94 protein-coding genes and 3 pseudogenes (2 of these 97 cut by a window edge) are annotated in these 115,343 nt (G+C 39.9%); 51 read left to right on the top strand and 46 right to left on the bottom strand.

Features of this window, described 5'->3' with window-relative positions:
- Together L4C37_RS10645 and tnpA are read left to right on the top strand one after the other, a co-directional pair.
- Window positions 1-1,122, top strand: the 3' portion of a protein-coding gene (locus tag L4C37_RS10645) for a hypothetical protein (RefSeq protein ID WP_429768541.1). Its footprint begins 246 nt before the window's first position; the window shows 1,122 of its 1,368 coding nt (coding positions 247-1,368); its start codon lies off the left edge, out of view; it ends in the stop codon at window positions 1,120-1,122.
- Window positions 1,123-1,327: 205 nt separating this feature from the next.
- Window positions 1,328-1,759: an IS200/IS605 family transposase gene (gene tnpA, locus L4C37_RS10640; RefSeq protein WP_429768540.1), complete on the top strand. Its 432-nt coding sequence runs from the start codon at window positions 1,328-1,330 to the stop codon at window positions 1,757-1,759.
- A 290-nt stretch (window positions 1,760-2,049) separates the two neighbouring features.
- Here tnpA and L4C37_RS10635 read toward each other — a convergent pair whose 3' ends face one another.
- Entirely contained in the window at window positions 2,050-2,361 is a 312-nt protein-coding gene (locus L4C37_RS10635; protein ID WP_429768539.1) for a helix-turn-helix domain-containing protein, read from the bottom strand.
- A gap of 102 nt (window positions 2,362-2,463) precedes the next feature.
- Between L4C37_RS10635 and L4C37_RS10630 the strand changes: the two genes are divergently transcribed.
- Together L4C37_RS10630 and L4C37_RS10625 are read left to right on the top strand one after the other, a co-directional pair.
- On the top strand, window positions 2,464-2,988 hold the full coding sequence (locus L4C37_RS10630) for a hypothetical protein (RefSeq protein WP_429768538.1): 525 nt from the start codon (window positions 2,464-2,466) through the stop codon (window positions 2,986-2,988).
- On the top strand, window positions 2,982-4,358 hold the full coding sequence (locus tag L4C37_RS10625; protein ID WP_429768537.1) for a DEAD/DEAH box helicase: 1,377 nt from the start codon (window positions 2,982-2,984) through the stop codon (window positions 4,356-4,358). The genes L4C37_RS10630 and L4C37_RS10625 overlap by 7 nt, the downstream gene beginning before the upstream one ends.
- 928 nt (window positions 4,359-5,286) lie before the next feature.
- Here the strand turns inward: L4C37_RS10625 and L4C37_RS10620 are convergent.
- The 3 genes from L4C37_RS10620 to L4C37_RS10610 form a co-directional block, all read right to left on the bottom strand.
- Window positions 5,287-7,029 carry a UvrD-helicase domain-containing protein gene (locus L4C37_RS10620; RefSeq protein WP_429768536.1) on the bottom strand — a complete coding sequence of 581 codons (1,743 nt, stop codon included), beginning with the start codon at window positions 7,027-7,029 and terminating at the stop codon, window positions 5,287-5,289.
- Entirely contained in the window at window positions 7,019-9,145 is a 2,127-nt protein-coding gene (locus tag L4C37_RS10615) for an ATP-dependent nuclease (RefSeq protein WP_123783765.1), read from the bottom strand. Before L4C37_RS10615 ends, L4C37_RS10620 begins: the two co-directional genes overlap by 11 nt.
- A gap of 533 nt (window positions 9,146-9,678) precedes the next feature.
- Complete coding sequence (locus L4C37_RS10610) at window positions 9,679-10,278, bottom strand: isochorismatase family protein (RefSeq protein WP_429768535.1); 600 nt, start codon at window positions 10,276-10,278, stop codon at window positions 9,679-9,681.
- 209 nt (window positions 10,279-10,487) lie between these two features.
- Here L4C37_RS10610 and L4C37_RS10605 point away from each other — a divergent pair, with 209 nt between their 5' ends.
- Window positions 10,488-11,885, top strand: coding sequence for an aminotransferase class I/II-fold pyridoxal phosphate-dependent enzyme (locus L4C37_RS10605; protein ID WP_429768534.1), 1,398 nt, complete (start codon window positions 10,488-10,490; stop codon window positions 11,883-11,885).
- A 3-nt stretch (window positions 11,886-11,888) separates the two neighbouring features.
- Window positions 11,889-14,396 (top strand): AMP-binding protein, encoded by a 2,508-nt coding sequence (locus tag L4C37_RS10600; RefSeq protein WP_429768533.1) that lies wholly within the window; start codon window positions 11,889-11,891, stop codon window positions 14,394-14,396.
- A 46-nt stretch (window positions 14,397-14,442) separates the two neighbouring features.
- Here L4C37_RS10600 and L4C37_RS10595 read toward each other — a convergent pair whose 3' ends face one another.
- Window positions 14,443-15,303: a LysR family transcriptional regulator gene (locus L4C37_RS10595; protein ID WP_429768532.1), complete on the bottom strand. Its 861-nt coding sequence runs from the start codon at window positions 15,301-15,303 to the stop codon at window positions 14,443-14,445.
- Window positions 15,304-15,689: 386 nt separating this feature from the next.
- Here L4C37_RS10595 and L4C37_RS10590 point away from each other — a divergent pair.
- Window positions 15,690-16,286: pseudogene (locus tag L4C37_RS10590) on the top strand (tyrosine-type recombinase/integrase).
- 409 nt (window positions 16,287-16,695) lie between these two features.
- On the opposite strand, the gene L4C37_RS10585 reads toward L4C37_RS10590, so the two are convergent.
- On the bottom strand, window positions 16,696-17,139 hold the full coding sequence (locus tag L4C37_RS10585) for a hypothetical protein (protein ID WP_429768531.1): 444 nt from the start codon (window positions 17,137-17,139) through the stop codon (window positions 16,696-16,698).
- 605 nt (window positions 17,140-17,744) lie between these two features.
- On the bottom strand, window positions 17,745-18,770 hold the full coding sequence (locus tag L4C37_RS10580; protein ID WP_429768530.1) for a DUF4382 domain-containing protein: 1,026 nt from the start codon (window positions 18,768-18,770) through the stop codon (window positions 17,745-17,747).
- 511 nt (window positions 18,771-19,281) lie between these two features.
- On the opposite strand from L4C37_RS10580, the gene dmeF reads away from it, so the two are divergent.
- The 4 genes from dmeF (at window position 19,282) to L4C37_RS10560 (ending at window position 24,558) form a co-directional block, all read left to right on the top strand.
- The gene (gene dmeF, locus L4C37_RS10575) at window positions 19,282-20,163 is read left to right on the top strand and encodes a CDF family Co(II)/Ni(II) efflux transporter DmeF (protein WP_429768529.1); all 882 of its coding nucleotides are present in this window, start codon (window positions 19,282-19,284) and stop codon (window positions 20,161-20,163) included.
- 1 nt (window position 20,164) lies between these two features.
- Window positions 20,165-20,584: a MarR family winged helix-turn-helix transcriptional regulator gene (locus L4C37_RS10570; RefSeq protein ID WP_429768527.1), complete on the top strand. Its 420-nt coding sequence runs from the start codon at window positions 20,165-20,167 to the stop codon at window positions 20,582-20,584.
- Window positions 20,585-21,118: 534 nt separating this feature from the next.
- Window positions 21,119-22,171 carry a polyamine ABC transporter substrate-binding protein gene (locus L4C37_RS10565; RefSeq protein WP_429768526.1) on the top strand — a complete coding sequence of 351 codons (1,053 nt, stop codon included), beginning with the start codon at window positions 21,119-21,121 and terminating at the stop codon, window positions 22,169-22,171.
- Window positions 22,168-24,558 (top strand): putative bifunctional diguanylate cyclase/phosphodiesterase, encoded by a 2,391-nt coding sequence (locus L4C37_RS10560; RefSeq protein WP_429768525.1) that lies wholly within the window; start codon window positions 22,168-22,170, stop codon window positions 24,556-24,558. Before L4C37_RS10565 ends, L4C37_RS10560 begins: the two co-directional genes overlap by 4 nt.
- Before the next feature lie 699 nt (window positions 24,559-25,257).
- On the opposite strand, the gene L4C37_RS10555 is transcribed toward L4C37_RS10560, so the two are convergent.
- The 3 genes from L4C37_RS10555 to L4C37_RS10545 form a co-directional block, all read right to left on the bottom strand.
- Window positions 25,258-26,979 (bottom strand): response regulator, encoded by a 1,722-nt coding sequence (locus L4C37_RS10555; protein ID WP_429768524.1) that lies wholly within the window; start codon window positions 26,977-26,979, stop codon window positions 25,258-25,260.
- The gene (locus L4C37_RS10550; RefSeq protein WP_429768523.1) at window positions 26,979-28,163 is read right to left on the bottom strand and encodes an FIST signal transduction protein; all 1,185 of its coding nucleotides are present in this window, start codon (window positions 28,161-28,163) and stop codon (window positions 26,979-26,981) included. The genes L4C37_RS10555 and L4C37_RS10550 overlap by 1 nt, the downstream gene beginning before the upstream one ends.
- 72 nt (window positions 28,164-28,235) lie before the next feature.
- Window positions 28,236-28,616, bottom strand: a complete 381-nt coding sequence (locus tag L4C37_RS10545; protein ID WP_429768522.1) for a hypothetical protein — start codon at window positions 28,614-28,616, stop codon at window positions 28,236-28,238.
- A 256-nt stretch (window positions 28,617-28,872) separates the two neighbouring features.
- Here L4C37_RS10545 and ccoN point away from each other — a divergent pair, with 256 nt between their 5' ends.
- The 10 genes from ccoN (at window position 28,873) to uspE (ending at window position 37,795) form a co-directional block, all read left to right on the top strand.
- Window positions 28,873-30,300 (top strand): cytochrome-c oxidase, cbb3-type subunit I, encoded by a 1,428-nt coding sequence (gene ccoN / locus L4C37_RS10540; protein WP_167494026.1) that lies wholly within the window; start codon window positions 28,873-28,875, stop codon window positions 30,298-30,300.
- 12 nt (window positions 30,301-30,312) lie between these two features.
- Window positions 30,313-30,933 carry a cytochrome-c oxidase, cbb3-type subunit II gene (gene ccoO, locus L4C37_RS10535; protein WP_137373229.1) on the top strand — a complete coding sequence of 207 codons (621 nt, stop codon included), beginning with the start codon at window positions 30,313-30,315 and terminating at the stop codon, window positions 30,931-30,933.
- A 9-nt stretch (window positions 30,934-30,942) separates the two neighbouring features.
- Window positions 30,943-31,119 (top strand): cbb3-type cytochrome oxidase subunit 3, encoded by a 177-nt coding sequence (locus L4C37_RS10530; protein WP_429768521.1) that lies wholly within the window; start codon window positions 30,943-30,945, stop codon window positions 31,117-31,119.
- Window positions 31,119-32,093, top strand: a complete 975-nt coding sequence (gene ccoP / locus L4C37_RS10525; RefSeq protein ID WP_137373227.1) for a cytochrome-c oxidase, cbb3-type subunit III — start codon at window positions 31,119-31,121, stop codon at window positions 32,091-32,093. The genes L4C37_RS10530 and ccoP overlap by 1 nt, the downstream gene beginning before the upstream one ends.
- An 85-nt stretch (window positions 32,094-32,178) precedes the next feature.
- Complete coding sequence (locus tag L4C37_RS10520) at window positions 32,179-32,658, top strand: FixH family protein (protein WP_137373226.1); 480 nt, start codon at window positions 32,179-32,181, stop codon at window positions 32,656-32,658.
- 4 nt (window positions 32,659-32,662) lie between these two features.
- On the top strand, window positions 32,663-35,035 hold the full coding sequence (locus L4C37_RS10515) for a heavy metal translocating P-type ATPase (protein ID WP_429768520.1): 2,373 nt from the start codon (window positions 32,663-32,665) through the stop codon (window positions 35,033-35,035).
- Entirely contained in the window at window positions 35,035-35,217 is a 183-nt protein-coding gene (gene ccoS / locus L4C37_RS10510) for a cbb3-type cytochrome oxidase assembly protein CcoS (protein ID WP_137373224.1), read from the top strand. Before L4C37_RS10515 ends, ccoS begins: the two co-directional genes overlap by 1 nt.
- Window positions 35,207-35,881 (top strand): sulfite exporter TauE/SafE family protein, encoded by a 675-nt coding sequence (locus L4C37_RS10505; RefSeq protein ID WP_429768519.1) that lies wholly within the window; start codon window positions 35,207-35,209, stop codon window positions 35,879-35,881. The genes ccoS and L4C37_RS10505 overlap by 11 nt, the downstream gene beginning before the upstream one ends.
- An 86-nt stretch (window positions 35,882-35,967) precedes the next feature.
- On the top strand, window positions 35,968-36,714 hold the full coding sequence (gene fnr / locus L4C37_RS10500) for a fumarate/nitrate reduction transcriptional regulator Fnr (protein ID WP_137373222.1): 747 nt from the start codon (window positions 35,968-35,970) through the stop codon (window positions 36,712-36,714).
- Window positions 36,715-36,847: 133 nt separating this feature from the next.
- The gene (uspE, locus tag L4C37_RS10495) at window positions 36,848-37,795 is read left to right on the top strand and encodes a universal stress protein UspE (protein WP_273294978.1); all 948 of its coding nucleotides are present in this window, start codon (window positions 36,848-36,850) and stop codon (window positions 37,793-37,795) included.
- Window positions 37,796-37,910: 115 nt separating this feature from the next.
- On the opposite strand, the gene ttcA is transcribed toward uspE, so the two are convergent.
- From ttcA to L4C37_RS10475, 4 genes are all read right to left on the bottom strand, one after another.
- Window positions 37,911-38,819, bottom strand: a complete 909-nt coding sequence (gene ttcA / locus L4C37_RS10490) for a tRNA 2-thiocytidine(32) synthetase TtcA (RefSeq protein ID WP_429768518.1) — start codon at window positions 38,817-38,819, stop codon at window positions 37,911-37,913.
- Between the two features lie 259 nt (window positions 38,820-39,078).
- Window positions 39,079-39,729 (bottom strand): DUF2987 domain-containing protein, encoded by a 651-nt coding sequence (locus L4C37_RS10485; protein ID WP_137373219.1) that lies wholly within the window; start codon window positions 39,727-39,729, stop codon window positions 39,079-39,081.
- 53 nt (window positions 39,730-39,782) lie between these two features.
- Window positions 39,783-40,625, bottom strand: a complete 843-nt coding sequence (locus tag L4C37_RS10480) for a glucosaminidase domain-containing protein (RefSeq protein ID WP_429768517.1) — start codon at window positions 40,623-40,625, stop codon at window positions 39,783-39,785.
- A 40-nt stretch (window positions 40,626-40,665) separates the two neighbouring features.
- Window positions 40,666-41,490: a DUF2189 domain-containing protein gene (locus L4C37_RS10475; protein ID WP_429768516.1), complete on the bottom strand. Its 825-nt coding sequence runs from the start codon at window positions 41,488-41,490 to the stop codon at window positions 40,666-40,668.
- A 332-nt stretch (window positions 41,491-41,822) separates the two neighbouring features.
- Between L4C37_RS10475 and potA the strand changes: the two genes are divergently transcribed.
- The 6 genes from potA (at window position 41,823) to L4C37_RS10445 (ending at window position 47,752) form a co-directional block, all read left to right on the top strand.
- Complete coding sequence (potA, locus tag L4C37_RS10470) at window positions 41,823-42,938, top strand: spermidine/putrescine ABC transporter ATP-binding protein PotA (RefSeq protein WP_429768602.1); 1,116 nt, start codon at window positions 41,823-41,825, stop codon at window positions 42,936-42,938.
- Complete coding sequence (potB, locus tag L4C37_RS10465; protein WP_137373216.1) at window positions 42,922-43,779, top strand: spermidine/putrescine ABC transporter permease PotB; 858 nt, start codon at window positions 42,922-42,924, stop codon at window positions 43,777-43,779. The genes potA and potB overlap by 17 nt, the downstream gene beginning before the upstream one ends.
- Entirely contained in the window at window positions 43,779-44,549 is a 771-nt protein-coding gene (gene potC, locus L4C37_RS10460; RefSeq protein ID WP_137373215.1) for a spermidine/putrescine ABC transporter permease PotC, read from the top strand. The genes potB and potC overlap by 1 nt, the downstream gene beginning before the upstream one ends.
- Window positions 44,550-44,642: 93 nt before the next feature.
- The gene (locus L4C37_RS10455) at window positions 44,643-45,677 is read left to right on the top strand and encodes an extracellular solute-binding protein (RefSeq protein WP_137373214.1); all 1,035 of its coding nucleotides are present in this window, start codon (window positions 44,643-44,645) and stop codon (window positions 45,675-45,677) included.
- Window positions 45,678-45,820: 143 nt separating this feature from the next.
- Window positions 45,821-46,858, top strand: a complete 1,038-nt coding sequence (locus tag L4C37_RS10450) for an extracellular solute-binding protein (RefSeq protein WP_137373213.1) — start codon at window positions 45,821-45,823, stop codon at window positions 46,856-46,858.
- Between the two features lie 96 nt (window positions 46,859-46,954).
- On the top strand, window positions 46,955-47,752 hold the full coding sequence (locus L4C37_RS10445; RefSeq protein ID WP_429768515.1) for a GGDEF domain-containing protein: 798 nt from the start codon (window positions 46,955-46,957) through the stop codon (window positions 47,750-47,752).
- A gap of 137 nt (window positions 47,753-47,889) precedes the next feature.
- Here L4C37_RS10445 and cobB read toward each other — a convergent pair whose 3' ends face one another.
- The 10 genes from cobB to L4C37_RS10395 form a co-directional block, all read right to left on the bottom strand.
- On the bottom strand, window positions 47,890-48,621 hold the full coding sequence (cobB, locus tag L4C37_RS10440) for a Sir2 family NAD+-dependent deacetylase (protein WP_273297308.1): 732 nt from the start codon (window positions 48,619-48,621) through the stop codon (window positions 47,890-47,892).
- A 278-nt stretch (window positions 48,622-48,899) separates the two neighbouring features.
- A complete protein-coding gene (locus L4C37_RS10435; RefSeq protein ID WP_137373308.1) occupies window positions 48,900-50,120 on the bottom strand; it encodes an ammonium transporter in 1,221 nt (406 codons plus the stop codon).
- Window positions 50,121-50,563: 443 nt separating this feature from the next.
- On the bottom strand, window positions 50,564-51,535 hold the full coding sequence (locus tag L4C37_RS10430) for a formate dehydrogenase subunit gamma (RefSeq protein WP_429768514.1): 972 nt from the start codon (window positions 51,533-51,535) through the stop codon (window positions 50,564-50,566).
- Window positions 51,536-51,547: 12 nt separating this feature from the next.
- The gene (gene fdh3B / locus L4C37_RS10425) at window positions 51,548-52,156 is read right to left on the bottom strand and encodes a formate dehydrogenase FDH3 subunit beta (protein ID WP_137373209.1); all 609 of its coding nucleotides are present in this window, start codon (window positions 52,154-52,156) and stop codon (window positions 51,548-51,550) included.
- 11 nt (window positions 52,157-52,167) lie between these two features.
- Window positions 52,168-55,023, bottom strand: a complete 2,856-nt coding sequence (locus tag L4C37_RS10420; protein ID WP_372264679.1) for a formate dehydrogenase subunit alpha — start codon at window positions 55,021-55,023, stop codon at window positions 52,168-52,170.
- A 10-nt stretch (window positions 55,024-55,033) separates the two neighbouring features.
- Window positions 55,034-55,237, bottom strand: a complete 204-nt coding sequence (locus L4C37_RS10415) for a twin-arginine translocation signal domain-containing protein (RefSeq protein ID WP_137373307.1) — start codon at window positions 55,235-55,237, stop codon at window positions 55,034-55,036.
- A 58-nt stretch (window positions 55,238-55,295) separates the two neighbouring features.
- On the bottom strand, window positions 55,296-55,973 hold the full coding sequence (locus L4C37_RS10410) for a TorD/DmsD family molecular chaperone (protein WP_429768513.1): 678 nt from the start codon (window positions 55,971-55,973) through the stop codon (window positions 55,296-55,298).
- 11 nt (window positions 55,974-55,984) lie between these two features.
- Window positions 55,985-57,682: a 4Fe-4S binding protein gene (locus L4C37_RS10405; protein WP_429768512.1), complete on the bottom strand. Its 1,698-nt coding sequence runs from the start codon at window positions 57,680-57,682 to the stop codon at window positions 55,985-55,987.
- A 311-nt stretch (window positions 57,683-57,993) separates the two neighbouring features.
- Window positions 57,994-58,692, bottom strand: coding sequence for a DUF3306 domain-containing protein (locus L4C37_RS10400; RefSeq protein WP_429768511.1), 699 nt, complete (start codon window positions 58,690-58,692; stop codon window positions 57,994-57,996).
- Window positions 58,682-59,149, bottom strand: coding sequence for a DUF3305 domain-containing protein (locus L4C37_RS10395; RefSeq protein WP_137373306.1), 468 nt, complete (start codon window positions 59,147-59,149; stop codon window positions 58,682-58,684). Before L4C37_RS10395 ends, L4C37_RS10400 begins: the two co-directional genes overlap by 11 nt.
- Window positions 59,150-59,482: 333 nt before the next feature.
- Here L4C37_RS10395 and fdhD point away from each other — a divergent pair, with 333 nt between their 5' ends.
- Both fdhD and L4C37_RS10385 read left to right on the top strand, forming a co-directional pair.
- Window positions 59,483-60,313, top strand: a complete 831-nt coding sequence (gene fdhD / locus L4C37_RS10390; RefSeq protein WP_137373204.1) for a formate dehydrogenase accessory sulfurtransferase FdhD — start codon at window positions 59,483-59,485, stop codon at window positions 60,311-60,313.
- Window positions 60,314-60,554: 241 nt separating this feature from the next.
- Complete coding sequence (locus L4C37_RS10385; RefSeq protein WP_429768510.1) at window positions 60,555-62,459, top strand: methyl-accepting chemotaxis protein; 1,905 nt, start codon at window positions 60,555-60,557, stop codon at window positions 62,457-62,459.
- A gap of 185 nt (window positions 62,460-62,644) precedes the next feature.
- Here the strand turns inward: L4C37_RS10385 and L4C37_RS10380 are convergent, their stop codons facing one another.
- Complete coding sequence (locus tag L4C37_RS10380) at window positions 62,645-64,228, bottom strand: ABC-F family ATPase (protein WP_137373202.1); 1,584 nt, start codon at window positions 64,226-64,228, stop codon at window positions 62,645-62,647.
- 290 nt (window positions 64,229-64,518) lie between these two features.
- On the opposite strand from L4C37_RS10380, the gene L4C37_RS10375 reads away from it, so the two are divergent.
- The 3 genes from L4C37_RS10375 to L4C37_RS10365 are packed head-to-tail and all read left to right on the top strand — an operon-like array spanning window position 64,519 to window position 68,742.
- Window positions 64,519-66,912 (top strand): ATP-binding protein, encoded by a 2,394-nt coding sequence (locus tag L4C37_RS10375; RefSeq protein ID WP_429768509.1) that lies wholly within the window; start codon window positions 64,519-64,521, stop codon window positions 66,910-66,912.
- 1 nt (window position 66,913) lies between these two features.
- A complete protein-coding gene (locus tag L4C37_RS10370; protein WP_137373200.1) occupies window positions 66,914-67,807 on the top strand; it encodes a mechanosensitive ion channel family protein in 894 nt (297 codons plus the stop codon).
- The gene (locus tag L4C37_RS10365) at window positions 67,807-68,742 is read left to right on the top strand and encodes a LysR family transcriptional regulator (protein ID WP_429768508.1); all 936 of its coding nucleotides are present in this window, start codon (window positions 67,807-67,809) and stop codon (window positions 68,740-68,742) included. The genes L4C37_RS10370 and L4C37_RS10365 overlap by 1 nt, the downstream gene beginning before the upstream one ends.
- 81 nt (window positions 68,743-68,823) lie before the next feature.
- Here the strand turns inward: L4C37_RS10365 and L4C37_RS10360 are convergent, their stop codons facing one another.
- The 3 genes from L4C37_RS10360 to L4C37_RS10350 all read right to left on the bottom strand — a co-directional run bounded on the left by L4C37_RS10360 (window position 68,824) and on the right by L4C37_RS10350 (window position 74,250).
- Complete coding sequence (locus L4C37_RS10360) at window positions 68,824-70,443, bottom strand: methyl-accepting chemotaxis protein (protein ID WP_273296798.1); 1,620 nt, start codon at window positions 70,441-70,443, stop codon at window positions 68,824-68,826.
- Window positions 70,444-70,643: 200 nt separating this feature from the next.
- Window positions 70,644-72,791 carry a sensor histidine kinase gene (locus L4C37_RS10355; protein WP_429768507.1) on the bottom strand — a complete coding sequence of 716 codons (2,148 nt, stop codon included), beginning with the start codon at window positions 72,789-72,791 and terminating at the stop codon, window positions 70,644-70,646.
- On the bottom strand, window positions 72,781-74,250 hold the full coding sequence (locus L4C37_RS10350; RefSeq protein ID WP_372264670.1) for a sigma-54-dependent transcriptional regulator: 1,470 nt from the start codon (window positions 74,248-74,250) through the stop codon (window positions 72,781-72,783). The genes L4C37_RS10355 and L4C37_RS10350 overlap by 11 nt, the downstream gene beginning before the upstream one ends.
- Window positions 74,251-74,563: 313 nt before the next feature.
- Between L4C37_RS10350 and L4C37_RS10345 the strand changes: the two genes are divergently transcribed.
- The 5 genes from L4C37_RS10345 to L4C37_RS10325 all read left to right on the top strand — a co-directional run bounded on the left by L4C37_RS10345 (window position 74,564) and on the right by L4C37_RS10325 (window position 79,371).
- Window positions 74,564-75,370 carry an ABC transporter substrate-binding protein gene (locus L4C37_RS10345; protein WP_137373195.1) on the top strand — a complete coding sequence of 269 codons (807 nt, stop codon included), beginning with the start codon at window positions 74,564-74,566 and terminating at the stop codon, window positions 75,368-75,370.
- 2 nt (window positions 75,371-75,372) lie between these two features.
- Window positions 75,373-76,071, top strand: a complete 699-nt coding sequence (locus tag L4C37_RS10340; protein WP_137373194.1) for an ABC transporter permease — start codon at window positions 75,373-75,375, stop codon at window positions 76,069-76,071.
- A 9-nt stretch (window positions 76,072-76,080) separates the two neighbouring features.
- Window positions 76,081-76,830 (top strand): energy-coupling factor ABC transporter ATP-binding protein, encoded by a 750-nt coding sequence (locus L4C37_RS10335; RefSeq protein ID WP_137373193.1) that lies wholly within the window; start codon window positions 76,081-76,083, stop codon window positions 76,828-76,830.
- Window positions 76,831-76,927: 97 nt separating this feature from the next.
- The gene (gene mobA / locus L4C37_RS10330; RefSeq protein ID WP_429768506.1) at window positions 76,928-77,512 is read left to right on the top strand and encodes a molybdenum cofactor guanylyltransferase MobA; all 585 of its coding nucleotides are present in this window, start codon (window positions 76,928-76,930) and stop codon (window positions 77,510-77,512) included.
- Window positions 77,512-79,371, top strand: coding sequence for a bifunctional molybdopterin-guanine dinucleotide biosynthesis adaptor protein MobB/molybdopterin molybdotransferase MoeA (locus L4C37_RS10325; protein WP_372264667.1), 1,860 nt, complete (start codon window positions 77,512-77,514; stop codon window positions 79,369-79,371). Before mobA ends, L4C37_RS10325 begins: the two co-directional genes overlap by 1 nt.
- Window positions 79,372-79,547: 176 nt before the next feature.
- Here L4C37_RS10325 and L4C37_RS10320 read toward each other — a convergent pair whose 3' ends face one another.
- Entirely contained in the window at window positions 79,548-81,695 is a 2,148-nt protein-coding gene (locus L4C37_RS10320; protein ID WP_273296968.1) for a tetratricopeptide repeat-containing diguanylate cyclase, read from the bottom strand.
- A 187-nt stretch (window positions 81,696-81,882) separates the two neighbouring features.
- On the opposite strand from L4C37_RS10320, the gene L4C37_RS10315 reads away from it, so the two are divergent.
- On the top strand, window positions 81,883-82,155 hold the full coding sequence (locus tag L4C37_RS10315) for a DUF2960 family protein (protein ID WP_137373189.1): 273 nt from the start codon (window positions 81,883-81,885) through the stop codon (window positions 82,153-82,155).
- A 121-nt stretch (window positions 82,156-82,276) separates the two neighbouring features.
- Here the strand turns inward: L4C37_RS10315 and nagK are convergent, their stop codons facing one another.
- Together nagK and L4C37_RS10305 are read right to left on the bottom strand one after the other, a co-directional pair.
- Window positions 82,277-83,185 (bottom strand): N-acetylglucosamine kinase, encoded by a 909-nt coding sequence (gene nagK / locus L4C37_RS10310; protein ID WP_137373188.1) that lies wholly within the window; start codon window positions 83,183-83,185, stop codon window positions 82,277-82,279.
- 151 nt (window positions 83,186-83,336) lie between these two features.
- A complete protein-coding gene (locus tag L4C37_RS10305) occupies window positions 83,337-84,077 on the bottom strand; it encodes a tRNA-uridine aminocarboxypropyltransferase (protein ID WP_429768504.1) in 741 nt (246 codons plus the stop codon).
- A 93-nt stretch (window positions 84,078-84,170) separates the two neighbouring features.
- Here L4C37_RS10305 and L4C37_RS10300 point away from each other — a divergent pair, with 93 nt between their 5' ends.
- Entirely contained in the window at window positions 84,171-84,995 is an 825-nt protein-coding gene (locus L4C37_RS10300) for a sterol desaturase family protein (protein WP_429768503.1), read from the top strand.
- A 171-nt stretch (window positions 84,996-85,166) separates the two neighbouring features.
- Here L4C37_RS10300 and L4C37_RS10295 read toward each other — a convergent pair whose 3' ends face one another.
- The gene (locus L4C37_RS10295) at window positions 85,167-87,218 is read right to left on the bottom strand and encodes a methyl-accepting chemotaxis protein (protein WP_429768502.1); all 2,052 of its coding nucleotides are present in this window, start codon (window positions 87,216-87,218) and stop codon (window positions 85,167-85,169) included.
- A 104-nt stretch (window positions 87,219-87,322) separates the two neighbouring features.
- On the opposite strand from L4C37_RS10295, the gene L4C37_RS10290 reads away from it, so the two are divergent.
- A complete protein-coding gene (locus L4C37_RS10290) occupies window positions 87,323-87,802 on the top strand; it encodes a C40 family peptidase (protein WP_273296000.1) in 480 nt (159 codons plus the stop codon).
- 37 nt (window positions 87,803-87,839) lie between these two features.
- Here the strand turns inward: L4C37_RS10290 and L4C37_RS10285 are convergent, their stop codons facing one another.
- Complete coding sequence (locus tag L4C37_RS10285) at window positions 87,840-88,184, bottom strand: DUF3802 family protein (protein WP_137373183.1); 345 nt, start codon at window positions 88,182-88,184, stop codon at window positions 87,840-87,842.
- A gap of 514 nt (window positions 88,185-88,698) precedes the next feature.
- Here L4C37_RS10285 and L4C37_RS10280 point away from each other — a divergent pair.
- Both L4C37_RS10280 and L4C37_RS10275 read left to right on the top strand, forming a co-directional pair.
- Complete coding sequence (locus L4C37_RS10280; protein ID WP_372264659.1) at window positions 88,699-89,565, top strand: fructosamine kinase family protein; 867 nt, start codon at window positions 88,699-88,701, stop codon at window positions 89,563-89,565.
- A gap of 127 nt (window positions 89,566-89,692) precedes the next feature.
- Complete coding sequence (locus L4C37_RS10275) at window positions 89,693-89,896, top strand: CPXCG motif-containing cysteine-rich protein (protein WP_137373181.1); 204 nt, start codon at window positions 89,693-89,695, stop codon at window positions 89,894-89,896.
- A 78-nt stretch (window positions 89,897-89,974) separates the two neighbouring features.
- Here the strand turns inward: L4C37_RS10275 and L4C37_RS10270 are convergent, their stop codons facing one another.
- Entirely contained in the window at window positions 89,975-90,589 is a 615-nt protein-coding gene (locus tag L4C37_RS10270) for a riboflavin synthase subunit alpha (protein ID WP_273296002.1), read from the bottom strand.
- Window positions 90,590-90,751: 162 nt separating this feature from the next.
- Here L4C37_RS10270 and L4C37_RS10265 point away from each other — a divergent pair, with 162 nt between their 5' ends.
- Entirely contained in the window at window positions 90,752-92,122 is a 1,371-nt protein-coding gene (locus tag L4C37_RS10265; protein ID WP_429768500.1) for an MATE family efflux transporter, read from the top strand.
- A gap of 140 nt (window positions 92,123-92,262) precedes the next feature.
- On the opposite strand, the gene L4C37_RS10260 is transcribed toward L4C37_RS10265, so the two are convergent.
- Window positions 92,263-93,105, bottom strand: a complete 843-nt coding sequence (locus L4C37_RS10260; RefSeq protein ID WP_273296003.1) for a DNA ligase — start codon at window positions 93,103-93,105, stop codon at window positions 92,263-92,265.
- A gap of 292 nt (window positions 93,106-93,397) precedes the next feature.
- Between L4C37_RS10260 and L4C37_RS10255 the strand changes: the two genes are divergently transcribed.
- The 8 genes and pseudogenes from L4C37_RS10255 to L4C37_RS10220 all read left to right on the top strand — a co-directional run bounded on the left by L4C37_RS10255 (window position 93,398) and on the right by L4C37_RS10220 (window position 101,003).
- Window positions 93,398-93,724, top strand: coding sequence for an STAS domain-containing protein (locus L4C37_RS10255; RefSeq protein ID WP_137373177.1), 327 nt, complete (start codon window positions 93,398-93,400; stop codon window positions 93,722-93,724).
- Window positions 93,725-93,839: 115 nt separating this feature from the next.
- The gene (locus L4C37_RS10250; protein ID WP_372264655.1) at window positions 93,840-94,673 is read left to right on the top strand and encodes an OmpA family protein; all 834 of its coding nucleotides are present in this window, start codon (window positions 93,840-93,842) and stop codon (window positions 94,671-94,673) included.
- 65 nt (window positions 94,674-94,738) lie between these two features.
- Window positions 94,739-96,820 (top strand): SLBB domain-containing protein, encoded by a 2,082-nt coding sequence (locus L4C37_RS10245; RefSeq protein ID WP_372264709.1) that lies wholly within the window; start codon window positions 94,739-94,741, stop codon window positions 96,818-96,820.
- The gene (locus tag L4C37_RS10240) at window positions 96,820-97,509 is read left to right on the top strand and encodes a CpsD/CapB family tyrosine-protein kinase (protein WP_273296009.1); all 690 of its coding nucleotides are present in this window, start codon (window positions 96,820-96,822) and stop codon (window positions 97,507-97,509) included. The genes L4C37_RS10245 and L4C37_RS10240 overlap by 1 nt, the downstream gene beginning before the upstream one ends.
- Window positions 97,510-97,674: 165 nt before the next feature.
- A complete protein-coding gene (locus tag L4C37_RS10235) occupies window positions 97,675-98,040 on the top strand; it encodes an Hpt domain-containing protein (RefSeq protein WP_308699124.1) in 366 nt (121 codons plus the stop codon).
- Between the two features lie 187 nt (window positions 98,041-98,227).
- Window positions 98,228-99,428: pseudogene (locus tag L4C37_RS10230) on the top strand (sigma-54-dependent transcriptional regulator); the annotation flags it as partial.
- Window positions 99,429-99,667: 239 nt separating this feature from the next.
- Window positions 99,668-99,838, top strand: a pseudogene (locus L4C37_RS10225) (helix-turn-helix domain-containing protein); the annotation flags it as partial.
- An 85-nt stretch (window positions 99,839-99,923) separates the two neighbouring features.
- Complete coding sequence (locus L4C37_RS10220) at window positions 99,924-101,003, top strand: glycosyltransferase family 4 protein (protein WP_429768601.1); 1,080 nt, start codon at window positions 99,924-99,926, stop codon at window positions 101,001-101,003.
- 185 nt (window positions 101,004-101,188) lie between these two features.
- Here L4C37_RS10220 and L4C37_RS10215 read toward each other — a convergent pair whose 3' ends face one another.
- From L4C37_RS10215 to L4C37_RS10165, 11 genes are all read right to left on the bottom strand, one after another.
- A complete protein-coding gene (locus L4C37_RS10215) occupies window positions 101,189-102,601 on the bottom strand; it encodes an NUDIX domain-containing protein (protein WP_137373172.1) in 1,413 nt (470 codons plus the stop codon).
- 70 nt (window positions 102,602-102,671) lie between these two features.
- Entirely contained in the window at window positions 102,672-103,145 is a 474-nt protein-coding gene (locus L4C37_RS10210; RefSeq protein ID WP_137373171.1) for a GNAT family N-acetyltransferase, read from the bottom strand.
- Between the two features lie 187 nt (window positions 103,146-103,332).
- Entirely contained in the window at window positions 103,333-105,210 is a 1,878-nt protein-coding gene (locus tag L4C37_RS10205; RefSeq protein ID WP_273296004.1) for a propionyl-CoA synthetase, read from the bottom strand.
- Window positions 105,211-105,249: 39 nt separating this feature from the next.
- Window positions 105,250-106,431, bottom strand: coding sequence for a 2-methylaconitate cis-trans isomerase PrpF (gene prpF / locus L4C37_RS10200; RefSeq protein WP_429768600.1), 1,182 nt, complete (start codon window positions 106,429-106,431; stop codon window positions 105,250-105,252).
- Between the two features lie 100 nt (window positions 106,432-106,531).
- Window positions 106,532-109,267: a Fe/S-dependent 2-methylisocitrate dehydratase AcnD gene (gene acnD, locus L4C37_RS10195; RefSeq protein WP_429768499.1), complete on the bottom strand. Its 2,736-nt coding sequence runs from the start codon at window positions 109,265-109,267 to the stop codon at window positions 106,532-106,534.
- A gap of 73 nt (window positions 109,268-109,340) precedes the next feature.
- Window positions 109,341-110,486: a bifunctional 2-methylcitrate synthase/citrate synthase gene (gene prpC / locus L4C37_RS10190; protein WP_429768498.1), complete on the bottom strand. Its 1,146-nt coding sequence runs from the start codon at window positions 110,484-110,486 to the stop codon at window positions 109,341-109,343.
- 203 nt (window positions 110,487-110,689) lie between these two features.
- On the bottom strand, window positions 110,690-111,583 hold the full coding sequence (gene prpB / locus L4C37_RS10185; protein WP_273296365.1) for a methylisocitrate lyase: 894 nt from the start codon (window positions 111,581-111,583) through the stop codon (window positions 110,690-110,692).
- 108 nt (window positions 111,584-111,691) lie between these two features.
- Window positions 111,692-112,420, bottom strand: a complete 729-nt coding sequence (locus L4C37_RS10180) for a GntR family transcriptional regulator (protein ID WP_429768496.1) — start codon at window positions 112,418-112,420, stop codon at window positions 111,692-111,694.
- Window positions 112,421-112,599: 179 nt separating this feature from the next.
- A complete protein-coding gene (locus L4C37_RS10175) occupies window positions 112,600-113,415 on the bottom strand; it encodes an AraC family transcriptional regulator (protein WP_429768495.1) in 816 nt (271 codons plus the stop codon).
- A 13-nt stretch (window positions 113,416-113,428) separates the two neighbouring features.
- Window positions 113,429-114,025: a LysE family translocator gene (locus tag L4C37_RS10170; RefSeq protein WP_273297555.1), complete on the bottom strand. Its 597-nt coding sequence runs from the start codon at window positions 114,023-114,025 to the stop codon at window positions 113,429-113,431.
- A 178-nt stretch (window positions 114,026-114,203) separates the two neighbouring features.
- Window positions 114,204-115,343, bottom strand: partial view of an HD domain-containing phosphohydrolase gene (locus L4C37_RS10165; protein ID WP_429768494.1) — the final stretch only. The gene runs 2,037 nt beyond the window's last position; the window shows 1,140 of its 3,177 coding nt (coding positions 2,038-3,177); its start codon lies beyond the right edge, outside the window; its stop codon occupies window positions 114,204-114,206.

Here is a 115,343-nt window from a genome sequence, read left to right as displayed (position 1 = left end):
ACCCTTTTAAAAAGAAAACTTGGTTCAACCCCAGTAGGTCTGAGTCATATAAAAAGTTTGACGATTGAAATGCCTCTTAATTCGTCTGATTATAGCTTTTCAATTTACATATCTGATACTGAATATTTTAATACATTACGTCTAGAAGATGGTCTAAATGGCATTAGCCAAATAGCTATGTTCAGTCACCCAACTCTTGGCGAAATTGTTTTACAAAAATATAGTATTGAATCCGCAATGCTTAATGATAGTGGCTCATTAAAGCTACATGGCTATAGGCTAGAAGTTGAATATTGCAGACCTAATACTACCCCTGAATCTATCATTAATATAATCCAGCCCTTACTTGATATATTGTCTTTTGTTTCACGCCAAAGAGTGTTGGTTTTAGGTTGGGAACATCAAACGGGAAATGAATATATTAGACACTGGAAATATCCACTAAATGCGATACAGACTAATTATGCTTTATATGAGCCTCGATCTTTTTTAGTGAGCCGTAAAGTTGATGAGCTAGAAAAAATGATCAATATAGGTTTATCGAATTATTATGGATTGGAAGACTCAGAACAGGATATGGTACATAAACTTAGCTTTGTTCTTTGTTCATCAGTGCAACGTAGAGATGATGCTAAATATATGGCCTTATTCACAGCTTTGGAGTCTTATGCTAAAAAACTGAGCCTTACATTAGAGCTAGATAAAACAAGGTCAAAATCCATTCAATTAATAAAAGGAGCGGCAAATCCACATCAAAAAGTCGACCATGAAGTATACCAAATGCTAATGAACCTAACTTCAGACATTAAAAAAACTTCTGCTGCTGACTCAATCGATAATTTCTTATCTAAACATCGAGTTTTTAAAGAAGATCTTTGGTCAATCCGAGGAAAAAGTGGATTGCTTAATATTAGAAATCACTTAGCACATGAAGGTAATCATAATGTTGACCATCAAGGATTGGCAGTTGCAACTTTACATCTAACGATACTCATTGAAAGAGTTATTTTAGGGGGTCTTAACTTCAAGCTTGAATCATCTGTTCAATGGGAGCTAAAACAGGAACCTTGGCTCAATTTTGAGTACGCGAATAGATTAAAAAATTTAATTATACTCAACTAAAATCCTAGATCGATGGGTCGGTCACACCAGACTTGCCCTGTAATCTCGCTCTAAGGCTTATCCTGTCTAACTTTTTACATGATGTAGTTCCTGTAATTAGACATTGATAAACCCCCAGCTAAGCTGGGGTGACTCGCATAGGTTTGACCGTGACAACGGTATATGTAACTTCTTTTCTCGACCAAAAGTAAAGAGGAAACAACCTATGCGAGACTATAAGAGTCTGTCCCATACCCGGTGGGATTGTAAATACCACGTGGTATTTATCCCGAAGAAAAGACAAAAGTTGATTTACGGTGCAATCCGAAAACATTTAGGTGCAACATTTCATGAGTTAGCCAAGCGCAAAGGTGTAACGATTGAAAAGGGGCATTTGATGAAAGATCATGTCCACATGTGTATCAGTGCTCCACCAAAGTACTCAGTATCGAATATTGTAGGTTATCTCAAAGGAAAAAGTGCCATATCGATAGCCAGAAAATTCCGAGGGAAGCAAAAAAATTTTAATGGTGAGCATTTTTGGGCAAGGGGTTATTTTGTATCGACAGTCGGTTTGGATGAAGCGACAGTGATTGAATACATTAGAAACCAAGAACAAGAAGATGAGCATCGAGACCAATTGAAGTTTGGGATCTAGCGCCTTGGGCGCTTACTTGAGCCCTTAGAGGGCGTCCACCAATAAGCCTCCGGCTTTGCCGGAGGTCATTTAACTATCGCAACGGCGTCGTCGGTGTTGTCTCTATTCGGTTGTTCGTCCTTCACTAATTTAAGCTATGACTCTAAACGATTTTTGTCCAGAAACTTGCTGGACCTCGATAGTTACACCTTGTTGAACTCACCGAATAAGAGATAGTAATCAAAAATACCAAATAGTAACAATTTAGGAAGACTACAGACCAAATCTAAATGTAGTCGCGCCCTTAGGCTTCACGTTTTGCTCTTTAGCAATGACAAGATAAGTTCCTTTCTTTCCTCTTCCGTCATTTGAGCAACAAGGCACGCTATTTCTGCAGAGCTTTCATCTTCACAGAAAAAGAAACTTAAAGGCACGCCTAATTCATCAGCCAATAGCTTTAAGGTTCTTACATCTGGTGTATGTTTGCCCTTTTCATATTGATTCATTCTAGGGCTAGCTGAACTTTCATCCATACCTATGCACACTCCCAACGATTTTTGCGAGAGTTTTGCTTTTTTACGAGCTTCTTTGAGCCGTACTGGAATTGGGTTTTCGAATGGCACTTGAGTTTCATGTCTCTGATCTCATGGTAACTAAGATTTTCTTAGTTTTACCTATTTCTGTATACTAAGCAATTCTTAGTATTTAAGTGGTGTGACCGGTACATGAAGCGTTTTTTTAAAATCAGTGATGAAATGCACAAGCTATTGATCGAAAAGGAGATGGATGGTTTCTTGGTAGTTGAATTGAGAGATGCATTTGTTTCTATTGATGACTCCTACGTTGATCTAGATGATGCTCGTCGTAAGATTTACCGACAAATCTTACGCTTTATGAAAAACAATTGGCTTAGAAGTGAAGGTTCAGGGCAAAAGAAACGCTACTTTCAAACCGACCTATTCAAAAAACTTCAGGCCGATACGGTGCTAGAAAACACTAACATTTCCATTTCCGCTTCGTCTGATTACTCGGTATTAAGACATGAGCGCAACCAATATAAAGGTGAGCTAGAAATAGTCTTTGGGGAAATTAGTGAGTATCAATCGACCTGTAGTCGCTTTCCTGAACTGGAACCAAAGCTATCGCCACTTCTTGAGCAAGCGCGAGAAAATTCTGCACAGCTATTAGGAAGAGTGAATGCACTAACGAACGTACTTAAAACACTTTCTGAGCACAGTTCATCATGCTAAGGCAGTGGCAGGCCGAATGCTCAGAAAAGGCATTACAGAAATACAGTTCACACCAACAGCACTTCTTCTGCCAAGCGACGCCAGGGGCCGGAAAAACGGTACTGGCTGCTACGGTCGCTTCAAGATTACTGCAAGAAGATATGGTCGATATTGTTCTGTGCTTTGCTCCGTCTTTAACGGTCTCTGATGGAATTAAAAAAACCTTTTCTCAGACTCTTAATTGTTCTTTTAATGGTGGATTAGGCTCTATTGGACAGTCTCTTACCTATCAGTCAATTCAATTTCTTAATGATGAATTTTGGCAGACATTGTGTAATCACCGAGTATTTGTCGTCTTTGATGAGATACACCATTGCTCTGGTAATGAGATAGAAAATGCGAATGTTTGGGGGCAACAAGTCCTGACTAAGATTCAAGGGTTGGCAACGTATACCCTTGCGCTTTCTGGGACGCCATGGCGTTCGGACTCTTTACCGATTGCTTTAGGTGAGTACAGCGACCCTGATGGAAAACTGCTAGTTGATTATCAATATACGCTCAAGCAAGCAATTACTGACAAGGTTTGCAGGGCACCAAAGATTGTTTTGGTCGATAACGAACACCTGACAGTGACCAATGACGAAAGGACAGAATCGTTTTTCTCGATACTGGAAATGATTAAGCAGACTAAGACCTCTTATCAGAGCGTCATTCATAACCAGGATGCGATGGAGCACCTGCTTGGGTTAGGTTGTAAGAAGCTTGCAGAAATCCGAAAAAAAACACCAAATGCAGGAGGTTTAGTTGTCGCGGCCTCAATTCAGCATGCGCAAGCAATTAAAAAGCTCCTTTCTGAAAAGTACGCACAATCGGTCTCAATCGTGACCTACCGGCATGATGAGCCTTTAGCTGAGATTGAACGGTACAGACGAAGTGATACTCAGTGGATTGTTAGCGTTGGAATGATTAGTGAAGGGACTGATATTCCGCGCCTTCAAGTGTGTTGTCATATGAGTTCGGTCAAAACCGAATTGTATTTTAGACAAGTGCTTGGACGAATCCTTCGAGTGAATTCCACTGACGAGCAGCAGGCATGGTTATTTACTTTTGCTGAGCAAAGTTTGATAGAGTATGCCGAGAGGATTGAACAAGATATTCCTGAGTCGTGCATGTATGCAAAGTGGGACAAGCTTGCTGAAATTGAATCAGATAATAAACGTAACCATCTGATTCAAAATGGATCACTAGAGGAGCGAGAAGCCGTAGATTCAAAGCAAACATGGTGTAGCCAGACGAGCAGTATTCATGATGTTGAGGGAGTACTTGGTGCATTTGATGAACTAAGGCTTGGGGCGTTTAGGCAGAGAGTTATTTCTGCTTTTTTGGTTTAGTGAGGCCCAAACACGCTAATGCCCAGGTCCTTACCTGCGGGGAAACTTAAGTGTTTTAGAAAGCATATTATTAATAGCCATTGGTAATGATCTCAGACTCAATCTCTAATATGTTTATACTTAGTTACAGATCATATTGCTGCTCATTTACTAGACTAAGCATAACAGCACACAAAGGTGGACAAATGAACTACTTCGCAGAGGACCCCTTCTAGGTAATGTAAACCTGGAGGGTAAATGAGAAAGCTAAAACAGCAGTACCGAAACCGTATCAAATACCAACGGATATATATCAGGGATGTTTATCCAAGCGTCCGGAGTGAAACTCACAAGCACTTTTCAACAAAACAGGAAAAAAGCTACTTTTTTCATCATAAGATTGAGTGTAAAGGCTACCCGGTAAAGCTACGAGCTGCGCGAGGAAGATCTTTGGCTAACCCATGGGATGACTATCCTGCGTATTTATATGGTCTAGCAAAAAGTTGGAAGCATAATTCCAAACGGAGTTATCAGTACTACAAGTAAATCTAACGATTATAAAGCTCTTCGTTTGCGGAGCTTTTCTTTTTTGAATGCTAGAAACGACAAGAGCCGCTAAAATTAGTGGCTCAATACGCTATGAACGAAAGATAACTGGGCAATCGTATGCCCTCGATGGGCTGCTTTTCAATTTCGCTATGTTCAAATAAATGCTATTATTTCTGGTCATATAGTAAAAAGCAGCTCAATGGAAAAGCAGGGATACCGAAGCTCTCAACAACCATGAACCAAATGGACTAATTTAGTCAAATCACTGACTCACATTTGCCCCAAAACGAGCTAGAGTAGATACTTATTTACATTTTGTCATGTGCGAGTTTTACCTACTAAAACTTATCTACCTTTCGATTTCAGTTTGCTCACCCTGTAATGTGATACAGAGTGATAGTCATAGCTGTCTAGTTGGAACGTAATCGAAACCTTTTCGAGTTTTATGGCCTCGCTCAGAAACCATGTATAAGTGTTTCTTAGCCCGAGAACCAATCACATACAAGAGACGTCTAGCAACATAATTTGCATGCTGATTACTAACGTATACATCGTTCCAATGCGGTATTTTTCCTTCTAACAAACCAGTACAGATGACAACATCATATTCATCCCCCTTAGTTGAGTGGCATGTAGTAATCTTGACACCTTTGGACTTACCGAAAAACCTCTTTAAATCATGTGCTCGATAATCCATATCGTGTTTTTCCATCCTAATTTTTGTCGCATCAATTAAGCTGTCTAAACTCGATTTAGCAGTCTTATTGGCCGCAATATTTAAACCAATAAGGTGACTGAACTCCAACACAATGGATTCAATCCAATCTGTTATGCTTTGATCAATTGAAATATTAAAGCCGTTAACGATTTTGAGTATTTGTTTGTGCTCACCACTAACGTTCAAACCACATTCTTCTAGCCCCTCGATCAAAGTATTGGTAAGCCTCCGTCGTCTGAGATAATTTTCCATACACGCTTCATTCAACACTAATTTCACTAGGTTCAACCACATGTTGTCTTCATTCTTAGGTATTGGTGAAACAACTACCCCATCGATTGAGTAACCTTTATCAAGTTTATCTAACTCTTTAGACATTTGAATAACATCAAACCAACTAGGACATAAAACTACAATCTCATCAGCAGAAATACTGTTTTTTATATGAGACTGAATAACTTCATGAATAAAGTTTGAAAGTTGGCTCTTGTCGATACTTTGCTCTAAGTGCACGACGGATTCGAATTCTTTTAAGTAAGATTTTGACTCAATGTCGAGCCCTCCATCCTGATATTTCTTGTAAAAATCAATTATCCGTTGACTGCTACGAAAACAGCCTGTGAGACTCAAATTATGTAAGGTGTCCAAAGCGAAATAATCAATTAACTCTGCTTTACCTTTAACTTCAGCACCCAATCCAGTATAGATAGCTTGTTCTTGGTCACCTATGAATGTGATGTTGCTCTTACGTTCACTGATAATTAGCTTGAGAATTTCATATTGTAATAAAGATGTATCTTGATACTCATCGACCAAGATATGTTTAATGAAAAAAGCGAGTCTACTTCTTACCCCATCGTAATGTGAAAGCAACTTGAAACTCATATTTAAGATTAGGTCAAAATCTATTTTTTTATTATCTCTTAGGTACTTATGATACTCATCAACAAGTTTGTATTGGGGTGATTTTATATCTGAATAGTGATTGCTATAGTCTAGATCCAATCTCGTGACGACATTAGCAAAAGGACCTAACCCATACTTTTCCTTCAATTCGGAAAGTAAACGTTCTCTTTCATGCTCATCTATTACCACATAACCTTTGCAAAGCCTCGGGATGAAATTTATATTTGGCTTGATAATCCACTGAAGACAAAATGAGTGTATCGTTCCTACCCAAAGTGATTCATCAGTGATTCCAAAGGATAGCAAACGATCTGTAATTGTATCGGCAGCTATATTCGTATATGTGAGGGCTATAATCTTTCTTTTTTTGATACCTAAATCGTCTTTATTTTTAAGCATATAAGCAAGTTTAGATACCAAAGTCTTAGTTTTTCCGGAACCAGGACAGGCAGTCAATAAGAGATTACCGTTGTACTCAACAGCATCTCTCTGCTCATCTGTTAATTTTTTAAAGGGCATATAGTTTTACAAACCTTGAAAAAGAATCATCCATCATTCCACTGTAGATTTTTAAACAATCTTGTAAGTCTGGAATATGCTCAAATATCGCTTTATCTTCTTCTTTCAAGTCCTCTATATTGTGGTTAAGCATCTTCCACCAAATGTCTTCCAAATTTCTGCCACTTAATGAGAACTTTAAAGCTTCTAAGATATATGTTGGTATTTGCACTCCATTATCAGATTTTTGCGCTAGCTCGGTTGCAAACCAACCTTTTCCTATTTTTTTTGCTAGCTTTAGAACGGAATCGTAACGCAACGCCTTGTCATCGCTAGATAAATTTGCCCAAACTCTCTTTTTGTCAGCTTCACGTTTATATTCTAAATCGACAATATCAGCGAACATTTCAAAATTATCGTCATAATCGATAACTTCAGTTTCGAAGGTGTTTTCTGCATAGAACGCTTGTATATATTTGTTTTCTTTAGTGTACTCGTCGAGCTCTTGCTTTCTCGATTCTCCGCTTTCTTGTGCTGCCATTTGCGCTTTAATGTAGGCTTCATTGGCGAATGTGCCGTTTTCTTCAGTAATGTACGCTTTGTCTAGATCCGTCAAAATCGCACAGAAGTTTTTTAACCTATCTTCGCTAAATAGGTTGCATATATGCTTAAAAACAGTTCCATCAACTTTTACTAAGCTAACTCCCATCTCATCAAGTGTAACTCCGAGCGTTTGCTTTATCATTTCAGGTATTAAGATAAGTTCAGCGTCTCCCTCTACTAAAATGGCACTTTTTGCGAACAGTACATCACTTCTGATTGCATCTAAGTACCGTTCCATTCTGTTTACTTCGGAGGGCTCAAGCCCCTTTGCTGGCGAGTAGACTTCCGTATTTGTCATCTTCCTAGACAAAATATTCATCGAAGATATCTTTGATGCAGAGCTTATCTGTGTAGAGTGAGTCGAAACAAATACTTGTGTGTTGTTGAAGTTGAAGTTATCGAACAAGGTCTTTTGAATGTGGTTGTGTATGTGAGCTTCTGGTTCTTCAATAAGTAAAAAGTGCGTTATATGCTCATCACTGTCCCTTATCGCCTCGTATTCATAAAGTTTTAGTGCTAGGTATATAAGGTTAGCTCCTCCCAAGCTAAGGTCTTCGATTCTTCCAGTTCCGGTATAGTGCTGAGAGTCTTCAACGACAAGGCCTAGAGATTGAACTAACTCCGTAAAATTTTCTGGAAGTTGAGACGATACATTAATTTTTGGAGAGTAAGTTGAACCTACAGTGTTGAGCAGCGAACTAGAGATACTTCGACTTAGTGCGTCTATTTCTGGGATAGCGGATATTTTCTCATTAACATTAACAATGTCACTGACAACGTCTGTGTCGTCTTCTATCTCTTTACTCGTAAGCGTAAGAAGTTTATACAAAGGGTTAGTCTTATAGTACTTCAAATCTGATACAACATTTCTCAACGCTTTGACATATGTACAGGCGACCTCACTTACAATCGAGAAGTAAGGAGGCTTATCGTTACCTATTTCAGCTTTGTTTTCATCATTAGGGTCTGGGAAAGTAAACTCGACAAAGTCTCCAACATGTTTTTTGTAGATATCTTCTTGAGTAAAATCTAAGTTCGTTCTGACAAAGGCGATAGCTTCATATGTATCTCTATTGATAACTTGCCTTAACGCAAATTCATCAAAGGCTTCTTTTCTTTCTTCTTTTGTTTTTAAGTCTTTGGTTAACTCAAAAAGCGAATGTCGGATATGGAACTTAGGACGAAATACGAATGTATACGTACCTTTTCCTGTCGGTTCTAGCTTTCTATCTTTATTCATAACGTAGTTAGCTAGAACCTGTTCTTCTTCAGAATTGGAAAGATCATTGAACTCAATCGCTATCACAATCCAGTGTCCAAATGGCTGGCTAAGGCCTCTATGAAAATCTTCACTCTGGAGTTGTTTTGCGTTAGAAGGTAATGACTCGTCTAAAACCAATCTCATCGCTTGAAACACATTAGTTTTACCAGCTGCGTTTTCTCCGATGATTGTATTAACAGAATCCTTCACAAATGAGAAAGTGACGTTCCTAAAGTTCTTGTAATTGACGATTGATAAACTACTGATGTACATGAACTATGACTTCTAGTTTTGAGAATAGTATGGTGCTAATACTATCTAAAAAGTCAGTTATACCACAGGATAAAGATCAATATATTGCATATGAATCTTCTGCTCCTACAGGGATATATGCACCTGGTGAGTTAGTGAAAGGCTGTAGCCGCTATATACCTAAACCAACTTAAGACTGTGTCCGAAATTGATTATTCATCGCACAATAGTGTATGCCTTACGAAAACTAATCGGACTCACGGTATCTCGATGGGTTACTCAAACGCATTTTTGTCTAATGGCGTGCCAGATCAATCACAGCTAGCACGTTTGTGCCCCAAAGCTTCTTAGAGCCACCAAGTTCAATCGGTTAATCTAGCGATTTTTGACTAAATAAATCTAATCCAAATTTTGAGGTGGTTACTTGGCCTCTATAAAAAGAAACTCAACGCTGAGTTAAAGCTCTGCGTTGAGTATTGACATTGTACTTCTCTGGATTTCAGATTGTATTTAAAGTCCTGCTTGAGCCTTTACAAGGCTTTATACTCAACAACCTATGAAAAACTATGCAATGGTTGAATTGAAGCGTATCGGTCGCTTAATGCTGCCATAGATACTAAGTGAATGATATTTTCATCGATTAGTTTACCGTTTTGATCAGGTAATGGTCGTGTTGCACAGGCATCTTCACAAACAATAACATCGTAACCCAACTCTACAGCTTTGATAGTTGTCGCAGTAACACACATATGGCTCATGAAGCCGAGGATAATGAGTTGCTTACGTCCAGTTAAATGCAGCATCTCTTCTAGGTCGGTATTGAAGAATGAATTAGGTAGCGTCTTATGAACTACTGTTTCGTTGTCATTAGGTTTTACAACATCTACAGCATCTGACAAAGATGAATCGCAGTTAAATACCGGTGATGCCGAACTCGCTTTGTGAAGTATATGGAAAATTGGGGCATTCTTACTTCGAGCAGTCTCTAGTAGCTTTTCTGCGTTCTCCAATGCTGTTTTTCCTGCTTTGCCTAGCGACAAAACACCATCCACATATTCGTTTTGGTAATCAACAAAAATAACAGCTGCATTATTCCAATCAACCTTATGCTCTTGTAGTCCAGCAATATTTCGAAGTGTCTTTAATTGAGTCATGTTTTTTCTCCTATGAAACTTAAGTAAATCATACCTACATATAATTCCTTAGTTAATTTCTATTTTTGCAAATGACATGTGCAAAAATTTAGTAAAGGATAGTTTATAAGAAAAATAATACCCGTATTAATTGCACATGCTATACGCAAAATTTCTTATATAAATATTAAATATATTGATTTAATTTTTACATAAACGTCGGAGGGATTATGAACAGCACATTATTACCAATATATAACGCTTTAAATAATGCTAATAAAAAGCTTAAAGGGAGTTTTCATGCGTTACCCATACAAAACCTTGGAAAAACAAAAGATGTCGTAGTAAGTGAGGATTTTAACGCTAGGTTATCTAAAGTAAAAGAACTAGAACTATCTATTACCTCGCCGTTTTTTGATAGTTTAACTGATCCAAGTAAAGCTATAGATGAATCAGCGAATATATTGAAAGATATGTATGGTTCTGACTTGTTATTGTTCGTTACGTGCGGCAGCACAATATCAAACAAAATCATAATAGAAGCTATTTGCAAGTCGTCTGATAAAGTCTTATGTCAAAGAGGTGTTCATCAATCTATATATTTTTCATTGAAGGCTCAGAATAGTGATGTGAACTATGTACAGGATTTGATTTGCAATGATGATGCTTATATTTACTCTGCTGATACCCAAGGCATCATTAAGGCGTTAGTCAGAGCTGAAGAGATCGGAACACCTTATACAACCCTCATAATCAACAGCCAGACCTATGATGGTGTGTGTTTTGATTTACAAGAGTTTCTTCCTGTTATATGTGAAAAATTTAAAGGCATAAAGAATATTGTAATAGATGAAGCATGGGGGGCTTGGTCTACTTTTGATCCTAAGATGAAAGAGAAAAGTGCAATACAAAACGCCTCAACTCTTTCAAAGAAATATGATGTTAACTTTATAGTGACGCATTCTGTTCACAAGTCCTTATTTGCATTACGACAAGCAAGCATAATCAATGTTTTTGGTTCAGAAGATTGTCAAACTAAAGTTGTTGGTAGTCATTTTCGAAATCACTCCACCTCTCCTAGTTATCCTATTCTGGCAAGTACGGAACTCGCTTTGAGTCATGCTAACCAATACGCAGTACAGTACTCGGATAGAATAAGTGAACAGTGTGAACACCTTAAATCCATCATTAACGATTTGAGCCTGTTTAGATGTCCGAGTTTGACTCTTGAAGGAGAGTATCTAATTCAAGATCCGACAAAACTATGGATAACATGCACCACTAAATTATTAAGCGGCGCTAAAATTCGAGAAATTCTATTTAACAAATATGGGATATATGTTAGCAGGTATTCACATAATTCAATTCTTCTAAATCTTCATCAGGGGATCTCAAATGAATTAATTAGCTTGCTGATTAATGCTTTATATGAAATAGAAAAGAAGTATAAAACCAAAAATAACCTACTAAATATCAATGTCGGTGATATAGCGAGTTCATTTTATATTTTATATCCACCTGGAATTCCGATTTTGACACCGGGACAAACAATTTGTAACAACGTAATAACTAAAATTAACCAATCAATTTTTGACGATACATCTCTATTAATTGTTGAAGGGAATTAAATAATGCTTCCAATAGATAAACTAAAGGAAATATCCTCTGCTCGAGGAAATAGAAACGCCGTCATTTTCGGTGACAAAAAAGTTACATGGTCTGAGTTCTATAGAGAGGCATACAAAATCACGGTAAATCTGTCTTCGAAGATAGACAACAATAGTGCTGATCTATGTATGTGTTACATCTCACCGAATTGCCTAGAACTGGTTTACCTAATGTCAGCGGCATCTTCATTAAAGATACCATGCACGGGTATAGACTATACGCAGAGTACTGAGAAAATAGAGTCGATGTTGACTTCAACCAATTGCAAAATTTTGGTAGTATCATCGTCATACTGTATTGAAAACAATATCAATTTACAGGAACTTGCTAAGCGCGTGACTCTTGTTGATTTGGATAGTCAGTCGAAGAATAGTATCAACTTCTGTGAGCTGTTAGAAGATACCGAGGAGCCGTCGGGATCAATCAAAGTACAGCATCGTCCTTTCAGAAGCATATCATTCACTTCAGGTACCTCTGGTGTACCAAAAACAGTCGTGCGTAGTAAGTCTTTTGATGCTCGAAGATTTTCATTTTTCACTGCGCGTTACGGCTTCTCTTCCGAAGATGTCCATTTGCTTGCAATGCCTTTGTATCATGCTGCCGGTAGTGGTTGGTCACGATTATTCATGCAGTTAGGCGCTACTATCGTTATCGCTAAACCACATGACACGCTTAATATGGTCAACCTAATTAAAAGTGAATGGATTACTACAAGCGCCATGACTCCACCACTTTTGAATGATGTGGTCACTCATTATTCTTTGGGTGGTTATGCACCCAATGATAACAATTTAAAATTCATCATTGTTGGTGGTAAACATTTTCACCCACAAGCGAAACTTCAAGCTATCAACGCTCTTGGCCCCGTAATCCATGAGTACTATGGGACAACTGAAACTGGTGTTAATGCACTAGCTGAACCATGTGATTTGATCACTAACCCTACAAGTATTGGCCGAGCTTATGATGGCAACAAAATCAAAGTGGTCGATCAGAACGGTAACCTACTTCCAAATCATCAAGTTGGACGCATTGCTATTTCGAGTTACATGAACATGGATGGCTATGGAAGCCAAGAATCTGAATATGTTGTGATCGATGATGATAAATACCTTATCACCGCAGAGACCGGTGAAATGGATGCTGATGGAAATATTTATCTGAGAAACCGCGCACAAGGTGAAAGCACACTAAATATCTATGAACTTGAAAACGATGTAAGACACCTCCCAGGAATCAAAGATATAGCGATGATACCAGTCTCAAAGAACTCCGTACTTTGTGGGTATGCGATTAACAAGGAGTTTATTGTTGATGACGCCGAATTGGTCAGAAACATTAAGTACATCTGCAAAAAGCTCAAGATGAAACTTGAAGGTGTTTGCCAAGTCGATTCAATTCCATATTCACCATCAGGCAAAGTTCGTAATGATGAGCTCAAGCAGATGATATTGAATAAAGAGACTGTTCAGCCATCAAAGAACTCGGAATCAAAACTAACCAAAGCGTCGAGCATTTCATTCGCACAATTTGTAATAGCAATCTTATGCTTGTTAGGTACTGCTATCTCTTGGGGGGCGATGTTCCCAATAGCGAAGAACGCTTTAACGACAATGGATGCAGTACATATTAGTTTAATTCGATATGGAACCGCGTCTCTCATATTTATAGCGATGTTAGCAGCTAAAGAGGGGCTATCGTCTTTATTGCCAGGCCGAGACTTCTTTAAACTATGGTTGTTTGGCTCATTTGGGTTCGCAGGTTTCAGTATCTTAGCTTTTGCTGGTCTAGCTTACACTAAACCACAACATGGTGCGATAATTATGGCGCTGATGCCTTTAATCTCAGCTGTTATGATGTGGACACTGAAAAAAGTAAGACCTTCAAATTTCACTATTGTATCGATCGTTCTTGCTTTGCTTGGTGTTCTACTAGTGATTACCAAAGGTGATCTTTCAGCTCTATCAGGTGGCAGCTTAATACCAAGCTTGGTTATTCTTGTAGGTGCGTTTTGTTGGGTAACGTATACATTGGGCGCGAGCTACGTAAGCGGATATTCAGTATTACGTTATACCGCGCTGTCTTGTTTCTTTGGTGCATTTACCATCGTATTAGTTGCGTGTTTTACCAACTTTGCTGGAATCACTCAGGCACCGTCGCTTAATCAAGTTCTAGCAGTTAAATGGGAGTTAATCTACTTGATCACATTTGCTGGTGTAATTGCTGTTTTCTCTTGGAACCACGGAATAAGCACTTTAGGCCCAACCAACGGTGTGTTGTTTATTAATATGGTGCCAATTACTGCTTTCACTATTGGCATGTTCAGAGGTGAAACCATCACGAATACTGAGGTTTACGGCGCTGGTATTACAATCCTCGTTCTGGTGCTAAACAACATTTACAGTCGCTTAGCATCAAAGCCTAAAACTGTAAGTACAAATCGATTCCAGGTACAAACAGCTCAAAGTTAAAAGAACCTTTCCTTTAAATAAATGGCAGGACACCCTGCCATTTTTATTAGCTTTTCAGTTCACCCTTAAACATTTTCACCAACTCTTCCATGGCCAGTTTCTTTGGTGTGGACATTGAAGTCTTCTTCGAGGTGAGCATCCATATCTCGCGAGTAATAGGACTTTCTGGTTCAATCGTACTCAATGAGCTTAAACCTAGGGTTAGTCGTGGGAGAACTGCAATGCCGTAGCCATGCTCGGCCGCTTTCTTCTGAGCGGATATTGTGTTTGTTTGGAGTTTTATAGCCTTAGTCCCGAACTTTTCAATCAGGAGCTTACACTCTGCCAGATGACTGAACTCTGCCGTGTAAGTGATGACATCGACTGGCTTATCATTTACTAATCGTTCCATCCAGTAATCTGTACCGCACAATACAAACTCTACTTCACCTAGTTTCTTACAAATTGATTCACCCTTTTCAGGAAGATCTAAACGCAATGCGATATCAGCTTCTTGTTTGGCAATATTCACATTTCGATTTGATGTGTTAATTTCAAATCTCAGTTCGGGAAATCGTGAGTGCAACTTCTTCAGGTTTTCGATGACAAAGTGTTCTGCCAAAAACGGAACCATAGAAATTTTGACATTCTGATTAAACTTCGATTCGGGCGAAAGAGACTCGGATAGGCTGTTGATTTTATCTCTTAGGTCACCCGAACGTTCGTATAAAAGTTCACCTTCAATCGTTGAATTAAATCCATCACCTGTACGGTTAAATAATTTAAGTTTTAAAGAATTTTCCAATCGATCTATACGCCTCGAAACTGTCGCGTAATTTACATTCAATCTATTAGCAGCTGTACTTACTTTTCCCGACTCATAAAGAACTAAGAAAAACTTCAAATCATCCCAGTTACTATTGTTCATTGATTACCCATTTGCTTAGTTTTTATCGCACCTTTTCCTAAAGTATACAATCCATCAATAGGTTATAAAACAGTCAGTAATAGAGATATAGCAATAAAAATGTCCTTCAAGACGCAATGAGAGAAGCGAGGGGTTTTAAAATATGCTGTAGGAAGTTTTTAGAAGTAATCCACTCTACAAATAGGTAACTGGTATGAGTTTTCGATATTCTTTCTCTATCCCCCAGATGCGGACCGCACTGGATGTTTCAATTAAACTATTTAGTACAGCCACTTGCCTGAAGATAACTTATCTAAAGACAACTGTTTAGTGCATAAACACTAAATTATTTCCGTCCATTTCCTTCCAACTACAATCGTGATGACCAAATAAAAAAGGAGGTCATCATGGTGGTTTTCAACAAAACGAAGCGTAGTGGCGTCAAAAAACCTTTTCGGCTTGAGGAAATTTGGCGGATCAGAACCAGATTAGAAATTGAAAATAATTTGATGCAACTTGCGTTGCTCAACTTAGCAATTGATAGCAAGCTTAGAGCGAGTGACTTGCTCGCTCTCAGAATTTGCGATGTATCTTCGCAAGATAGGATATTTAATCGCGTTAAGCATATCCAGCGAAAAACAGACATTTAAGTTCAATTTGAGATAACGTCAAGAACTCAACAAAGCCTAATGAAATGGATTTTGATTGCTTCACTAAGCAGCCGAGATTTTCTTTTTCCAAGCCAAAGACGTAAGCATAAAGCTATAAGCTATTCGTACTATCGCTCTCTAGTCAGGAAATGGGCGTCAAACCTTGGATTAGATCCGAACCTGTATGGCACTCATTCGATGAGACGAACGAAAGCGACACTGGTCTATGCAAAAACTAAAAATATTCGAGCAGTGCAGCTTTTACTGGGACATACAAAGGTAGACAACACGATCCGCTACCTTGGTATTGAATTAGAAGATGCATTGTTACTTTCGGAAGGCACTGATTGTTAGTCGAAATGAACCCTATTTAGTAGGGTTCACATTGTCACCGATAAAGTTATGCCCCTTTATGCGTTAGACCTTTTACTCATTCATATTCTATTCATGAGCTTTTTCCTTACCAGAGTTCTCTATTTTTCTTATTCTATTCGTTGTGAACCCCCGTGTGGTATCACGGCGTAAATTCGACCTAGCTACCACACTCACCTTGCCAAGCTCTAGTTGCAAGCTTGCACGCCAGTTCTTTACTTTGAGCTAAATAGAATAATTCTATATTTACATAAAGGGATTTTCTATGTAATCGCTGTTAGTTCTTACTTGAAACTCTGTAGAAATATGTTGTGTTGCAGTGAAGGCGGCTTTCAGAGTAACGAAACTATTACCCTGAAAGAATATCCGGAGTGATACTTGCGAGCGGGTTTTATTCCCAGAACTTCCACCATTTTTTGCTATTCTCTTCTCGTTTTTCTTGACCTTTTTCAGACCCTTTATCTGTTCCATTTCTATCTTGGTCAGCTTTCTTTTCTTTTTGCTTTTCAAGTCCAGACTGTTTGTCTTTTATTTTATCTTTAAGGTCTTCGACTTCTTCTTGTTCGTCCTCAAGTTCTTCTAGCTCGCGTTCAAGCTCTTTCTTATCTTTTTTGTTCTTCGCTTTTTTGGCTTTTTTCTTTTTCTCTTTGATCTGCTTTTCAAGTTCTTCTTCTCGCTCTTCAATTTGAGCTTCGGCTTTCTTCAAATCGGAGGTTGATTTTAGCTCTTCTAGGTTAGGCTTTCCTTTCCCCGCCCATTCAGGTTTCTCTGCTAAGGCTGCTGGTGACATAAAGACAAGAAGACTCGTTAAAGCAATAACTTTAGTTTTTTTCATGATAATACTCCTTTAAATCATATCTTTAACATATAGATTACAATAGATGGTATCAAGAGGAAGTTTAGTGGTTAGTAGTGAGGAATGTGAAACTAACAAACGTTTAAGACAGATTCGCAATTCTCAGTTTGCTTTGAATTAAGAGTTTAAATCAGATTTGCAGATGACATATAAAGATGACAAAACGGTTAGACCACCAGATCGAAGACCTGATGGACAGAACAGCGACACAGAATACTTCCACGATTTTCAGGACAATCTGCCGCGGATCTCATCGTAGAGCGAGACTAATGCAAGTCTCTAAAAGAACCTGAATACATTAGCGTAAACCCGCTCCGTTAAATTTGATTTATCACTTGTAAAACGCGGCGTACCCTACATCGCTCCAAAGGATTTTCAGCGAGTGACGCAACTCAAGATGAAATTCACGAGTTACGCTGGAATAAAGTTTGCCAAATAAAATGGAGGTATTAGGTTATAATCAATCCAGAGTCACAGCCTACGAGAATAAAAGGTAATGATATTCATATAAACCACGCTATGACACCAAGCACAACCTCCATTTAGAGGCTGTACTTATTCAAATATATACATTATGTCATAAGTTAAAATGACACTTGGCTATCCTGGTTAATTATCACCTGCACATCATTTTGAACTTCGTATATTTCAAAACCATCGGCAACCGGATCTACATTGTCTTCATCACTGTCATGCTGCGCAGTACAGGTATATCCTAATGAGTAAGTGCCCGAGTCAATAAAGCCTAGAGAAAACTCATAGTTGGTCTGTGCTGAGTTCATCGTGACTGATGCTGAAGTAATAGGTTTAACCTCTTCAATACCCCCGATAGGTGCCATATCAGCTTTATCAATATTACCTTCATACAAGTAAACCGACTGAACAAATGTATTATCACCATCGTTACAGTTATCATAAGTAGAAAGAGCAACAGAACCTTCAATGTTCCCTGTCTCAACTGTATTGATAAGACTTACAGAAGTTCTTTGAATAGTGTAGTCAGGGAAGGTCGAACTGTTCTTTAAGCCTCTTCGAAGATCGAATTCGACCACAAAGTCGTTACTCTGTTGATTCACGTTAAATGAGTTATTGAAGTAAAGTACGCCAGCGTTATCTTCTTTACCTACACCTTGCGGGCACGCACCTTCACCTTTGACCGTTAATTCGCGAGTCATATCATCGTTTTCTACAACGTAAGAAGGGGTTGTTGGGTGATCGCCATCATGTGCAAACACACACAACTTATAACTGCCAACCGGAATTACCTCGTTTTCAATCAAAGGAAGCGCATTGCTACCTTGATAATCCAATAAATTAACACTTAGCGGAATAGGATCCTCACCGTCGGGCAATGGATCACCATTTTCATCAACGTAGTCGCCGTTTTCGTCCGTTTTAAATACGTCATAAATTAGTGGTGTACCTTCCAGATCCGGAAGTAAAGCAACCTTACTGAATGTCACTGTGACATCTTTAACATCATCAATGGGAGCATCGCTCACACTCAGAGTAAAAGGAGCCGTATTGTTTGACGTTCCGGAATCTCCACCACATCCGACAAGCCCAACAAGCACAAGGCTCGCCAAAGCTGTTTGTTTTAAATACTTCATAATTCATGCCCTATAAGATCACTGTAAAATAAAGGGCTTATCTGAGTAGCCTTTTATTCATAGTCTTGCTGTGATTCGTAGATAAACAATACCCATGGTCTAACGAATTTATCCCTATTTCCCCAAGGCTTCCGTCATCCAAAACACGGTTTACCAAGGTGCACATAGCAAATCATACATAGATTACTTAATATTAGTATGTAAACTATCAATAAGCTTGAGCAATTGGTCAGAGTACTGTCAATACTGCTAGAAATGACCCTTGAACAACGAATTGTCCACTTTAAACGACCGTTTCATTGAATTTTTATCCGTGGCACCTTATAGCTCAACACTCACCCATTAATTGTTAATAGAAAAATAGCTTTTTCATCCCCCCCTCTAGCTTCGATTCGAAAAGGTTATTTCGCATGTTAGGTAGAGATTAAGTAATTAAGAGCATTAATATTGTTTGATATTCAAATTACATTGAGGTACAAATAGTTTGATTATCAAACTATTTGGAAATACTGTGGATACTTCACTAAAACATCACCATCAATTTTCTGCGCACAACCATCATGGCGAAAAGCGTACTTTTTATGTGTTATGGCTTACACTCATAACCATGATCATTGAGATCACTGCTGGTAGTGTTTACGGTTCTATGGCGTTACTGGCTGATGGTTGGCATATGGGAACACATGCCGCAGCGTTTGGTATTACCTTGTTTGCTTACCGTTATGCCAAAAAATATGAAAACAGTAGCCGATTTTCTTTTGGTACTGGAAAAGTAAGCGTACTCGGTGGATATACAAGTGCTATTGCGCTTGGAATTGTTGCTCTATTGATGTTTGTAGAATCTGCAAATCGTTTATTCAACCCACACGACATTCAGTTTAACGAAGCTATCTTAGTCGCCTTTATTGGCTTAGTTGTTAACTTAGCCAGCATGTTTCTTCTTGGTGACCATCACTCTGAACATTCTCATGACCATAACCACCATCATGACCACAACCTTCGTGCAGCATATCTGCATGTATTAGCCGATGCACTAACTTCTGTGTTAGCCATTGTTGCTCTATTATTAGGTAAGTTTTATGGTTGGAGTTGGTTAGATGCAATTATGGGTATGGTTGGTGCTCTGGTTATTTCTAAGTGGACGTATAATCTTCTTCGTCAGACAAGTCCTATCTTATTAGATGAAAGTATTGAAAAAGAATACCGTGAGCAGGTTTTAATTGAGTTATCGCGCTATGGAGAGGTCAGTGATTTACATATATGGAAGATAAGTGGTCACCATTACAGTGCAGCCTTGACTATAACTTTAAATAATACTTCCTCAGTAGATGAACTTAAGCAAAAACTATCTCGATTTGATAGGATTAATCACCTCACTTTAGAAGCGCATTAAAATGAAGAAAAACCTAGAAACCTTAAATCAGCTACTTACTGAATTCTACGACAAGATGTCTTCGTGGGAACAATCAGTTGTAAAGGAAACGGGTTATACTCTGGCGCAAGTGCATACCATAGAAGTCCTAGGTGTCCATGGACAGATGAGAATGAAAGAGTTGGCAGATAAACTAGGTATTACTACAGGTACACTTACTGTTCAGGTTGATAAGTTGGTAATCGCAGGCTTAATTGAACGTCTTCCTCACGTTGTAGATCGTAGAGCTATTGTTGTGGCACTAACTGACAAAGGTCAGCAGATACACCTGAGACATAATCAACTCCACTTAGATTTAGTCAAGGACTTAACTATAAATGTTGAGTCAGAAGAGGAAGAGAAGCTAATTGCAACGTTAACTAAAATGAATAGAGAGTTCTAACTCATATCGAAGCGTATCAACCTCTCTCTGGAGGTGATACGTTTAAGATGAACCCCATTTCTCTGCATTAGAGGATACTGGGTACCCTTCTGAGCCAGTTTTGCCATACACCTGCTAATTCAGCACAATCAGTAACTCGGAATTGTCCAGCAATCTCACGGTCTGAATTTTTACCCGTAGCACTTTCCAACTCAAAAGGATCCCATTCCGCGTTAACATAATTGCTCCGTGTAAGATTGAGCTACTGGAATTTCAGTACTCTTTCTCATGGTAAACTGTCCCCGTGGAATCACAAATTGGTGATGTTGTAGTAGAGAATACGCTGCGATATGAAAAATAACGTTTAACGATGTTTTACACTTTCAGTTCCCTAAGTCGATTAGAGTCCAACAAAACAACTATTTGCACGAAATCTAATATACACCTCACTAATATATTGAATGATGAGGCACAATAACGCCTATATTTGATAAATAAGACCAAAATAACCGCAGTGGTTAAACTACTCCCAAAATAGTTAGTAATAGGTACCTGATGCGTTTTTTAACTTGTTTTGCATTAATTTGTTCTATTTTTTTGTCAGCACTGAGCTTTGCTGAAGAGCTAAAAATTTTCACTTGGGAAGACTATATCTCTGATGCCCTGATAGAAGAATTTGAAGAACAGTACGGTCATACTGTATCTCAGGTATATTTTGAAAACGAAATGTTGCGTGATGCTGTGGTGTACTCTGGTAAAGCCCTAGCCTATGACTTGTTTATCATTGATGGACTTACCATTGGTGAACTGGGCAGAGCCGGTATTTTAGGGGATTTGTCTAATACTTTGAAGGAAGGTAATTCAAACTTTACTGATGTTTCTCGAAGAACTTGTGGGGTATATGGAATTCCGTACTCTAATGGTACTATGGGGGTTGCATTTCGGTCTTCAAAGGTCACCGAAGGTATAACCTCCTGGATGGACGTTTTCGACTACGCATTGAAATACCCTCAAACTGTTGTGATTCCTGATGATGATGTGGATACCATCGCAATCGCATTATTGGCGTTAGGGTTCGCTCCTATGACCGAAAATGAAGTCGAATTGGCACAAGCGTACAAACTATTGATGAAGGTTCGTGAACGGCTATTAGCAATAAGAGCGGGTGTTGGCTATGCCCTAGATAAAAAATCTGGGTCTAAAATGGAAGTTGCCGTTATCTACTCAGGAGAAAAAGAACAAATAGCGTCGTATACAGAGCAAGATGATTGGATCTATACCATTCCTCAAGAAGGCACCTTGATGTGGCATGAATGCTTTAGTGCCCACATAGACAGGCCTATTAGTAAGGCGTCAATAGAGTTCCTTAACTTTATTAACACACCGGAAAGATCAGCATTGAATGCTGAAGATGTGTGGTTCGCAAGTTCGAATAAACACGTATTAGACTTCGCAACAGATGATTATCGGCTAGATGAAGAGCTGTTCCCTACGGCATTAGACAGCTCTTCATCGTTTCCCTATAAGACACTTAGCAAAGAAGCTTCCGACCTAAGAAGCCAAATACTCTTTGTTATTCAGAATCAAAGAAATGAGACAGAAAAATGAAGCTGTCGCTAAAGATCAATTATATTTTGCTTCCTGTTATGGTGGTTATTTTCTCCATTGCCGGAGTGTTTTCGTATACCAGCCAAAAAATGCAACTGAACTTGTCGCTATCGGCACAATTACAAAGTGAACTTACTCATATCTCTCATGACCTTAATGAAGCGCTTAGAGAGCTAGATTCTGCGATTAGAATGAGTCTAGAGAACTACTATATTCAAAAGTATCTTATTGAAATAGATGATGACACCGCTCAATATTACACGGAGAAAGAGCTAGCGGGGTATATTAATCAATTAAAGCTCAATCACGGCACAATCGTGAGCTTTGCTCTGGTGGATATTAATGGCGAAGAGCTTATCTACTTTAATACTTCGGATCCATTTACAAAATATGTTGCTAATACGGTTGTAACAGAGCACCTTGCTGCGATTAAACAAGCATTAGATTTGAAAGGTGTGGTTCGCGTTAACGCCTCTACCTATAAACTAGACGATGGCATTGAAGGTCCTGAATTTTTAGTCGTAAAAACATTTACACCTGAGCAGAGTTTTACTGTCCCAACCTTTTCTCAAGGGCAGACGTTACTTACTGCAGTAGTTCGCTCTAAAGTTAGGCATTACGATGAATTTCAAGAGTCGGTGAAAAGTAAGCTTGGTCCTGATGCTCAACTGATGCTTAGGCCTAATATGACCTCGCATTCGCTTGCGAGCGAAGAGCAGATTGAAGATATTACTCTACCAGCCTATGATTTGGGCTTTCAGTTGATACATGACTTATGGTCTATCAAGATTTGTCTTTCTCAAATGCAGCTCCTTGAGTTGTACAAACCCTTTCAACTTCTTTACGCTGTTATTGTTTTGTTAGTAACTGCAGTCACTTTCTTACTACTAAAATGGCTTATCGTAAAACAGATTATTAAGCCTGTAGAGAGACTTACTAAGCAAGTAGAGTCTGTAAATAATGATGGCTTAGTCTACATAGAACGTTCCAAAAGTAACGACGAAGTTTCCATCCTTACCAATAAGTACATTAACTTGATTACTGAGCTCGATAATTTGGCAAAAAGAGACTCTCTAACGGGCTTACCAAATAGGAAAAAATTCAATCTAGATATCACGCGTATAATGAGTAACTGCACTAAAACAGATAAAAAGTGCGCCGTTATCTACTTCGATATTGATAACTTTAAACTCGTGAATGACAAGTACGGACATCATGTAGGAGACCAATTGTTCGTAGTGTTTGCAGAGCGCCTCGTCGAGAGCTTTGTTGATTTTGAGTGGGAAAATCTAACTATCTCTGAGTTTGAGTTCGCCAGGCTATCTGGTGATGAGTTTGCCATCATAGTTGGTGGATTGGACGATTTAGATATCCTTACCGAATTCTCCCATCGAATTCTCTCTCTCTTCGAGGACGGTTTCGAGATGGATGGTACTCAATTTGATATTGGGGTTAGTGTGGGTATTTCTGTTTACCCTAATGATGCTAAATCTGTAACGGAATTAGTCAATAATGCTGATTCAGCGATGTATACCTGCAAAAAATTCATGGGAAGAAATCATTGTCAATTCTACTCAAAAGAGATGGATAAAGAGATAAAGCGTCATGCTCAAATTAATGAAGACTTGAAAAAGGCTATTAAATCTAACGAGTTCTATCTAACCTATATGCCTCTTTATGATATTGAAAAAGGCAAAATAAAAGGTGCAGAAGTTCTAATACGAACGAGCCATGAGGCTCTACTTTCCTATGGACCAGCGGATTTTATACCAGTAGCGGAATCGTCAGGCTTAATTAAACATATTGATTATTGGGTTTTAGAAAATGCCCTGCAGAGGCTATCTGTCTGGATAGAAGAGTTGGGGTTTGATGGTACATTAGCGATTAACTTCTCATCCTGGCAGCTCTCTAATTCCGACTTTGTCAATGTACTTTCTGAGTTGTTGACGCATTATCAGATTCCAGCCCACATGGTTGAAATGGAAATAACCGAAACCTGCTTTATACCTGGAGATAAACATAACATTGAGAGGCTTAAGGCCTTGAAAGCACTTGGAGTGAAGGTTTCTCTCGACGATTTTGGTACTGGCTACACGTCCTTCAGCCAACTGATAAATTACCCTATCGATACGCTGAAGATCGACCGTATATTTGTCAACGCTATTGATTCTGAATCTACAGACAAACAGCTTATTGAAGTTATCATAGAAATGGCCAAAATTTATGATCTCAATATCATAGCTGAGGGCGTAGAAACAGTGAGTCAGTTAAATTACGTTCGAAGTAAAGGGTGCCAGGAAGTACAAGGGTTCTTGCTATCTAGACCCTTAAAAGAAGATGATTTTATCGCAGCATGGAAGAAAGGGAGTTTGCCTGAATACATATAAAATATGTGACACCATAGAATATGGTCTAGTTCTGAGCTTTTGAATGATACATCGCTTTACCCGCTCGATTGATGGCAGTTTGTTATGTTTAGCCTCCTGATAAGAATTGTTGTCATGCGTTTTGACATGGGTAACGATAAAGAGCCAGAGGCATCTCTATTTGAGGTGAGCCAATTTCAGTAAAGCGGTGTTTTCGATACTATATCTAATCCGCATTCTATTACTTTAGCAAAGTCGCTGACTCACATCTGTCCAAATATGTGCCAAACAAATATTCGGCAGTGATTTACAGCCAGATAACGTTTCAAAACTGTAATGTAAAAGTTGTTGTCTTTATTTGTCAGAGCACCAAGCTTAGTTGTACACCAACGTTGAGATTACTCTGTTGTGTACATGTACTTGATAAATAGATTTTGTTTAATTTACTCGAAAATGATGCTAGTACATGTACCTGTAATGGTAATGGCTTGTGAATTTTAGTTTCTAAGTTATTGATTAAAAATGGTTATCTTAAGATTTGCTAGACGTGTACAACACAGTTTTCATAGATTTGTTAAATCAAAGGTGGTTAACCACATTTGAATATTAGTGTATTTCCTACAACCTCTCATAGTTTAAAGGYTGTCTATTTAACAGTATTGCTATTTACCATAAAATACCTAATAAACAGTAAGTTATCTTTCAGATACTGACTGTTTATTAGTGCTTAACTTTATAGATCACATCTCTTATTTCTTGAGTTCTTACAGGTTTTGTAATGAATTCATTCATTCCTGCATCTAAACAAGATGATCTATCTTCTGCTGCAGTATGTGCTGTCAAAGCAATGATTGGAGTTTGAATATTCTTTTGCCTAATCATTTTTGTTGTGGATAACCCGTCAAGCACTGGCATAGAAACATCCATAAATATAATGTCAAAAGAAATATTGTTTATCTCTACAAGTTCAATTGCTTCTTGCCCATTATTAGCAACATAGACTTTATGACCTAACCTACTCAGGATGAGCTTAATAACCATCTGGTTTGTTAAATTATCTTCGACAACCAAAACGGTGTAACTTGAATCACTTTCATCACAATTCACATCTTTTTGAGCATTTATAATCGAAGGTTGTAGAATTCTGCTTTTAAATGGAAGGTTAACTAAAAATTTTGAGCCAATATTCAATGAACTCAGTACTTTTATATCTCCATTCATCAAATCAACTAAATGTTTAGTTATAGCAAGACCTAAACCTGTTCCACCAAACCTACGAGTAATACTGTCATCTGCTTGAATAAATGGGTGAAACAGTATCGATTGATGAGTATCACTAATCCCAATGCCGGTATCTGAAATCTGAATCGCAATTAACTCTGGCTTACATGTAATAGAAACGTCAACGGAACCTTTTTCAGTAAACTTAATTGCATTTCCAATTAAATTAAAAAGAATCTGAGCTAGCCGGTTTTTATCATAAAAATAAACAATATCGTCAGACGATTCAATTTCAACACTAAGAGTTAATCCTTTCTGTTGTGCGATACGCTCTTGTTCCATTGAGACAAATGTTACAGTGTCTCTTATCGATTGCCACGATGGAGTCAAAGAGAAATTTCCTGATTCAATTTTAGAGAAATCAAGCACATCATTAATGATAGAAAGTAATAACTCAGATGATGTTCCCATATTGGTAAGTAATGAAAGCTGGTCGACCCCGAGCTGAGTTGTTTTCAGCGTATCAATCAAACCGATGACTGCATTTAATGGTGTGCGAATCTCATGACTCATCATAGCAAGAAATGTAGATTTGGCTTTATTCGCCCTTTCTGCTTCCTTTTGAGCAGAAACTAATTCTTTCGTTCTTGTCTTAATCGTTGCTTCTAAGTGCTCTTTACGTTCTATATCTAATACTGCTCTCTCAATAAGAGGTCTAAATCGGTTGAGGGTCATTTTTGTATCAACACTAAAATGCTTCCCATTGGAGTGAATAAACAAAATGACGGATTGACTTAATCCACTATCAATCCCGGTTAGCAAAACAGAATTAATTTGGTCTAAAATAAATGCATTAAATTTTTCAAATTCTTTCAAACGTTTGGGTTCAAATAATATAGTACATTCACCATTAATAACTCGAGAAAACTTCCCATGATCAATCCATTCTAGATTGTCAAAAATTTTATTATTGGTGAGTATCGTTTTAAAGGTTTCACAACCAACGGGTTTAGAAATAACAATAAAATCGTCAAAGTGAATATACTTTTTTAATACAACGTCTAATGTGGAAAAAATTTGGTCGACATTTTTAGCTTTGCTTATTCCAGAAATAGTGGACAAGATTGCCCTATTCTCTTCTGCAAGATTTATTTCCCGAAGCCTAGATCTTTCTAGTTCGATTAATACATCTTGCAGGTGTTCTGTACTCTGACCTGCCATTACTTCTTTAACCTATAGAACGTTGCAGATGAAACCATTAGATTACCATGGGCATGCTCACCACCTAACAATCGTCCCTGTTCACCAAATGTGAAAGGACAAATATAAGGCAAACCATCTAATGCTTGATTGATCTGCTCACAAACATCGTTCATATCTTGTTTTAAATGAAGCATTGGACCAGCGCAAAATATATTTATCGCCCCTAATTTTTCTTCTAATTCCATATCGTTATAATAAGAGGTATTGATAATACTAGCCGCTCGACTGATTAACTGCTGCTTACAACCAGACATCAGATAAATAGTGTCGTTTTCATTAATATCAGTAAATAACTCAATACCATTATTCTCAGTTTCACGAATAGGATGAGAAAGTTTGAAGTAAGGAAAACTATAAGAAGAACCAACTTTCCGCCCTAACGGATATACTGTTGCCTTTTCAAAAATATAGCCATCTTCATTATTCCCGAGGTGAAAGTTGGTCCATTCATCATAAACGGTAGTGGCAGGACGACCATCAATTTCAAGCATAACTCGATCTTTGGTTTTTGTTACCACACCTGAATAATCAGTTGGCGTATGACCTGAACTTAATGATGTGTATATGGACTGTGATGAGAAGAAAGCAGTTAATGAAATACCATTAATAGATGAAGACTTTTCCGTAAATATACTCCAATTACCCGAAACTTTGTTATCAGCAGCGCTCCCACCAATAATAGGAACAGTTGACCCAAACCTCTGATCTATCGCCGCCATTATCTTTTCTTCATTACCTGGCGTAGAGTGCAATAAAATCAGATCAGGCACTTCACCTTGCCTATTGGCACTTGTTAAAGCCATTGATATTGCGGAATTCGTGCTATCAAATACTGACGTTTTAAAATCAGAGATACCTGTACCGTATGCGTTTATTCCAGAATCGTATATGACTAAAACACCAATAACAGGACCAGAATGAAAACCAGATTCAGTCATGATTCCATGACACGTCGTACAACCATGAAAAGGAGTTTCAGGAAAGTGCTCCTTTAACTCCTTTTGAACTACAGGTGTTGAGTACTCTTCTGTACAGTAACAAATTAGGGATGCAACTTGGTTCAAGTCAGGTATTGAGGAAATCAATTCATCAATCGCGCTGGTTTCATCAGTTTGGTTAGATATTTTTGAGAAAAATTTCATCTTTAAAAAGTATTCATATTCATAGAGTCATATATAACATGTTGTTTAAAACACTTTAGCGATTTTGCTCAATTAATGGTTTTTCTCATTAGCTTTTGTGAAGTGTATTGTCACTGGTGTTTTTTGTTGAGGAAATGTAATTTCTATTTGGAATTCCTGCGTTTGTGGTGTCAATAGCCAAGTATGTGCATTTTTCTTCACCAGCTTGCCATTTTTTTGGGAGCCTACGGTAAAATCACCACTTTCAGAAGCAATAATCATCACACCAAGGATATCTTTAGTAAGCCTAACATAGTGGTCATCGATGCTATATTCACATGGTTCTCCCAATATACAATCTAGCGTATCGTTTTCTTTGTATGTTATTGTTCTCCAAGTAAATGCTGCTAATAAAATAGACAACATGATTATAATTTGAACAAGCCTACCCCTTGTTAGCTTTTGAGCTGCCATCTTAATTATTGCTCCTTGTTACAAAGTTCAAAGTTTTTACATAAAAACACAAATCCAGACCAAGCGTAAGGTTACTACTCTGTCATTGATTTGTTAATTCAAGTATAGTGTCGCGTTGAAAATGCCACTTTTTTTTAAAATCAGCAAGTGGAAATAAAGTTCTGAATAGAATGAATTTCTTTTCTGATTTGGTGGCATTACGACGTGAGTCGTGTTGGAAGTAAAGTGTAGTAAATAAGAAATTGGAAGCATGCAAATGAGCCAAGAAAAGCAGCTTGAACAAAACTACAACTATACGGTCGTCCGTCAGTTTACCCTAGTAACCATTTTATGGGGTATTGTCGGTATGGGCGTAGGTGTTTTGATTGCCGCTCAATTAGTTTGGCCACAGCTAAACTTTGATACGCCGTGGTTGACGTACAGTCGTTTACGTCCCCTGCATACTAATGCGGTTATTTTTGCGTTCGGTACAAGCGCACTGTTTGCAACATCATATTATGTTGTACAGCGTACTTGTCAGACGCGTCTATTTGGTGGTCCTCTTGTCGCCTTCACCTTTTGGGGTTGGCAAGCGATAATTCTGTCCGCTGCAATTACTTTACCTTTGGGTCTTACCTCGGGTAAAGAATACGCAGAGCTAGAATGGCCAATCGATATTGCAATCACACTTGTATGGGTAGCTTATGCTGTCGTGTTCTTCGGAACCATGATTAAGCGTAAGACATCTCACATTTATGTTGCGAACTGGTTCTTCGGAGCCTTCATCATCACGGTTGCCGTGTTACACATCGTGAACAGCCTAGCTGTTCCTGTATCTGCTTTTAAATCATATTCGATTTATTCAGGTGCTATCGATGCCATGGTTCAATGGTGGTACGGTCATAATGCGGTAGGCTTCTTATTGACAGCTGGTTTCTTGGGTATGATGTATTACTTTGTACCGAAACAAGCTGAACGCCCTGTTTATTCTTACCGTTTATCGATTGTTCACTTCTGGGCACTTGTGTCTTTGTACATTTGGGCTGGTCCTCACCACCTTCACTACACTGCACTTCCAGACTGGACTCAATCTCTAGGTATGGTTATGTCTTTGGTTCTGTTTGCTCCATCTTGGGGTGGCATGATCAACGGTATTATGACTCTATCTGGTGCGTGGCATAAGCTGCGTTACGACCCGATCCTACGTTTCCTAATCGTTTCTTTATCATTCTATGGCATGTCGACTTTCGAAGGTCCTATGATGGCAATCAAAACGGTTAACGCACTATCTCACTATACGGACTGGACTATCGGTCACGTTCACTCTGGTGCATTAGGTTGGGTTGCAATGGTTTCTATTGGTTCTGTATACCACTTAGTTCCTAAGCTATTCGGTCAAGAGCGTATGTACTCTGTATCACTAATTAATGTTCACTTCTGGTTAGCAACGATTGGTACAGTTTTCTACATCGTAGCAATGTGGATTTCAGGTGTAATGCAAGGCCTAATGTGGCGTGCAGTTAACTCTGACGGTACGCTGACTTACAGCTTTGTAGAGTCTGTAGAAGCATCTTACCCGTTCTACTTTGTACGTTTCTTAGGTGGATTTATCTTCCTAAGCGGTATGTTCTTAATGGCATACAATACGTACAAAACTGTATCTGCACCTAAAGATAGCCTTAAAGCTATTCAACAGCCGGCATAGGGAGATTAAAGAATGAGTTCAAATTCAAACAATCGCCATGAATTAGTCGAAAAGAACGTTGGCTTGCTGGCTATACTGATTGTTATTGCAATTAGTTTCGGTGCTTTGGTAGAGATTACCCCGCTTATTTTTCAAAAGCAGACAACTGAACCTGTAGAAAACCTACGCGTTTATTCTGCTCTAGAAATGGAAGGACGCGACATCTACATCCGTGAAGGTTGTAATGTATGCCACAGTCAAATGATTCGTCCTTTCCGTTCTGAAACTGAACGTTACGGTCACTACTCTGTAGCTGGCGAAAGCGTTTGGGAACATCCGTTCCTATGGGGTTCTAAGCGTACAGGTCCTGATCTAGCACGTGTTGGTGATCGTTATTCTGATGAATGGCACCGTGTTCATTTGATTGATCCACGTGAACTAGTACCTGAATCAAATATGCCTGGTTTCCCTTGGTTAGCTGAGAACAAGCTTGATGGCAAGTTAACACAAAGCAAGCTTGAACTATTCCGCAATCAATTTGGTGTTCCATACACTGATGAACAGATTGCTAACGCGAAACAAGATGTTGAAGGTAAAACAGAGATGGATGCAATCATCGCTTACCTTCAGTCTCTTGGACACGCAATGAAATAAGGAATAGCTATGGATATTATTACATTTCAAAGCATTTGGACTGTTACTGTTTTTTCTTGCTTCATTGGCATCGTTTGGTGGGCATATGGCAAGAATCGTAAGACACGTTTCGACGAAGATGCAAATCTAGTATTTGCAGATGACGAACCAGTAGCAAGTTCTAAAAATCAAGGAGTGACAAAGTAATGAGTACATTCTGGAGTATCTGGGTTAGTGCAATTACGATTGGTACCCTCATTGGTTGTGCTGTCCTACTTCGTTGGTGTTTCCACGATAAAACAGGTGTTGAATCTGGTAAGGATATGGGTCATGAATACGATGGTATTCGTGAACTGAATAACCCTTTACCTAAATGGTGGACATACCTATTTATCAGCACGATCGTGTTTGCGGCAGTATACCTAGCACTTTATCCTGGTTTGGGTAACTTTAAAGGTGTCCTTGGCTGGACAAGTTCAGATCAAACAGTTCGTAGCGTAGAAGAGTCTCGCTCTTCAATTGCCGCATCTCAAGCTAACAAACAGTTAGATGAATATGCGAAAGAGTTAGATGATGCAAATACCTACTTTGGTGAAGCATTCAAAAAACTTGCGCACAACGATAATGGTCTACGTTCTATACCTGAAATAGCTTCGGATTCAGAAGCTATTAAAGTTGGACAACGTTTATTCTTGCAAAACTGTTCTCAGTGTCATGGTTCCGATGCTCGTGGTCAGAAAGGTTTTCCTAACCTAACTGATGACGCTTGGTTGTACGGTGGTGAGCCACAAGCAATTAAGACGACTATTATGAATGGTCGAATCGGTCAAATGCCAGCATGGAAAGACGCACTAGGTGAGCAAGGCGTTAAAGAAGTAGTTAGCTACACTCTTAGCTTATCTGGTCGTTCAGTAAATGCACGTGAAGCAGAAGCTGGTAAAGCTCGCTTTGTTGTATGTGCTGCATGTCACGGCACTGATGGTAAAGGTAACCCTGCAGTAGGCGCACCTGACCTGACAGATCGTGATTGGCTATTTGGTGACTCACGCGCTGAAGTAACTGAAACTGTAATGAACGGACGCTCAGGCGTAATGCCAGCTTGGAAGGACATTCTAGGCGAAGATAAAGTTCAACTTGTTTCTGCGTATGTTTGGAGCCTAAGCAACTCTGACAATAAGTAACATTTCAATAACAGCCCCTTTCTAAGGGGCTGTCTTTTCTGTATTTTGTAAACCCTCTTCTACCCTTTTCATTGAGATCTTTTTTATGGTAAAGCCTTGGTATAAACAGTTTTGGCCGTGGTTCTTAATTGCCTTGCCCCTAACTGTGGTTATTTGGACAATTCTTACAGTTATTCTATTCACACAAAACTCCGTCGATTTAGTGACTGAGGATTACTACAAAAAAGGTAAAGGCATTAATATCGATATATCGAAAGTTAATGTGGCTAAAGACCTTGGTCTTTTTGCTTCAGTAAGTGAAGAAGAAAACTCCGTAGTTCTTACATTAAACAAGGGTAGCTTGGACCATTTCCCAGCGATAAATGCCATGTTTGTTCATCGTACACTTCCAGATAGAGACTTTTCGAAACTGCTTACAGCAGATGCAAAAGGCAACTACCGTCTAATTTTAGACAATGATATTCAAGGTCCTTGGTTTATTGAACTGAGCCCACATAACTCTGAATGGCTTATACAAGGTCGTATTACATTCCCTCTTGAAACATCAACTCGACTAATGAACTAAAACTATGAACGAATCGTGTTACCACTGCGGTGAAGATGTACCAGCAAACACCGATTTTAAAGTTGAAATCTTAGGTTCAGAACGAGAAATGTGCTGTCCAGGCTGTGAGACGGTTGCTCAAACCATCATAGATAGTGGTCTAGTTTCTTATTATCAATATAGGACAGCTCCAGCTGAAAAAGCTGATCTTGTTCCTGAGCAATTAAGAGCACTTGCACACTACGACAATGAAGATGTGCAACAAGAGTTTGTCCGAAACAGCCAAGATGCCTCAGAAGTTACCCTTTCGATTGAAGGGGTTTCATGTGCGGCTTGTGCTTGGCTAATAGAAAAGCAAGTATCTAAAAAAATAGGTGTCTACAGTATTCGAGTAAACACCACAACGAATCGAGCTCTTCTTAGTTGGGATAAGTCAAAAGTAAGATTGAGTGAATTATTATCTGCCATTCACTCGCTCGGTTATAAAGCCGCACCTTTTGAAGCCGATCAACAAGAAGCCGCTTACCATCGTTCGATGAAAAACTATCTCTACCGACTTGGAGTGGCAGGACTTGCAACCATGCAAGTTATGATGCTTGCCGTTGCATTATATTTAGAAGTTTTTGGCAACCTAGAACCTGAGTTTAAAAGTTACTTCCGTTGGGTAAGCTTAATATTTGCCACTCCCGTATTACTTTACTCAGCCCTACCTTTCTACATTAATGCTTGGAGAAGTTTAAAAGGCAGAACACTAGGAATGGACGTACCTGTTTCTATCGCACTGCTCTTTGCTTATGCCGCTAGCTTAGTGGCTACCGTAACAGAACAAGGCGAAGTGTTCTTTGAGTCCATTTCAATGTTTACCTTTTTCCTACTCTTAGGTCGCTTCCTAGAAATGAGAGCCAGAAGAAAGGCTGCGGCAGCTAGTGGAAATCTACTCAAATTAATCCCTGCGATGGCCACCACTTTAGATGGTAAACAAATCCCCGTTAAAACCTTAAAGGTTGGAGATAAAATTCGCGTCTTGCCTGGAGAACATATACCAGCGGATGGCTTGGTTCTTTCAGGAAGAGTACATGTTGATGAATCAATGTTAACGGGTGAATCCGTACATGTTGTGAAATCTGAGAATGATTCTGTTTTTGCGGGTACATTGAATGGTGATGAGTCATTTGAATTGGAAGTCACTACATCGAAAGCAGACTCAATGATATCTAATATTGTTCGGCTACAAGATGAAGCTCAGTTATCTAAGCCAAAAATTGCAGAAATAGCCGATGTTGTTGCCCGCTACTTTGTCGCAATCATTTTGATCATATCTTTCGGTACTTGGCTGTATTGGCACCAAACCAAACCTGAAGATGCTTTTTGGATAATGCTATCTGTACTTGTTGCGACCTGCCCTTGCGCTTTGTCTCTTGCTACACCTACCGCAATCACTTGCTCGACATCTCGTATGGGCAATTTAGGTATTTTATTGCGTAAAGGGCATGTGTTCGAAACACTTTGTAAAGTGAATCATTTAATCATTGATAAAACTGGCACTTTAACTGAAGGCGATATTCGTATCGCCCGTGTAGATACTAAATCTGATATTGATGAACCTACATGTTTGGCTCTAGCGGCTAGCTTGGAAAAACATGCGAACCACCCAATAGCCAAAGCTTTTCGAGAGTTTGAATCTGAGAGTATTCTTGTCGATAACGTCAGCAACATTATTGGTTCTGGAATTGAAGGAACATTTAACGGGCAACCTATCTCTATCGGGAGTGCAAGATTTATATTAGATAACGCCGAAACGGCAGAGAGTAACGGTATTTACTTAGCTTTAAATGGACAACATATAGCAACCTTTACATATGAAGACCCAATAAGAAAAGAAAGTGCAGAGCTCATCAAACAATTTACTGATGCCGGAATTAAAACAACTCTGCTAACCGGTGATTCATTGGCAAATGCACTCCCTGTTGCCAAATCAATTGGTATACAAGATGTTGTCGCAGACGCAAAACCGGAGGATAAGTTAGCCTACCTTAATTCAACTGACTCGAATGATATAACCATGATGGTTGGTGATGGTATCAATGATGCTCCAACATTAGCTGGTGCACACTTATCCGTTGCAATGGGTGGCGGCACTGACGTTGCAAAAGCATCTGCAGACATGATTTTACTCGGCGATAAATTAGATAGGCTACTTAAGTCACGTATCTTAGCGTTGAAAACTCGTAAAATCATCAGAGAGAACCTTGCATGGTCTCTTGGGTATAACTTACTGATATTACCTCTAGCAGTAGCTGGATTAGTTGCGCCTTATATTGCAGTTGTTGGCATGTCTGCAAGTTCAATTATAGTAGTCTCTAACTCTTTAAGGCTCTTAAAAGAGGAACGTAAGTAATGGAAAGTTTGTACATCTTGATCCCAATTGCGATCATTTTGGTTTGTGTTGCTGTGGGCGTTTTTCTATGGGCTGTGAAAAGTGAGCAGTTTGAAGATTTAGAGCGCCAGGGTCACAATATTTTATTCGATGAAGACAGTGGTAAAGAAATGAACACATCAAAGAAACCTCATGACTCCTGATTGGATTGGCGCTTTCTTCATAGGTTTAATTGGTGCCGGTCATTGTATGGGTATGTGTGGTGGTATTGCCTCTTTACTTTCTATTGGCAGTCAGAAGCCATCACCAATGACCCCACTACTTTATAATTTAGGCCGCCTATCAAGTTACGCATTGATTGGAGCTATTGTTGGCGGGGCTATTTCATCTATCGGAGAACTTAGCCAGTTTAATGCTTTGCTCGGTTGGCTGCGTTTATTCACTGCAATATTCATGATTATCTTGGCTTTGTATATTGGTAAATGGTGGTTTGGCTTGCTTGTTTTTGAGAAGTTAGGTCAGCGGTTATGGCATTATATTTCGCCTATTGGTAAATCATTTCTTCCTCTAAAGCACCCTTCACATGCATTACCTTTTGGTTTTATTTGGGGGTGGCTGCCATGTGGCTTAGTTTATTCTATGCTAACTTGGGCTGCCGTTTCTGGTGGCTCCCTTAACGGAGCCGGAATAATGCTAGCTTTTGGTCTAGGTACTTTACCTGCCATGTTAGCTGTTGGAGTGGGGGCAAGCCTTATAAAAAGAATCCAGCAAGCTACTCTGTTCCGTCAGTTAGGTGCAGTTTTAATCTTTATCTACGGTTTGTATACCGGATATATAGCGATACAGCTCATCAATTATACCGTATGACCAATCTTTTAATGCGGTTTTTTTACTACCTTTTGGGGAGAAGGAATGCTAAAATATTGACGTATATCAAATAGTGAAAGATTGTTATGATTTCTGAAAAGCCTGTGACGAAACGTGTTCAGTCTGGTGGCTGTGCAATCCACTGCCAGGATTGTAGTATTAGCCAGCTCTGTATCCCATTTACTTTGAATGAATCTGAACTTGATCAACTTGATCAGATCATTGAAAGAAAAAAGCCTATTCAAAAAGGTCAAGAGTTATTCAAAGCTGGAGACGAGCTTAAGTCTCTGTATGCGATTCGCTCTGGTACTATTAAGAGTTACACCATTACCGAACAAGGTGATGAACAAATTACTGCATTTCACCTTGCCGGTGACTTAGTAGGTTTTGATGCTATCACAGAAGATATGCATCCTAGCTTTGCTCAAGCTTTAGAAACCTCTATGGTCTGTGAAATTCCTTATGAAATCTTAGATGATTTATCAGGAAAAATGCCAAAGCTTCGCCAGCAGATCATGCGCTTGATGAGTAATGAAATTAAAGGCGACCAAGAAATGATTCTTCTGTTGTCTAAAAAGAATGCAGAGGAGCGCTTAGCTGCTTTCTTATTCAACCTTTCAACTCGATTCTCTCAACGTGGTTTCAGCCCACGAGAATTCCGTTTGACGATGACTCGCGGCGACATTGGTAATTACCTTGGTTTAACCGTTGAAACTATTAGCCGTTTGCTAGGTCGCTTTCAAAAAGCAGACATTCTAAGCGTTAAAGGTAAATACATCACTATCGAAGACCATGATGCCTTAATGGAATTAGCTGGTGTTTCAAAAGAATAACTGATTTATCAATGATGTAGTTCAATAATGAGCTACATCATATTTCTCTCTAAAATCCTCCTATATTTCTCTTAATCTCTCTTTAACTGCGCTACATTAATTATATGGTTTAGCCCTAATAGTAGGCTTAGTTATGAGTATCTATAGCAAAATTCTAGTCGTCGCCGACATTAATCACGATGAGCAACCAGCTCTTGTTCGTGCAATTCAACTCGCTAAAAAGAGTGCTTCAACAAGTCACATTACTTTTTTCCTATCGATTTATGATTTCTCATATGATATGACATCCATGCTCTCACCCGATGAACGTGATGCAATGAGAAAAGGTGTTATTCATCAACGTGAGATTTGGATGAATAAAGTTGCTGAACCTTATATAGATGATTCAATTGAGTTTAATGTCAAAGTGGTTTGGCATAATAGACCGTATGAAGCAACCATAGCTGAGGTTTTCTCTGGTGAACACGATATTCTTATTAAAGGAACTCGTAAGCACGACACTTTAGAGTCCGTCATTTTCACCCCAACGGATTGGCATTTATTACGTAAGTGCCCTTGCCCAGTTCTATTAGTCAAGAATGAATTCTGGCCTGAACATGCAAAAATTTATGCGTCTGTACATGTCGGCTCAGAAAATGATACTCACATTGAACTAAATGACTCTATGGTCGAAAGGCTATTGGAAATAACAGGACGCTTGAATGCTGAGCCATTCCTAGTTAACGCCTACCCTCTGACTCCAGCCAACATCACAATTGAACTCCCTGAGTTTGACCCTACGTCATATACTGATGCTGTTCGTGGTCACCATTTAACTGCAATGAAGGCACTTCGCCAAAAACACCATTTATGTGAAGAACAAACTATTGTACAGCAAGGTCTTCCTGAAGATGTTATCCCGCAAGTAGCGGAAGACAATGGCGCAGCTATGGTGATTTTAGGAACAACCGGACGTACCGGCTTATCTGCCGTTTTCATTGGAAATACTGCTGAGCATGTCATTGATAAGATAAACTGTGATGTTCTCGCTCTGAAGCCAAATGGTTATATCAGCCCTTTGGACCCTAATATTGCTAAGTAAGTGACAATAATTAGAAGGTATATTGATATTTCCTTTAAGAATCCCTAAACAATCACTTTTATTATTAATACAAAAAAGCCCCGACTTCCGGGGCTTTTTATTTTCTAAGCTTGACTTAGACGTTCGTTACATCAATAAACATAGATTCATCAATATGAGCTGAGCCTATATTTGAAGACGAAACTTCCGCTTCAGCGAATTCATATTGTTCACGTTCGCAGCTGCGATCAATGGGTAAGTTTTCGAAATCAAATAGCTCTCTATCAGCAAGCTGACTTGGGCTTACGTTTTGAATTGATTTAAACACTTTTTCTACTCGACCAGGGGTCTTCTTATCCCAATCGATAAGCATAGCTTTAATATTTTGACGTTGAAGATTTTCTTGTGAACCACATAGGTTACAAGGAATAATTGGAAACTCTTTATGCTCCGCATATTCAATAAGGTCCGTTTCTCGACAGTAAGTCAGAGGGCGGATTACAACATTGCGACCATCATCTGAACGAAGTTTAGGCGGCATTGCTTTTAGGCGTGCGCCATGAAACATATTGAGGAACATAGTTTCAACAATATCATCTAGATGGTGACCAAGAGCGATCTTAGTTGCGCCAATCTTCTCAGCAAATGAGTAAAGTGTGCCTCTACGTAAACGAGAGCAAAGACCACAAGTCGTTTTACCTTCAGGCACTTTCTCTTTAACGACCGAATACGTATCCTTATCTACGATGTAATAAGGAATATTCAATGTTTCAAAGTAGTCAGGAAGAATATGTTCAGGGAAACCTGGCTGTTTCTGGTCTAAGTTAACAGCCACTACATCAAATTTGATTGGAGCAACTTCACGAAGCTTAAGTAAGATATCCAACATCGCAAATGAATCTTTACCGCCGCTGATACATGCCATAACAACATCATTTTCTTCGATCATGTTGTAATCAACAATGGCGTTACCAACATTTTTTCTTAAACGCTTCTGAAGTTTGTTGAATTCGTGTGTTTCTTTTCTATTATCGACTTGATTCATTACGACTCTCACACTGTCGAGTAACCGACGGTAGCTTTGCTTGGTGGATTCTTTAAGGGCGTGGATTATACGGATTTTTATTTAATGTTGAAATACTAACTAGAGATAAAACATCTGAGTTTATTAAGAAGTAATGCCGTTTTAGAACATAGTATTTATTGCTTCTACGTTTCAGCATTCTCTAAAAGTAGTTATGAAGCTTATATAGACCGCCAATATAGGTTTAGTCATTCGCTTCATAACTAACTGTTTGTAGTGATTATTGAGCAGGAATGTAAGGAAGTACACGTTGAGTGGCTTCAGGTAACACTAAAGTATCCCCTTTTTGTAGGTCGTCTAAAGTAAAACGAGCTTTACCATCAATAATAGGGATGCTTTTACCGCTGGAAGTCTTAATATCACTGTTTAAGTTGTTTGCAAATTCTAACGTTACACCGGTAATCTTAGGCGTAAACCAACTAGAAAACATACCACTTAAGTCCTCTAACATGATCTGCATTTGCGGCAGGAGTGTTTCGATATTTTCATAGGAAACGGAACCGTCAAGTGGCTCTTTTGTCATTACGACAAGCGAGTAATCACATACTTCTTCTTCCGTCTGGACAAAAATGAGAGGGTTCGCTGATCTTAAGTTGCTATCTATTGGTAGAGGGAATTCATTCGAACTAGGGATATCAAACTCTTCATAATGCTCTTCTTTTTCCATCCAAGCTTTTTTGATATTACATATTTTCTGTGTTTCTTGATCAATAAAGAAAACGGCAACTTTTACATCATCATGCCCTTCTTTATTGTTGTTTTTTAACTGTGTATACAGTTTTGAATAGGTAAACATATATTCTTGAGCAGAAGCTGGAATTGCAAAAGCAAGCCCTAAAGATGCGAGTATTGCGATAGTCGTTTTTTTCATTCTAATTATCTTGTTATATGTAGAGTGGACATCAAGGTGATGTTTCAAACTCATTACTGAGCCCAATATTTTTGATTATGGCGAATCATAGCCTGCAAATCTTCCACATAAGCAGAGCCTCTTTCAGAGTATTTCAGCAGACCGTTTGTCAATTCTGTCGCGGTATTGTGTGTTAACAATTCTTGTCCAGCATCGGATAAATCACTTCGGATGCCCCTTAACTCTTTATAAGCACGGTTTCGGTTTATATTCATGAAGTAACGATGTACTGATTCTTGGCTAGATGAGAACTTGGCAACTTCATGAGTACTGCCTTCATTTCTTTGTAAAGGAACTAAGCCGCAGCCTTTCGAATAACACCATTGCCCAAAGAAATTATTCGCTTGCTTTGCAAAACGTGATGTTCCCCAGGCCGATTCATTCGCGGCTTGTGATAAAACCAAAGCCTCGGGCAAGACATTCACGCGATTTAACATTTCGGATAACCAAGTATTATCTAAACCCTCTGTTGACAGAGGTAAACTGTATAATTTGCCTAATCGTTTCGCATACGACAGCTCTTCTGCAGATAAAGATTCAATACCACTGTCTGCCCATTTAAGAAGATGCCTACGTTCTTTGGTTATCCGGTTATTTTCAATTTGAATACTCGGACGAAGGTAAGAGAAAAAGGAATCCTTCTTCTCATTTACATCTCCTATAGCACCAAAATCTGGAGTCGACGTAGGCAACATTTCAACACTGATTTCAGGTTGCTCTGTTTTCTTAGCTTGCAAGGATTTACGACGCTCTTCTTGTTCATAAATATATGGACCTATAAATGAAACAGTTCCAACAACTGCAAAAGCAAGGAATTTTGTTGATTTAGAGCTAATGATATTTTCAAACTTAGACATATTCGGATCTTTTATTAGTCGGCTTTTCTATTAACAAGCTTTAAGCATTGAAAACATCAGAGTTCGGGTTGCTACCATTATCACTATCGTTATCATTATTTGAGTCATGCGGGCGATAAGATGCGATGACTTTGAGCTTAATGCCAAACATCTCACGGTATAAGATGCCTTTCACATGAAAGAAAAATGGCAGTACGAAAATCAACCCAATTCCGTACATCATCGCAGCAATGACAAACATCAACATAACTAATAGGTAGATTGAAGCAACAACGAAGATCTTCTTATTAATCGCTCGAAGTGAAAGTAACAGCGCTTGCATCGGAGGCACTTTCTTTTCACAAATGAGTAGAATCGAATGACTGAAAGCTAATGAAAAGTAAATAGACAAGAATGGGAGGATCATACCAGCAATGCCTTGAAGCATCAGGCTAAACAAAGTCACTAAAATGACTGGCACCGTGAACTGCAACCCTTTCCCAATATGTTTAAGCTTTGTATTCAAACCAGCAGCATGGCTCATCGCCATTAAACTAATACCGGCGTAAATCGGCGCACTCACAACTTCATAACTGAAGTTTGCGATGAAGATTGATTCAACAATTTGAGGGGTAAATGCTTCAGGGTCTATGACAGCATCCAATATAACGCTTGGGTCACCAAGTTGAAGCTGTAATGCAATGTAGAAGATTGCAAGTTGAATAAACATCAAAGCAACAATAGCAGGAGAGAAAGAGAGAAAATGATTAACCGTATATTTCCATGCTTCCTGAAAAACGGCCGTGGCTTTTAGCTCGTAATTTCCAGAAAGAGCGCGTTCAATGCTCCCGCCTAAATTAAAATCTTTTTCAATGTCGTTATTCATAGTTCTTCCTAGGTAGACAATACATATACGAGCCACCTAACTTGTTGATAAAAAATTGGGTTCATTATACGCATATGTCGTATGTAAACTAAAATATGATTCTGTAACAAGCCTTGCTTTCTTGCCTTTTTGATTGATAATTAACCACTTAAACTATCATTTACGCTATAGATTATAGTATGGATAGAAATACCGAGTTTTACCTGTGAAATTTTTTATTGTCTAACGTTAAAAAATGCTTTGAATTCACACTTTTGGTGATTATGATGCGCGCCTTAAAGTGTATAGCAGCAGGTCATCCTAATACGGACCAAGGTGGAGATAAACAGACGTTGAACGCTAAACAATCAGTAGGAAAACCAGTCGTACAGTTAACTGGTATTAGTAAAAGTTTCGATGGTAAGGAAGTCATCGGCAATCTCGATTTAAATGTAAATCATGGTGAGTTTCTTACCATATTAGGTCCCTCTGGTTGCGGTAAAACCACGGTGCTAAGAATGATTGCGGGTTTTGAAACGGCAGATAGCGGTGAAATTCTATTAGCTGAACAGAATGTAACCCAAGTCCCTGCTGAACAAAGGCATGTAAACACTGTTTTCCAAAGCTATGCCCTTTTTCCACATATGACTGTCTTCGACAATGTGGCATTTGGTTTACGAATGCAAAAAGTTTCAAACGACGATATCGAAATCCGAGTTATGGAAGCTTTGAAGATGGTACGTTTAGAGCAAATGGCACAGCGTAAACCACATCAACTTTCTGGTGGTCAGCAGCAGCGTATCGCTATCGCAAGAGCTGTTGTAAACAAGCCTAAAGTATTATTACTTGATGAATCACTTTCAGCACTTGATTACAAACTACGTAAACAGATGCAAATAGAGCTTAAACAATTGCAACGCCAACTTGGTATTACGTTCATTTTTGTCACGCATGACCAAGAAGAAGCATTATCAATGTCTGACCGTATCATTGTTATGCGAGACGGTGTCATTGAGCAAGACGGTACACCAAGAGAGATTTACGAAGAACCAAAGAACCTCTTTGTTGCTCGTTTCATTGGAGAAATTAACGTCTTCGAAGCTAAAGCAATTTCTCGTCAGGATGACAATCGTATACATGCGATGATAGAAGGCATTGAATGCTCCATTCATCATGACAAAGCTATAGCTCAAGGTGACTGCCTACAAGTACTTCTAAGGCCTGAAGATCTTCGAATTGAAGAGATTAAAGAGTCTGAACAGCGTGGTATTGTTGGGCATGTTGTAGAGCGTACCTATAAAGGCATGACGCTAGATTCTGTTATTGAACTTGAGTCTGGAATGCGCGTAATGGTAAGTGAATTCTTCAATGAAGATGATCCCGATGTTGATCACTCATTAGGGCAAAAAGTTGCGATTACTTGGGTTGAAAGCTGGGAAGTGGTACTTAAAGATGAGCAAGAAGTTTAATTTACAAAATGCCATCATCGCTTTAATTGGTGGATGGCTAATCCTATTCGTCATGATTCCAAATATCATGATTATTGGAACAAGTTTTCTTACTCGTGATGAAGCCAACTTAATTGAGATGACTTTCACGCTAGATAACTATCTACGCTTGGCTGATCCCCTGTACTTGAAAGTGCTACTTCACTCTTTCTACATGGCGATAATTGCGACCCTATTGTGTTTGGTTATTGGGTACCCGTTCGCATACATCATTGCGAAAATGCCTGAAAAGTGGCGACCAATCATGTTGTTTCTTGTGATTGTTCCTTTTTGGACCAACTCATTGATCAGAACTTACGGTCTTAAGATTGTACTTGGTACTCAAGGGATCCTAAACAAGTCGCTTATTGCTCTAGATATTATTGATAAGCCTATTCGTATTATGTACAGCGAAACCGCAGTGATGATTGGCTTAGTTTACATATTGCTACCTTTCATGATTTTGCCTCTGTATTCGGCTATCGAAAAATTGGATGGAACATACCTAGAAGCAGCAAAAGATCTAGGCGCAAACAAGTTTCAAACTTTGATAAGGGTTGTGTTGCCTTTAACTATGCCTGGCATTATTGGTGGTTGTTTATTAGTACTACTACCAGCTTTAGGAATGTTCTACATCTCAGATTTATTAGGCGGAGCGAAAAACTTGCTGATTGGTAACGTCATTAAGAGCCAAGTCCTTAATGCTAGAGACTGGCCATTTGGCGCCGCAACCAGTATTGCTTTAACCATGGCTATGGCTGTTATGCTTTATGCGTATTACCGAGCAGGCAGACTATTGAACAAAAAAGTGGAACTAGATTAATGGGCCGCACAGTTAAGTTTAGCTTTATGGCGTTGGTATATGCGTTTTTATACCTGCCAATAATCGTATTAATTGCTAACTCGTTTAATGCCAATAAGTTTGGTATGAAATGGGGTGGCTTCACCACAAAATGGTATGACGCATTAATCAATAACGATAGCTTAATGCAAGCCGCTTGGCATTCATTGAATGTGGCAGTATTTTCAGCAACAGCCGCTACATTAATTGGGAGCTTAACTGCCGTTGCCCTATTCCGTTACCAATTTAAGGGTAAAGGTGCAGTGAATGGCATGCTATTTATTGTAATGATGTCGCCAGATATCGTAATGGCAATTTCATTGCTTGCTCTATTTTTAGTGATGGGTGTGCAATTAGGCTTCTTTACCTTGCTGGTTGCGCACATCACATTTTGTTTACCATTTGTCGTTGTCACGGTTTACAGCCGTTTAAATGGTTTCGATGTAAAAATGCTTGAAGCAGCAAAAGATCTAGGTGCAAGTGAGTGGACGATCTTAAAACAGATTATCCTTCCCTTAGCTAAACCTGCCGTTGCTGCAGGTTGGTTATTGAGTTTCACTCTGTCATTAGACGATGTGATCATCAGCTCGTTTGTTACTGGTCCAACTTATGAAATATTGCCGTTGAAAATTTACTCCATGGTAAAAGTTGGGATATCACCAGAAGTAAACGCACTTGCAACCGTGATGTTAGTCGTCTCCTTAATCTTGGTGATCACTTCACAGTTGCTGGCAAGAGAAAAAGTTAAGTAAACTTCGAAAAATCTTTATAAACAGAATGGCACGTACCATTCTGTTTTTCTATCTACTGCCATTATGGCAACGTTTGGTTTGGAGCTAACGTCAATGAAAAAATGGGCTACTTTACTAGCTGGTAGTGCATGTGCGCTTTCAATGTTATCTGGAACAGTGTCTGCGGATGAAAATAAAGAATTAGTATTTATGAATTGGGGGCCTTACATCAACAGTGAGATCCTTGAACAGTTCACAAATGAAACGGGTATTAAGGTTATTTACTCTACGTATGAGTCAAATGAAACTTTATACGCGAAACTAAAAACCCATAACAAGGGCTATGATCTTGTTGTGCCATCAACGTATTTTGTTTCTAAAATGCGTGACGAAGGTATGTTGCAAAAGATCGACAAATCTAAGCTGACTAACTTTAATAATCTAGATACTAATTATTTAGATAAAGCTTACGACCCAAAGAATGAGTACTCCATTCCTCATGTCGTAGCTATCACCGGCTTAGCCGTAAATACTGATATGTATGACCCTGAGGAATTCCAAAGTTGGGCTGACTTATGGAAGCCTGAACTTGAAGGGCAATTAATGATGATGGATGACACTCGTGAAGTGTTCCACATTGCTTTGCGAAAACTGGGCTATTCGGGTAATACCACAGACGAAAAGCAAATTGATGAAGCTTATGCTGAATTGCGAAAACTCATGCCAAATGTTCTAGTGTTTAACTCAGATAACCCAGGTGCGCCTTATATGTCTGGTGAAGTTGGCTTAGGGATGCTTTGGAATGGTTCTGCTGCTGCTGCACAAAATGAAGGTTTGCCAATTAAATTAGTATTCCCGAAGGAAGGCGGTATTGGTTGGGTGGACAACTTTGCGATTAGCTCTGGAGCCATGAACATTGAGGCGGCTCATAAAATGATCGATTTTCTACTTCGTCCAGAAATTGCAGAACAAATCTCTCGTGACACTGGGTACTTAACTGCGGTGAAAGCATCCAATGAGAAATTTAAAGATAGCCCTGCTCTATTCCCATCTCAAGAGGACTTGGATCGAGTTGAATGGCAATCTGCAGTAGGCGATAAAACTGTTCAGTATGAAGAGTACTTCATGAAGCTAAAAGCTGGACAATAGACACTCATAACTTTTTTGATCAATAGGCAGCTTAGGCTGCCTATTTTGTTTTCAGGCTGGTATAATTAAGTTCTTCGATTTTTATAAATCTTTCCTTTGGGTTCGCTACCCAGTCCTAGATAAAACAAATGAACGGAACAGTAATGAAAAAAACACTGTATACCGGCGCATTGTGTGCTGCTACTTTACTTTCTACTCCTTCTTTCGCGGCTGACGAAGAGCTATATTTTTATAATTGGTCTGAATACATTCCAAATGAAGTCCTTGAAGATTTCACAAAAGAAACGGGTATCAAAGTTTTCTACTCAACGTATGAGTCTAACGAAAGCATGTACGCTAAGTTGAAAACACAAGGCACAGGATATGACTTAGTCGTACCTTCAACTTATTTTGTATCAAAAATGCGTAAAGAAGGCATGCTTCAAGAGTTAGATAAAAGCAAGTTAAGCCATTTTGCAGATTTAGATCCAAACTATTTAGACAAGCCTTTTGACCCTAGTAATAACTACTCAATTCCATACATTTGGGGTGCAACGGGTATTGGGATCAACTCAGATATGCTTGATAAGTCATCTGTAAAAAGCTGGGGCGATCTATGGGACACTCAATGGGAAGGTCAATTAATGATGATGGACGACTCTCGCGAAGTCTTCCACATTGCATTGTCTAAGTTGGGTTACTCACCTAACACCACTAACCCAGAAGAAATCAAAGAAGCTTATGAAGAGTTACGTAAGCTTATGCCAAACGTTTTAGTCTTTAACTCAGATTTTCCAGCTAACCCTTACTTAGCTGGAGAAGTATCATTAGGTATGCTTTGGAATGGTTCTGCGTATATGGCTCGCCAAGAAGGTGCAACCATAGACATCATCTGGCCAGAACAAGGCACTATCTTTTGGATGGACAGCTTAGCTATTCCAGCAGGAGCTAAGAATACTGATGCCGCACATAAGATGATTGATTTCCTGCTAAGACCAGAAAATGCAGCTAAAATTGCTTTAGAGATTGGCTACCCAACACCAGTAAAAACAGCCTACCCATTGCTACCAAAAGAATTTGCTAATGATAAAAACGTATTCCCACCACAAAAGGTGATGGACAACGGCGTTTGGCAAGATGAAGTTGGTGAAGCAAGTGCCATTTATGACGAGTACTTCCAAAAGTTAAAAGTGAATAACTAATACTCAATTAGATTTATAACAAAGCGGCGCAAGCCGCTTTATTTTTATCTAAACTTTATATAGAATCAAAAGTAAACGAAATGGAGTTCTATATAAATGCCAGCAAACCCCATACTGATAGTCGTTGTCTTTATGTTAATTGCATCTTTAGTGATGCTTGCCGTCAGTTCAGTTTTAGAAATTGATTCTAATTATGATCTTTTCTTCGAAACGAATACGCTAGTAATTGTAACGTATATCTACTTTGTTGCTCGCCGAGTCATTTATAAGAATAGAATCCTGCAATGTGGCGCTTTATTACTCATATTTAATCTTACTTACGATGTAGTAACTGAATTGCACTTCTTAGATGTATGGGCTGATAAAAACGAGTTTTTGGACACTTTTCTTGAAGATGGATTACTTCAAACAGCCTTTCTATTAATCGCCATTGGAGTCACACAAGTGTCCTCTCATCTCAATGAAGCAAGCAAAAAAGATGAATTAACAGGGCTGTATAACCGTAAAAAATTTGATGCTATACAACTAGAAGAATTTGAACTGATTTTTTTAGACCTTGATGGGCTGAAACTAGTGAATGACCACAAAGGTCATAATGTTGGCGATTTAATGATAGTCCGCTTTTCTCAAGCTCTATCTCAAGCCATTATTGAAAAAGAAATGATTTTCAGAGTAGGTGGTGACGAATTTGTTGTAACCACTGAAATAGGACGAAGTGAAGAGTTTATCTCTCAAGTGAAAGCACAACTACAAGGTGAGAGGATCTCTTTTTCATACGGGGTTGAACAAGCTACCCGTTGTAATTTCAAACAGGCTTTAATTCGGTCTGACCAAGCTATGTATGAAATGAAAAAAGAGCAGAAAGAAAGCGACAACACAAGTTCGGAGCATTAAAAAGGAGACTTTACGTCTCCTTCTCTCTTTTACTCTTTTACTCTTTTACTCTAATCTCTAATCTCTAATCTCTAATCTCTAATCTCTAATTAAAGCCTATTAAGATAATTAATAACTGCATATTTAATTACAAAGAATTAAGCGCTTAGAGCCCCATCCCGAGTAAGTAATTCTTTAACTAGTTTGGGAATCTCAATACTCGCTTTACCATAACGTTTTTCTTCAAACTCACTTTCCACAGCACTTGGCTCTAAGTTCACTTCGATCGTATGAGCGCCATGCATTTTTGCATCGTGTACAAAGCCCGCTGCTGGGTACACCACTCCAGATGTCCCTATAGAAACAAAGAGGTCGGCTTCTTCTAAGGCAGAATAAATGTCGCCCATACGTAAAGGCATTTCACCAAACCAAACAATATGAGGCCGCATTTGAGCCGGAATTTGACAGCAATGGCATAAATCACCCGTCGTAATCTTATCTTTATGCTCAATTACTTGATTCGATTCACTACATCTCGCCTTAAGTAATTCACCATGCATATGGATAATATTCGAACTTCCGCCTCGTTCATGAAGGTTATCGATATTCTGAGTAATAATGGTCACTTTACCTTCAAGCTGATCTTCCAGTTCACCTAATGCTAGATGAGCGGAATTAGGGTTTATTTCTTTCCCTTGAAGCCCTGCTCTTCTTTTATTATAAAATTCTTGTACGAGATCAGGATCTTTGACGAAACCTTCAGGCGTTGCCACATCTTCAATTTTATGGTTTTCCCATAATCCATCTTGAGCTCGAAATGTCTGAATGCCTGACTCGGCCGAAATGCCAGCGCCAGTGAGAATCACAATGTTCTTATATGGGAAATTCATATCGTATCCTTACCAATAAACTATCTAAACTCAGATTAGCACTCTTCAAATTCCAACAATAGTTTTAGGGATTAGACTATGGTCTTAACTTAAAGGAATCGTTAGATATTTGTGATGTAGAACAAAGTACGATTTGGAAGAAATACTCCATTTATTAAAGCTTTCACTAATAACAGACTTAATCACTAAACCTAAAAGAAAACTGAGAGATTTAGTTCTAAAACCAAAAAAACGACCGAAGCCGTTTTTATTAAGGATTTAGGTATTGAGACTAGAGATTAGTCTTCACTGATAGAGGAAATCTTATGAATTGATAAATCAGCACCGTTAAATTCATCTTCTTCACTTAAGCGCAGCCCTGTGAATTTGTTCAGTAGCCCGTAAACAATAAATGAACCGATTAAAGCAACAAGAATACCAGCGAATGTACCTAAGAGTTGAACCGTAAAACTCACCCCACCTAGCCCCCACAACGCTTGTTGTCCAAAGATGCCAGCTGCAATACCGCCCCAAGCACCACAAACACCATGTAAAGGCCACACACCCAATACGTCGTCTATCTTGGTTTTATTCTGCATGTATGTAAATAAATACACGAATAGAGCACCTGCAATACCACCTGTTACTAACGCTCCAAGTGGGTGCATTAAGTCCGAACCAGCACATACTGCAACTAAGCCAGCTAATGGACCATTATGAATAAAGCCTGGGTCATTTTTACCCGCCACAAGTGCTGCCAGAATGCCGCCGACCATTGCCATTAAAGAGTTCATAGCAACCAAGCCACTAATGCCGTTAATCGCTTGTGCTGACATCACATTGAAGCCAAACCAACCGACACATAAGATCCATGCGCCAAGAGCAAGGAATGGGATATTTGATGGTGCAAAGTTGGTGTGTTTTCCTGCACGAATACGCCCCTTACGCATACCTAAGAAGTACACAGCAACTAAAGCTATCCAACCGCCAACACCATGCACAACAACAGAGCCTGCGAAATCATGAAAACCATAACCAAATTGAGCCTCAAACCAAGCTTGCAGACCAAAGTTACCATTCCAAATAATGCCTTCAAAAAGTGGGTACACAAAACCAACAGTAAAGAACGTTGCAATCAATATTGGGTAAAAGCGTGCACGCTCAGCAATACCACCCGATACTATGGCAGGAATAGCTGCAGCAAAAGTCAGTAAGAAAAAGAATTTAACCATTTCATAGCCATTTGCTTGTGAGAGCGTTTCTGCATCAGCAAAAAAGTTAGCGCCATAAGCAACCCAATAGCCAATAAAAAAATACGCAATGGCAGAAACGCCAAAATCAGCCAGTATTTTTACTAAAGCATTCACTTGGTTCTTTTTTCGTACTGTTCCCACTTCCAAAAAAGCGAAGCCAGCGTGCATCAAGAACACCATAATGGCACCAAGTAGTAGAAATAAGGTATCTGAACTTTGGGTTAGGCTCTGTACAGCGCTATGAACCTGGGTAACCGTTTCACTCATGTCTTGCATTCTCCATTGCTTTAAATTCAACTCTGCACTTTTTCCGTGCTACAGAGAGTTAATTGAACTAATTTGGTGATTTATTAATTTAATCGTCAATAAAGCAAAGAGTGTTCCATCTTTAAAAAACAGCTCTCATAGAATTTTTATGGTTTTAAATTATTGTTTTAATTACTTAAAATCTGATTGGCGAGTTCTCTATTCTTCTTCTCATTTCCTTTTTAGATTTTAAATTGCACCAGATTAGTGCTATTGCCTCAATTTGATCCACTTAGAGTTATTCGAACTATATTAATATGTGTTTTTTTGAAGGTTAAGTAGTCTGAAAGGAATTATCAGCATATAAACTGTCTGTATTACACGTTTAATACTTATATTTCTAATACAAAAACGCCCCTAATTGGGGCGTTTGAAAATGAACAAATCCTAACTAAAAGGTAATACTATTCAGCTTTATCTTTTACTCGATCATACCAAAGGTTGTGGTGTTGCTTAGCCCATGACTCGTCTACATAGCCGGTTTTCATACCTTCTAATGCGCCTTCAGTCCCCACCGTACCAATATAGATATGACCAAAAGAAGCCGCGATTAAACCCAGTGAAGCAACGGCATGGATAACATTAGCAATTTGCATATGCTCTCGAAGTTGACCAAACATTGGGAAATCCATCACAAGACCAGAAATACACACCGCAACTCCAGCCGTAGCTAACAGCCAAAACCAAACCTTTTCGCCACCGTTACAGAAGTCAGCAGATGGGTGTTTCCCATTTGGTAAAATACCACCACCGGCTTTAAACCACTCTAAGTCCACTTTGGTAAAGAAATTGTTTTTTAACCACTTAACAAGCATTACCGTAATGCCAACCACAAACAAAGGACCTAAATAGTTATGGGAAATCTTAGCAGCCATAACTAAGTTCGCCCAAATGCCATCAGATAGCACAGGTTTCACTACATGTTTTCCATACATGAGCGTCAAACCCGAAAAACCAAGGATAATAAATAGAATTGCGGTATACCAATGAAGTGCTCTTTCAAAGGGAGTCCAACGCAGTACCTTTTTCCCCGTCTTTGGCTTATCGACTTTAATTTGCCCTGCCCATAAGTAGAAAGCAAAAAGCGACGCAAACGACGCACCAATCATTAATGCACCGATTGGGGTAATCCACTTATTTCGAATTTCACGCCACAGCTGACCAGAAGTGTTGATCAACACACCAGCTTCACGATGCTGAGCTGTTGTATAGCCTTCTTGTCCATCTTTAACTTGTCGCCAGTAATCTGCGCCCGCTAATTGAACAACTTCTTGTTCTGCATTCGCTTTTTCTGTCGTGGCAGTTGCTTCCGAAAAAGCAACTGTTGAAAACAGAAGAGCAAAAACGCTAACTAATAATACGTATATACGTTTCACTCTTATCTGCTCCTAGCTTTTTGTTGCATCAAATGAAAGATCTTCACCGTTTGTCCAACCTGCGCCTTTCGCACCACGTTCAACAACACGTTGACGGAAAATCTCTGATACTTTCTCAGCATCACCGGCAATAAGCGCTTTCGTTGAACATAGTGAAGCACACATTGGCAGTTTACCCTCCGCTATACGGTTAGCACCGTATTTTTTGCGTTCTTCTTCTGAGCCTGCCTCAGTTTCAGGACCACCTGCACAGAATGTACATTTATCCATTTTTCCTCGCTCGCCAAATGCTGACTCTTGAGGGAATTGAGGAGCTCCAAATGGACATGCAAACAAGCAATAACCACAACCAATGCATAAGTCTTTATTGTGTAATACAATGCCGTCGTCTGTTTGCTTAAAGCAATCTGTTGGGCAAACCGCCATACAAGGTGCGTCAGTACAGTGCATACACGCGACAGAAATCGAGTTTTCACCCGGTTCACCGTCATTCAATGTCACAACGCGTCGGCGTTGAATGCCCCACTCTAATGCGTCATCATTTTCGTTCTTACATGCTGTGACACAACCATTACATTCAATACAACGTTTGGTGTCACACAGGAATTTCATCTTAGCCATCTTGTGACTCCTTACGCTTTAGTAATTTTACAGAGGGTAACTTTGGTTTCCTGCATTTGCGTCACAGGATCATAGCCATAGGTCGTTGCGATATTGGCTGATTCACCAATTACATATGGGTCTGTTCCTTCTGGGTACTTGTCTCTTAACTCTTCACCTTGGAATTTGCCACCAAAATGGAAAGGTATGAATGCAAGGCCGGGTTTCACTCTGCGAGTAACCATGGCTTTCACATGAATACGCCCTTTTTCTGCGCCTTCAACCCAAACCATTTCCCCATCTTTAAAACCGATATCATTGGCGTCTTTCGGGTTCACTTCCACAAACATTTCTTGTTGGAGCTCAGCCAGCCAAGGGTTAGAACGTGTTTCTTCACCACCGCCTTCGTATTCAACTAAACGACCAGAAGTAAGAATGATTGGGTATTCACCTGATTTATCTTGCTCTTGAATAGACTTGTACAAAGTCGGTAAACGGTAGATAGATTCACTGTCATCCCATGTTGGATAATCAGCGACTAAATCACGACGAGGTGTGTAAAGTGGCTCACGGTGAAGCGGTACTCTGTCAGGGAATGTCCACACAATGGCACGCGCTTTTGCGTTACCGAAAGGCATACAACCGTGTTTAATGGCTACGCGCTGGATACCACCGGAAGTATCTGTCTTCCAGTTTTTACCTTCCGCTGCAGCTTTTTCTTTTTCAGTTAAGTCATCCCACCAACCTAGGTGCTTCAATAGTTTGTCACTGAATTCTGGGTAACCGTCTTCGAGCTCACAATCTTTTGAATAACTATCTTCTGCAAGTAGATTATCTCCTTCAAATTCCACACCAAATCGAGCACGGAAGTTACCACCACCATCAGCAACCGCTTTAGATGTATCGTATAAAATATGGGTGCCTGGGTGTTTCATTTCAGGTGTCCCCCAACATGGCCAAGGAAGACCATAGGTTTCACCATGAGCGGCCCCACCTTCTGCTTCAAGAGTAGTCTTATGGAAGGTGTGCCAGTTTTGTTGGTGTTCTTTAATACGTTCAGGGCTTTGACCTGTGTAGCCAATTGTCCACATGCCTTTATTAAATTCACGAGTGATATCTTCGATAACAGGCTGATTGTTTTCAACACGAACGTTTTTAAATAACTGCTCTGCAATACCTAACTTTTTAGATAGCAGGTACATAATTTCGTGATCAGGCTTAGATTCAAACAATGGATCGATAACTTGATCACGCCATTGAAGTGAGCGGTTTGAAGCGGTCACTGAACCTGTAGTTTCGAATTGAGTGGTTGCTGGCAGTAGATATACGCCATCTGTGCGATCATTCATCACGGCTGCAACTGTTGGGTATGGATCGACAATCACCATCATATCCAACTTCTGCATCGCCTTTTTCATTTCTACGCCACGGGTTTGTGAGTTAACCGCATGACCCCAGTAGAACATTGCGCGAATATTGTCGTTCTGTTCGATGTTGTCTTTATTTTCAAGAACACCATCAATCCAACGAGACACGGGAATACCCATATTATTCATTGGTTTCTTGCCATGGTATTTTTTCTGATCGAAGCGATCGGTTAGCCAAGCGTAATCAACATCCCACACTTTTGACCAATGCTTCCACGCACCATCAGATAAACCGTAGTAACCCGGTAGAGTATGTGAAAGCACACCAAGGTCAGTTGCGCCTTGTACGTTATCGTGACCACGGAAGATATTCGCACCACCACCAGATTTACCCATGTTTCCAAGCGCAAGCTCAAGTACACAGTAAGCGCGTGTATTGTTGTTACCTGTTGTATGTTGAGTACCGCCCATACACCAAACAATACAGCCAGGACGATTCTCTGAAAGTAGCTTAGCCGTTTGGTAAACTTCTTCTTTGCTTACGCTGGTTACGCGCTCAACTTCTTCTGGTGTCCATTTCGCAACTTCAGCTCGAATTTCATCCATACCGTAAACACGTTGGCGGATAAACTCTTTGTCTTCCCATTTATTTTCAAATACGTGCCATAACACACCCCAAATAAACGCAACATCCGTACCTGGGCGAAGTGACACATAATGATCAGCTTTTGCTGCAGTGCGAGTACGACGAGGGTCAGCCACCACAATCTTACAATCGTTCTTTTCTTTCGCGATTAAGATGTGCTGCATGGCAACTGGGTGAGCTTCTGCTGGGTTTGAACCAATGAACAGCATAGATTTACAATTATGCATGTCATTAAATGAATTGGTCATTGCTCCGTAACCCCAAGTGTTAGCTACACCTGAAACCGTTGTGGAGTGACAAATACGCGCTTGGTGATCGACATTATTCGTTCCCCAAATAGACGCCATTTTTCGGAAGGTATAGGCTTGCTCATTACTGTGCTTAGCACTGCCTAACCAGTAAACTGAATCAGGTCCAGATTCTTTACGAATATCTAACGCTTTGTTGCCAATTTCTTCAATGGCCTGCTCCCAAGAAAGCTTCTTCCATTTACCACCTTCAAGCTTCATTGGGTATTTTAAACGGCGTTCACCATGACCATGCTCGCGTAGTGCTGCGCCTTTTGCACAGTGACCACCAGCATTGAATGGATGATCAAAAGCAGGTTCTTGCCCCGTCCACACACCATTTTGAACTTCTGCATAAATGCCGCAACCAACGGAACAGTGTGAACAAATCGTACGTTTGATTTCAGTTTTAGCGGTCGGGTCGACTGACTTTGCTTCAGCTTTCTTAATCATTGATGGTGCAAACATTGAAGCACCAACAGCAACACCACCAGCGGCAAGTGAGCTGTTTTTCATGAAAGAGCGGCGGCTAATACCTAATTGGTTTTCTTGTTTACTGACGCTATCGGAGCGTTTCGTTAATTTCATTAGTTAGCTCCTATAGACTGTCGTAGTAATCACGAATATGTTTAGTTTCGTGATAGCCTTCTTGATTAATTTCGATGTTACTTTTTGGGGTGTTCTCTTCTGAGGCATTAGCCACTTTTGCTGTACCAGCAACGACAGCCCCCGCAACGGCTGCAGTACTTAGTCCTTTAAGAAGGTCTCTACGGCTGGTGTTTACCTTATCTTGATCTTTCATCATTGCTTCCCTTTACCGGTTAGGTAGTGTTGGATGCTTAAGCATCTCTAATACAAATTCAGCGCTTTTCTTCTACAAAAATCTGATTTTTTACATCGACTTTATGAACAGCTTTATTGTGTTTTGGATTCACAGCAAAGCTCACTTGTTCTATCGTCAAAAACGCATTCAATAAGTTGGCAACTGCCGCATAAAAACTTACGCTTTTCGCTTGTTGTAGTTGCTCCACGAATGAACCAGCCCAATTACCAATATGTTTGTTGAAAAATGTTTGCTGAACAGGTTTAGGTAATTCAACAAGCATTGACATCACTTCAAGCAAAGCTGAAATATGATCTTCAGGCTCTTTAACGTCTTTGTGTCTCTCAAACCCAAGAGCATCTAGGTCTTGTCGAAGATCAGACAAAGGTTTTTCCATGAGAGAGCCGGTGATATGCCAAGATCCAAACTGAACGACTTCTCCACGCCCTACACCAATAAACAAATCTTGGTATTCTTCAGCCACTTGGTTTAATGAATGTGAACGCGCGGCTTCACGAAGTGCATCCCAAGCAATCGCCATAGGATGCTGATCTTCTGTGACTTCAAGTTGAGTTAGCCACATTAAAAATTCTTCACTCGGTGCACTTCTAAAAAGTTGGGCAATAAGTAAGTAAATATCTGCACGCAGCGACTCATCATTATTTGATGCATTCTCTGAAGATTGATTAGCTGATAATTGATTGTCTGATTTCATTTATTACCTACTTAGAATTTCAACTGCTGTTCAGGCTTCTCTGCCATCGATTCAAAAATATCGACTACACGGCAGTCTTCGCACATAGCAATGCGACTAATTGATAGCTCATCTGAGAATTGAGAATGACCGCGTAACTTATCTTGAAGCATGGTGATCATTGACTGAGGAGCGAAAGGCTTTTTACAACGCAGACATTCCGCTGCTTTTTCCTCATGAAGAGTGGTGGCTTGAGTTCGACTTGCTTTATCCCAATTCATTCTCGGAGTAAGAGACAGTGCATTCTCAGGACAAGCTTTTTCACACATGCCACATTGAACACAATCTTGTTCTACAAATTGAAGATTAGGAGATTGACCATCATTATGAAGTGCACGCGTTGGACAAACAGACACGCAAGCCATACACAAAGTACAATCTTTTGATTCGCAATCGACAGTGCCATATGGAGCAGAAGAAGATAGAGGTTGAAGGGTCTCAACAGGAATTCGATTACTTACTAACGCATCTAAAGCTGTAAATAGTCTTTCTCGCTTTGTTCCCTCTAGATCACCAATCCAAAGTTCAAAAGGAAGCGTTTGTAATTCTAATGCTTGACCGTTTTGGACCAGTTCTCTTAGCGTCTCTAAATAAAGAATATCAATGCATTCTTTATTTAGACCTAATTGATCCAATAAATCTTGAGCAATACCGACTTCGTTATTAAGCACCCTAAGAATTGTTGCAGGCATATGCTTACTTGCTGCAAATAAAACTTGTGTTGCACCGTTAGTAAGAGCAGCGAACCAAGTATCTATACCAACAGATGGAAGTTCTTCTACAACAATTGGAATAACGTTATCTGGCAGTGCTTGAAGTGCCATTAAGTTATACGCTTCATGACGTGAACTACAGATAAGTACAATTGGGTCTATTCCGCCCGCTTGCTCGTAATTTGTTAGAGTACGCTCGATGAATTTTTGAGTATCTTGAGGGTTAGGAAGCGCATAGTGAATCGCTTCTGTCGGGCATGCTGTCGCACATGTACCTACGCCTTGGCAAAGGTAAGGGTTAATTTCAATCTTATGACCTGTTTGATCATTCCCTTCACTGGATAATGCTCCGGCTGGGCAGGCATCAACACAACGTTCACACCCTTTAATACCGCGAGAGCTATGCGCACACAAATCGGTATCAAGTCTAAAGTATTTCGGCTTATCAAAAGTGCCCATTAATGTTGGGATCTCTTCCAATGCATCAGCCAGTTTTGGATAACCTCGCCCTACGGGATAATAACCAGGTACAGGGACTTCTTCCGTCATGCACCCTGTTAGAGATAAATCGAGTACCACATCAAAGCAATCACTATTAATAGCTACTTTTGCTAGGTTGGTCGTCAAACCATTATTTTCAATTAATGCTGTAAAAGTGCCAAGAAAGCCATCCAGCTGAATCGAACTCGTAAAATATAGATTAGGTAGTGAATCAGAACCATTTGCTGAATCAGCGGAGATACCATCAGTCGATAGCAAAGTAAGAGAATGCATCTCTTTAAGTTGTTCCGCTGCGCTTAGAATTATTGCGGTAGGTCCAATAATTAGCGTATTACCGCCACTTTCGTAACTAACCGTTGGTGGGATAAGGTTTGCAAGCTCTACTGTATTATCAATAGCATAAGCACGAGCCTTGCCATTGGTAGAGTCATATTGTTTTAAGAATTGTTTTAACATTGCTCAGTTCCATCGTAGAACGAATTCACATGAATTAAGTTGAACATAGCAATTAGTGTTCCAACTTGATTTTATGCTTTAAAACAATGCCTTATGGAGTTATTCGATATTTGGAAAGTCAGCTTATTCGATTGTATAGACTGAAGGGATCAAGGTGAGACTATTTGTCCCACCCATTCTATTGATGGTTAAGTCAAAATGTACCTATTTTTTGTGTGGTATATTTTGTCCCACTATTCTGACATGCAGGACTGCATCCTAGGATGTTTACTTTCCTATCGAAACTTTCTCTTGATTGAATTGTTGATTCTCTAATACATGACTTTAGGAACATCCACATCTGGTGCTCCAGCATCAGATACTTCTATACTTGCTTCCTGATCATGCGGTTCCACACTCTTCTCAAGGTTTGATGCTTCTTGGTCAACTTCTTTTAAGCTTTCCTCTTCAGTATTATCCTCTGCGGCATTGGAAGCGAGTTTGTCATTAAAATCTGACTCTTTATTAGAGACTGGTTCTTTATTGGCATCTGCCCGTTCAGATTCTGCTATTTCATCTTCTTCCAATTTTTCATTCACCCAGTTACGAAGCTTGCTTGCGGCTTCAGTCGTTAGGCTTTTTACGGATGAATAATCATGGTCGTAATCATTCAACCTATCGACTTCACTGAATTCGCCACTGAGGAATAGCTTACGCATAGCAGCCTTTTTTGCACCAACTTCGGCGCCGGAAGCAAGTAATTGTGCTAGTGACGTTTCTTCTACCACTTCTTCTAAAGACGTGTCATTCAAGTATTCCGTTTCTGATAAGTTCTCATCAGACGTTGTCGTTTCTACGCTTTCTGTAGCTAATTTATCTGTACCAACACCATCGGCAGCTAGATTTTTATCCTCAGCATTAACCTTATCAGACTCATCTTGAAAGTTAGATGTATCTTGGCTTACCGCTGAATCTGGATTATCACCGTCTAACTTACGTTGAGACCAACGCGAAAAGAAATTATTGACCACTTGAACGCCCCGCACCTTTGCGTTTCTTACGTCTTACTTCTAACAGTTCACCATGCCTGCCTATGTAAGCTTCCATCCATGCTTGAATTGGTAATGGCATTTCAGCAGAGAGTACTAGGTAGTCTCCATCCATATACTGCCCTGCAACGCTCTGTGAAGCGGTTATAGTGACTAAGTTGAGGTCTACGTCATCATCTAGGCTATCAATTACTAAAAATAGCTTAGGATTTTGTGAACTCAGGTTAAATCGATAGTCAGTACGCTCGTCTCGGTGAAGATCTAGAATCATCTGATTTGGAGACTCTGTAGTAGGCATTAAATTAAAGCCTTCCAAGTGCCATTGCATCGTTGTCCATAAACCCGTTTTTACTTCATGTTCCCTTAAATCACAGGCTAAAGGCCAGCACGAGTCGCTCTTCAGTTCAGTCACATTCAATTCTTTTTCCGCACTGTTCATCTGCTTTCCTTTCTCTTCCATATAGCCCTTCTAGTCAATAAAGCTAATGTTCATTCAAGCTGAATTGATTAGACAAAGTTGATTGGAGCAATAAGCCATGGGGCTATAAATCTATTATTACTGTGATAAAGCAATTTCTGAGCCATTTGTTCTTAAGCTTAAAGCCATAGATCTATAAACCTATAACACTTTAATCAAGATGTGAGCTCCTCTATCTATATCGCTAGATAATAAGTGGAATAAGTTTTGCTTTAATTTGATTCAAAATGATGAATACCTTAATTGGAACTGATACTTTCATTCAGTTGGCGTGAAATACAAGGAACACTCGACGTGTCAAAACCTAATATAATAAAAACCAGTGAAAACCCTTTTCAGACAATCGAAGTGGAAGTGTTTGATGAGTACGGCGAAAGATTAACGAAACAAATTGCTTGTGAGAGACCCCTCACCGTAATGCTTAACTGGAAAGAAATCGTAACTTTAATGACATTAGGTTCTCGCCCTGAAGCTCTTGTACTTGGGTACCTTAAAAATCAAAGTTTCTTATCAGATCCAGAGGCTGTGGAATCCATCATCATTGACTGGGAAACCAACTCAGCAGCGGTGATTACCAAAGAAGACACAAGCCAATTAGAAAAAGCGCTCAAGAAGAAAACCGTTACCTCTGGCTGTGGGCAAGGCACCATGTATGGCAACGTGATGCAACAATTAGAAAATTACCAAGTGCCACAATCTCCGATTAAACAATCTGAGATCTATACTGCACTTGAAGCTCTAACTCACTACAACGACACCTATAAAAAAGCAGGTGCAGTTCATGGTTGTGCGGTATGTAAAGGTGACCAAGTATTATCATTTGTTGAAGATGTAGGTCGCCACAATGCTGTCGATACCTTAGCGGGTGAAATGTGGCTTAATGGTGAGAATGGCGCTGATAAAATATTTTATACAACAGGTCGCTTAACATCAGAAATGGTAATCAAAGTCGCACAGATGGGCATCCCTGTTTTACTGTCTCGATCTGGTGTAACTCAGATGGGATTAGACTTAGCTCAAAAGTTTGGTATTACGACAATAGCTAGAGCTAAAGGTCTACGTTTTCAAGTCTTTACCGGCGCAAGCAAAATGACGTTTGATGTAAAAGGCTCAGAAGCTGGATAATAATATGGTCTATACCCTGCCACATTAATTAAAAATAAAGGTGAATTAAACAATAAATATAAGCGTAAATTATTATTATAAATCTACGTTTTTAAGTTATTTATCATCTTTAAATAGCCTCGTTTATAACTTGAATTGCGGATATTAAGTGCTATTAGTTTAATATCCGCTGTCATAAAATTGAAATAAAAACATAACAATTCAGCGGTAAACCAACGTCACGTTTACCATGGAGGTGCCTATGGATAGGTCACCAGGCTTTATCAGTTTCTTACATACTCTCTCTATACGAATGCAGCTTACTTTGATCACTGCATTTCTTCTATTAGGTATTCTCAGCTACGCTACTTTCGAACACTACAGTTTCTTACAGCTTGATCGTTTACAACAAGCGGAGCATCAGAATCTAAGCAGCGAAATTGATTTACTGACTTTAAGGCGTCATGAGAAAGATTTCCTAGCCCGTAAAGATCTCAAATACGTTCAAAGGTTTGATGATACTTATTTGAATTTAAAGCAGCGTATTCATACCCTTGGTACTCTAGTAACAGACAACAACAACCAGATAAAACCTCAGTTAGACTTAGTTCTGGATAAATTAAGCAAGTATCAAGACCAATTTCATGTTCTTTCCCAACATGTCGTTCAACTAGGTGATCCTTTAAGCCAAGGTATTAAGCAAAAAGTCACACAAACACGCACTATATTCCATAACAGAATTGAAGAGCTTGATAGTTTGTCTCTCTCTGTTGCCTCTTCGCAACTAGCCGATAGCGTGTATTCTTTCACTCAAACACCAAATGAGTTAACCAATACTCAATTGATTAGCAAAATATCGATAATGGATAACCTGACTCGTAATAACGTTGATCTTCAAGATACTTCCGCTCTTCAAGCAGATTTTGAAGCATATAAAAGCTCTCTTAATCATTTAATCCAGTCTTATACGACTTATGGTTTTAATCCTGATAAAGGTTTACAAGGCGATCTACGTAATACAGTTCATAAAATGGAAGACTCCATTCTCAACCTACAGAAAGATATTCACACCGTTTATATAGAAGCCAGCAATAAAGTGACACTGCAACTTCAACTATTTGGCTTCATCATCGCAGCCATTGTTTCAGGCATGCTATTAATCATAGGGAAAAGTATTACGCGTCGTATTAGCCAAATAACAGATCTGATGAAAGACATTTCAGAAGGCAATGGTGATTTGACCGTTCGGATGAATGCAAAAGGCAGTGATGAACTGGCTCAACTTGCTAACTCTTTCGATTTATTCATTAGCAAGCTTCACCAAAACATTACCGAAGTTGCCGAGGTAATGACAACGCTATCTACTTGCGCCAATACCGCTGAGCAAGCAGTAAATAAAAGCATAAAGAATTCGGAACAACAAAAAATAGAATCTGAATCTGTAGCAACCGCAGTAAATGAACTGGTCATGACCAGCAATGAAATCACCGCGAATATTGAAAGTGCAGCAGACACAGCATTACGTGTTAAGCAAGAAGCCGAAAAAAGTATGCTCGTGACTAATGAAGCCAGCACTAGTATTCACTCATTAACAGACAATATTTCTGAATCACGCCATTTAGTTAATGAACTTGCAACGCACAGCCAAGAAATTCGTACCGTGATGTCGACCATAACGGGTATCGCAGAACAAACTAACCTGCTCGCATTAAATGCAGCCATAGAAGCCGCAAGAGCAGGTGAAAATGGACGTGGATTTGCTGTGGTTGCAGATGAAGTTAGGCAGTTATCGCAAAAGACCAATCAATCAACTCAGCAAATTGAAGATACAATTAATGGGCTTGCTAACGGTGTTGAAAAGACCGTAGTGACAATGCAGAACAGTTTAGATCAAGTGAATACCACGAATCAGAAAACGGAACTGGCGGTTCATTCCATTCAACAAATTGTTGACCAGATTTCTGAAGTCTTTGATATGAACGCACAGATTGCAACAGCGTCTGAAGAGCAATCTATGGTATCTGCGGATATTGACCGTAATATCACCCAAATAGCCGACTTAGCGAGTAGTACTGCAGATACTGTTCAACTTGCAGGAAATAGCAGCCGAGAAATACTTAATGTGAGCAGTAAACTAGAAAAAGTCGTCGCTCAGTTCAAGTACTGATTCAGAGCAAATCACTTTCAAGTAAGTACTCGTTCAGTTCAAGTACAGCTTCTGTTCATTCCTGGTATCTATAAACTAGAAATAAGAAAATACAGGACAAGAAACAAAAAAGGCTCCATTAGGAGCCTTTCATTTATTCGTAACTTACATTCATGCCGAAAGTAAAAGGCTACGACTAACTAAAGTTAAGCGCGAGTTTTAAGAAGCTCTGCGTATGTACCACGGAAGTCGTTGATCTTACCGTCTTTGATTTCAAGGATACGAGTCGCTAGTGAGTCTACGAATACACGGTCGTGAGATACGAAGAACAATGTGCCTTTGTAGTTTTCAAGAGCCAAGTTAAGCGCTTCGATAGATTCCATATCCATGTGGTTTGTTGGCTCATCCATAAGAAGGATGTTTGGTTTGTGCATCATGATCTTACCAAGAAGCATACGACCTTGCTCACCACCAGAAATGACTTTTACAGATTTCTTAATGTCATCTTGACCAAACAGCATACGACCTAGGAAGCCACGAACCACTTGCTCATCTTCACCTTCTTGGCGCCACTGGCTCATCCAATCAAACAGGTTCAGATCTTCTTCAAAGTCGTGCGCGTGATCTTGAGCGTAGTAACCGATATTTGAGTTTTCAGACCACTTGTACTCACCTTCACGAGTTTCTAGAGCACCCGCAAGAGTATTAAGTAGCGTTGTTTTACCTACACCGTTTTCGCCGATGATAGCAACACGCTCACCTACTTCGAAAATCGCATCGAACTTGTTGTATAGGTCTTCTTCAAAACCTTGAGCTAGGTTTTCAACTACAAGTGCGTTACGGAATAGTTCTTTAGACTGTTCAAAACGGATGAATGGGTTTTGACGGCTAGATGCTTTAACTTCATCTAGTTGAATTTTGTCGATCTGTTTAGCACGAGACGTCGCTTGTTTCGCTTTAGATGCGTTAGCAGAGAAACGAGAAACGAACGTTTGAAGTTCAGCAATTTGTGCTTTCTTCTTAGCGTTATCAGACAGCAGACGTTCACGAGCTTGTGTCGCAGCAGTCATGTACTCATCGTAGTTACCTGGGAATAGACGAAGTTCGCCGTAATCAAGGTCAGCCATATGCGTACAAACAGAGTTAAGGAAGTGACGGTCATGCGAAATGATGATCATTGTGCAGTTACGTTGGTTTAACGTATCTTCCAACCACTTGATCGTGTCCATATCCAGGTTGTTCGTTGGTTCGTCAAGAAGCATGATATGCGGGTCTGCAAACAGTACTTGAGATAAAAGAACACGAAGTTTCCAACCAGGAGCTACTTCGCTCATTAGACCGAAGTGTTGCTCTTCAGGAATACCAACAGCAAGAAGCAGTTCGCCAGCTTTTGCTTCAGCCATGTAACCATCCATTTCAGCAAACTGAACTTCAAGGTCAGCTACTTTCATACCATCTTCTTCACTCATTTCTGCTAATGAGTAAATACGGTCACGCTCTACTTTGATTTCCCAAAGTTCTTTGTGACCCATGATAACAGTGTCGATTACTGTGAATTCTTCGTAAGCAAATTGGTCTTGGTTTAGTTTAGCTACGCGCTCGTTTGGATCGTAGCTAACGTTACCAGCACTTGGCTCAAGTTCACCAGATAGGATCTTCATGAACGTCGATTTACCACAGCCATTCGCGCCGATTAAACCGTAGCGGTTACCTTCACCGAACTTAACTGAAATATTTTCGAAAAGTGGCTTAGCGCCGAATTGTTGAGTGATGTTTGCTGTGGAGATCAATGCCTTTACCTTAATAATGTCAAAAACGTCGCAACGTTACTTGTTCAGAGCCCTAACTTCAAGCATTGATTGCGATATAAAGCCGAATAGTTTCCGCGAATAACCAGGCTATATTAGTTTGAAGCTTGTCACAGTTAACTTTAGATTACATTTATAGAAACACCACTCATATTGATGCATAAAGCAGCACTCAAACCTGGCTTGTTAATACAATGTACGATTTGTAAGGATTAATACCAATAAACAAACTACACTAAGTCAATCTAATCAGGATGTTATAAGTGATGTGTATGTCTTTAATTCTCCAATTATGGCTTCGAAACATGATATTTCTTGGCGTCGTTATGGCTTCTTTCGGTATCCATGCAACTGGCTGGCAGTATGAACAAGAAGTAGTGCCAAAAGTTAACGAGTCAGCCATTAATATACATAACGCAGTCAGCACTATTCCTGACCCATTATTCATGAATCAAAGTGACCAAAGAAAGGTCTCTCAACTTCTTAGTGCAGTAGAAAACGAACAGCGTAATCAAATCAATATTTTTGCCGATCACTTATCTACTTTTGTCACCAGTGATGCAGAAGAGAAATTGCTGAAAGCAGAGAAACGAGAAGAAGCTTGGTTTGAGGTTCAATCCAGTTATTTAACACTGAATAGTATTAACAAGAGTAAACAGCGACTTTTAGAGTTAGCAGATAGTCCCACCCGAAATAAATCGACAGGGTTTGGTCCTTACGGGGTAACACAATTTAAGCAAGAATTGACATTAACCACGCTAAACGCAGAATACTGGTTATATTTCCAGTTACGTAGTTTTAAGTCTCTTGTCGATGACCTTTTCATTTCCCCTATTCCTGTAATTTGGGCTGCAACAAAAGTCTTCTTCATCTACCTTGCATTAACGTGGTGGTTAGCCAATAGTCAAAAAATCATCCTGCTCTTCAAAGAATCCGTTTTAGACTCTAACCCGAAGCCATCAATATTCATTAGAGTCATTTGGTATTTGAGTCGTGCTCACAAAGCCCTTGCTTGGTTAATCGCGATCACTTTGTCTTTAAGGGTCTTATCTGGAATACCAAGCTTACAACACCTTATATTCCTAGAAATATTCACCTGGTGGGTGTTAGGCGGGTCTATTGCTATTTCATTCATACTTGAGTTTGCTTATCGCAATAGCCGTTCTTCAAGTAAAGAGACCATAGCATTACGCCTATCTACCATCAGGCGTTACATATGGAGCGCTATTATCGCGGGTGTGATTTTACAAATATCGATGCGAACTTTAGGCAAAGGGACGATTTATTACTGGATCTACAGCGCTCTATTCTTTTGGTTTGTGCTTGTCACCATTTCAGCTCTCAGGATTTGGCGGAAGAAAGTATTCGAATCCGTCATGAATATCCCTGAACGACCTTTATGGGTTCAGTGGACTATCAGTAAGAAAGATGTGCCTATTTTGAGCATCATCGCAACCGCGATTGCCGCTTGTTGGGTCGTGACTCATATCCTTAAACACCGACTCATCTCAAATTTGTCCAACTTCACTTTTTTCAGCCAAGCACTCGCGTATTTATTCAAGATTGAGGTCGCAAAACAGAAAAGTAACTCTGCAGACAATCATCAACTAGCTCGTGTAAAAGGAGACGCTGCCTTTGATTATGTTCTTCCTGGGACGCACGATAGTGAATTAATCAACTACGCCGAAGCAGAGCTGAAGCAGCTTTCCAAGTATCTGTTAACAGATTCACCAGCACTGTGTGTTTTATCCGGAGAACGAGGCGTTGGAACCACGACCTTCTTAAAGCAAATGCTGTTTAAAGTTAAAAATGCAGAGCCTGTTTATTTGAATTGCCCTCACTCTGGTTACAATGAACTACTCGCTCACTTTGCTGTAAGTATTGGGTTAGAAGAAGACACCACTGAGATACAAGTACTGGCACATTTAAGAAGCAGCCAAACCACCTACCTTATTGCAGTCGACAACGGTCAAAGACTCGTCAAACCAATGGTAGGCGGATTATCCGCACTTATTCGTTTAACCAACCTAATACGTCGTTCTAAAAAGAATCATCGCGCGGTGATAGCCATTGAAAAGTCCAGTTGGCGATTTGTAGACCGAGCGAGAGGTGAAAGGCTACTGTTTGACTGGGTGTCATTTTTACCTAAGTGGAATGAAGCTCAAGTACAAGATTTACTCAACAGCCGGATTAATCAAAATGACGAACACGCTATCAGCTTTGATGGCTTAGTCGTTCCTAAACAATGGGACCAAGAAGACATCACAGAAGAAGAAAGAGCGAAACAAGGTTTTTATCGTATTCTCTGGCATTACTCTGATGGAAACCCAACGGTTGCTCTTAGGTTTTTCCGATTTTCACTAAATAGGAATAAAGAAACAAACCAAGTTTTAGTTCGTTTGTTCCATGCTCCTGAATCAGAAGAACTCGAGAAGATGCCAAAACCTATGCTTGCTGTTTTACGTTCCATTGTTCAATTAGAGATAGCCTCCCCTGACGAATTATCTGAATGCACTCAGTTAACTATTTCTGAAGTGACCGGTACTTTGCGCTATTTCCAAAGCCGTGGATACATTGAATGGACAGAAGACAGAGCAAAAATTTCCGACCATTGGTTCCGACACATTACTAATGTGTTAGATCGCCAGCATTTATTGGTGAAGTAAAATGAAAAAACTAATTAGCATAATCACATTCTTCTTGCTAACGAATTCCTTGTTGATAGCTAATGCATCTGCAGCAGAAGAAATTACCAATGCAGATAATATCCAGCAATTTGCGAGCCTAATTCGTTGGAGTGGAGTATTGCTTTCAGTGCTTGTTATTGGAGCTACTTGGATCTTAATTAAATTTATGGATTCAATGGTTAAAAGCGTTGGTCGTCAATTCGCTCAGTACCGGATGATGCTGCAAAAAGTTCAATCATTCCTACAATTCTTTATCTATATGACGGCTGGACTTGTGGTCTTTATGATGAGTTTTCGGATTAACGATCAAATCCTTGCGCTTATTGGTGGCACCTTAGCCGTTTCCGTCGGTTTCGCTCTCAAAGATCTCGCCGCTTCATTCATTGCCGGTTTGACCGTCATGATTGATAGGCCTTTCCAAGTCGGCGACCGAGTAACATTTGAAGGTAACTACGGCGACATCATCACGATTGGCTTGCGTTCAGTAAGAATGAGAACATTAAATGATGACATCATTACTATTCCAAACAACAAATTCCTAAATGAAGTGACCACCAGCGGTAACTATGGTGCCTTAGACATGCAAGTGGTCATTCCATTTTATGTAGGGATGAATGAAGACATCACTCTAGCTCGGGATTTAATTCAAGAAGCCGCTTCTTCTAGCCGTTACATACACTTACCCAAACCTGTTACTGTATTGGTAAAACAAACCATTACTGATAATTACTTAGCCATTCAGCTAACATGCAAAGCTTATGTAGTAGACACTGCTTATGAAAAACTATTCGAAACTGACATCACATTACGAGTGATGAAAGAGTTCAAAAAACACAATATCATTCCACCCAAAATAGCCGTGAGTGCCAGTTAATGAAGAACTTTGATGCCAATTTATTACGTGTAATGGCAGTGTTACTTGAAGAGCAAAGCGTAACCGCTGCGGCAGAGCGTTTGTATAAAAGTCCTTCTGCAGTGAGCAAGCAACTGGCTAAACTAAGGGAGACATTTGATGATCCATTGTTTGAAAGACAAGCTACTCATTTAAACCCAACACCGAAAGCGTTATCACTTGCACCAAAAATCTTTGAAATTCTTAAGCAATTGGATCAATTGTCTATTCCGTTAGACTTCGAGCCTAAGCACAGTAAACGAACTTTCCAGTTTGATTTATGTGAAACCGCTTACTCTTCAATATTTCTAGATTTTATGCCATCACTTATTGAACAAGCACCGAGTATTACCGTGCATAATCAACTTTGGAGCGACAATAGTATTAATCGACTATTAAGACGTGAGGTTGATTTTGGTTTAGGGATTTTCGAATGGGATAATCGAAGTGAGAAACACTATCTGAACATTCCGAATGAATTAAATTATGTGGAACTTACAAAAGACAGTTCCCGGTGCTTAATGCGTAAGGATCACCCTGCATTAAAAGAAGAATGGAACTTAGACACCTTCTTACGCTACCGACATATAGAATTAAAAATTGGCGGAATGGATCGTTGGTTATTAAACGAAGTGCTTTCCTTAGATCATAAAAAGGTTAACACTGCTGTAAATATGTCTGACATAAACAGCGCAATGAAACTGTGCGGCAAAAGTGATTTGTTTATGTGTTGCCCTTCATCATCAGTAAGCGCTTTCCAGGCTAGTGATGAACTTATCGCTAAAAAATTACCTTTAGAGCTTAAAGACGGCGGCTGCGCCTTACTATGGCATAAACACTTTGATAATGATCCAAGCCATAAATGGTTACGAGAACTCATTATTGGGCAGTCGTCTGCATCTCAAGACCCTGAATAAGGGCAATTATATCAAGTGCCATATACAAAAAAACACTCTGCTAAACAGAGTGTTTTTTATATGTGTTAACTAAACTAGATATTACACTTTAAAGTACTTCAATTGATCAGCAAGGTGTTCAGTTGTGTTTGCCATTTGCTGACTGTCTTCAGCAAGAGACTGAGAAGCTTGTAATACTTCATTGGCCGCAAGATGAATACCAGTAACGTTTTGGTTCATTTCTGTTGCCACTGCGCTTTGTTGTTCTGATGCAGCCGCAATTTGTGACACCATGTCATTAGCGTTATTTAACTCATCGACAATTAGATCCAATTGCTGACGAGTTTTGTCTGACACCTCAACACTTTGATCTACTTTTTCATTACTACTTTGCATCGCGCTGTATGTACGTTCAGCCTGTGTAGTTAACTTCTCAATAGTATGTTGAACTTCACTGGTAGAATTTTGCGTTCGGCTCGCAAGGTTACGAACCTCATCAGCAACAACAGCAAAGCCTCGCCCTTGTTCACCCGCTCTCGCCGCCTCAATCGCTGCATTCAGCGCCAGAAGGTTTGTCTGTTCTGAGACCTCTCGGATAACACCGACAACTTGGCTAATTTCTGCGACGCCTGATTGGAGGTCTTGAACCAACTCATTAGCGGTTGAAATATTTTCAGAAACATGGGAAATCGTTTCTGAAGTCACACGCATGTTTTGGTCATTACGTTGAGCATGTTCCACAACTCGGTTCGTACTATCCGCGGTGTTTTCTGCATTGTTAGCTACATCTGAAATAGTCGCACTCATTTCAGTCATTGCCGTAGATAGTAACTCTAGTTGTGCATGCTGAGAATTAACGCTAGTGGCAGCTTCTTCACTCGCTTGGGCAATATTACTTGCCATAGAGCTCGATTGAATGGCAGATTCGTTTGCAGTGCGTAGTGTCCCTTGAAGCTTATCCAGCATCTTATCAATTTGATTACTCATGTCACCGAGCTCGTCTTTACGTGACATCTTCATACGCACACGCAGGTCACCTTCAGCGATTTTATGAGTATTTTCGATTAACCGATTTAATGGGATAAGAATGTTATGTGACACGACATAGCCCATTGCCACTAACAATCCAACAAAAAAAGTAGCAACTAAAGCTTCTTTAATAGCTAAGGCGTAAAAAGATTCTTGGATATCAGCCACTAAAATTCCAGACCCAATGATCCAGTTCCATTCAGGAAACAACTGCACATAAGATATTTTATCTTTTAGATCACCTTCAGGACTTTTCCATTGGTAAGTAAGAAAACCTTTTTGTTCAGGAGTCTTCGCTATGGTAACCATCTCACGCCAATGAAATTTACCCGCACCGTCTTTAAAGTTATTTGCATTCTTACCATTTAATTCAGGCTTCAAAGGGTGCATAACCACTTTTAGCTCTTGATTAAGAATCCAAAAGTAGTTTGAACTGTCATAACGAATTGATTTGATAGCTTGGAGAGCCTGTTGTTGAGCGGCTTCTTTACCCATTAGATCACGTTGAGCATAGTAATGCTGGGCTAAACTGACAGCGGCTTCAACTTGAGCACTCAATTTACTTTCTCTCTCTTCTAGAGAAGAAGCTCGTTGGACAAAAAGGTTATAAGCACACGCTGCGACAAGTAGGATAACGGATAAAAAAACAATGGACTGTAATTTGGATTTAATAGAAAGGTTGCTTAATTTCATGTCTGACGTCATTCATATTTAGTTATAATTTGGAATCAATCTAACAAAAAATTATAAAACTCAGATGATATGAATCATGATTTGAAAATATACATAGCGTTACATAAGTAAAAAGATAAGCTCGTCAACCTAAGCGCGTGAAAACTTAGATTGCAAAGCTTACCTTTAAATCCTGACCATTATTTAATTTTATTAATTACTCATAAATTAGAGACTAACAGTTGCGGTTCGGACTTTTTCGGTAGATATACACTAAACCGGCTCCCTTTACCGACTTTAGACTCTACTTTGATTTCACCACCTGTTTGGCTGAGAATACTTTGAGAAACAGACAACCCAAGACCAGTACCATCGCGTTTTGTCGTAAAGAACGGAGAGAAGATTCTCTTTAATTGATCAGGTTTGATCCCGCAGCCTTGATCTTCTACATGAATAATCGCACCACATGCGATACCACTTTCGATCCAGTCTTCACTGGAGACAGTTAGAGCCCCTTGCCCATCCATTGCATGAATCGCATTCATTTGAAGGTTCACTAAGATTTGAAGAAGTTGGTTACGGTTAATTTCCACCGAAGTTTTCGCTTTTAGATCGGAGACATAAGTAATTCCTTTCTTTTTCGCTCCGGTTTTTACTAGAGTGATGCTCTCATCAACAATTGGGTTAATGTGCTGCCAAGTCACTTCGTCCTGTACTCCGCCATGTCTACTGTATTGTAATAAGCTTCGTGTAATGTTCCTGATACGATCAATCTGCTCCATTATAGCGGTGATTTCTTCATCAACTCGGTTAGTGTCACTCCCTAGCTCAAACTTCATTAATTCTACATTGCCCAAAATAACTGCGGTTGGGTTATTTATCTCATGAGCAATTCCTGCGGTTAATTCCCCTAAAGCAGCTAAGCGCTCATTAACCACCAGCGTATCTCTAGCTTGATTCAACAACGTAATATGGTGCTCTAACTGCTCTGTTTTTTCTTTTAGGCTTGCAGTTCTCGCGTTAACTTTACATTCAAGCTGAATGGCAGCTTGCTGAATTTCCTGGTTACGTTGATATAGCTGATCCAACATCTTATCGAACTGTTTAGCCAGTTGAGTCAGTTCATGTTGATCATCCAAACCTAGTGCGCCAATTCGTTTTTCTTGACCCATATGAACTAATTTGACGACTTTATGAATGCGCTCTATTGGATTAAAAAGGTCACGCGCACCGCGATAAACAATTAAACCAGACACCAGCAGTAGCATAATGATCGTAATACTTATCTCACCTAAGTTGGTCAAGTAGGTTTCGATCAAAGGCCAGATCAAATATCCCGTATACAGCATGCCAATAACATTATTGTATTGGTCAAGGATGGGTTGGTAAGCCGTGATATACCAAGCATCATAAACATAAGCTCTATCAAGCCACTCTTCACCGCGATTCAAGACTTTGCTATGAACATCATGGGAAACTCGAGTACCAATTGCCCGACCAGCTTTATCATCGCTATTTAATGGAACATTGGTGCTTACGCGTAAGTCATCAAGAAAAACGGTTACAGTTCCCGTTCGTCTAATAGAACCTTCACTTACTGGGTAAATTAAGTTACGAATTTGGTCGACTAAACCGGTACTGTTATTTAATAAAATTCCACCATCAAGAAACCCTATAATATCGTCATGTTCATTTTTAATTGGAAGCACAGTGCGGCTAACAAGCCCTCTTTTTTCTATGCTATCTCCATTCAATAAGGGCACTTCAGCACGTTTTGCCAGATCAACATCTAAGCCATCAAGTTCATCTTCACCTAATACGTCAAAGAACGACTCTTTACGAGTTAGATCAAGATACTTCCATTTGTCTTCAACAGTTTTAACGGTTTTCCAATCTAGAAAATCCAGTTCGTATCGTGACTTGTTCTCTGATACCCATTGAGCAAATTCCTCAGATTTTGAGGCTTCAGCATTTGTGTTGCCTTCTATTGTTCCTATGCGGGTTGATATTGTTGAATTGAGTTTACTGGCACTTACTTCAACTGACCTCACTTCGCTTGAGCTTAAAAGTTCATTCAAGTTAGTTCGAAAGTCATAGGACTCTGCGAATGACTTTACATTGTATGCTTGTTGCTTTTGTATCAGATGGATACTGTTATCCGCGACATCAAGCCGTTCAGACACATCAACCAGCGCCCCTTGCCAAGTATAATGAACCGACCAATACAGAGTTATCGCGACTAATGCACATAACGTTAAGATGATAGGTGCAGAAGTTAGAAACAAAAGGCGATAACGCACCATGGTTTTAAATCTAAACTTCCACTTACCTAAACTAGTAAGACGAAACAATTTCAAGCTAGTCGGCATATTCAGAGCCTTCAAGTTGCCATTCTTTGTATTTGCGTTCTAATGTTTTACGAGCAACACCGAGTTCACGTGCCGCTGCTGATTTATTGCCATCGTGGTGGCTGACTAACTGCTCGATATGTGCTTTTTCCACTTCTTTCAAAGTCCAATCATTCGGGTAACCTTCCACACTGTCTTGGTTCGTCATATTAGGCAACTCCGCACCATGTGACACCGTCACTGAAACGTGTGTCGGAGTCGATTCCCCATTAATTTCTCTCCAATAATGAGCAGGTGGTTTACCTAATAAGATACACCTTTCAATGAGGTTTTTCAGTTCACGAATATTGCCTGGCCAATCGTATTCATTCATGGCTAAAATATCTTCATGCGCCCAGTTGGGTTCTGGCATTGCCAATTCTGCGGAAAGCATGCGAGTAAAATACGGCACTAATTCAAGTAAATCAGACGTTCTTTCTTTCAGTGGTGAAACATCAATTTTTAGTACATTCAGGCGGTAGAAAAGATCGCGCCTAAAATTACCTTGCGTCACTTCTTCTTGCAGGTTTCGGTTTGTCGCCGCAACCACTCTTACATCCACAGAAATTTCTTTTTCACTGCCAACCGGTCGAATCGTTCTTTGCTCCAAAACTCTTAACAGGGCAGCTTGCATCGCTAACGGCATTTCTCCTATTTCATCTAAAAATAAAGTACCGCCGCTTGCGACTCTAAACAAACCTTCCCGATTCTTCTTCGCTCCAGTAAATGCCCCAGATGTATGACCAAAAAGCTCGCTTTCGAGAAGTTCAGGGGCAATCGCTCCACAATTGATTGGTACAAATGGTCCTGATCGCTTACTGGCTTCATGTACGCCTCGCGCAACAAGTTCCTTACCAGTACCGGAATCACCTTCAATCAAAACGGATGCTCTTGAAGGAGCAAATTGAGTAATCAACTGTTTCAGTTGTTTGGTTTTGTCAGAGCTACCAATGATCTCGGTAGTAATGTGCCTACTTACATCTCGCTTTAGGGCATATTGCATTCTTTGCTCTAAACGCTTATCCATACAGCGTAAAACCGCTTGAATCATTTGTTCTAGATTGAATGGTTTTAGAATGAAATCAGATGCTCCTAGCTTCAAAGCTGAAATCGTCATTTCCAAGTCCGCATATCCCGTCATAAAAATAACGTCTGCACGCTTATCCGAGTCATTAAATGCTTCTTCCCATTCAATACCAGAGCGCCCAGGCAGATTGATATCTAACACGATCAGATCGAAATGTTCTTTACATCGTAATTCTTCTGCATCTTCTACTGAACCTGCACTTTCCACTCTGCCAAAGAACTTACCTAAAGCCTTTTTCAGAATGGTTTGCATCCCGACTTCATCATCAACCACCAAAACAGAGAATGCTTGGTACTGAGAAAAGTTTTGAGGATTTGAAATTGAATGAGGAGCTTTCTGATGTTGAGGAGACATGATGAATACGCTGTTAACTTAGAATGGGACAGAGTGTACCAACTAAAATTAAGTACAACAGGTTCAATATGCGACATTTTGTCCTATGTCATGATTTACTCGACATAATTACCCCAATAGAGGCTAATTTACACAGCTTGTCAGTAGTTTACTTATGGCATCAAGATTGCTTATTAGAGATAAATCAGTACATGCGATTGATTATTTTTATAAAAATTACAAAGCACAAGATATCGCACATAACCCTGTAGAAGTTAAGGTTATAGTCATCTTGTTTTATATCGTCAGTTTCTAGCATTAAATGGACACAATAATGAAAGCACTCCCCCTTACTATTGCCGCGCTATCTATCGTTAGCTATACCGCAACCAGCGCAGAAGACGCTCAGCACATCAAACTTGCTACCACCACCAGTACTTATCACTCTGGTCTTCTAGATTTCTTACTGCCGGAATTTGAAAAAGATTCAGGTATTAAAGTGGATGTCATCGCAGCGGGTACGGGAAAATCTCTACGCATGGGACAAAACGGTGATGTTGATTTAGTTATGACTCATGCTCCTAAAGCTGAAGCTAACTTTGTAGAAAAAGGCTATGGCGTACTCCCGCGTAAGCTTATGTATAACGATTTTGTTATCGTTGGTCCACAAGCTGATCCAGCTAAGATCCACTCACAGCAATCTGTAGCTGAAGTATTCAAATCCATCGCAAATAACAATGCAATGTTCGTTTCCCGTGGTGACGATTCTGGCACTCATAAAAAAGAAATGGGCATTTGGGCGCAAACAAAAATGGAACCGAACTTCGGTGGCTACCGTTCTGTTGGTCAAGGTATGGGACCGACATTGAACATGGCGTCTGAAATGCAAGGTTACACGATGACAGACCGTGGTACTTGGCTTGCTTACCAAAACAAATTAGAGCTATCGGTTCTTTTCCAAGGCGATAAAAACCTGTTCAACCCATATCAAGTGATTCTCGTGAACCCAGAGCGATACCCAACCATCAATTACCAATCTGCAAAAGTATTCAGCGACTGGTTAGTGAACCCTAAAGGTCAAAAGTTAATTAACGAATTTAAACTGCATGGGAAGCAGTTATTTACGGCAAGTGCTGACTAAGTATGACCTTATGGCAAACCACGCTTGATGCGCTGAACCTTTTAGTTAGCTTTGATCATGAACTTTGGAAAATTGTGGCCGTGTCTTTTAGCGTGTCACTTTCTTCCATTTCTTTAGTGATCATTCCAGCTATCGTGATGGCATTCATATTGGCTTATACCAACTTTCCGGGAAAGTGGGCAATGCTATCTATCATCAATACTCTACAAGCCATACCAACTGTTGTGATTGGGTTGTTATTGTACATGATGCTATCGCGCTCTGGACCTTTGGGTGATTGGCAAATGCTTTTCACTCAACAAGCGATGGTTTTGGGGCAAATGCTGATTTGTTTTCCAATTTTAGTCTCTATGATGCATGGCGCTCTACAAGCCAGCGATCGACGAGCAGTAGAAACCGCCAGAACGCTTGGCGTTTCTACGTTTCGTGTGGCAAGCACACTAATTTGGGAAACTCGCTTTCCTTTATTAGCGGCGGTGATTGCAGCATTTTCTCGAATAGTCACAGAAGTGGGCTGTTCGATGATGGTAGGCGGAAACATCATGGGTATGACTCGGAATATTCCAACAGCAATAGCGATGGAAAGCCACAAAGGCGCTTTTGCACAAGGTGTAGCATTAGGCATGGTTCTGCTTGCTTTAGCTTTAGCTCTTAACTTTTTTCTCTCCAGTGTGAGAGGAAAAGGTTATCTAAGAACTTAGGAACGCTGTATGAGTATTACAATAACAACGCAGCAAGTTTCAATGCGCTATAAAGAGCGTGTTTTATTCCATATCCCTGAATTAACTATTGGTCCTAATGACGCCATTTACCTTAAAGGAGATAATGGCGTTGGTAAAACCACCCTGCTCAAAATCTTATCAGGATTGACTAAACCTTCATCCGGGAAAATAGCAACAACCAACACCACATGGCGACATGCTCTATTTCCAAAAGCGAAGTTTAAAGACGTTATCTACCTGCACCAAACTCCTTACTTATTTGATGGAACGGTTTATCAGAATGTTGGTTACGGTATTCGTTACTCGAAAGAGAGTCCAAAAGATAAGCGAGCGCAAATTATCAATGCGCTAAGAATGGTAGGGTTAGAAACCCTTTCTGATGAACACATTTCAGTATTATCAGGAGGCGAACGTCAACGTGTTGCCATGGCTCGCGCTTGGATACTAAAACCTTCGATTCTATTAATGGATGAGCCAAGTGCATCTTTGGATAAAGAATCGATTGAGCGATTGGTCATTATGGCAAAGGATCTGTTACAGAGAGGAGCAAGCTTAGTGATAACCAGCCACCAAGCTAATGCTCTGACCGATTTATGTAAGAAACAATGGTGGATCAAGGACAATACCTTGACTGAATCCCCGTTATTGCAAGTCGTGTCTGAGCCTTCTTCTATGTTAGGATCAGCCAATTCAGAACGGTCTAGTATTAATGCAAGTACAACATTCCGAGCAGTGTAAATTTATATAAAAATGATCATGCTTGGAATTGCCGTTCACGATCATAATTAAGCTATTAGAAAATAGCGTTAACTCAAACAAGCACAAGAGAATCTTTATGTTGCTTCCCACACAAACGAGTTGGGTTATTTTAGCGGGCGGTCAAGCTAGCCGCATGGGTGGAAAAGATAAAGGCCTTGTTGAGTTAAACGGGCGACCACTCGTTCAATACGTCATCGACAAACTATCCACGCAGACAGATTCCATTGTGATTAATGCTAATCGCAATATTGAACGCTACCAAGAGTTTGCTGCAGTCGTCTCAGATTCATTCCCAGATTACCCAGGTCCACTTGGCGGTATTCATGCAGGGTTACAAGCTGCGAACACCGATTGGGTCGGTTTCGTACCTTGTGATAGTCCACAAATTAACGGTGATTTAGTGGAACGTTTCTGTTCACAAGTGAAAGAAGACAGCGACATTCTGGTTGCCCATGATGGTGAATTCAAGCAGCCTGTCTTTACATTATTCCATAAACGCGTACTTCCTAAATTAGAAGCATTTCTTCAACGTGGTGATCGTAAGATCATTCTACTTTATAAAGATTGTGTCACTGAGTTTGTTGATTTTAGTGATTCACCAAACTGCTTTGTTAATCTTAATACGCCAGAAGAACTACAACACTTTGGAACTCTCCAATAATGAATGATTCAAAACAACGTCCTAACCTACCTCTGCTTGGTTTTGCTGCCTACAGTGGCACAGGAAAAACAACACTGCTTGAAGCTTTATTGCCTTTATTGACCCAAGCTGGTTTGAAAGTGGGCGTTTTAAAACATGCCCACCATGATTTTGATGTTGATAAGCCAGGCAAAGACAGTTATCGCCTTCGTAAAGCCGGTGCAAACCAAATGTTGATTGCTTCGCGTAACCGTCATGTTCTAATGACAGAAACACCGGAAGCGGAAGCTGAGTTTGATTACCTACTTACACGCTTTGATAGCGCTAAACTTGACCTTATCTTAGTTGAAGGCTGTAAGAATATTGCCTTTCCTAAAATTGAGCTTAACCGACATGAAGTCGGCAAACCTTGGCTTTACCCAAATGATAACAACATCATTGCGATTGCAGCCGATACACATGTGGAATCACCCCTACCCCAAATATCGATCAATGATCTCGATTCAATTCGTGACTTTGTAATTCAATACGCGGCTGATTTTAAATTTGACACAAACTCTCAAGCTGATGCATCTAACTTTACTCAGCCGAATGACGACTCGAACAAAACTCAATCTTGCTCTGAAAAAAAGACGTCTGAACCTATCGTCTGTTGTGATTCTTTCTCTCCTGCTGGGCTTAGTGTCCCTCAAGGGCAGCAGAAGATTTTAGAGACAATTAGTAATGTTAGTCTCACCGAGAAAGTCGCGATTAATCAAGCTTATGGTCGAGTGTTAGCTTCAGATATTGTTTCACCAATTAATGTTCCACAGCATACCAATTCTGCAATGGACGGTTATGCTATTCGTGGAGACGACTTAGATCGTGAGAGCTATACGATTGTGGCAGAAGTCATGGCTGGGCATAGCTTTGATGAAGAGTTACAAACGGGTCAAGCGGTAAAAATTATGACAGGTGCACCTACTCCTTTAAGTGCAGATACTGTTGTAATGCGAGAGCAAGCTATTGAAAAAGATGGGCTAGTAAGCTTCCCTGAAGCAAAAATATCTAACGGACAAAATGTGCGGATGGCTGGCGAAGACCTTAGTATTGGTCAACCTGTTTTCACTGCTGGCACTCGAATTGAAGCACCAGAAATGGGAATGATGGCATCACTTGGCTTTGGCGAATGTTCGGTTCGCAGACAAGTCAAAGTAGGTATTTTCTCTACCGGTGACGAAGTTCAAGATCCAGGTAATGCTCAACAGCCTAACTCTATTTACGATTCTAACCGTTACACCATTATGGGCATGCTACAAAAGCTAGGCTGTGAGATTGTTGATTACGGCATTATTGAAGATGATGAGCAGAAGATGATGGCAGTTCTGCACAGCGCTTCTCTAGAAACCGACATGGTACTGACCTCTGGCGGTGTTTCTGTTGGTGATGCCGATTACATCAAACTTGCGTTAGACAAACTAGGTGAGATTAATTTCTGGCGTATTAACATGCGACCAGGTCGCCCACTCGCTTACGGGAAAATAGAAAATAAACCATTCTTTGGTTTACCGGGTAATCCAGTAGCAGTTATGGTTTCTTTCATCAATTTTGTAGAGCCTGCCATTCGTAAACTTCAAGGGCAGCTTGATTGGGTTCCTGTCAAAGCCAATGCTATTGCGACAGAGCAATTACGTTCAAGACAAGGGCGAACTGAGTTTAGCCGTGGTTTCTTTACCATGAATGAATCAGGTGTACTCGAAGTGAAAACTACTGGTAAACAAGGTTCTGGAATTTTGCGTTCGATGAGCGAGGCCAACTGCTTGATTGAAATTTCACCGTCGGTAGACACCGTCAAGGTGGGCGAGAAAGTAACGATTATCCCTCTGCAAGGCCGTATATAATCAATTAAATCGGCAATAACACTTTAATTACTTCTAGCAAACAACAAAAACGGAACCATAAAACACGGTTCCGTTTTCGTATGAATCACTTCATGTTTAAAGTTCAATCATTTCGTCGGTATTACCAGACAGGTAATTGCTGGTGACCAGTAGCTCAAAACTAAATTAGTCGAATTTTAAAGGCTATCTTCAGTAATTAATGAACCGTCTCGACCAGATGCCTTCACTTTATATAAATGTTTATCTGCTTGGTCACAAACCATTTTAAAACACTCTGTTTTAGAACGCATTGCACAGTTACCCTTCTCAAATAAGACGTTAGATCCTCCAATTGAGAGAGTTAATCTATCGGATAATACAGAGTTTGGGTTTGATAGGTTTATGTCATAGAAAGCTTGTCGTAATGCTTCAATTTTAAGTTGGATAGAGTGCGTATTTTGCGCAGAACAAATTACCATGAACTCATCTCCACCATAGCGGAATAAATAATCACTTTCATCGCCAAAAAACTTATTCATTAGAAGGCTAAGGCTTATTAACGCTTCGTCACCCTGAAGATGTCCATGGGTGTCATTGTATTTCTTGTATTCATCGATATCGATCATGAGCACGGCTAGCGTCTCACGTTCAAGCATAGCCTGCCGAACTAACTTACTTGTAAGCTTTCCTAACTGGTAACGATTATACAGCCCAGTAAGAGGATCGGTTTGAGATAACGTTTCTAAGGTTCTGTTGACACTTTCTAATTTTTGCCTTTGTTTCTGATTTTCTAAGGACACGGCAATAAAACTAGCTAAATGCTCAATCAAATATCGGTGATGTTGATGGTACTGACTAGATAAATGGTGCTGCACTGAAAGGAGACCAATTACTTCTTCTTTCAATAGAATTGGAGTTAAAAGGATAGAGTTTGTCATTGTTGAATCACTGAGCACTACAAGATCTTCATCTTCACGGCTCAATTGATCAACATAAGGTGCTAAGGAATGATCATTTACGGTGTTCAGATGAACCGTTTTTTTGTTTTGTATAACATATGTACCCACAGTTTGATGTTCTTGACACTTAACTGTTAAGTTATCAACAAGACCAGTGCTATCAACAAAATATCGATAGTCTAAAAGATCAGTTTGCTTATCATAGAGTGCAATACCAAACTCAAAAGTCGGTAAGATCGTATTTATCTTTTCCAAAATTTCAGGCAAAACGGCATAAAGGTTAGGCGCTGTAGCAATAAACTGACCAATCTCAGTAATAGCCCCCATATGTTTTTGCATTTGTTCTAATATGTCATTTTGTTGGTTAGTTTGTATCGTCTCAACGTTATTGACTACAAGGTCAGCCTGCCGCTGTGTATAACCCTTTAATACTTGATCTGTATATTCAATATGTGCAGATTGAACAGCCACCACCTCTTGCCAGGCTCTCTCTTTTTTCTTCAATTTACTCAATGTTTTCGAATATAAGCTGAAAAATGTATAATTCGATTTTGTGTCGAAGTTATCTCTAACGAATTGACATATCCGTTTACATTCGTCTATTTCATCTTTCTGTTCTAAGAACTTGGCCCAGATTAGAAGATTTTCTAAACGGTTATGATTGTCTTCTATTTGTTGATAATGATGCTCTGCTAATTCAAAGTGATTAATAATTACGGCGCTATCATGGGGTTCATTAAGGAGCATCGCTTGGGCAATATAACCGTGGCTCAATGCCAATGTTCGGCTATCTCGACATTGTTCACCGATCTCTTTCGCTTGTAATATCGCTTCCAGCGCCTTTTGTGAATGACCAAGATGAGCATGTGCATAGCCTAAGTTCAATAAACTGACCGCACAGCCTAGCTGTCGATTAGAGTTTAGGGCGGTGGTTACCCCTTTTTCCGCAAATTCAATCGCTTTCTCGAACTTTTCAAGCCCTAAGTACATGTCACTTATATTACAGTAGATAAGCGCACTAATATTATCATCTACTTTGGGTAAGTCATTGAGGACGATTTCATAATGATTATAAGCAGAAAACAGATCTTCTTTATCAACGTAGATTGATGCAAGTAAACCGTTAATGAATACTTTTAGCTGTACATCATCACTATCCAATGCATTTAAACATTCAATGTACACTTTTTCCGCATCATCCAACCGATTTTGTCTATCAAGAGTATAAGCGTTAAGAAACAAGGAGATAACCTTAGGTACTTCTTGATCATACTGTTCACAAGCTTGTTGGATCTTTAGTTTTATTTCTTGTAAGCCTTCAAGCCCAGGTAAATTATGAGAGCGCGTTATGATACCGAGGGTATGGGAATAAAGTGGGCTGTTCATTAATAACCTTATTCGATCTACTTATAATATTTGTGGTGCATTGATATCAGGAAAACGCAGTACTGTAAAGTGTGTTGTGCTAAAATATACTCATTTGCTACGAAGCTATTTCTAGAGTTCACTTGAGCCCCTTTCGAATTTTAGGTAGAGTGCGCTCAAAGAATTGATTCTATTGGAGAGCATAAATATGGCTCGCACAATTTTATATACGTACAAAGATGAAGACAAAGAATTATTGTTTTCATATCAAGAACATAGAAATATTCAAGAAGCCGTTGCAGAAGCAGAAGGCATTGATATTTCAGAATATTTAAAAACTGAGCAACAGTTAGAACTAATTTCTGATACGAAAGCAGTTCGAAACTATCAAGATAATTACTTCCGCAAATTAGGCTTTACTAAGTTAACGCTGAAGCAGAAAGATAACCTTGGCGTTGGTAAAAAGAAGAAAGATCGTTAATCGCTGACCCAAGCTCTTAATTTATTAAAAAAGGTTGATGCTTTTTGCATCAACCTTTTTATTTATCTAAATCTTAGCTTTGCTCTTCTAACCCTTAGCTTTACAAACCATAAATGCAGAATTAAGCAATATTTAAGAATGCAGCTCCACGAACACCGCCTGAATCACCATGTTTTGCTTTGATAATTTTAGGGCATTTCGCTACCGATAGAAGATGCTTAGGAATACGTTTAGGCATTTCTTCGTAAATTAATTCGAAATTCGATAAACCGCCACCAAGAGCAACCACATGTGGATCTAGAGCCGTGAACAAGTTGGCAAAGCAAATTGCTAGAAGTTCCATGAAACGCTCTACATGTTCAACCGCATTTTCATCACCTTGAGCATGAGCTTGAATAATATCGATAGCTTTCTTTTTCTCACCAAAGTAATGCTCATAAATCAGCTCAAAACCTCGACCAGACAGGTAACTGTCTAAACAGCCTTTTTTACCACAACCACAACTTAGTAAGGGTGCGTTATCACCAAGATGTAACCAAGCATCTAATGGTAAACGCATGTGACCAAGTTCGCCCGCAACGTGGTTACGACCTGAGAATACTTTACCTTCAAAAACAAGTCCGCCGCCGAAGCCAGTACCTAAGATTAAACCAGCAACTGAAGGCTCATCTTTAAGCTCATCATCCCAAGCTTCAGAAAGAGCAAAACAGTTTGCATCATTTTCAATCTTAACTAGACGATCAATTTTCGCTTCTAAATCTTTACGTAGCGGTTTACCTGTAGACGCAGGTACATTCACCACCAGCATTGTGCCACTGTCAGCATCTTCCATACCTGGAAGACCTAAACCAACTTTACCTTTACAAGAAAACTCAGCATCATATTTTTCAACAAGACCCGCTATAGTATCGATTAATAGCTGGTAGTCATCAGTTGGAGTAGGAACTCGCTCTGTTGCCACACGTTCTAGTTTCTCATTGAAAGCGCCAAATTCAATTTTAGTGCCACCGACATCGAAGCCGTAATACATGAAATATCTCCAAATTCTTCCCTAAATAAGGGGTTAAAATTAATATTAAATGCATTATCCACATCCCTCACCCTACAAACCGTGATTTAAATCCAGTTTATTTGTCGAATGATATCGTTTGCACAACAAGGCAGCACATTGAAGCAAAAGATTAGAGTGACGTCTCGCTTTTGCTGTGTTCAATGTAAGATTTTAAGCTAGGTCTGGTTTGGTCGGACTTATAACGAGTCTTACTTAGCATGTAGCTTTCTCTAAAAACTTCGAACCAAAGTTGTAACGTCGTTGATGCGTTATTCTCTCCAGCTTGCTTTAACACAAGGCTCGCAACTTCAGCGGTTGATAGGTGCTGTTCGTTATCTGACTTTCTCATCATATACTGTGAGACAGATTCTGGCTCAATAGACAGTACCGGTAACTTTTGAAGATAATCAGAACGTCGAAAGATCTTACGAGCTTCACGCCAACTGCCATCAATAAAAATCAGTAATAGCGTTTTATTTGGGTCTCTAGCTTGAGGTAAGTCCGCTACTACACGTGATTTATCATCAGTGTAATCTTCAGGGAACACAATAACAGGTTGGTATTTATCACTATTTAAGATATCCAACATTTCTTTACTTGGTTCGGTGCGATGCCACTGATAAACGTAGCTATCTTTAATAATATCGACAATTAATCCACCTGTATTGCTCGGTTTCATCACTTCGTTATCTGATACAAGCAGCATTGCCGCTACATTAGTTTCAATATCTGGCTGATAATCACAGATACAATTCGTTTCAACAATTTGACAATATTGGCAACGAACGACTTTGCACCCACGAGCCTTAAATGGCTTGGTAGAAAGAGATAAACGGTGTTGGTATAAACGGTGAAAAGCGTGGATTCTCATGAAAGGCAGTTATTGTTCTAAAAAATTGTCGTGATTGTACTTAGAGTACTTACAGAATGATAGAGTAGCTATCGAATGAAAAAAGGATTAGTTATGCAAGACCCATCTCAACTTCGGTTACTTTGTTTTGTCGCTGTATTCAGCCTTTGCGCACTTTGGGAGTACTGCCTTCCAAGAAAGGAGCTCACTCAAAAAAGGTGGTATCGCTGGAGTAATAATTTTGCCCTCGTAGCACTAAACAGCGTATTAATCGCAGTTCTCATTCCTATTGCCGCGTTCCAAGCCGCGATTATTGCTTCTGAACATAGTTGGGGGCTATTCAACCTTGTATCCATACCTTTTGAGTTCAGCTTAATTTTATGTGTGATATTGCTGGATTTAGCTATCTATTTACAGCATTTAATCTTTCACCGCATTCCTTGGCTATGGCGTTTACACAGAGTGCATCATGCAGATCTTGATATTGATGTTACTACTGGAACACGTTTTCATCCCATTGAAATGATTTTGTCGATGCTGATTAAAATTGCCATCGTGATTAGCCTGGGTGTTCCGCCTATCGCCGTGGTTATTTTTGAAATATTACTCAATGCAAGTGCGATGTTTAATCACAGCAATGGGAAACTGCCACTAAAATTGGATGCTCTTCTAAGAAAAGTAATTGTCACGCCAGACATGCACCGCGTGCACCACTCTATAATTGTAAAAGAAACGCACTCGAATTTCGGATTCTTCTTATCTATTTGGGACGTAATCTTTCACACCTATAAAGCACAACCAAAACTTGGTCATGACAGCGTAATTATTGGAGTCCCTGAGATTACCGAGGGCAATGAGCAAAGATTAGATAAAATGTTACTTCAACCTTTTAACAAGTTTGATACTGACACTAAAAGCAACTCATCCACACGAAAATAAACTGGAAACAAATATAAAATGAGTACAACTTATTTGATAAATAAAGTTGTACTCAATAAAGCTAGCTCTCTACATTTAATTGCTCATATTTTCAGAAAAGCTTAACCCTGCTGACAATCTCTCTGTAAAGCACTCTCAGGCGATGACTACCTACTCGTTAGGCAGCAGCGGCTAAACCAACACATATTTATGAAGTAGAACTTGTTGATTCCCAGCAATTTGCGCCACTTGCTGGGAGCTCCCAACCATGGACTCTAACTGTTGCTTTGTTAGCTCGCCTTGATCCGAAATTCTTGTGATTGAGCTCGTTACATCAGTCGTTGCTCTTGCTTGTTCTTCGGTAGCCACCATAATTTGTTCAACACGCCCTCGAATTTGCTCTACCGCATATTCAATTTGACCAAACGCTTGCTGCACATCACCACTTGTTTGCAGAGCACTTGCCATTTCTTTACGCGATTCAGTGACAGAAGTACGTGATTTGTCGGCAGCGGACACCAGTTCATTCATCATTACTCGGATATTGGTCGTTTGCTGAGAAGTATCACTTGCTAATTTTCTTACCTCATCAGCCACAACCGCAAAGCCGCGCCCTTGCTCCCCCGCCCTTGCCGCTTCAATGGCAGCGTTCAAGGCAAGTAAATTTGTGCTTTCGGCAATACCACTGATCATATCAACCATTTCTCTAATCTGCTTAACTTGGCTATCTAGCTCGTGCATTGATACTTCATTTAAACTCAATGACTTCTCCAAAGCTTGTAAACGCTGTTGGTTTAACCCGACAACTTCACTACCCTTGGTTGACTCCGCGGCAGCAAGAGAAGCGTCTTCATTAGATGCATTAGTGATAGTCGCAATCTCACCAATAGAGGCTTCTAATTGAGAGATCGTAGCGATCATATTTTGTAAAGACTCATTCTGCTGAAGCAAACTTGAACTCGTTTGCTCAGCCGCATCATGGCTAACTTCAGCGGTTTGATAAAGAGTTTCACAGTTTCGAGTGACGGAAGTAACCGACTCTGATGTTGAAGCAACCACTGAATTCAATTTAGTAGCAATGTACTGCAATTCTCTAGGACCGACGATGTCTGCTTGCTTGGAAAAATCATGACTTGCTAGTAAATTGAGTTGTCGTACTATGTTATTTAGCCCTTTATTCGTCCATTGCCTAAAAACAAGCCAAGCAATGAACACAATGCTTGCGATGCCAATGCCACTGATTAACAAAGTCTTATTAATACTTGTAATGGTACTATTTACGACGTCTTCACTCTGATCAATCAAGGTCGATGCGGTGTATGATATTTGATTAAGAGTTCCTATCAATGAGTTCGCTAAAGTAATAATTTCCGTTAGCTCTGACTTTTGTTGCTCCATCAACTCTAGCTTACTTAGAATTTGTTTTAAAACGCCACCTTGACTAAACCCTTGGCTAACCATCTCGTAAGGTGCTGTTAAACTAGCAAATTCAACAATATCAGGGTGCCACTCTTTGAAGTCATCAAAAGCCAAGTTAACGCTGGCTTTTCTATTTCGCATCTCTTTATATTCAAGTTCTGCTTTCTCTAATTCTGTTTGCATCATCAGAACTAAAAATAGACCTTCCATTGCTGTTGCACTGGCTACGAATCGGTTTGCGGCATCTAATGCTTCAGGGTTGTCTTCAACCAAAAAAGAACTAATTCGGTTCATTTCTGCCCCAATAGAGGTTAATCCGTAACGAAATCCAGCGACGTTTTTATCAATTTCTATTTGCCGAGCTTGAATATCAATCTGTCTAGATATTACGTTAGAGGCGTGCTGTTGAAGTTGGTTAACATCATCATTCATAGCCTGCTTTTGCTCTGGGGTTATAGCTTCAGGAAAAGCCTGCGCAATAGTAAACAATTTTTGAATCACCGAATTGGATTGTTCAGATATTCGATTAATTGAACCTTCAACTTGTTTTAATTCCTTAAGGTCAGTCGTTTGAGTTGAATATGAAATAAGCTTAACCTGCTCCAGCACGCTTTGTGTGAGTTCGGCATTATTTAATGCTAAGGGCAAGGCTTGTTCTGACAAGCTATCAAATTGCTTTCCAATTCGTTCAACACCGCGAATGCTTGCAAATGATAGAAATGAAACAAGAACGATGATTACAAGGAAAACGACGCTAATGGTATTGATTAATGAAAAGGAGTGAGGTGTAGTAAGACTTTTTCCAGTTGCTTGTGTGTCAGTCATTTTTAATCCAGTTTGACGAAGTAAAGGAGAACCCTTAATTTAGTTCGTATACTAGAAGTGGCTGGTGACAGTTATATTTCATTTATTTTTCAAAAGAGTGACAAATGCATTCAAAAAAAATTGTGATAGCAATCGCTTGCACCTTCATTCTCAATGCATGCAGCTCTACACCTCCAATAAGTAATAATGAAAATGAACGACAACTACTGCAACACGACTCTCATATCACGCAATCTTATCTAGATGTTTATGACGAATGGAAAGGCGTTCCTTATCGATTTGGAGGTGAATCGTTTCGGGGGATAGATTGTTCTGCATTTGTGCAAGTTGCTGTTTTTAATGTGACTAAACAAAGTGTCCCAAGAACAACCAATGAACAAAGTAAAGAAGGGATTAAGATCAACTACAAAGATGCGAAAAGTGGGGATTTGGTCTTTTTCAAAACATCGCCAAATACAAACCATGTTGGGATTTACTTAGGGATGAACCAATTTTTACATGCTTCGACATCGAAAGGGGTAATTATTTCTAGGTTGGATAACCCTTATTGGGCATCAAAGTTTTGGCAGTTTAGGCGAGTATAAACTCGCCCAACTTCACGCTGGAAGCATCTATTGATAATTAATCGTACTTAGCGACCGCTGTATCAAATAAATTTTTAACTAAAGCAATATACTCATCCAAAAATTCGATCTGAGGATTGGTCGCTTTTTTATGCCATACGCCAGCTAATACTTCACCTAAATCAGCAACAACTGAATCCGCTTCTTTTAACAACTTAAAACGCACACTAGAGTGTAGCTCTGGATTTTGCTCGAAGATTGCCATGATGTTCGTTGATATCATATCTGTGACAATATCTTCGATACTTTCAGTACCCGTATCACCCGTCTCAGAAGCAAATACATCTAAGTTAAACGACAGGTGCTCGATTAAAGCTAAGTAACCATCGGTTTCTACAACCACTATACTTCTCCGTTTGACATTCTTGTCAAAAATATTGATTCATTCTGTTATCAGTAATATTAAGTCAACATGGGAATTTGTCATCTACTTATTATGAAAATTCGCATATAAATAACACCAATGACGGTATTATGCGCAAATTTAGACCAAAATGAATTAAGGGCGATAAATATACGGTATTTATCTAAGATTTAAGCTCGACCATATCAAATTAAATTCGTTTTCCAACCAGTCTCCAGTGATCAAGCTCACCTTTGAGAGGTTAATTCAGGATATAAGTAAGGACCTTTATAAGCTTATCGACCACACCCATCCAGTGGTAACTATCTTTCTACCAAAGAAGGATCTCCTCAAAACTTTGCCGCACAATAGTTTAGAGACCGCAGTCACATTTATATGAAATTGTTATCTATCAGCAAAATGAGACCAAAGAACATTGACCAACGTGTCGATAAACTCCTCATTTTTATCCTAAACTGATAAATAGAGACCATAACCAAATTGAGGATTTCCTATGTGGCAGGCCATTTCTCAACAGCTTTCAAATACACTCTTATTTAACTTTCAAATAACTGAAAGAGTAAAAGTCCCTGGTGGAGACATTAGTGACTGCTACATGATCAGCGATGGGCATGAACGCTACTTTGTAAAAGTAAATCAACGTGACTTCATCTCTAAATTTGAAATTGAAGCAGAAAATCTACGTTTACTCAGAACAACCAATACCGTGTTTGTACCTGAGCTTGTTCACATAGGTACAACTAAAGATGTCGCGTTTATCATCTTAAATTACTTACCGACAAAACCTTTAGAAACTGATAAAAACAGCTTTGATTTCGGAGTTCAACTCGCCAAATTACATCAATGGGGAGAACAAAAAGAATTTGGTTGTGACCAAGATAACTTCATTGGCAGTACTTTGCAGCCAAACCCTTGGCATAAGAAATGGTCGCGTTTTTTTGCAGAGCAGCGTATTGGCTATCAGTTGCAATTGCTTAAAGAAAAAGGGATTGAGTTTGGCAAAATTGATGAGATGGTCGATATGATCCAAACTCGTTTGTCTGGGCACACCCCACGCCCTTCTTTATTACATGGTGATTTATGGCATGGAAACGTGGCGAATTCGGCTTTTGGACCCATTTGTTATGACCCAGCTTGTTATTGGGGAGACCGCGAGTGTGATATTGCCATGACTGAGCTTTTTGAAGGTTTTCAGCCTGATTTTTACTTAGGGTATGAAAGTATCGCACCTTTAGATCTAGGCTATAGTGAACGAAAAGGTATCTATAATCTTTATCACCTTTTGAATCATTGCAATCAATTTGGTGGTCATTACCTTGCGCAAACAGAAGCCTGTATAGAAAGAATTCAAGCTTTTTAATTTATTAATTATTTGTGAATTACATAATTACTAATAGCACTAGCTTCGAGTAAAGCTAATAATTAACACCTTTAGCTATGGGTCAATAATTAAGCAGTAATGCAAGCTAAGTAAGAGGAAGTACTCTATGCATAATTACACTGAGAAAAGAGTCAATTGCCCACATTGCGGACATTCGATTGGAATTACTTTAGATGCTTCTAATGGTAGCCAGGATTTTTATGACGACTGCCCAGCATGCTGCCGAGCTATTCATTTGGATATGAAAGTTGATGAGCTAAATGACCAAATTAATTTGTCCATTGATGCGGATGATGAACAAATTTTTTAATGATAAAACGCTCTCGCTAACGCAGAACATAAATAAAAAAGAGCACTTACGTGCTCTTTTATTATTGTTACATTTTAACTAAATGTTGCCTTTCGCTGCGAGTACTCTTTCAACTGTATCCACAATCGCTTGAGTTTGAGGATCGAATTCAATATTAACTCGCTCGCCTACTTCCCTTCTTCCAAATAGCGTTCTATTCAATGTCTCTGGGATTAAGTGCACTGAAAAGCGATTATCTTCCACTTCACCGATCGTTAAGGAACAACCATCTATACCAATATAACCTTTACTTAAAACATACTTCATTGATGCTTCTGGTAATTCGAACCAAATAGTACGGTTGTTTTCAGTTTTAATGATGTTTTGAATAGTCGCAGTTAATGCAATGTGCCCTGACATACTGTGACCACCTATTTCATCACCAAATTTTGCGGCACGTTCAATGTTTACGTCATTGCCAACATTAACTTCACCTAAATTGGTTAATGCAAGAGTCGCTTGCATAAGATCAAATGATATACGGTTCTCGTTTATTTCAGTGACGGTGAGACAGCAACCATTATGAGCAACAGAAGCACCAATCGCTAAACCTTCAGCAAGCTGCCCATTGAGTTCTATAATGTGAGTTTGGAATTTGTCTTTTTTATCAATAGCAACAACCGTCGCCACGCCTTGCACTATACCTGTAAACATAATATTCCTATCAAACTTGATGAATGAACAGTTTTTCATAGCAGTTATTGTGACATTTCTTTATCATTCATCCTAGTGGAAGCCTAAAGATCAGTTAAACCTCGTTCGTCCTGAACGTCTAACTCCTTCGCTCACCTACCCTCAACGTTACTGGAGTTAATTGTGCATCGATACAAACAAGAAGCCTCAAATTTAGTCAAACTTGCAACACCTGTATTAATCGCCTCTGTTGCTCAAACAGGAATGAGCTTTGTTGATACCGTCATGGCCGGTGGCGTAAGTGCTATCGATATGGCTGCGGTATCTATTGCAGCAAGTATTTGGCTACCTTCCATATTATTTGGTGTCGGTCTGTTAATGGCTCTTGTCCCTGTTGTCGCTCAGCTGAACGGTTCTGGTCGCCAAGTAAAGATCCCTTTTGAAATCCAACAAGGGATTATGCTAGCGCTTCTGATTTCTATTCCAATTATTGGTGTTCTATTTCAGACGCAATATATTTTAGAAATGATGGATGTTGAAACTGCTATGGCGGACAAAACCAACGGTTACATGAATGCCGTTATGTTTGCCGTACCAGCATTTTTACTTTTTCAGACTTTACGTAGCTTAACTGATGGCTTATCACTCACAAAACCTGCGATGGTGATCGGTTTTCTTGGCTTACTGATGAACATTCCACTTAATTGGATGTTTGTTTACGGTAAATTAGGCGCTCCTGCACTTGGTGGCGTGGGTTGTGGCGTTGCAACAGCGATTGTTTATTGGATCATGTTTGCTTTATTACTGCTGTATGTTGTGACTTCGAAACGCCTAGCAAAAATTAATGTGTTCGGTGAGTTCCATAAGCCTCAACTTAAAGCTCAAGTACGCTTATTCAAACTGGGCTTCCCAGTTGCCGCTTCTATCTTTTTTGAAGTGACCTTATTTGCTGTTGTAGCACTTTTAGTTGCTCCATTAGGCTCACTGATTGTCGCGGCTCACCAAGTAGCCATTAACTTCTCATCTCTAATCTTTATGTTACCTATGAGTATTGGTACGGCGGTGAGTATTCGTGTTGGGCACAAGCTAGGAGAAAGCAATATTGAAGGAGCCAAAATTGCTACCCATGTAGGAATTTTAGTTGGTTTAGCAACATCATTTGTCACCGCTGCTCTGACCGTTATATTCAGTGAAAATATTGCACTACTTTATACCGATAATAGAGCAGTAATTACCATTGCCATGCAACTTCTATTATTTGCTGCTATTTACCAATGTACTGATGCAATACAAGTTATCGCAGCTGGTGCATTACGTGGTTATAAAGACATGCGAGCGATCTTCAACAGAACATTCATTGCATACTGGCTAATTGGTTTACCACTAGGTTACATTTTAGGTATGACAGACTGGATTGTAGAGCCTATGGGCGCTCATGGTTTTTGGATTGGATTCATTGTTGGACTTTCTTCAGCAGCAGCAATGCTTGGAGTTCGCCTTCACTGGATGCATAAACAAGACGACAATGTACAGCTAGAATTCGGTTCGCGTTAGTTTGCTTTAATTGGATTTGTTTAAGTTCAAATCCCTTTGGTCAACAACATATAGTTGATGAGTTTGAAGATGACCTATGAAGTTAAAATCGGCCGAACATCTCGATAATTGATATAGAGCTCTGCACTTGCAGGGCTCTTTTAGTAATCACTTCTTTGCCTTACAAATCGGGCAAACTTGGGGATGCCATTTTGGGTAAAACCATTATACCTAAAAGTAATAGTCGACCCGATTTCTGGTGGTGATAACCTCAACTCGTCAGTGAAACCACTTCCAATATAAAACTCTGCCCCTTCTTTTGTCTTAACCAGTACCGATCCCATCATCCCTTTGTACTTTCCTGTCCCACCTTTATAGCCAAGAATAATGGCTTCAGCATCATGGTGCTGCTTTAACTTCAGTAAATCATTACTACGTCCGGCTTGATAGCGACTTGATACCTTCCTCAACATCAAACCTTCGCCTTCATCACTACCAATATTATCTAAGTGCTCAAATAAAATTCTTTCGCTTAATATAGGAGTATGGGTGACGTATTTAATATGATCTTCATTAATCACGGCTACCCAATGCAAAATATTATAGTAACGCTTCTGGTAGTCGCCAGCAGCCCCAGGCATATCAAACAGCATTAGATCGATTGCTTTCCATGCTTCATCATTTGGTGTTTGATCAAGAACGGTGGATTGAACAATATGAAACTTTCCACGACCTGCCCACAACTCCCCTTCTAACCGCACATTAGGCAAGTTTTTTGTAAACCAACTGGGCGCGTAAATTCTATTACCATTTCGTGTATGTAGATGAGCACCATCCCAAACCGCTCTTACACCATCAAGCTTTTCACTTTGCCAGTACTCATCAACATTAATTCCTTGCTCGTATTGATTAGCTAATACAAGACTTTCAGGTGGCATATATGACTGATGTGCATAACTAGTAAAGGACAAACAGGTAGCAATGGTAAGTTGGGTTAGTTTCATAAAAAGCTCCTTAGGCAGGCACTCAGTTTTACACCATTTGCTTAGCATTCACGACATCAATGAATTGCATTGCGATCCAGCCTTCATTCTTATAGCACTTTGCATTTCAAGCTCTTAATAACTTGAGCAGATACCCCACTCACTCACCCTTTTCTCGTTCTCAATTTGATAATTGACTGTTTCTCAATATGAGAAGACATAACCAAAAACACATAAAGCATTGAATTTTATCGACTTTAATATTGGCACATATTCTGCTCTTATAAACATAAGCACACATGGAGATAGAATTATGGAACTACGTAAAATTGAACTCAACAACACCACTCTAACCCTTTCAATATTCGGAAACTTAGATGCGATTGGAAGCCGAGATGTACAAACAGACATTGATGATGTGATCTCTAATGATAAACACCCTGAAATAGAGATTGATTTCAGCCAAGTTGAATTTTTGGACTCATCAGGCGTAGGTGCCATTGTTTATATGTTTAAGCGTCTAACCGAACGCGAGCGAAATATGCGTCTTGAGAATGTTAAAGGGCAACCCTTAGAAATCATGAACTTACTAAGAATTGGTCACGCAATCCCAGTGAATTCTAAGAGCGAAAGCCACTGATTAGTCAATTAGTTTCCTATACTTAAAGTAATTAATTTGTATTAACGAACAAACAGTCATCAAGCAGCTCAAAATACTCAAACATAATAATAAAAAAAGTAACAAGGATGTTGGCATGAATATATCAAATCGATACCTAGCTATAACTCTATCTGTTCTTGTTGTTGGGTGTACTAGTTACCCGCAGCAAGGGACAGGAGGACTAGCGGAAAGCTATGATTCCATTAATTACCAGAACTCAGATTTCTCACCAGTTATGCCTGACGAGCCATTAGGCCCAGAGCACGGTCTACGCTTTGACTGGCAACTTGCCAAACTACATTTAGACTCTCTTATCCGCGAAGGAGCCCGATGGTGTTTTCCTGCTGCTGTCGTTCAAGCGATAGAAAAGCAAAACCGTATTGCAAGAGAACTTCAAGGCGGCTTATTGCTAGATGCGGCAAACGATATTGTGATACAGCGTAAGCGACTAAATGAACTAGAAGTACAACTCGATTATGTCACCTCACAAACTCGTTGTTCGCCACCAAAAAATGAATCTCAATTCAGGCTGCACCTATCTGTGATAGAAAACCTGTATTCACTTCTTAATGTCGACAATCAATTCGCCATCAACTCTACAGAAGTAAACCCTAAATATATGGGAAAACTTGCCGAAGCAGCCAATATCTTAAAAGAATATAAAGATTTAACGCTGGTCGTAACTGGTCATGCTGATGCTACTGGTGAAGAAGACTATAACGACAAACTTGCTCTTGGCAGAGCCAAACAAGTTGAGCGATACCTCACCATTTTTGGTTTGAGCCCACAACGTATTGATACCGTTTCTTTAGGCGAAACCGTACCTCTTTTTGAAGGAAAAACCGATGGGACTCGCTTAACAAACCGCCGAGTCAGTATTGAAGTAATTTCACCAGAAAAATTAAATAATATGGGAGGCTCATTATGAACATGCCAACAAATACCCATTACCTTAGTTATGTCTCATGGTCGAAGTGGCTATTCATCAGTGTAATTTTATTCAGCCTTAGCTTTACCAACCTAGCTTTCTCTGATGACTCAGATCTATTTTCTGATGCGGTTCAGGTCGGTGATTTAATTCAAGTGAATGTTCCTGGTGAAACAACATTAAACAAAGGTTTCCAAGTCGATAAAAGAGGCAGAATTACGTTACCAGAAGTCGGTGCTATTTTCGTTGCAGGTTACGATAATGAACAACTGAACCGTGTAGTGCTAGATTCCCTCAGTAACGCTTTTCGAGATCTTTCTAACGCTTCCGTTTTTGTTAAAGAACAGCAAATATTAATTTCTGTACAAGGTTACGTTGAGCAGCCTGGTGAATACACTTTGGCACAAGGTTCAAGCATACAAATGGCACTACATGCTGCAGGAGGGCTTCGAGCTGGTGCTCAACTAGATAAGTTATTACTGAAACGCGGAGCCGTTAAAAAAGAATTCAATTACAAAAGTTTTCTAGATTCAGGGAATGATGCAGTTTTACCAGAGTTACAATCATTGGATTCTTTGTTTGTGCCAGCCTCCCCTTTAGTTGGGAATATCGAACAAGAATTTGATGCTTCAAAACTTGCTAATTCAGGTGACAGTGCAGACTCTCGTAGTTCTATCAAAGTCTTTGGTGAAGTAAACGCGCCAGGGTCATTTTCATACAATGAAAAAACTGATCTTGTTGATGTTTTGATGCGCTCTGGTGGCGTTACTCGCTATGCAGGCGTTGAGCAAATTCGCGTTATTTCAAACAACACGCCTACTTTATTCAATCTAAAACAATACTTAGACAGCGGTGATACAAGCTTACTACCCACGCTGCTACCTGGCTCAACCATTTTTGTTCCTAAACAAGAAGAAGAAATCAAATCCGGTGCGAACACTGTTTACATTATGGGAGAAGTAGCGGAACCGGGCGCTTATGAAGGAAAAAAAGGCGCGACCTTCATGGATATCCTAGCAAATGCTGGTGGACCAACACGCTTTGCTGAATCCCGCCAAATACGTGTTATTAAAGCGAGTGGTCGAGTATTGAAGTTTGACCTAACAGCATACACAGAGGGCTTAAAAGGCGCGAACCCTCCGGGGATTCAAGCCGGTGACGCGATTTTCGTTCCTGAAAAAACAGACATGAATGAGAAGTCTTGGTTAAAAATTTCACCAGACCGTGCAGTTAATGTGATTGGCGAAGTCGTAAGACCAGGACGAATCGAATGGTCAGATGAAATGGATTTGATGGATTTACTGGCACACGTTGGCGGACCAACCTTAAGAGCCGACACAACTAAAATTGAAGTCGTCACAGGAAGAAAATTAACCGTTTTTAATTTGGATGATTATATTCGTAATGGAGCGCCAAGAGATCAACTTCCCTTCGTTAATGCCGGAGCAATTATTCGAGTACACGACTTACCGCAAGACCCTTCAGACAATAAATCTCAATGGGTACGTCAAAGCTCTGATGCTTCTATCTATGTTTTTGGTCAAGTAAACGCTCCAGGGCGTTACCGATTCACCAAAGACATGCATTTCCTAGATATTTTATCTGCAGCTGATGGACCAACCAAAGATGCCGACATTCACAATATTCGCATCACACACAGAGATAAAAGTTATTCAAAAGTCAGCAAATTAAACTTGTCATTATATTTTGAAACGGGTGATGAATCTTTACTTCCAAGCGTCACGACTGGTGATACGATTTTTATCCCCGAGAAAGATAAAAATTGGCTAGATCGTTCAAAAGAATCAACAGTTAGAGTATTAGGAGCCGTCAACAACCCTGGTAGATACGTATTCAATGACAATATGACAGTATTAGATATTTTGGCAGAAGCCGGAGGACCAAGAGAGAATGCTTACCTTGAGAAAATAACAGTGGTCAATATGTCTTGTTGCCAAGGTCAAGCCCGTACTTTTGACCTTATTGAATTCAGTAAAACAGCCAATATCTACCACCTTCCAGTGCTTCGTGCCGGTGATACGATATTCATTCCAGACCGTCGTGATAGCTTCCTTGAAAAAGCACGAGTTGGCCTAGAAGACATTTTAAGGCTAACCACCACCATAGTACTGATAGGGGCACTGTAATGACTATATCTGCCACCCATGCTGAAATTGAGCAACTTTACCTTGCTACTGAGCTAAATGAACATAAATCAATTTGTGTGACTGCTTGCCATTCAGGTGACGGCGTCACATCTGTAGCCACCGCTTTAGCTGAGCGTTACTTACTTGCTGGGCATTCAACACTTTATGTTGACTTAAATTTGTTCAACCCAGCATTTAAAGACGTCAATATGCTAAATGAACCTAATGGTGAACATTTGATTGAGCATACTGAAACAAATCGCATGTTTGTTGGTGTGCCAGCTCCCCGTCAAGCTTCTACACAACTTGCTTATAAAGACCCAGCAACCTTGACTAAAGTAATAGAACAGTGGTTAGGAAGTTATGATCGAGTGATCATCGATACATCCCCAATTTTGAATATCAATAAAGGGAATATTCCGGCGCAAAGTATCGCAAGTGCCTGCGATACAACCTTATTAGTCATTGCTTATGGGGAGACATCTACCCATCATTTAGAGCAAGCTAAATCTTTACTCTCCGGCAGTTCGATCAATATCATGGGAGCAATCATGAACATGAAAAACACACCCAGCTTTGCCCAAGAACTGGCTCGCCAAATAAACAAAGCTTGGTTCATTCCTAAAAAATTTAGAAACAGCTGGGTCAATAAGCTGGTCAGAAATGAATTTCTTAATTTGCCTATTTAATTTTGAAACAAGCGCTTCACAATTACTAAAAAAGTCGCATACTCATAGTACAAGGATAATTGGTCGCTCTGTAGAAAATGCCAATGATAGAAGGAAGTTACATTGAACAATTTTAATCAAGAAAGTAAACAGCACCCATTAGCTCAGGTCGAAACAAGCTTCAGAATTGAAAGAGGAGCAGAGTTGGTTGATGAATCAATTTTGCAGCAAATGATCATCGACACTTCAGCTGAAATTATTCCTATGCTTATTGAACATTATGTTGAAGAATCGGCGACTCGCCTCGAAAACATTGTTCAAGCAGCACAAAACCGAGACCAAGAAACACTAGAATTTGAGACTCACACACTTGGCAGTACTTCTCTCGCTCTCGGTAATCATGCTTTATCTTTAGCAGCTAGAAAAATTGAACGTTTATGCCTTGAAAAACAATATTCGACGGCTTTTCCACTTGTTGCTGATCTCAAAGTATTAGCGGATGAATCCATACAAGCACTGATTGTAAGAAAAAATGAAGGCTTCACATCCTAAGTTTGATAACTAGCCACTTAGTAGTGGAATTTCAAATAGATAGAGTCTTTTATCTATTTTTTGTGTCTATATAAAAGTCAGTACTAAACAAACTATGCGCAAGCTAACATATAGAGTGGTTATGCATTGATGACCAAAGATCACTATGATATTGGTTGGGTAGGATAAAATTTCAAAGGAATTGTAAATGCGTCCAAAAGTATTATTAGTAGAAGACTCAACGTCCCTTGCCATATTATATAAACAGTACGTCAAAGATGAGCCATATGATATTTTCCATGTAGAAACGGGTAAAGAGGCGAAAACCTTCATTGAAAGGCATGCTCCTCAACTTGTCATTTTAGATCTAAAATTACCCGATATGCCAGGTGAAGAAGTACTCGATTGGATTTCAGAAAGTGAAATACCTACAGCGGTGATCATCGCTACAGCTCACGGTTCAGTTGACATTGCTGTAAGTCTCATTCAGCGTGGAGCTGAAGATTTCCTAGAAAAACCTATTCAAGCTGATCGCTTAAAAACCTCTGTTGCGCTTCACCTAAAACGCGCAAAGCTAGAACACCTTGTCGACGACATTCAAACAAAATTCGACCGCCAAAAGTTCCATAACTTCATTGGTTCTTGCTTACCAATGCAAGCCGTTTATAAAACCATTGATGCCGTAGCCCCAACCACCGCCAGTGTTTTCATCAATGGTGAAAGTGGTACTGGTAAAGAAGTGTGCGCAGAAGCTATTCACCAAGAAAGCCAGCGCAGAGATAAGCCATTTGTGGCAATTAACTGTGGTGCAATACCAAGAGACCTAATGGAAAGTGAGATATTTGGTCACGTAAAAGGCGCGTTCACAGGTGCAACAACAGACCGTAAAGGTGCAGCAATGCAAGCTCACGGTGGCACACTTTTCCTTGATGAATTATGTGAAATGGAATTGGAGATGCAAAAAAAACTGCTTCGATTCCTGCAAACAGGAACATTCACTCCATTAGGTGGAAGCCGTGAGTTAAAAGTTGATGTTCGAATTATTTGTGCAACGAACCGTGATCCTTTAGTGGAAGTGGAAGAAGGTCGTTTCCGAGAAGATTTGTATTACCGCGTTCATGTTGTGCCCATTGAAATGCCCCCACTCCGCGATAGAGGAAGCGACATAGTTACGCTGGCTAGCCACTTTTTGAAACTCTACGCCAAGCAAGACAAGAAAAAGTTCAAGTCGATAGACAAAGAAACGCAATCCATTCTTAAACGCTACCCTTGGCCTGGCAACGTACGTCAGTTACAAAATGTAATTCGCAACATTGTGGTTTTGAATAATGAAAGCAGCGTTTCGAAAGACATGATCCCACCGCCTATCAATAGTGTAAAAACAAGCTCAACACCTAAGTCTATTTCAGCTATTAACTCAGAAGTGAAGTCCGTTGCTCAAGCGATTCCTGACGAACCAATACAGGCTCATAGCTCTTTATTGACAGAAAGCTCTCCTCAAGCAGACGGTTCTTTGCAAACAGACAGCTTTTCGCAAACAAACAGTTCAGAACAAAGTTTCTCTGGTTCGAATGTCACCACCACAGGAGCACCACAGCATTCTGAAGACAGTGTTACAAAAACAGTGTCTAATATTTTGATGACTCCAAATGGACAAATACGTCCTATGTGGAAGATAGAAAGAGAAGCAATCCAGAATGCGATTAGCCACTGTGATGGAAATGTATTGAATGCTGCAGTGTTGTTAGAACTGAGCCCTTCCACCGTTTATCGTAAGAAGCAAGCTTGGGAATCAGACGATGAGCTTAACCAAGCCTAAAGTAAGATCAAACAACACTAGTATTGGAGCTCATTCAAGTTCGAGCTCCCATACTAGGTGTGTATTGGATGATGAACTTGAACCCATTTCGACCACATCAAATAATAGAGAGAATGATTCCCTTTCCATTCACCCTAATGAAATTTGGCTGTTCCTAGACAGCCTAGTTTTTGGTGGTATAGAAGCTCATGTATTAGAACTCGCACAAGGTCTTTTGTCCTTCAATAAAACGGTTCGGGTCATATTAGTTACTCAGTATTCACCAGAGCCTGCAATCATAGCTAAGCTAACTGAAATTAACGTCCCCTACTCGTTTTTAGCTGATTTATCGCCTAAACAATCATCTATATTTCATCAATTAAAGTCAGCCTGCGATATGTACAGCCCATCTTTAGTTCACGCGCATGGTTACAAAGCGAGCTTGATAAGCAAATGGGTTAAACCATTCACCAGAAATAAGCTAAAGCAACTGTCTACTTATCACGCAGGAGAAACACCTCATGGAAAAGTTTGGTTTTATGACTTTGTCGACCGCTACTCTAGCTTTCTATCCAACCACTCCCTTGTGGTAAGCCGTAAAATTCAACAAAAAATACCCAGTAAATCATCACTCTTGAATAATTTCGTTACTCTCCCTTCTTCTGAGATTAGCTGTCTCCACCAGCAAAAGAAGCAGGTTGGTTTTGTCGGTCGCCTAAGTCATGAAAAAGCCGCCGATCGCTTTCTCACACTGGCGGCATTATTACCCCAATGCTCATTTCATTTATTTGGAGACGGGCCTGAACGCAAAACCTTACAAGCTCAGAAATCTGATAACCTTTTTTTCCACGGTCACCAAACCGATATGAGTAAAGTATGGTCACAAATAGATGTACTGGTTATCCCATCTCGATATGAGGGTTTGCCAATGGCGGCTTTAGAAGCAATGGCTCGTGGGATTCCAGTTATAGCAATGGCGGTAGGAAACTTACCTAATCTTATTCAGCATGGGGTTAATGGTTTTATTGCGAATGATGAATCGGAATTGCACCAATTGCTTATCAATTGGTTAGCGTTAACAGAAGATAAAAGACATCAATTAGCCGACAATGCTCAACACACCATAAAGCAAGATTACTCGCCGGAAGCCGTGATCCCTAAGCTTTTAAGTTGCTATCAACTTTAAGGAAGCAGCTGCAACTTCAGAAAAAACACTTCAATTATAGAAAATGAACATCAGATTAAAAAACCGCTTCCCGCTTCAACAAAGCTAATTCAATGAAAGAGAATCAAGAAAAAGCCGAATGCATATGACATTCGGCTTTTTATAGGAAGAACCCTAAACAACGCTCGACTCTAAGAAAATAAGCTCTAAGCAGCTTTATTACGTACTTTTATTGCAATACAACCGACTAATATCAGCAAAGGGAACCTCACTGTTTCTACAATTAGCGACCCAATACCGCTGTAAGCAATGTAACCACCAGCAACACTTATCAAAAAGTTAATCAGCAGTAATAAAACGATAACCCCAATCATAAAATTAAACGGAACAGCTTTTGCCAATAATTGCCCTTTAAGTAAGGTTATCGTACCTGAAATAGTTATCAGCATTGCTAGCCAAAAAGTAAAAGTAGGCAACGGCCATATAACGGTTAATACGACAGTTAATAATGTTAATCCCCACCAGACGGCCTTAGAGCTTAGCAACTCACTAATATTCACGTCAGGCTTAGCATCTAATCGAACAATGTGCCACGTACCTAAACCACCTAAAATAGCGCCCATAGCTATGTCACTCAAGAATGAACTGCCTGAATAGATTTTAAAGATAGTGATCCAAACCAAACCTACCGCTAAATAAATCCATGCTTTGGTATCCGATAGTTTTTTTAGTTTCCAAATAACTAATGAACCCAAGCTCACCCATAAAGCTGCCACTAAGCTTGGAAAGCTATAACCAGTACTATCCACCAGCTTTAAAGACGGGATATACGCATGAGGTCTAGGAAATCCAAAGCCTTGATGCGCGATTAAGCTTAGCAATGTGACAGCAACTAAAGTAAAACCAAACTTTAAAGCGAACGATCTACCAAAATACCAAGCAACCATTGGAATAATGACAATAAACACCCAAGGTTTTAATAATTGATCGGTCGATAGAATTAAGTTAGAAACTGCAGCGGGTAACGATTGGATAGCCGTTTGAAACCCTTTTATACCGCTTAACTCAGCTTGGTGAATTTTTGGCGCAGCTCCGATAAGCTCATCAACATAAGTCACTGGCTGCTCACTCGCCTTACCAAACATTCCAGTTACTCTTCCCCATTCTTCAGGGTAGCGGTATTGTTCAGGAGCAATTGAGTTTGGCTCAATAAGCATTGCTCTGCTGACTTCTACCCCATAATGAGGCGCAAACCAGATAGGCAGTTCAAAACCACCCAGCTCATTTCTATGCTGAAAGCTGATGATTTCAGAGTCTGAGACACAATCAAAAACAACAGCGCCGTCGGTGTAGCCTAAAACATGCCCGACCGTCACCGCCAACCCTGCTTCTTCCCAAGTTTCACGTTGAGCTGCAATTGATGCCGGCTCACCAGGCGTGATGGTGCCTCCAGGGAGAGATAGCTGCCCAGTAATGAGCTCATCAACGATTAATATTTGGTTATCGGCGCGGACTAAACAAAGCGCACCTTTGATATGATCGGGAAGCAAGTCATCTGCGGTAACTGAAAACGTACTTAAAAGAGAAAGTATAATTATGAAATAAAAACGAGAAAACAACACATTCACCAACAAGGAAATAGAAAACAAACTGAGTGTAATAAAATAAACTGTATGTGGCTCTTTATGTTTAACGCAACGACTTTCTCATCCATTGAATATGAGGAATGAACCCCATTTTTTGATAAAAGTGCTTGGCCGGCGAGTTAAAATCCCAAACTTCAACAAACACTTGCTGAACACCATAGTCATCAAATGTGCGCTCAAGCTTTTCAAAAAGTGACTCAGCAATAGACTCTTTTCTGTAATCAGGTAAAACATAAAGTTCATCAATACTTCCCATCTGTACAGTCTTACTCACTGTAGAAATGAGTTCGCAAAAATGCCCAGTTACAAAACCAACAATCAACTCTCCTTTTAAAGCCACATACACAAGACATTCAGGATCATCTAAGTAACGAGCGATGCTTTTTTCTTGCTCAATTTCTTCAGCGGTTTTGAAATGTTCAGGGCTTGCTAAATAGTGGTGGTGATGCAATTCAAACATTAATTCGTTTAGTTGCTCTAAATCTTTATGTTGAGCAGCCCGTAAGGTGAGTTCCATACAAATAAACTTCTTAAATCAGATAAATACATAAGTAGATTGTAGTGTACTTATACAGCGTATCGAAACAAGCAAATAGCCGTTTTCGTTCAGAGCATTTTTTCATTTAGATCATTAAGAGTTCTAAAAAGAAAACGGTCGAACTGCTGGCGACCGTTTTCGTAAAGGGCATGTTGTTTAAGACAAGCTACTTGCGGAGTCTATTCTCAATTTCATTCAAGCTTGAAGGATCATCGATCGTTGAAGGCACAACATATTGTTCCCCATCTGCAATTTGACGTATGGTTCTTCGCAATATTTTACCTGACCGAGTTTTGGGCAGCCTTTCAACAACCAATGCATGCTTAAAACAAGCGACTGCACCAATTTCATTTCTGACCTTGCCAACAAGCTCCCCTTCAAGTTGTAAATCATCTACTTTCACACCATCTTTAAGTACAACAAAACCAAGTGGTAGCTGACCTTTTAATTCATCATGTACACCCACTACCGCACATTCAGCAATGGCTGGGTGAGCACCAACAATTTCTTCCATTTCGCCCGTTGATAATCGATGCCCAGCAACGTTTATCACGTCATCAATTCTACCCATGATGAAGAGGTAGCCTTCTTCATCAAAATACCCACCATCTCCAGAAACGTAGTAGCCTTCAAATTGACTAAGATACCCTGATTCAAAGCGGTCATGATTTCGCCACACTGTTGGTAAACACCCTGGTGGAAGCGGTCTTTTCAGTGCGACAAAGCCTTGTCTATTCGCCTCAAGTTTTTCGCCAAGTTCATCAAGTACTTTAACTTGATAGCCGGGAATGGGTTTAGTCGCAGAACCCGATTTGACTGACATTTTTTCTAAGCCAATCGGATTACCTGCAATTGCCCAGCCTGTTTCAGTTTGCCACCAATGATCAATCACAGGTTTACCGCTATGCGCTTCCACCCACTCTAAAGTCGGCGGGTCCAAACGCTCGCCAGCCATGAAAATGGACTTCAATTTGGACAAGTCATAATGCTTCAGCAATTTTCCATCTGGGTCTTCTTTCTTAATCGCTCTAAAAGCCGTAGGCGCAGAAAAAAGAACATCTACATTGTACTCTTCGCATACTCTCCAAAATGCACCTGGATCGGGTGTTCTTACTGGTTTACCTTCAAATAAAAGCGTTGTGCAGCCGTGTATTAAAGGGGCGTAAACAATATAGGAATGTCCAACAACCCAGCCAACATCCGACGCAGCCCAAAACACACCGTCTTGCGGCATATCGTAGATCGTTTGCATTGAATACTTCATCGCAACCGCGTGTCCACCATTATCTCGAACCACGCCTTTAGGTTTACCTGTAGTGCCAGATGTATACAATATATAGAGAGGCTCCGTCGCAAAAACCGGCACACAAGCATGTGGTAAGGCTTTATCTACTTCATAAACCCAATCTAAATCACGCTCATTATTTAGTTCAGCTTTAGCTTGTTCCCTTTGGAAAACGACTACCTTTTCTGGTTTCCAGCGGCTATCCATGATGGCTTTATCGACCAATGGCTTGTATGGCAAGACCTTATTTATCTCAATGCCGCATGACGCTGTCATAATCACTTTAGGTTCCGCATCTTCTATTCGGACTGCTAATTCATTAGGTGCAAAACCACCAAAAACAACCGAATGAATAGCGCCTAACCTCGCACAAGCTAACATCGCCATTGCTGCTTGAGGGATCATCGGCATGTAAATAATAACCCGATCACCTTTTTCAACGCCTTGTTTAGCTAGCATTCCAGCTAGTTTGGCAACTTGATCTCGCAATTCAAAGTACGTGAATGTTTGTTTGGTCTGTGTAACCGGTGAGTCGTAAATGATCGCATTTTTATTACCGCGACCATTTTCACAATGGTAATCTAAAGCCAGCCATGCGGTGTTCATTACACCATCTGCAAACCAACGATCGATACCATTCTCATCTAAAGATAACGTTGTTTGAGGCTTTTCAAACCAATTAATTTTTTCAGATTGCGATTGCCAAAATGATTCAGGCTGCGTTTGAGCCCATTGATATTCTTTTAAATAAGCAGACATGATGTCTCTCCATGCTCAGTTCATCTCCTGAAAAGGAGATTAAAATGGGACTCGAACCCACCCTTCCATTAGTATTCGAGCGCTTCGGCTCATCATCACTTTCTCAACACCCCATCCGTTATCATTTTCGAGAGCATAAGCTCCTACTTTCAACGTGCCTGATGGGTGACCAAATGTGACAAATTCTTTTACTTCATCACCTGCGGCTTGGCTAACCACTGTGCCTGGGATCACTGCAGCGGAAGCAATTGCAACTGCAGCAGTTCCCATCATTGCGTGATGCAACTGCCCCATAGAGAGTGCTCTAACGAGCAAATCAACGTCTGTGGATTGGACTGATTTACCACTTGATGAAAGATATTCCTTCGGTGGAGAAACAAACGCGACCTTAGGCGTGTGCTGCCTTGTTTTTGCATCATCAAGTTGCTGTATTAGCCCCATCTTTAATGCGCCTTGAGCTCGGATACTTTCAAACATAGCTAATGATTTTTCATCAGAATTGATGTCTGATTGTAACTCCACACCTTGGTAACCAAGATCGGCTGCATTAACAAAAATGGTTGGAATACCTGAATTGATTAGTGTCGCTTGAATGACGCCAAGTTCTGGAACTTCGAGCTCATCAATTAAATTACCTGTAGGGAACATCGAGCCTCCCTCATCTGCCGGTTTAACAAAATCCACTTGGATTTCTGCAGCAGGAAACGTCACGCCGTCTAATTCAAAGTCACCGGTTTCTTGAACCAGACCTTCACGAATTGGTACATGAACAATAATGGTTTTCTCTATATTGACTTGCCATATTCGAACTTTGACGATGCCATTTTTCGGGATACGATCTTTTTCAACTAAGCCACAATGGATAGCAAATGAACCAACAGCAGCAGAGAGGTTTCCGCAATTACCACTCCAATCGACAAAAGGTTTATCAATGGCAACTTGTCCGAAAAGGTAATCAACATCGTGCCCTTGCTTTGAGCTTTTGGATACAATAACTGTTTTACTGGTACTCGATGTTGCCCCGCCCATGCCATCAGTCTGTTTTCCATAAGGGTCAGGGCTACCTATAACCCTCAAAAGTAAATTGTTTCTTACTTCACCCGGGGTTTGAGCATCTTCTGGTAGGTCTTCTAAGTTAAAGAATACACCTTTACTGGTTCCACCACGCATATACGTCGCTGGCACTCTCACTTGCGACATTTGTGATGGTAAGGATTTCATTTGAGATTGCTGATCTTCAACTTGATCTTGGTTACTTGTTCCATCTACCTGAGATTTTTCAGCAATGGTTTGAGCTGTAAATTTAATCATTTATTGCTCCTTATTGGGCTAAAAAATCTTGGGCAAAGCGTTGTAGAACACCACCTGCGTTATAAACCAAAACTTCATCAGCCGTATCCAATCTGCATGTAACAGGGAGGTCGATCTTCTCACCATTTTTTCTGGTAATGACTAAAACTAAATCCCCTCTTGGCTCAATTTCACCGATTACGTCATAAAGCTCTGTACCATCTAACTCAAGTGTATGGCGATTAATGCCTTCTTTAAATTGCAACGGCATTACGCCCATTCCAACTAAATTGGTACGATGGATCCTTTCAAACCCTTCAGCCACAATCGACTCTACACCAGCTAATCGAACCCCTTTGGCTGCCCAATCTCTTGAGGACCCTTGCCCATAGTCTGCACCCGCAACAATGATCAGCGGCTGCTTTCTATCCATATATGTTTCAATAGCTTCCCACATACGAGTCACTTTGCTTTCAGGTTCAATTCGTGCAAAAGAGCCTTGAACCACTTCTCCTTGTTCTTTGACCATTTCATTGAATAGTTTCGGGTTTGCAAAAGTGGCGCGCTGAGCGGTTAAGTGATCACCACGGTGAGTGGCGTAAGAGTTAAAGTCTTCTTCTGGTAACCCCATTTTGGCTAAGTATTCCCCCGCAGCGCTGCTTGCTAAGATCGCATTCGAAGGTGATAAATGGTCTGTGGTGATGTTGTCTCCAAGAAGCGCTAGCGGGCGCATTCCCGACAATATGGTCTTACTCTCATTAGCAGCATTGTGTTTTATTTCTTTCTCGAGTTTGCCTGATAAAGCAGATTCCCAATAAGGTGGACGACGAATGTAGGTACTCATTTTTCGCCAGTCATAAAGAGGATTAAAGTTAGCTTGTTGGTTATCCTGCTTAAACATCTGAACATAGATCTGCTTAAACTGTTCAGGTTTCACATGCTGGTTCACCACCGCATCAATCTCTTCATCACTTGGCCATAAATCACTGAGATAAATATCTTTACCGTTGGTATCTTTTCCCAATGAATCACGCTCAATATCAAAGCGTATAGAGCCCGCAAGCGCATAAGCAACCACTAAAGGCGGTGAGGCCAAGAAGGCTTGTTTTGCGTAAGGATGAATTCGACCATCAAAGTTTCGGTTCCCTGAAAGTACGGCGGTTGAATAAAGATCTCGTTCGATAATCTCTTGTTGAATGTTAGGGTCAAGAGCCCCACTCATACCATTACAAGTCGTGCAGGCATACGCCACAATACCAAAACCGAGTTGTTCTAATTCAGAGAGAAGATTGGCATCTTCAAGATATAACTTCGCCACCTTAGAGCCCGGAGCAAAAGAGGTTTTCACCCAAGGTTTACGAACCAATCCAAGTTGATTGGCTTTTTTTGCAAGTAATGCTGCCGCAACGACATTTCTTGGGTTACTGGTATTGGTACACGAGGTAATTGCCGCAATGATCACCGCACCATCAGGTAGAGCTTCGTTCTGTGGTTCTCCTAGCTGTGGTCCACCTAGATGTGATTTTGAATTTGCAGCCACACTCAATGCTGATTGGGGTTCTAAACGAGTGGTATTCGAATACTTTCCAGCAATACCTTGTTCAACCAGTTCTGATGTCGGCAAACGTCGATGAGGATTAGAAGGACCAGCCAACGTTCTTGTCACTGCTGATAAATCAAATTCAAGTACTCGTTCATATTCTGCGGTTTCTAAATCACTAGCCCAGAGACCCGTTTGTTTTGCGTAAGTCTCAACTAATTCAACTTGCTCAGGCTCTCGCCCCGTCAGTTTTAAATAGTTAATGGTTTGCTCATCAATATAGAACATGCCTGCCGTCGCGCCGTATTCAGGTGTCATATTTGAAATAGTGGCACGATCACCAATGGTTAGCTCTTTTGTTCCTTCACCAAAGAACTCTAGATAAGCAGATACCACTCGCTCATTACGAAGAAACTCTGTAATCGCCAACACAATATCAGTTGCTGTGATACCCGCTTGCCGCTTCCCAACCAGTTTAACGCCAACAATATCAGGTAAACGCATCATTGACGGGCGCCCTAGCATCACAGTTTCCGCTTCCAAGCCTCCGACACCAATAGCAATAACGCCCAAAGAGTCGACATGAGGAGTATGGCTATCTGTCCCAACACAGGTATCTGGAAATGCGATGCCACTTTTAACTTGAACAACTGGTGACATTTTCTCTAGATTGATTTGGTGCATAATTCCGTTGCCCGCTGGAATAACACTGACATTTTCAAATGCCGTTTTGCACCATTCAATGAAATGAAAACGATCTTCATTTCGTCTTTCTTCTATCGCTCGGTTTTTTTCAAACGCATCTTGCTCAAAACCAGCATGTTCAACGGCTAACGAGTGATCAACAATTAGTTGAGTTTCAACTACTGGGTTCACCTTTGCAGGGTCACCACCTTGTTCTGCAATCGCATCACGAAGACCAGCCAAATCAACCAGTGCTGTTTGACCTAAAATGTCGTGACACACTACGCGAGCAGGATACCAAGGAAAGTCGAGATCTTGCTTACGTTCAATAAGCTGCCCAAGTGAAGCCACTAATGATTCAGGCTCACAGCGGCGTACTAGGTTTTCAGCTAAAACCCGTGAGGTATAGGGAAGCTTTTCGTACGCGCCTGCTTCTATTTCATTGACTGCGGCACGAGCATCGAAATACTCGTGCTGAGTTCCCTTTAGTATTTTCCGGTATTGATAATTTAATACCGGAGAGTTTGTTTTTGAATTACTCATCATTCCATCCATGAATCTAACCTAAATGATCGATTGCCTAATTGCACAATCACAACATGTTCCATTCAGCTGGTTACTGTCGTTGTTCTATTGGTAACCAATCTTGATGTTCAGGTCCGTCATAGTCGGCACTAGGTCGAATAATTCGATTATTTTCACGTTGCTCAAACACGTGCGCAGCCCAGCCAGTTAGCCGGCTCATCACAAAAATGGGCGTAAACAGTTTGGTTGGGATGTTCATAAAGTGGTATGCGGATGCATGGAAAAAGTCCGCATTACAAAACAGACCTTTCTCTCGCTTCATAACGGACTCAACACGTTCAGAAACTGCGTATAAGTGGCTGTCACCGACACTTTCAGACAGTTCTTTTGACCAACGTTTGATTAAAGCATTTCGAGGATCGCTTTCTCGATAAATGGCATGACCAAAACCCATGATCTTATCTTTATTCTCTAACATGTTGAGAATATTGGCTTCAGCTTCATCAGGTGTTTGCCAATCTTGAATCATATCCATAGCGGCTTCATTTGCACCTCCATGCAATGGACCGCGCAATGTACCAATTGCGCCAGTAATACATGAATGAAGATCGGACAAAGTAGACGCGCACACTCGGGCTGCAAATGTAGACGCATTAAACTCATGTTCAGCATAAAGAATCAGCGAACAATGCATGACATTTTTATGTAATTCTGTAGGAGACTGACCTGTCAGCATTTTTAAAAAGTAACCACCAAGACACGCTTCGCTATGATCTTCTGTGTCAATACGCACTCCATCGTGACTAAAGCGATACCAATAGCAAATGATTGCAGGAAATAGAGCAAGCATTCGTTCTGTCGAATTCAGCTGCTGAGTAAAATCGTGCTCTTGTTCTAAGTTTCCTAAAACGGAACACCCTGTTCTCATCACATCCATTGGATGAGCACTAGCAGGTATCAGCTCTAAAGCTTGTTTGAGCTCTGCTGGTAAACCGCGTAAACCAATGAGTTGTGTTTTATATTGATCCAACTCGTTTTGGTTCGGCAAATGCCCCCTTAGTAACAAGTGAGCGACTTCTTCAAACTCGGCATTATCGGCTAAGTCTGAAATGTCGTAGCCTCGATAAGTAAGACCAGTCCCCGTTTGACCGACAGTGCATAATGATGTGGTTCCAGCGCTTTGACCTCTAAGACCTGCGCCACCTATAGCTTGATTCTTATTAGAAGAACTAGGCATTGTGAACTCCTTTTCTATCTTAGTGAGTGCGCCCTCTTTGGAGCGATTACTTTGTCGCAGGTGCAAGTGATTCAACGAACACTTTGATTCAGCGAGAGTAAATACATCACACTAAGTTTCACGTTATTGGATTAGGTTAATTTGTATTTTCTTTACGTTTTAATTTTCTTTTTTACTTAGCTGTTTCTTAAATACTTAGTTGTTTATTCATTTTTAAACAGTTGATCGAGTTTATCTTCATAATCATGATAATTAAGGTGCTGATACAGCTCTTTCCGAGTTTGCATATCACCTAATAATGCCTCTTGATTACCTTGCTCAAGCAAGTGGGTATAAACCATTTCAGCTGCTTTATTCATGGCTCTAAAAGCACTAAGCGGGTACAACACCATGTCCACTTTTGAAGCTGCTAGCTCTTGAGTATTAAATAATGGTGTTTGTCCAAATTCAGTAATATTCGCCAAAATTGGAATGTGTTTACCTGTTGCGGATTCCAGTGACGTTGAGAATTGAACATATTGGTCTAGAGTATTCATCGCCTCAGGGAAGATCATGTCTGCCCCTGCTTCTACGCAAGCTATTGCTCGTTCAATCGCACTATCAATACCCTCTACTGCTAGGGCATCAGTTCTTGCCATCAAAACAAATTCAGGGTTAATGCGAGCATCTGCGGCAGCTTTTACTCGATCCACCATTTCTTGTTGGCTGACAATTGCCTTATTCGGTCGGTGACCGCATCGCTTTTGGGCAACTTGATCTTCCATGTGAACAGCTGCTGCACCTGCTTTTTCCATCGCTTTAATAGTTCGAGCGATATTAAATGCCCCACCGAAACCCGTATCAATGTCCACGAGCAGTGGAAGATCGCAGGCATTAGTGATTCTTTCGACATCCACCAGCACATCATTCAAGGTTGTGATCCCTAAATCTGGAAGCCCATAGGATGCATTCGCAATCCCCCCTCCAGAAAGGTAAATGGCTTGATGACCTAAATTTTTCGCCATCATCGCGCAATATGGGTTAATAGTGCCGACAACTTGTAGTGGGTTATTGTCTTCAACTGCTCGTCGAAACTTAGCCCCGGGACTTAAACTCATCATTGGTTCTCCTGTTAATAATACTTATCCGTGTATTCTTTTCTGTAAGTTCTTAGCTGCGCTTAACAAACTTAGTCGTACTATAAAAGTTGGGTAGTACTGTACAAATTAGTACTCCCCTGATGTGGTACTAATTTGCTGCTCTATTAGTGTTCGACTTCCTGAGATATGCCTTCTCATTAGCATTTCTGCTAACTCCTCATCGCCATTTTTTATCGCTTGAAGGATGTACTTATGTTCGTCGAGGGCTTGTTCTGGTCGAGATTGAGATCGTGGTACCTGATAACGGTACATTCTAAGAAGGTGGTATAGCTCATTACACAATAGGGAAATAAGTTGGGTATTACGGCTAGCTTTGATGATGCGATAATGAAAATCAAAATCGCCGTGTTGATGGAAGTAAGAAGAACCTTCAACTTCATCAATGTGCTTCGAGTGTGTTGACAATAGACCTTCAAGAGCAAGCAATTCATCCTGAGTGATATGTCGAGCCGCTAAACGAGCGGCCATACCTTCCAGAGCCTCTCGGACGGCATAAAGCTCCATTAGTTTCTCTGGGGAGAAGGTGATCACCCGAGCTCCAACATGAGGGATTCGTTCTATCAGTCCCAAGCCTTCGACTCTCATGATGGCTTCACGTAAAGGACCACGACTAACTTCAAAACGCTTGGCTAACTCAGGTTCTGATATTTTACTGCCTGGAGAAATCGAGCCTTCAACAATCGCTTCAATTAAGTACTCGGTAAGGCTTTCCGATTTTGTATTTTGAGATTCAGACTTAGATTTATCAGATGTACGATTATTCGTTTCATTATTTATCGAAAGCGTACTGTTCATTGTGAGCACCTTATACTTAGTCATTCATTGTGAGCGATTTAGATACTCACATTGTCTACAATTTGTTTCTCTGAATATAAAATAGACGACAAAAGTGTCGACAATCAAGTAAATTGTCGACAATTTAGACTAAGGTAGTAGAGTGCTACAGGGGAGTATGAAAGGGGTTAAAATCAGGGTTAACTAAAGAATGACTTATACAACCTAGGTGTAACGGCGGTTCGCTTCTTAAAGTTACGTTGGAAATGCGCCTGGTCTGAAAATCCTAATTGATTTGAAGTGTCGACAATTGTTTGACCTGTTTTAAGCATCTCTTTGGCGCGCTTGATTCGCTCATCAAGTAAATACGCATGTGGGGATAAGCCGTAATACTGCTTAAAGCTTCGAATAAGATGATACTGACTAACGCCGATTTCTTGGGATAATTCAGTCAAAGACAGATTTGAATCGAGGTTATCTATAAGCTTTTCTTTTACTCTCGAAAGATGAGGCGCAGTGAATACTTTGCTCTCTTGAGGTTTATTTGAAAGCGTAAAGCCTTTACTTATAAATTCAAATAACTGGTACTCTGCCTCAAGTACACTTTCACCACTGATTAAGCTTTGGTACAAAGCTTGAAATTGTTTCTGAAGGTCAGTTCGCTTTTCAAAGTCATTTTCAAAAGCAAAATAGTCGTAACTCGAACTATCAAGGATTTGTTGCTGTACTTTTCCCATCCAAAGACTATCAACAAACAGCATGTAATAAGACCAATTACCTTGCTCTGGGTTACATGAATGAACATCAGCAGGGTTTATTGTCACAACATCATTCACACCAATATTATGCTTGCTTCCACGGTTGGTATAAAAGGCTTTCCCGCTATTGATGATTCCGAACGAAAATTCATCATGTGAATGCGCTTCATAGCAAGCATTTGAATCGCTCGCTACGCGAATTTCAATTTGTGGTAATAACGAGCTTTGTTTAAACGCAACTGAGTTATCTTTTGCCATTCCCTGCCCACCTTTAAACCCAAATACTCGAAATTGATACAACTAAGAGCATTGCCATGGTTTGATTAAATCGTTTTTGTCTTTTTTCTGACTGTAAAAATTGACGAATAACATGACCAATAGCCGCCCATGAAGACACTCCAATAAAACAAGCCACTAAAGAAATTCCCGTAAAAATGACCAGCTGAAGCTCCACTGAGTCGTAACCTACAACATATAAGCTAATTCCAGACATAGCAACTAACCAAGCTTTGGGATTAATGCACTGCATTACAACGCCATGCAGTAAACTTGGTGCTTTTCTTTGTTCAACTTCGCTAACACTTTGGAAAGGAGCTGTAGCAATTTGCTTAGCTAGGTAGAGTAAAAATAAGCTACCGATGATTTGCATGGCTTGCGCTAAGTTTGGAATTAAGTTGGCTAATGAACTCAGTAAATGTCCAGAGATAAATACCACTGCACTGTACGCAATACTGGCTCCTGTTACGTACATTAACGCTTTCATAAACCCATAATTCGCAGCTGTACTTGTCGCGACCAAGTTCACTGGCCCTGGCGAAATAGCACCAACAATTGCAAATACTGACATCGCAACCATAATTTGTTCCATAAATACTCCTTAATTCCTGCACTCACTTTAACCAAGGGTGAGTTTAATTTATTGAACAATATTGCGGTTTAAGTGCTTTCCTTTACTGATGAGTTCCTGTTCCGAAACTAACAAGTAATAAAAAAGCGCACGATCAGGTGCGCTTTAAAACCAAACCATTCCTAACATATGCTATGGGTCAGCCTGCTTTAGCTAAGGGTGCGAAGTATTTATTAATATCAACGAAATCAATTTGTTCTGGCTTCAAGTATTCCTGTGCATATCGAACATGAGTACCACTAGATAAAAACAAACGGAAAAGTTCCATATCTAAATGTTCATCCAACGCCATTTTATACATGATATCAACCGCGATACTGATAGGTTTAGCTTTCTTATACGGCCTGTCAGCGGCAGTTAACGCTTCAAATATGTCAGAAATTACCAAGATACGTTCAGGAATAGAAAGATCTTCAGCGGTTAATTTCCTTGGATATCCCGTCCCTTTTAAGGTTTCGTGGTGTGTTGATGCATAACGCGGTACACGGCTTAATTCTTTCGGGAAAGGCAGGTTCTCAAGCATCTTTATGGTACTGAGCATATGCTCATTAATTTTAAAACGATCTTCTGGAGTCAATGTGCCACGAGCGATACTCAAGTTATACACCTCTCCCATATTGTATAGATGTTCCGGTACATCCATTTTTATACCATGCTTAGGATCGAACTCCAGTGGTCGATCTCGCTTAACAATATGCTCAGGCTTATCAGAAAGCAGAGGTTCTACTGCAGGCAAAGAAGAGTGAGTCACTTTATTAAGTTCTTCAATTGGTGATAGACCAAGTGCATCATCAAAGTTTCTCATCCACGTGATTTGAGCAATCTCTTGAATTCGAACAACTTTGTCATTACTCATGAATTCACCACCAACATTTGATGTAGCTATGAATTCAAAATCTTCTTTCAACTGCAATTGTTTAGCCGCTAAATCAACTTCAATCACTTCAGTTGACTCAACACCTTCCAATTTTTTCTTAAGTGCAGTAATTTCCGCATCTCGCCAAAGTACTTCAAAACGAGTTCTCACTTCGTGAATGCGGTTATAGTTAGCTTCTAATTTGCTTCCTTTATCAACAATATGCTCTGGTGTAGTGATCTTTCCACAGTCATGTAGCCAAGCTGCAATTCGGAATTCTCGGCGTTCGTCATCATTTTCAAACTGAAAAGATTCAAAAATACCGGTGTCACATTTTTCTGCAGCATCGGCCAACATTAACCCGAGTTCTGGAACTCGATTACAGTGCCCAGCAGTGTATGCCGATTTGTCATCGATAGCTTG

The sequence above is a fragment of the Vibrio kagoshimensis genome (genome assembly GCF_050337535.1).
GTDB lineage: Bacteria > Pseudomonadota > Gammaproteobacteria > Enterobacterales > Vibrionaceae > Vibrio > Vibrio gallaecicus.
The sequence above is the reverse complement of the archived record's forward strand: the minus strand, read 5'-3'. Positions and strand labels throughout refer to the sequence as shown.

Coding starts and splice junctions, on each gene's coding strand:
- L4C37_RS10180 (WP_429768496.1), bottom strand. CDS start 112,420: ATGAACAGTACGCTTTCGATAAATAATGAAACGAATAATCGTACATCT.
- L4C37_RS10350 (WP_372264670.1), bottom strand. CDS start 74,250: ATGTCTCCTCAACATCAGAAAGCTCCTCATTCAATTTCAAATCCTCAA.
- L4C37_RS10480 (WP_429768517.1), bottom strand. CDS start 40,625: ATGTCTAAGTTTGAAAATATCATTAGCTCTAAATCAACAAAATTCCTT.
- L4C37_RS10365 (WP_429768508.1), top strand. CDS start 67,807: ATGAAGAACTTTGATGCCAATTTATTACGTGTAATGGCAGTGTTACTT.
- L4C37_RS10435 (WP_137373308.1), bottom strand. CDS start 50,120: ATGAGTGAAACGGTTACCCAGGTTCATAGCGCTGTACAGAGCCTAACC.
- prpC (WP_429768498.1), bottom strand. CDS start 110,486: ATGCCTAGTTCTTCTAATAAGAATCAAGCTATAGGTGGCGCAGGTCTT.
- potC (WP_137373215.1), top strand. CDS start 43,779: ATGGGCCGCACAGTTAAGTTTAGCTTTATGGCGTTGGTATATGCGTTT.
- L4C37_RS10455 (WP_137373214.1), top strand. CDS start 44,643: ATGAAAAAATGGGCTACTTTACTAGCTGGTAGTGCATGTGCGCTTTCA.
- L4C37_RS10605 (WP_429768534.1), top strand. CDS start 10,488: ATGAACAGCACATTATTACCAATATATAACGCTTTAAATAATGCTAAT.
- cobB (WP_273297308.1), bottom strand. CDS start 48,621: ATGAATTTCCCATATAAGAACATTGTGATTCTCACTGGCGCTGGCATT.
- L4C37_RS10475 (WP_429768516.1), bottom strand. CDS start 41,490: ATGAATAACGACATTGAAAAAGATTTTAATTTAGGCGGGAGCATTGAA.
- L4C37_RS10565 (WP_429768526.1), top strand. CDS start 21,119: ATGCGTTTTTTAACTTGTTTTGCATTAATTTGTTCTATTTTTTTGTCA.
- L4C37_RS10505 (WP_429768519.1), top strand. CDS start 35,207: ATGACTCCTGATTGGATTGGCGCTTTCTTCATAGGTTTAATTGGTGCC.
- L4C37_RS10620 (WP_429768536.1), bottom strand. CDS start 7,029: ATGCCCTTTAAAAAATTAACAGATGAGCAGAGAGATGCTGTTGAGTAC.
- L4C37_RS10420 (WP_372264679.1), bottom strand. CDS start 55,023: ATGAAATTAACGAAACGCTCCGATAGCGTCAGTAAACAAGAAAACCAA.
- L4C37_RS10405 (WP_429768512.1), bottom strand. CDS start 57,682: ATGTTAAAACAATTCTTAAAACAATATGACTCTACCAATGGCAAGGCT.
- L4C37_RS10255 (WP_137373177.1), top strand. CDS start 93,398: ATGGAACTACGTAAAATTGAACTCAACAACACCACTCTAACCCTTTCA.
- L4C37_RS10585 (WP_429768531.1), bottom strand. CDS start 17,139: ATGAAAAAAACTAAAGTTATTGCTTTAACGAGTCTTCTTGTCTTTATG.
- L4C37_RS10615 (WP_123783765.1), bottom strand. CDS start 9,145: ATGTACATCAGTAGTTTATCAATCGTCAATTACAAGAACTTTAGGAAC.
- L4C37_RS10370 (WP_137373200.1), top strand. CDS start 66,914: ATGAAAAAACTAATTAGCATAATCACATTCTTCTTGCTAACGAATTCC.
- L4C37_RS10305 (WP_429768504.1), bottom strand. CDS start 84,077: ATGAGAATCCACGCTTTTCACCGTTTATACCAACACCGTTTATCTCTT.
- L4C37_RS10445 (WP_429768515.1), top strand. CDS start 46,955: ATGCCAGCAAACCCCATACTGATAGTCGTTGTCTTTATGTTAATTGCA.
- L4C37_RS10520 (WP_137373226.1), top strand. CDS start 32,179: ATGGTAAAGCCTTGGTATAAACAGTTTTGGCCGTGGTTCTTAATTGCC.
- fnr (WP_137373222.1), top strand. CDS start 35,968: ATGATTTCTGAAAAGCCTGTGACGAAACGTGTTCAGTCTGGTGGCTGT.
- ccoS (WP_137373224.1), top strand. CDS start 35,035: ATGGAAAGTTTGTACATCTTGATCCCAATTGCGATCATTTTGGTTTGT.
- ccoP (WP_137373227.1), top strand. CDS start 31,119: ATGAGTACATTCTGGAGTATCTGGGTTAGTGCAATTACGATTGGTACC.
- L4C37_RS10170 (WP_273297555.1), bottom strand. CDS start 114,025: ATGGAACAAATTATGGTTGCGATGTCAGTATTTGCAATTGTTGGTGCT.
- L4C37_RS10485 (WP_137373219.1), bottom strand. CDS start 39,729: ATGAAAAAAACGACTATCGCAATACTCGCATCTTTAGGGCTTGCTTTT.
- L4C37_RS10210 (WP_137373171.1), bottom strand. CDS start 103,145: ATGGAACTCACCTTACGGGCTGCTCAACATAAAGATTTAGAGCAACTA.
- L4C37_RS10315 (WP_137373189.1), top strand. CDS start 81,883: ATGGCTCGCACAATTTTATATACGTACAAAGATGAAGACAAAGAATTA.
- L4C37_RS10295 (WP_429768502.1), bottom strand. CDS start 87,218: ATGACTGACACACAAGCAACTGGAAAAAGTCTTACTACACCTCACTCC.
- L4C37_RS10415 (WP_137373307.1), bottom strand. CDS start 55,237: ATGAAAGATCAAGATAAGGTAAACACCAGCCGTAGAGACCTTCTTAAA.
- L4C37_RS10580 (WP_429768530.1), bottom strand. CDS start 18,770: ATGAAGTATTTAAAACAAACAGCTTTGGCGAGCCTTGTGCTTGTTGGG.
- tnpA (WP_429768540.1), top strand. CDS start 1,328: ATGCGAGACTATAAGAGTCTGTCCCATACCCGGTGGGATTGTAAATAC.
- L4C37_RS10600 (WP_429768533.1), top strand. CDS start 11,889: ATGCTTCCAATAGATAAACTAAAGGAAATATCCTCTGCTCGAGGAAAT.
- L4C37_RS10320 (WP_273296968.1), bottom strand. CDS start 81,695: ATGAACAGCCCACTTTATTCCCATACCCTCGGTATCATAACGCGCTCT.
- L4C37_RS10355 (WP_429768507.1), bottom strand. CDS start 72,791: ATGCCGACTAGCTTGAAATTGTTTCGTCTTACTAGTTTAGGTAAGTGG.
- L4C37_RS10340 (WP_137373194.1), top strand. CDS start 75,373: ATGACCTTATGGCAAACCACGCTTGATGCGCTGAACCTTTTAGTTAGC.
- L4C37_RS10450 (WP_137373213.1), top strand. CDS start 45,821: ATGAAAAAAACACTGTATACCGGCGCATTGTGTGCTGCTACTTTACTT.
- ccoO (WP_137373229.1), top strand. CDS start 30,313: ATGAGTTCAAATTCAAACAATCGCCATGAATTAGTCGAAAAGAACGTT.
- L4C37_RS10375 (WP_429768509.1), top strand. CDS start 64,519: ATGTCTTTAATTCTCCAATTATGGCTTCGAAACATGATATTTCTTGGC.
- L4C37_RS10410 (WP_429768513.1), bottom strand. CDS start 55,973: ATGAAATCAGACAATCAATTATCAGCTAATCAATCTTCAGAGAATGCA.
- prpF (WP_429768600.1), bottom strand. CDS start 106,431: ATGAAATCCTTACCATCACAAATGTCGCAAGTGAGAGTGCCAGCGACG.
- L4C37_RS10610 (WP_429768535.1), bottom strand. CDS start 10,278: ATGACTCAATTAAAGACACTTCGAAATATTGCTGGACTACAAGAGCAT.
- ttcA (WP_429768518.1), bottom strand. CDS start 38,819: ATGAATCAAGTCGATAATAGAAAAGAAACACACGAATTCAACAAACTT.
- mobA (WP_429768506.1), top strand. CDS start 76,928: ATGTTGCTTCCCACACAAACGAGTTGGGTTATTTTAGCGGGCGGTCAA.
- L4C37_RS10175 (WP_429768495.1), bottom strand. CDS start 113,415: ATGGCAAAAGATAACTCAGTTGCGTTTAAACAAAGCTCGTTATTACCA.
- L4C37_RS10335 (WP_137373193.1), top strand. CDS start 76,081: ATGAGTATTACAATAACAACGCAGCAAGTTTCAATGCGCTATAAAGAG.
- L4C37_RS10205 (WP_273296004.1), bottom strand. CDS start 105,210: ATGTCTGCTTATTTAAAAGAATATCAATGGGCTCAAACGCAGCCTGAA.
- L4C37_RS10395 (WP_137373306.1), bottom strand. CDS start 59,149: ATGAACAGTGCGGAAAAAGAATTGAATGTGACTGAACTGAAGAGCGAC.
- L4C37_RS10385 (WP_429768510.1), top strand. CDS start 60,555: ATGGATAGGTCACCAGGCTTTATCAGTTTCTTACATACTCTCTCTATA.
- L4C37_RS10275 (WP_137373181.1), top strand. CDS start 89,693: ATGCATAATTACACTGAGAAAAGAGTCAATTGCCCACATTGCGGACAT.
- L4C37_RS10570 (WP_429768527.1), top strand. CDS start 20,165: ATGAAGAAAAACCTAGAAACCTTAAATCAGCTACTTACTGAATTCTAC.
- acnD (WP_429768499.1), bottom strand. CDS start 109,267: ATGAGTAATTCAAAAACAAACTCTCCGGTATTAAATTATCAATACCGG.
- potB (WP_137373216.1), top strand. CDS start 42,922: ATGAGCAAGAAGTTTAATTTACAAAATGCCATCATCGCTTTAATTGGT.
- fdh3B (WP_137373209.1), bottom strand. CDS start 52,156: ATGGCTAAGATGAAATTCCTGTGTGACACCAAACGTTGTATTGAATGT.
- L4C37_RS10240 (WP_273296009.1), top strand. CDS start 96,820: ATGACTATATCTGCCACCCATGCTGAAATTGAGCAACTTTACCTTGCT.
- L4C37_RS10625 (WP_429768537.1), top strand. CDS start 2,982: ATGCTAAGGCAGTGGCAGGCCGAATGCTCAGAAAAGGCATTACAGAAA.
- L4C37_RS10545 (WP_429768522.1), bottom strand. CDS start 28,616: ATGGCAGCTCAAAAGCTAACAAGGGGTAGGCTTGTTCAAATTATAATC.
- L4C37_RS10550 (WP_429768523.1), bottom strand. CDS start 28,163: ATGAAATTTTTCTCAAAAATATCTAACCAAACTGATGAAACCAGCGCG.
- L4C37_RS10595 (WP_429768532.1), bottom strand. CDS start 15,303: ATGAACAATAGTAACTGGGATGATTTGAAGTTTTTCTTAGTTCTTTAT.
- L4C37_RS10530 (WP_429768521.1), top strand. CDS start 30,943: ATGGATATTATTACATTTCAAAGCATTTGGACTGTTACTGTTTTTTCT.
- L4C37_RS10250 (WP_372264655.1), top strand. CDS start 93,840: ATGAATATATCAAATCGATACCTAGCTATAACTCTATCTGTTCTTGTT.
- L4C37_RS10300 (WP_429768503.1), top strand. CDS start 84,171: ATGCAAGACCCATCTCAACTTCGGTTACTTTGTTTTGTCGCTGTATTC.
- L4C37_RS10270 (WP_273296002.1), bottom strand. CDS start 90,589: ATGTTTACAGGTATAGTGCAAGGCGTGGCGACGGTTGTTGCTATTGAT.
- prpB (WP_273296365.1), bottom strand. CDS start 111,583: ATGAGTTTAAGTCCCGGGGCTAAGTTTCGACGAGCAGTTGAAGACAAT.
- L4C37_RS10560 (WP_429768525.1), top strand. CDS start 22,168: ATGAAGCTGTCGCTAAAGATCAATTATATTTTGCTTCCTGTTATGGTG.
- L4C37_RS10630 (WP_429768538.1), top strand. CDS start 2,464: ATGAAGCGTTTTTTTAAAATCAGTGATGAAATGCACAAGCTATTGATC.
- L4C37_RS10260 (WP_273296003.1), bottom strand. CDS start 93,105: ATGAAACTAACCCAACTTACCATTGCTACCTGTTTGTCCTTTACTAGT.
- L4C37_RS10345 (WP_137373195.1), top strand. CDS start 74,564: ATGAAAGCACTCCCCCTTACTATTGCCGCGCTATCTATCGTTAGCTAT.
- L4C37_RS10515 (WP_429768520.1), top strand. CDS start 32,663: ATGAACGAATCGTGTTACCACTGCGGTGAAGATGTACCAGCAAACACC.
- L4C37_RS10325 (WP_372264667.1), top strand. CDS start 77,512: ATGAATGATTCAAAACAACGTCCTAACCTACCTCTGCTTGGTTTTGCT.
- L4C37_RS10360 (WP_273296798.1), bottom strand. CDS start 70,443: ATGAAATTAAGCAACCTTTCTATTAAATCCAAATTACAGTCCATTGTT.
- nagK (WP_137373188.1), bottom strand. CDS start 83,185: ATGTATTACGGCTTCGATGTCGGTGGCACTAAAATTGAATTTGGCGCT.
- L4C37_RS10290 (WP_273296000.1), top strand. CDS start 87,323: ATGCATTCAAAAAAAATTGTGATAGCAATCGCTTGCACCTTCATTCTC.
- ccoN (WP_167494026.1), top strand. CDS start 28,873: ATGAGCCAAGAAAAGCAGCTTGAACAAAACTACAACTATACGGTCGTC.
- L4C37_RS10555 (WP_429768524.1), bottom strand. CDS start 26,979: ATGGCAGGTCAGAGTACAGAACACCTGCAAGATGTATTAATCGAACTA.
- uspE (WP_273294978.1), top strand. CDS start 36,848: ATGAGTATCTATAGCAAAATTCTAGTCGTCGCCGACATTAATCACGAT.
- L4C37_RS10280 (WP_372264659.1), top strand. CDS start 88,699: ATGTGGCAGGCCATTTCTCAACAGCTTTCAAATACACTCTTATTTAAC.